This is a genomic window from Mesonia aestuariivivens (genome assembly GCF_019311235.1).
GTDB classification, from domain to species: Bacteria; Bacteroidota; Bacteroidia; order Flavobacteriales; family Flavobacteriaceae; genus Mesonia; species Mesonia aestuariivivens.
Genome location: NZ_JAHWDF010000008.1, coordinates 57,672 through 171,993 on the forward strand (window position 1 = coordinate 57,672; position 114,322 = coordinate 171,993).

Below are 114,322 nucleotides of genomic sequence, written 5' to 3' on the forward strand. Positions count from 1 at the left end.
ATTAAGTTTTCTTCTTTAAAAAATGAATTAACTTTTTCAGTCTCTGAACCAGATATCATGATATTGCTCTCTAAAATACCTCGAGTGAAGGCGTAAAATAAGTGTGTATTTTCAGAAACATAATTCAGTAATTTCCCGTGACAATTCACCAACGTATTTGTATTTTTAAACGTAAACGCCGATATATTTGAACGCACCGTAATATCTCCTAAGTTTTTGAAAGCAAGCTTTATTTTTTGATTTTTGCTCACTCCAGGCGGAGAGTGATAACGTCGCAACGCCATCATAACGGCACCTGTTTTTACTGGTTTTTTCAACATCGAAGTGATCTCTGGTTGCAATTCTTCTGCCAAAGCACTAAAATTAATAATTTCTCGCTGCAAAGCTTCCTCTAAGAATGGTTGTGATTTTAAGATTTGCTCAACACCTTGCGCTACCGTTTTCATTTTGTTAATTATTTAACTTTATGTGTAAAATTAGTAAAATTTAAATATTTATAAGGTAAATAACTTGATCTCAATTACATTCGGGAAAAATATAATGAAATGAAAGTTTTAAAATTTGGTGGCACCTCCGTAGGAACGATTGGTAATATTCAAAAAGTAAAAAAAATTATTCACGATGGTGAGCCAAAAATTGTTGTGCTATCTGCCATGAGTGGCAGCACAAACAAATTAGTAGAATTATCTCAATTCATCAAATCTAATCAAGTAGCAGAAAGCGAAGCCATCATTCATCAACTTGAACAAAAATATTTAGCAGCCATAACTGGGCTTATTAAAGATGAAGACAGCATAGAGCAGCTCAAAAAATACATTTATGCCCTTTCAGAAAGATTACAATCTTCTATTGATAATCAAATTAGTAATTACAACGAAATTGTTGCGCAAGGTGAATTATTTTCTACCTATTTAGTGAATCAATTTTTACAAGAACAAGGTATTGCTTCAGCATTAATTCCCGCTTTAGATTTCATGCGTGTAGATAAAGAAGGAGAACCTGATTACTTTTACATTCAACAAAACATCAATCGGATTTTAAAAGATAATCCCAACCAAGAAATTTACGTAACTCAAGGTTTTATTTGTTTGAATAATGAAGGAAATATTAGCAACTTAAAACGCGGTGGTAGCGATTACACAGCCAGTATTATTGGTGCGGCTATTAAAGCTGAAGAAGTACAAATTTGGACCGATATTGATGGCTTTCATAACAACGATCCTCGCGTTGTAGAAAACACATATTCTATTGCAGCACTTTCTTTTGATGAAGCTGCAGAGCTAGCTTATTTCGGCGCAAAAATTCTTCATCCCCAAACCGTGGTTCCTGTTAGAAATTTGGAAATACCAGTTCGTCTAAAAAACACCAATGCTCCTGAAGCTAAAGGAACCTTAATCTCTAATAAAATTACAGGTGAAGGCATTAAAGCTATCGCCGCTAAAGATGGAATTACCGCCATCAAAATTAAATCTGAACGAATGCTGCTCGCCCACGGTTTCTTAAAAAAGGTTTTTGAAATTTTCGAGAAATACAAAACCGCTATCGACATGATTACCACATCAGAAATTGCAGTTTCTTTAACTATCGACGATAACAATTATTTACCAGAAATTACCTCAGAACTTCTCAAATTTGCACAAGTAGAATTAGAAGAAAACAAAAGCATTGTCTGTATGGTAGGCAATAATATTATTCATCATAAAACTACTCCGCAGCTTTTTAATATTCTACAAGATGTAAATATTCGCATGATTGCTTATGGCGGCAGTAACAATAATATTTCTTTATTGGTTAATACCGAAGACAAAACTAAAACTTTAAAATTACTTAATGCATATATTTTTAAACCTCAGCCTGCTTTCGATTAATTTTAAAATTCACATAAAAGACTGTCATTTGGCAGTCTTTTTCAACTAAATAAAGTTATCAATTTTTCTCCCAACTCTTCTCTATTTTCTAAATAACTCATATGTCCGTCCTCAAAAGCAATAAAATTTGAATGTGCTTGTTCAGCAATTTCTTTAATTTCTTGAAACGGAACGACTGGATCATTTTTACCTGAAATAATTACTTTCTCTCCTTTATATTGCTGAAGAACCTTAGTGCGGTCTTTCCTGTTTTTTAAGCCTTCTATAGCCGCAATAATATTTTCTTCAGGAATTTGGGTCGCCTCTTCTACCAAGGTATTAATTTTGGGTCTTAATGCATTTCGGTTTTCATCAGTAAATAAATTTTTAATCGCCATACTTATAAAAGCTTTCTTGTTTTGCTTTACCAAACGCTTGGCGCGATCACGATTTTGCTTACGCTCTTCAGAATCTGCTACGGGAGAAGAATTCAGCAATATTAATTTTTCTAATTGCTGCGGAAATTTCTCTGCAAACGCTAACGCCACATAACCACCCATTGAATGTCCAATCAACGAAAATTTTTTAATTTTTAAATGAAACAAAACTGCATGTACAACTTCTGCCATCGTTTCCATTGAATGGATATAACCTAATTTCTCGGTATTTCCGTGACCTAATAAATCTATAGTTACTACTCGATGCGTCTTTTTAAGTTCCAGTGTCAAATGTTTCCAAATACTTGAACTTTCTAAAAAGCCATGGAGCAAAACGATTGTTTTGCCTTTACCTTCAGCAGTAAAAGCAATTTGTATATTTTTGTAGGAGATAAATTCTTGCATTGCGCAAAAATAACGTCTTTTCAAGTATTTGAAAGTTTTGAATTATAAATCTAATTTGCTTTTCCTAAAAACATTAGCTTGATGTGATGCTGAAGCAAGTTTAGCATGACGCAATTTAAATATGATAAAAACCATTTTCATGAAAAAAACAAACCTTCTTTTTCTTTTCAGTCTTCTCATATCGATAAGTCTTTCAGCACAAATAAAAGACCGTAAACTCGATAAAGTCATTCAAAACTCATTAGAAACTTTTGAAGTTCCCGGTATTTCTGTGGGAATTATTAAAGACGGAAAAATTGTGTATGCCGAAGGTCACGGAGTTCGTTCTTTAAAGAATAACAAACCGATGACGAAAGAAACCTTAGTTGGTATTGCTTCTAACAGTAAAGGATTCACCTGTTTTTCACTAGCGATGTTGGTAGATGAGGGTAAACTAGATTGGGACGATAAAGTGCGTAAATACATTCCTGAATTTAAAATGCCCGATGCTTTTGTGACTGAAGAATTTACCATTCGCGACCTAGTAACGCACCGAAGCGGTTTGGGTCTTGGAGCCGGCGATTTAATGTTTTTTCCTGAAGGAAGCGATTTTACCATAGAGGATGTGATTGCCAATATGAGCAAACAAGACCAAAAAAGTGCTTATAGAAGTTCTTTCAAGTACAATAATAATATGTTCATTATCGCGGGAGAAGTGCTTCATCGTGTAAGTGGACTCACTTGGGAAGAGTTTATCGAGCAGCGTATCCTACAACCTGTCGGAATGAAAAACAGTAAAGCTTCTTACAGCCGCGTGACCGATAAATCGAATATTATTGATGCACACACCAGAACAGAAGGAGAAGTAATTCACATTCCGCACGACTGGAGCGACCTTGCCAATCCTGCTGGCGGTATTATGAGTAACGTTTCTGATATGCTAACTTGGGCAGAATTTCTAATGAACGATGCGGTGACTAAAAAAGGAGAACGTTTATTAAGTGAAGAGCAAATGCATAACTTATGGCAATTGCAAACACCATTACCTGTAAGTAAAGAAAATGATTATAACACTCATTTTTCTGGCTATTCATTAGGTTGGTTTGTAAGTGATGTAAATGGTGGTTACAAACAAGTTAGCCACACAGGCGGTTTATTAGGAACGGTTACACAATTCACTATGATTCCTGAATTAGATTTAGGGATTGTGGTACTTACCAATCAAATGGTGGGTAGTGCTTTTAGCTCGATCACCAATACCATTAAAGACAGCTATTTAGGTTACAAAGACCGAAATTGGGTCGAAAAGTATGGCGAGAAAAATGAAGAATGGATTACCTATAACGACAGTATAAAAACAGTAGTTTACAAACAAGTTGAAAAAATTAAAAATAAACCAGCGTTAGAAACTTCAAAAATCTTAGGAACTTATCAAGATGATTGGTTTGGTGAAATTACCATCAAAAAAGAAGGCAACGAACTTCAAATTTCTTCAGCACGTTCTTCTCAACTTACAGGAAAATTACTTCCTTACAGCTTAACCACTTATATTGCAAAGTGGGACAATCGCAGTTTTGATGCTGATGTTTTTGTTCTATTTACGCTGAATGAAAAAGGTGAAGCTTCAGAAATTACGATGAAACCAATCGCACCCATTACCGATTTCAGCTTCGATTTTGAAGATTTGCATTTTTATAAAAATGAAACTGAAGATTAAAATTTAATTCAATTAAAATCATAAAAAAAGGCTTCGAATCAACGAAGCCTTTTTTTAATTTATATTTTCTTACCAATTAAGAATTCATTAAATCTTCAATTTCATCTGCTTCAATAGGAATGTTTTTCATTAAGTTGATTGGCTCTCCATTTTCTTGAATCACTAAATCATCTTCAAGACGAATACCAAAACCTTCTTCTGGTAAATAAACTCCAGGTTCTACGGTAAACACCATATTGGCTTTCATAGGTTCGTGCAACAATCCGTAATCATGAGTATCTAAACCTATATTGTGAGAAGTACCGTGCATAAAATATTTCTTATAAGCTGGCCAGTCTGGATTTTCATTTTGCACATCTGCTTTATCTAAAATACCTAATTCTAAAAATGCTGATGTTGCCATTTTACCAACTTCTTTATGGTAAGCTGCCCAATCTGTACCTGGCACTAACATCTTAGAAGCTTCTTTCTTAATGTGATTTATTTTATTATAAACCTCTTTTTGACGCTTAGTAAATTTACCACTTACCGGAATAGTTCTAGACATATCGCTTGAATAATTAGCATATTCTGCCCCTACATCTAATAAAATTAATTCGCCCTCTTTACATTGTGCTTTGTTTTCAATATAGTGTAGAACGTTTGCATTGTTTCCAGAAGCAACAATTGGTGTATAAGCAAAACCACGAGAGCGATTGCGTAAAAATTCGTGCATAAACTCTGCTTCAATTTCATACTCCCAAACGCCAGGTTTCACAAAATTTAAAATTCTTCTGAATCCCTTTTCTGTAATATTGCAAGCCTGCTGCATCACATCAAGCTCTAAGTGATCTTTAACAGAGCGTAAGCGCTGTAAAATAGGGTTACTCTTTGCCACCGAATGTGCTGGATAACTCTCTAACAGCCATTTATTAAAACGTGCCTCACGAGTTTCTGTTTCTACATTAGCGCGATAATGCTCGTTAGTGTTGATGTAAACCGTTTCACTTTGGGCCATTAATTCATGAAGAACTTTATGAAAGTCTTTTAACCAATAGACTGTTTTTACTCCTGAAGTTTTAAAAGCTTTTTCTTTGGTTAACTTCTCACCTTCCCAAACCGCAATATGTTCGTTAGTTTCGGTTAAGAAAAGGATTTCACGATGCTTCTCGTGAGGAGCATCAGGAAATAACACCAACACACTTTCTTCTTGATCTACCCCACTTAGGTAATAAATATTTCTATCTTGTTGAAAAGGAATGGTACTATCGGCACCGATAGGATAGGTGTCGTTAGAATTAAATACCGCTAAACTCTTAGGCTTCATTTGCGCCATAAAATTTTTACGGTTTTTTATAAACAAATCTGAATTTATAGGTTGATATCTCATAAAAATTGAATTTTTCCAAATTTAAGAAAGCCTAAGCACAATCTTCCGCTAAGCCGAAAAAAATTAACTGTCTAATAAAAGCATAAGCTGATTATAAAAGAACTAAAAAAATTATAATCTTATGCTATATAATTTCAATCGATTACACTTAAACTAAAACGATATAGCTTATACTAATTCTAAATAAGGAGAAACGATTGTGAAAGTTTGTTCATAACCTTTTTGAAGCGTATTTTTGTATAAAATTTTAAATAAATACTCGAAACCAATGGGTGGATTAATAAAATCTTCTGTAGCAAAGAAGTTTGCTATGGCTTTATCGGGACTATTTCTTGTTCTTTTCTTAGCACAACACTTTACCATTAATCTTACTTCTGTAATTGCACCAGATGTATTTAACGAATTGTCCCATTTTATGGGAACCAATTTTTTAGTACAAGCAATCTTACAGCCAGTACTAATTTTTGGAGTGGTTTTTCACTTCATTATGGGGTTTGTGTTAGAAATTCATAACAGAAAAGCACGTGCCGTAAATTACGTAAATTATAACGGAAGCGCTAACTCAAGCTGGATGTCTAGAAACATGATTTATTCTGGAGCTGTTATCTTAGCTTTTTTAGCTTTACACTTTTATGATTTTTGGGTGCCAGAATTAATACACAAGTATGTACAATCTCATCCTGAAGATCCTGCTAGATATTACACAGAAACCGTTGCAAAATTCGAAAGCCCTGTAAGAACAGGATTGTATGTAATTTCATTCATCTTTTTGATGTTACATTTATTACACGGTTTTGCATCTTCATTTCAATCTGTAGGGTGGAATAACAAATATTCCAAAGGAATTCAAGGCTTTACTAAAGCTTACGCAATTATCATTCCTTTAGGATTTATTTTTATTGCTTTATACCACTATATCAATAACCTATAATACGCAGAAAGATTATGTCAGTTTTAGATTCAAATATACCAGAAGGACCACTTAAAGATAAGTGGACAAAACATAAAAATGATATTAACCTGGTTAACCCGGCCAACAAGCGTAATATAGATGTTATTGTGATTGGTACAGGTTTAGCCGGTGGAAGTGCTGCGGCAACTTTAGCCGAATTAGGTTATAACGTAAAAACATTTTGTTACCAAGATTCTCCAAGACGTGCTCACTCTATTGCGGCGCAAGGTGGTATTAATGCTGCCAAAAATTATCAAGGAGATGGTGACTCTAATTATAGACTGTTCTATGATACCGTAAAAGGTGGCGATTACCGTTCTCGTGAAGCAAACGTTTATCGTTTAGCGGAAGTTTCTGGTAATATTATCGATCAATGTGTAGCACAGGGAGTTCCTTTTGCTCGTGAATACGGTGGTCTTTTAGATAACCGTTCTTTTGGAGGAGTATTAGTTTCAAGAACCTTCTACGCAAAAGGACAAACAGGACAACAATTATTATTAGGTGCGTATTCTGCCATGAACCGCCAAATTAACCGTGGTAAAATACAGTCTTTTAACCGTCACGAAATGATGGATTTAGTACTGGTAGACGGTAAAGCTCGAGGTATTATTGCTAGAAATATGGTCACCGGAGAAATAGAAAGACATTCAGCACACGCTGTGGTCTTAGCTTCTGGTGGTTATGGTAACGTTTTTTTCTTATCTACAAATGCGATGGGAAGTAACGTAATGGCGGCCTGGAGAGCTCACCGTAGAGGTGCTTACTTCGCCAACCCTTGCTATACTCAAATTCACCCAACTTGTATCCCTGTTTCAGGAGATCATCAGTCTAAGTTAACCTTAATGTCTGAGTCTCTTCGTAATGATGGACGTATTTGGGTGCCTAAGAAAAAAGAAGATGCAATTGCTATTAGAGAAGGCAAAAAGAAACCTACCGAGCTTACCGAAGAAGAAAGAGATTATTACTTAGAAAGAAGATATCCTGCGTTTGGTAACTTAGTACCACGAGATGTGGCATCGAGAGCTGCAAAAGAACGTTGCGATGCTGGTTTTGGTGTGAATAAAACAGGGGAAGCTGTATTTTTAGATTTCGCCAGTGCTATTAAACGCTATGGGAAAGAACAAGCATTCACATCAGGAAATAAAAATGCTTCAGAAGCAGAAATTATAAAATTAGGAAAAGAGGTTGTCGAGTCTAAATACGGGAACCTTTTTCAAATGTATCAAAAAATTGTAGACCAAAATCCTTACGAAACGCCAATGATGATTTATCCAGCGGTTCACTACACAATGGGAGGGCTTTGGGTAGATTATAATTTGCAAACTACAATTCCTGGTTGTTATGCAGCAGGAGAAGCTAATTTCTCAGATCACGGTGCAAACAGACTTGGAGCTTCTGCCTTAATGCAAGGTTTAGCTGATGGTTATTTTGTATTACCATACACTATTGGAGATTACCTTTCTAAAGATATTAGAACTGGTAAAATATCCACAGATACACCAGAATTTGAAGCGGCTGAAAAAGAAGTAACAGATAGAATTAATAAATTATTAAATGCTGCTGGCAAACATTCTGTAGATTATTACCATAAGAAATTAGGTAAAATCATGTGGAATAAATGTGGTATGGCTAGAAATGCTCAAGGTTTACAAGAAGCGATTGAAGAAATTAAAGAGCTAAGAGAAGATTTTTGGGCAAATGTGAAAGTTACTGGAGCTACTGATGGTAAAAATGCCGAATTAGAAAAAGCAGGACGCGTTGCAGATTTCTTAGAATTAGGAGAATTATTTGCTAAAGATGCCTTACATAGAAATGAATCTTGTGGGGGTCACTTTAGAGAAGAATACCAAACTGAAGAAGGTGAAGCCTTGAGAGATGATGAGAACTTTAAATATGTAGCCGCTTGGGAGTACAAAGGCAACCCGAGAGATGCACAATTACATAAAGAAGAGTTAGACTTCAAAAATATTGAATTGAAAACAAGAAGCTATAAATAGATGCCGGTATTGAGCTATGAGGTGTTACAATTTAGCGACTCAGTACTCAATACTCAATACTAAAATCTAAAAAATATGAAACTTACACTTAAAATATGGCGTCAAGAAAACGCTAACGTAAAAGGAAAGATGGTAACCTATCCTATTGATGGAATTGAAGGTGATATGTCTTTTCTTGAGATGTTAGACGTTTTAAATGAAGAATTGATTAATAAAGGAGACCAGCCCGTAGAATTTGATCACGATTGTCGTGAAGGTATTTGTGGGGCTTGTTCTTTACAAATAAATGGCGAACCACACGGTCCAGACAAATTGGTAACGACTTGCCAATTACACATGCGTTCTTTTAAAGATGGAGACACCATCGTTATAGAGCCGTTTAGAGCAAAAGCATTTCCTGTAGTTAAAGATTTAATTGTAGATAGAGGTTCTTTTGATCGTATTCAGCAAGCTGGTGGTTATGTTTCTGTGAATACTTCAGGAAATACAATTGATGCAAACAGCATTCCTGTAAACAAACATGATGCAGACGATTCTTTTGCAGCAGCAACTTGCATTGGTTGCGGGGCCTGTGTAGCTGCATGTAAAAATGCTAGTGCAATGTTATTTACTTCTGCAAAAGTATCACAATATGCATTATTACCGCAAGGACAAGTAGAAGCTACAGAGCGTGTGCAAAATATGGTGAGACAAATGGACATAGAAGGTTTTGGTAACTGTAGTAATACTGGAGCTTGCGAAATTGAATGTCCTAAAGGAATTTCTCTAGAGAATATTGCTAGAATGAATCGTGAATATATGAGCGCTACATCTAAAGGATAAAACTTATTATAGTAAAAATAAAAATCCCAATTTCAATAAAATGAATTTGGGATTTTTTGTTTAAAAACAAAAAAGGTAAGCTACTCACCTACCTTTTAAGACAAAACAAAAAATATAACTTTAGAAATAATTTTAAAAAGTTAACTTATATAAAATTAATTAAGATGAATTACTAACTCGATTGTATTTCCCTTTAAAAAAGTCAATTCGACTGGGTATGTTGCATTTTGCCAAGATCTAGTAATTATATTTCCATGGAAAAGATCTAATAAATCATTCAAACTAAATTTATTTCTAGAAAAATCATCTTTACCATATAAATCACACAGTTTATCCATAAGTGTTTTCAGATTAAACAATACTGATTTACACTTAGTTTGCTTTAAATAAATTTTAGTTTGATGAGTAACCTCTAATTTTTGTATTTCAATTTTATCAAAAACAAATACTTCCTTTTCCTTTTGCTTAAATAAAACTCTTTTCACCTCATCGTCAAAAATCTCTCGATCCAAAAGATTAAGCGCTCTATTTATATTATTTAAATCAATATTTAACACATCAAAAATAGTTTCACTTTCAGACATCATCGAAGGGTTTAATAATAAAGAATTCATAATTATAAGGTTTAATTGAACAACAATGTAAAGTAAATAAGAATTGAAGGCTATACACTCAGTATAACTTCCCGTTTTATAAAATAGGTGATAATACTTATGATAAATAGGTGGTAGAATATGTTAATAGTACCTAAAATAATTTACCTTTATCTTTCAAAAAAATCTTTAGTTATGGATAAATTAGACGTTATTAAAGCAAATATTCAACGTTGGAATACAATTAGAAATAGTGAAAAATCAATTAATTACTTAACTTCAGGCTGCGGTTTTTCAATTAGCCTGAAAGATTTTAATAACTGGAATTATCATAAGCCAGAATTTATTAATTGTTATTTAGCAATTGATGAAAAAGATAAGTTTCAACTTTTTTTAGTAGATAACCTTTCAGATCAAAAACAAAATTATAGTGACGGGAATCTAATCGTTAAAGATTTTGAAAAGTTTTTTCCTCAAAATCCTAAAAGCAATGGTCATTTGATAAATGCTAGTTTAACAACAAATGAAGGAGACCAACGCATCACTACATGGACATTATGTGCCAAAGATTGGGTTGCTCACAAACAAGCCCTAAGAAACAATAAACAGACCATAACTCAAGGAGAAATGGTGCAGGTATTCACCATTCCATTTTCAGATTTAAAAGACTTATTTAGTGATAAAAGTACAGAAAGCTTAAAAGCTACTTTTGCCCTTAAACCTTTTGAAAGTGAAGAAATAAAAAGTTATGAACTTGAAATTATTTTGGCTAAAACAGAAATTGAAAACAAATCACTTACTGAGGTAAGTTTAGTTAGAGAAACTTTTGCTGATATGTCAATAGGGTATCCTCCAAACAAGATATCTAAAAATAAATTTAACCTTCTTAGCAGAAATTAAAATACTAGACACAATTAATCTTCAATAAAAACTATCACTTCAAAAGCAGTCGAGAATTATTCATATTAAAATAAGCTCGACTGCTATTTATCTGGAATTTCAACTCTTACAACAGAAAAAAAAGGTAACAATCAAATACATAAGATTTTAGTTTTGAACAATATAGACATCTACTTGTCAGTTTTTGACCCTGTTTTTAATTCGACTTTATTAATAGCGGGGCTTCTATTTTTATATAACTACAAAAAGTATCCTATTGGATATTATTTTTTAGCGACTTTTAGCTTACAAATGATTTCTAAAATTTTTAAGTACTTAGATTTTCCTACCAATCTTTACCTCTTTTCTATTTCTTATTATTTTAATTTTTTATTTCTCTGTTTTTATTTCTTTAAATACATTTTCAATATAAAAAAAACTCATTACTACCTCTTGCTAGTAATAGGTAGCCTACCTATGATCGTAAAACTTTTTGATTGGAATAATATTAAAAACTTCGAAGCTTATGATTGGATTATTTATGACACTTTTATTCTAATTTTCACCTTAGTTGCTATTTTAAAATTAGTACAGCAAATTAAAATTAATAAATATCATTTATTTATCTGTTTTGGCGTTTTAGCCTTTTTTGGGTTAGATTTCTCAGTTGCTTTCACCATGAATTATATTGTTAATGGCGCTTATAAAATAGTATCTTGGGTTTACCTATTACGTTCTATTGTATTATTGTTTTATTTTCTAACATTAAGTATTTGTACATGGAAAATTTTGAAGAAGGCCTAGCTCCCCTAAAATGGATTATAGGAAACTTAATCCTCTTTTTTGGGTTACTCGTTTTTATAGCCCTATTAGTTCGCAAATACGTACAGCGCATCAAAAGAGAATCAGAATTAGAGGTACATTATCAAGAAGCATTATTAAACACGAGTATTGAAATTCAAGAACGGGAACGTACACGCATAGCTTCAGAAGTTCATGATAACCTTATAGCTCAACTATATCAGGTAAAGCTTTTAAATAATGAAAAAGAATTAGGTAGTTACATCACTAAAAGCATACAAACGGCAAGAAACATTTCTCATGAGCTTTCACCACCACTTATTGATAATCAAACCTTAGAAGAAACGTTTGAAGGGTTTTTATATCCTTTAAAAAAAGAATACAAATACCATTTTTATCACAAAAATCAAGAAGGAATTATTTTTGATAATACCGTTAAATTGCACCTATTTAGAATTTTTCAAGAGATTATTACTAATATTCAGAAGCATGCAAAAACTAATCGCTTTAATGTTTCTTTAAAGATAAATTTGAATTATGTACTATTAGTTGTTGAAGATTTTGGTGTAGGATTTCAACCTGAACAAATTAAAAATGGCTTAGGCTCTAAAAATATAGAGCTACGTGCCAAGCAGATTCACGCTCAATACAAGTTTAAAGCCAACCAACCTAAAGGATCTAAATTTATTTTAGCTTATGACTACACTACCTAAAACTACCCTAGCCATTTTAGAAGACGATAAATTAGTCGCCAATTTGTTACGCGATTTTTTAAATGCTGAAGATGAATTTCAGGTAAATTTTATTGGCTATTCATTAAAAGAATTTATTAAAAAACTAAAGACAGAACCTATTCCTGATGTTATTTTAATGGATTTAAAGTTAAAAGACGGAACAGGTGAAGATTTATTGGTCTATTGCAACGAGAATAATATAGAATCTAAAAAAATTATCATTTCTTCACACTATCAACCTATTTATATTGGTTATATGTTTAAACTAGGAGCAAACGCTTTTTTACCCAAAGAAATTGAAAAGGATGAACTGATTCCAATCATTAAAAATGTTGCTAAAAACGGACATCATTTTAATGAAGACCAGTTAGAAGTGTTACGCTCACAAATGCAACAAGCACCACCAAAAGTTCCACTAGGCAATGCTAACGATTTAAGTAGTAGAGAAATAGATGTCCTTAAACTTTTATGCAATCAACTTACTGCTAAAGAAATTGCTGAAAAGTTATTTTTAAGCAAAAAAACCGTAGAATCTCACAAGAGTAATTTGCTACAAAAAACAGGCGCAAAAAATATTGCTGGGCTCATTATTTTTGCCGCAAAAAACAAACTCATTAAAATTGACGATATTTCTATTTAAGCGACTTTAAACCTCTCAGCATCTTATTGGTCATTTTTTTTAAATCGTATTCATGCTTCCAGTTCCAATCTTTTTGAGCTTGCTCGTCATTGATACTAGAAGGCCATGAATCAGCTATAGGTTGTCTAAAATCTGGCTCATAAGCAATTTCAAACTCTGGTATTTCTGCTTTTATACTTTGGGCTAGTTGTTTTGGAGTAAAACTAATTCCTCCTAAATTATAAGAAGATCTAATCGTTAAACTTTCTGCTGGAGCTTCCATTAATGAAATGGTTGCTCTAATAGCATCATCCATAAACATCATAGGTAAAGCTGTTTCTTCACTTAAAAATGAAGTGTATTTTTTTTTCGCTAAAGCTTCATGAAAAATTTCAACAGCATAGTCAGTCGTACCTCCGCCTGGTAAGGTTTTATAACTAATTAACCCTGGGTAGCGAATACTTCTTACATCTACATCATATTTATTGTAGTAATACTCACACCAACGCTCACCGGTTTGTTTACTAATTCCGTAAACGGTGGTTGGCTCCATCACTGTCGTCTGTGGTGTATCATTTTTAGGAGTTGAAGGTCCAAAAACAGCAATACTCGATGGCCAAAATACTTTATCTATTTTTTTATCTTTAGCTAAATTCAATACATTAAAAAGTGAATCCATATTTAAATTCCAACCCCGCATAGGGAATTTCTCTGCAGTGGCACTTAACATCGCAGCCATTAGATATACTTCTTCTACTTCATAATGCATGACAATATCTTCAATAGCCTTATAATTGGTAGCATCTAGTTTTTCGAAAGGACCAGATTGCATTAACTCTTCATTACCTTCACGTATATCACTGGCAATCACATTATTTTCTCCGTGTTTTTCTCGTAGAGCTAAAGTGAGTTCTGTGCCTATTTGCCCGCAAGCCCCAATAATTAATATTTTAGTAGCCATAATGTTAATGAATTTTTAATTTAAAGCTTATTTATTGCCATTCTTTTGTCAAAAGAACAATTTTTGAACCTTATTACAAAATCTTTTTCGGCACGAAGAGAATTTAAATTTTCTTATCTTTCGGCGTATTTTTATATTATGAAACTAAACAAAATTTCCCTTTTAATTTTTAGCATCTTGATAAGTGCTTGTCTATTGGCATGCAAAAATAATAATGAAGATTTAAACAATAATAAAACAGACACTTTTCAAGAGAAAAATGCAAAGAATTTCTCGAGACAAGTAAACATATTTAAAGATAGAAAAGTTAATTTATTACCCGAAGCAGAAGAAAGCAGTGCAAACTGGATGGCTTTTACCACTGCAAAAAATGAAATAGAACGTATTGATAACTTCACGCTTCAAGAAGTGGTGAATAACAGTAATAACCTTTTTAAATCTATTCAAGGTTTACAAGATTCTATTCCTACTGAATTTCAAAAAAGAACTATTAAAGCACGCTTAAATGTATTATTAACAAAAGCCTACTTATTAGAAGGAGAAGCTAGTAAACAAACACCCTCTGCTAAACAAATAGATACCTTAAGTGCTAATCTTTACAAAGAATTTGAAAATCTTAAAATTCAATTAAATGAAGTTTTCAGAAAGTCTATAGAAGATTTTGAATTTGAGTTAGATGAACGCGTTAGAATACAAGATAGCCTTTCTAGCTCTAAAAAAAACTCGCTGCCAAAACTCAAAGCTAAACGATGATAAAAATACTATACCTTTTATTTTTCATCTCTATAAGTTGTTGGTCACAAGATCAAAAAAAAACTATTGAAGAAACCTTAAATAACTGGCATCAAGCCGCAGCAGAAGCTAATTTTAATAATTATTTTGATTTAATGACATCTAATGCTGTTTTTATAGGCACAGACGCTTCTGAAAACTGGCAACTCGATGAGTTTAAAAAATATGCGAAACCTTATTTTGAGAATGGCAAAGCTTGGACATTTAATTCTTTAGAAAAAAATATTTATTTCAGTAAAAACAAAAAAATAGCTTGGTTTGATGAACTTTTAGAAACAGATTTAGGTATCTGCCGAGGTTCAGGAATCATGAAACTTACCAAAAATGGTTGGAAAATAGCGCATTACGTACTCTCTATAACGATACCCAATGAGAATCTAATCAAAATCAAAACTATCAATAAACCGCATGATTATTCGCTATTAAAAATTTTGAAATAATTGAATTATCTTGTAACAATTCTAACATTAGACAAACCTATAATATAACTTTTAATATTAAACTATGAAGAAAAGTATGAAACCCGTACTTCTTTTAGCCACCGCAGCACTTAGTGTAGTAAGCTGTAAAGATGACAACAAAGAGGTAGCTCAAACCGAGGCAGAAAAAACTCCCGGTATTGAATTAAAATATATGGACACCACGGTAAGTCCAAAAACAAATTTTTACGATTATGTAAACGGTACTTGGATGAAGGAAACCGAAATTCCTGAAGACAGAACAACTTGGGGAGGTTTTCAAGTACTAAGAAAAAATACTGACGATGATGTTTTAGCTATTCTTGCTAAAGCTGAAAAAAGTGGTAAATACGAAGACGGTACAGATCAAGCTAAAGCGCTAGCTATTTTTAACACAAAGCTAGATACGGTAGCTAGAAATAAAGCTGGCTTATCACCTCTACAACCAGCATTAGAGGTGATTTCATCTATAAAAAATGTAAAAGATCTTCAAGAAGCAGTAGCTAAACATGCAGCTACAGTTTCTGATCCGTTTTTTGGTATTTCTGCATTTTCTAACCCTAGTGATAGTAACATAAATTCTGCTTACATCACACCAGGCAATTTAGGTTTACCAAACAAAGAATACTATACAGATCAAGATGAAAAGTCTAAAGAAATTAGACAACAATATGTAGCACACATCACTCGTATGCTTCAATATTTAGGAGATAGTGAAGAAAGTGCTAAAAAACAAGCTAAAGAAATTTTAGCTTTTGAAACACGTTTAGCAGAACCTAGATTAGATAAAGTAGCTAGTCGTGATTTTAGAAACTTCAACAACCCAAGATCTATTGCTCAAGTTCAAAAAATGGTTCCTGCTATAAATTGGACAAAATATATAAACGACTTAGGCGTAGAAAAAGACCTAGATACAGTAATTGTAATGCAACCAAAATACATGGAGACATTACAGAAAGTTTTAGCTGAAGGTAATGTAGAGCGTTGGAAAACCGTGATGCGTTGGGCAACATTAAACAGTGCTGCAGGCATGCTAACTACAGAATTAGAAAAAGCAAATTGGGACTTTTACAGCAAAACCTTAAATGGAGCTAAAAAACAACTTCCTGCTGATGAACGTGCTTTATCTACAGTAAATGGTACTGTTGGAGAAGCTTTAGGTCAACTTTATGTAGATGAAAAATTTCCGCCAGAAGCTAAAGCTAAAGCAGAAGAAATGATTGCTAACGTCATCAAAGCTTACCAAAATAGAATTGAGCGTTTAGAGTGGATGACAGACAGCACTAAGCAAAAAGCTATTGAAAAGTTAGATAAATTTACTGTTAAAATTGGATACCCAGATGAATGGAAAGATTATTCTGAACTTGCAGTAAAAGCTGATCAGGGTTATTACCAAAACATGGTAGCCGTTTCTGACTGGAATCTTAAAGACAACCTTTCTGAAATTAACGAACCCGTAGATAAAAAAGAATGGGGAATGTCTCCGCAAACTGTAAATGCGTATTTCAATCCGTTTAACAATGAGATTGTTTTTCCTGCAGCTATATTACAACCACCATTTTACAACTACAAAGCAGATGCTGCTGTAAATTATGGAGGTATTGGTGCTGTAATTGGTCACGAAATCTCTCATGCTTTTGATGATAGTGGTGCTCGTTTTGATGCAGACGGAAACCTTAAAAATTGGTGGACCGATGAAGACCTTGAAAAATTTACCGAAAGAGGTGATAAATTGGCGGAACAATTTAGTGATATTGAAGTTTTAGACAGTGTTTACATTAATGGTAAATATACACTAGGTGAAAATATTGGAGATTTAGGAGGTGTTTTAGCCGCTTACGACGGACTTCAAATGTATTTTAAAGAACATGGTCGTCCAGATAAAATTGATGGATTTACACCAGAACAACGTTTCTTTATGTCTTGGGCTACCGTTTGGAGAACTAAGATGAGAGAAGAAGCATTACGCTCTAGAATTAAAACAGATACACACTCTCCAGGAATGTATAGAGCTTACGTTCCGCTTCAAAATATCGATGCTTTCTACGAAGCTTTTGATATTAAAGAAGGAGATTCTATGTATGTGGCACCAAAAAACAGAGTTAAAATTTGGTAGTTGACCATAGATAAGGTTATAAATTAAAAAGGCTTGCTGTAATAGCAAGCCTTTTTTTGTATTTCTACTGAATTAAAAACCGCTTAAATTACGGTTGATGCTCAAATTGAAAGTCAAGCATTTGTTGAGTTTCTTCAGAAGAAATCTTTTTTCCTTTAGATTTAGCTCCAGAAGCAAATTTTGGTGCTTCTAAATGAAGTTCGTTAGCTTTTGCTGAATAGTATTCATTTTTAGAAGGATGATTAGGGTAAACGCCGTGAAAAACCTTCCCGAAATTTTCCTGCTCAAGCACTTTAAAAATTAAACCTAAACAATCTTTTTGATGTATTAAATTAACAGGCGCATCAGGGTTTGAGATATTTTCTCTTCCTGCTAAAAACTTTGCAGGATGTCGATCTTCTCCCAAAAGACCTCCCATTCTAATAACATTAGTTTTAAAATTTGAATTGGTTTGAAATAATTTTTCTACTTCTTGAATTTGTTTAGAAGAAGAACTTTTTCCGTTAGTCATTGAGTTTTCAGTGTACGCTGGAATAGATTCTTCATCTTCAAACACCGAAGTAGAACTTACTAAAATCACCTTCTCTACCGATGATAACTCAAGCTTTTTTATAAAGTGTTTCATTTTCTCTACAAAATCTACATCTGGTTTTTGTCGTAAACCTGGCGGAATATCTACCACCAAAACTTTGGCTCCATCTAAAAAAGAGAAGACTTCACCTTTTACTTTTTCTTCGGTTAATTCGATATAAAAAGCATCGATGCCTTTCTTTTTCAACACTTCTAATTTAGAAGTAGTCGTTGTAGAACCATTAACAGCAAATCCTTTTTCCAAAAATTTTTCGGCTAGTGGCAAGCCTAACCAACCACAACCCAATATAGAAATAGTCATTTTTATTTGTTTTTCCATTCTTTAAAATCTCTTTTCCTAGCTTTATATAAAGATAACTTTTTAAAAAAGTTCTTTTTATCATTCGTTTTATTCTGCATTTAAACGTAAACTTTGTTTGGTAATTATTGCGTCATTCAACACAAAAGGTCTCGGCATCATATTTTGGGTACGCTCATTAATATTGAAATTTTTGTTCTCTAGCAAATCGTTACTAGCTTCGTAAATTTTCAAATCAAATATTTCACCTTTCTTAATTTCAAAATCTAAGCTCAAAGTGTCCCGATCTATAGCGTAGTACGTTAATAATTTTTCAGAATCACGATCTTGATAAAATATTTTTTTCTTATCGTAATCTTGATCCAGACCATTCACTTTTAAATTGTAAAAATTCACCTGTTGATCGGCAAAAATTTCCATTCGGTTAATCTTTCGTTGGGGGGCAATTTTCACGCTAAATTTACGTGTAGCTTTTTGCTGAAAAGTGGAATCTTCTTTCACTAAAATTGTAGCTTCAGTAATAGGTTTTACTTCAGCTTTACTTTGTTTTGTAAATCGCGAATTATATTTACTATGAAAAATAACAGAATCTATAACTTCATTTTCTTCAGTAAAATAAGGGGAATTAAATTTATCTAATTGGTGATCGTAAGTTGCCCACCATGCCTTTTCTTGATCTGCATCTAAAAGATATAATAAACTATTTGGTTTTTGATTTACATTAGAAAATTCAGCTTTATGATGCGCCATCAACAAACTTATTGAGGCTACTATAATAAACAATACTCCTAGCCAATGTATTTTACGATAATGAATAAATATTGGCATTAACAATCCAATTAGTAAAACCGAAAATAAACTACTAACCACCAACATTTTTAAACCTAAGCCCACTGGAAAAAACTGAATTAATGGTGAAAAAATAAATATTGCCGGAATACTAAAGAATAATAACAACCATAGATTGGGACGATTGTATTTAATTACTAAAAAATAATTAAGTAACCCGAAAAATAAGGGCCAGATAAAGTATGCAGCTCCTTTGAAAGCTATACTTATAATGGTATTGATAAGTAGCCAAATAAAAATAGGCGCAGGTAGAGTTCGTTTTAAACTTTCACCTTTATAAATGGCTCGATAAAACAAAAAGACTACCGCTAAACTAATGCTTACAAAAGCATAAATATAATAATGCCCGTTAGAAGTAAAACCGTGTTGGTTTTCTATATATTCAGGGTATTGATGGTAAATTAACTGATAACCAAAATAGGTAACCAAACTACTTGCTATTAATATTAATAAAAACCAAGCTATACTTTTTACTAAAGAAAAAGCGGTAAAAATTTTCTTTCTAATAGCATACACACAAATTGCTAAAAAAAACACCCAAGCGATAATTAATAATGGTATTATTATAGCATAACCATAATGGATCATCCCAATACCTGGAAAATTAAAGTAAACCGATTCACTTTCAGATTGAAGTTCAGTTAAATTTGCATTGGCAAAATAAGGCATCAGAGCAGTAAGGTAACTTGCCTGATGTGCTAATGAGTTTTGATCTAAATTTTTAAAAGTGTCATTAGCGGTATGATAATCGTAATGATCGTCGATAAAAGCAAAAAAGAAACTAGGTATATTTTTCTGCTCTCTTAATACGGTAGCATCGGTATCGTTAGGGAGTTTTTTATACACTGAATACATAAGCGAAGTCGCCATAGGATATTCAGGATTTGCTTTTGAAAAAGCTTTGATAAGCTTTGCATTACCTGAGTTGGTTTCTAAAATTGTATTGGATGGTCCGCCGCTTCCTCGAGCTTCAAAGTTTAGCACTAAACCTATATTATTTGCCCAAGGATGTTCTTTTACAAAAAGCTCAGCTCCGTTTAGTCCCACTTCTTCTGCATCGGTAAAACAGATGATGATATTGTTTTTATGCTGAATTTCTTTTTTTAGAAATACCCGAATTGTTTCTAATATCACAGCCACTCCAGAACCTGCATCGCTCGCTCCAAATGAAGAATGCACTGCACTATCATAATGCGTCATGATCATTAAATCATTCTTAGAGCTAGGATCATTTCCTGATAGTTTAGCAATTATATTTTCAGGAACGGTAATAACGCCTTCATTGTTTAAAGCATATCCTTTTTGAGTTTGTACTTGAACTCCTAAGCTTTGAAGTTCTTGAACAATATAATTACGCACCTCACTATGCGCTTTTGTTCCTATGGAATGTGGTTTTTCACTAATATTTTTTACATGTTCATTAGCAGCTTCTATAGAAAAGCCCAATTTATTTTCTGCTGAAAAACCTTCAGGATTAGGCATTAGAGAATAAAAGCTAAGTATTACTAAGAGTCCTAATGCTATTAAAATTAACAATTTATAAATTATTTGCTTCATCTTATTTATGAGTCTAATTTTTTGACCAACGCAAAGTAATCGTTCTCTAACGGTAGATAACCTTGATCATATACAAAATAGTAAATAGTACCTTTTTTAGTGATATAAATGCTGGTAATATAATCAAAACTAAAGCCTTTATTGAGGAGTTGGTTTTTAGTAGATTTTGATTTCTCTGCTGGGTTTAATTCTTCTAGAATACGATAATTTTTGCGCAAACGGTTGTTCGTATTTCTTATTAAATTTTTACTATTTCTATTTAATTGATTATGATAAACATTTCTACAATAATCGCTACAAAATTTTTTATCTGCGCGTCCTTTAATCTCTTCGTTACATTCTAAACATCTCTTAGTCATAAGTGTAAAAGTTAAGTACAAAACCCTTATAAATTTACACTTTTTTCTAAAACTCAATATTTTCTAAAAGAATCTACAACTTTAATAAAAATAAAAACACCGCTATAAAATAGCGGTGTTTAGAAAAAAAATAAAAATAATATTTATATTATTCATAGATTAATGTCACCTGAGTGGCAGTTAATCCTTTTCTTCCTTCTGATTCTTCGTACTCCACTTTGTCGCCTTCGTTAATAGTTTCTCCGTTTAAACCGGTAACGTGAACGAAAATGTCTTTTCCTGTGTCGTCGTTAGTAATGAATCCATATCCTTTAGATTCATTGTAAAATTTTACTGTACCTTCCATTGTAATAAAATAATTAATAATTACTACAAACCTAACGATAAAAAAATGAATTAAACTACTTTTTTTCAGAAGATGTTTTAAAAAAAATATCAACTTATTGTTAATACAACCCCCTGTCTTTCATCTTCTTAATGTTTTTAGGACTTAAAGTATAATCTTCTAATTTTTTTCCGTTCCAACGATGATAAATAAATAAAGGCATCATGATAAAACAACTTGTTAAGACAGAAATTCCTATAATAATATCGCCTGTTTTTAGATCTTCTTCAAAAATTCTAACATAAAACCCTGTTGCAATTCCTAACACAATTAAAATAAATAAAGTTAAAATTACGTATTTCATAAGCCTTTTAATATGATATTAATTTTCTACGATAAGCGGTTAACATTTTAGATTTAGAAACAAAACCTACATATTTACCGTTTTTAATTACTGGTAAATTCCAAGCGCTGGTATTCTGAAACTTATTCATTACTTGTTGCATACTGTCTTTACCGTAATGTATATAATCTGGAGCATCGTGCATCAAAAACTCTACCAACATGGTTTCTTGCAATTCTGTATTAAACATAATTTCCCGAATATCATCAAGAGTTAACACCCCTACCAATTCTCTTTCATCGTTTAACACCGGAAAAAGATTTCGCTTAGATTTCACCACTGCTTGATGCAACATATCTTTAAGAGTCATATTAGGTTTAACACTAATAAAATTAGTTTCTATAATGTTGTCAAGTTTTAATAAAGTTAAAACAGCTTGATCTTTATCGTGAGTGAGTAAAGCATTTTGATCTTTTAGCTCTTTGGTATAAATATTATAGTCTGAATTTGCTTTAGAAATTAAAAATGAAATCGCCACGGTAATCATTAATGGCACAAAAAGCTGATAGCCACCAGTAATTTCTGCTATTAAGAAAATTGCTGTCATAGGTGCTTGCAAAACTCCCGCCATTAAACCAGCCATCCCAACCATAGTAAAGTTTTCAGAACTCAAGTTAAAACCTAATTGGCGTGAAAAATTCACAAAAAAACTACCCGTAGCAGCCCCCAAAAACAACACAGGAGCAAACACACCTCCAACACCACCACCACTTAAAGTAACCGAAGTAGCTATGGGCTTGAGCAAAATTAAACCTAAAATTAAGCCAATAACCACCCAACTATTTCCTAAAGTATCTTTATAAAGAAAAGCATCAAAAGCACTTGTATAATCTTGTGCTATCAAACTATTCATAAAAGTAAAACCTTCTCCATAAAGCGGCGGAACTAAAAATGTAAGTAACCCAATAATAAAACCAGCAATCACTATTTTTAAATAATCATTTTTTATTTTGCTGAAGTAATTCTCGGTGGTAAAATAAATCTTAGAAAAATAAATAGACACTAAAGAGGTTATCACTCCTAAAGCGGCATAAAATAAAATATTTTGAATATCAAATTGCTGAATAGCATGAAAATCTACAATATACTGTTCTCCAATAAAAAACATTCGAGTAACTACCGCAGCGACAGACGCCATTAATAAGGGAAGTAAAGAAGCAAAAGTTAGATCTAAACTAAATACCTCTATCGCGAATAAAATTGCCGCAATGGGTGCTTTAAAAATTGCTGAAAGCGATCCTGCTGCTGCACAAACTAGTAGTAATTTTCGGGATTGCTCATTCATATGAAACATCCTCGCTATATTAGAACCAAAAGACGCCCCAGTAGCTACAGAAGGTCCTTCCAACCCAACAGAACCTCCAAAACCTACAGTTAATGGAGCGGTTAATAATGAGCTGATAAGATTACGTCTATCCATCTTACCATTTTTCTGAGAAATTGCAAAAAGTGCCATAGGTATTCCGTGACCTACATCTTTACGCAGTATATATTTTTTCATCAATAATACTAGCAATAAACCTATAAAAGGAAATATAAAATACCAATATACATGGTAATCATGAACCGCTCCTTTCTCAAAAAACATTGCAATATAATGCGTTATATTTTTTAATGCTACAGAAGACAATCCAGCAATTAAACCTACAAGAATACTTAAAATGTAAATAAAATTTTTCTTGGAGATATGCTTATACCGCCAGATTAAAAATCGTGTAAAAGGTGTTTTCTTCTTCAACATGCCATCTCTATTTCCTTATTACTATTGCTAAAAAAATCCTGTTTTCACAGGATTTTTTTACTTATTTTAATTCAACTTTAAGATGAAGTTCTTTTAATTGTTGTTCGTCTATTTTTGCTGGCGCATCGATCATTACATCTCTACCGGCATTATTTTTTGGGAAAGCTATAAAATCTCTAATGGTTTCTTGTCCTCCTAAAATAGCGACTAATCTATCTAATCCAAAAGCTAAACCGCCGTGTGGTGGCGCTCCATATTGAAAAGCATCCATTAAGAAGCCAAATTGTGCTTTTGCTTCTTCCTCAGAAAAGCCTAAGTAATCAAACATTGTTGCTTGAGTTTCTTTATCGTGAATTCTAATAGAACCTCCTCCAATTTCATTTCCGTTCAATACTAAATCGTAAGCATTAGCTTTCACTTTAGCTGGATCTGTAGAAAGCAACGGAATATCTTCTACTTTAGGTGAAGTAAACGGGTGGTGCATCGCGTGGTAACGTTCAGTTTCTTCATCCCATTCTAACAATGGAAAATCTACTACCCAAAGTGGAGCAAAAATTTTAGCATCTCTTAGGCCTAAACGCTCTGCCATTTCCATACGCAATGCGCTTAACTGAGCTCTTACTTTGTTGGTTTCTCCAGAAAGCACGCATATTAAATCGCCTGGCTTAGCATTTGTCTGTTCTGCCCACTGCGCTAAATCTTCTTCAGCATAAAACTTATCTACTGAAGATTTAAAACTTCCATCTTCATTATACTTTACGTAAACCATTCCTAGAGCTCCCACTTGCGGACGCTTTACCCAATCTATTAATTTATCTATTTCTTTACGGCTATAATTAGCTGCGTTAGGTACAGCAATACCCACTACTAATTCTGCTTCATTAAAAACTTTAAAGTCTTTATGCTGAGCTACCTCATTAAGCTCACCAAACTCCATCCCGAAACGAATATCTGGTTTATCATTACCATACTTACGCATCGCATCATCGTAAGTCATCCTCGGAAATTTCTCTACCTCAACTCCATTAATTTCTTTTAATAAATGTCTTGTTAAGTTTTCGAAAATATCTAAGATGTCTTCTTGCTCAACAAAAGCCATTTCACAATCTATCTGCGTAAACTCTGGTTGGCGGTCTGCGCGTAAATCTTCATCTCTAAAACACTTTACAATTTGAAAGTATTTATCCATACCACCTACCATTAACAATTGTTTAAACGTTTGTGGTGATTGCGGAAGTGCATAAAACTGCCCTTCATTCATTCTACTTGGCACTACAAAATCTCTTGCGCCTTCTGGGGTAGATTTAATTAAGTAAGGCGTTTCTACCTCTACAAAATCTTGATTAGATAAAAAATTTCTTACCTCCATGGTTACTTTATGACGAAAAACCAATTTGTTTTTAACTGGGTTTCTACGAATGTCTAAGTAACGATACTTCATGCGAAGATCTTCACCTCCATCAGTTTTATCTTCTATGGTGAACGGTGGCACTAATGCCGCGTTTAAAACCTCTAATTCTTCAACTAAAATTTCTATCTCTCCCGTTGGAATATTAGCGTTTTTAGATTCACGCTCAATTACTTTTCCTTTAATTTGAATTACAAACTCTCTCCCTAAACTCTTTGCGCGTTCCATTACTTCTACAGGAGTACGTTCTTCATCAAAAATAAGCTGAGTAATACCGTAGCGATCACGTAGATCTACCCAAATCATAAATCCTTTATCTCTTGATTTTTGCACCCAACCGGCTAAAGTTACCGTTTCTTCTTTATGACTTAATCGTAATTCTCCGTTTGTATGAGATCTGTACATAGTTTGTTTATTCAAATTCGAGCGCAAAAATAAGAAGATATCCTGTTTTGCCCTACTAATATTAAGATAAAATATAAGTGAATATAAAGTAATTTTAAACCGATAACTTATTTATATTCAACATTAAACAAATTCAATGTTAATTTAATGTTACGTAAATATTGATTTAATGTAAATAAATACTATATTTGTTAAGTTAACTTTAAATTAATTACGATGAAGAAGATAGTTTTTATGGCGATGGTAATACTTGGAGTGAGTGTTTATGCACAAGAAGTAAAGCCTAATTTTGAAAAAAAAGGAGAAGTAATAAAAGGAACTTATTATTACGATAACGGTGAAGTAAAGCAAGAAGGTACTTATAATAAAGAAGGAAAACTTCACGGAGAATGGATTATGTATAATGCTGAAGGTGATAAAACTGCCATTGGTAATTATGAGAAAGGCGTAAAGACTGGAAAATGGTTTTTCTGGAAAAAAGATGAACTTGTAGAAGTAGATTATGCCAACAATCAAATTGCTGATGTAACTAACTGGCAAAGTTCTAACACTATCGCTGTATCAGAATAATGCAACTATTCTTAAAACATAAAAAGCTTCTCAATTGAGAAGCTTTTTTTTATAGGTTAAAATAAATTACTTCAACTTTATTTTTTCATCCATGTTTTAAAATCTACTTCTTTTTGAATCAAAGATTTTAATTCTGTAATCGGAACTCTTTTCTGTTCCATTGTATCTCTATTTCTTACAGTTACCTGATGATCTTCTTTGGTATCATGATCTACCGTAATACAAAAAGGCGTTCCTGCTGCATCTTGACGGCGGTATCTTCTACCAACCGCATCTTTTTCATCATAAGTAATATTGAAATCCCATTTTAAATCGTCTACAATTTCTTGAGCGATTTCTGGCAAACCATCTTTTTTTACTAATGGCAAAATTGCGGCTTTGTAAGGCGCTAAAATTGCTGGAAGTTTTAATACTGTTCTCGACGTTCCGCCTTCTAATTCTTCTTCTTGCAAGGAGCTTGAGAAGACAGCTAAAAACATACGATCTAAACCAATAGAAGTTTCAATCACGTAAGGCACATAGTTTTTATTCATCTCTGGATCAAAAAACTGTAATTTTTTACCTGAATGTTCTTCGTGTGCTTTTAAATCGAAATCGGTACGTGAGTGAATTCCTTCTAATTCTTTAAAGCCAAATGGGAAGTTGAATTCTATATCTGTAGCGGCATTGGCATAATGCGCCATTTTTTCGTGATCGTGAAAACGGTAATTTTCTTCACCTAAATTAAGAGAAGCGTGCCATTGTTGACGTGTTTCTTTCCACTTTTCAAACCAAGTAAGTTCTTCGCCTGGACGCACGAAAAATTGCATTTCCATTTGTTCGAACTCACGCTGACGGAAAATAAATTGTCTAGCTACAATTTCATTTCTAAAAGCTTTCCCTATTTGCGCAATCCCGAAAGGTATTTTCATTCTTCCGGTTTTTTGCACATTAGCAAAGTTTACAAAAATTCCCTGAGCGGTTTCGGGTCTTAAATATAAATCTGTAGCGCTATCTGCAGAGGCTCCTAATTTTGTACCAAACATTAAATTAAATTGCTTTACATCTGTCCAGTTTTTTGAACCAGTATCTGGGCAAGCAATTTCTAATTCTTCAATTAAGGCTTTCACATCGGCTAAATCTTCATTGGTTAACGATTTTGCCAAACGTTCTAAGATTTCTTTTTCTTCGGTTTTATAACGAATTACACGAGGATTGGTGCTTACAAATTCTGCTTCATCAAATTTATCTCCAAAACGCTTGCGTGCTTTTGCAATTTCTTTTTGTGCTTTTTGATTAATTTTTTCAGCATAATCTTCTACCAACACATCGGCACGATAGCGTTTTTTAGAATCTTTATTATCTATGAGTGGATCGTTAAAAGCATCTACGTGACCAGAAGCCTTCCATGTGGTTGGGTGCATTAAAATTGCAGCGTCTAAGCCTACGATATTATCGTGAAGCTGAACCATGCTTTTCCACCAATATTCTTTTATATTTTTCTTTAACTCTGCTCCGTTTTGACCGTAGTCGTAAACTGCACTAAGCCCGTCATAAATTTCACTTGAAGAAAATATATAACCGTACTCTTTTGCGTGAGCAATTACCTGTTTGAATTTGTCTTGTTGTTTTGCCATACAACAAAAATATAAAACCGACTTTAATTAATAGATATTCATAACTGTTTTATTCGATAATAAATGTAGAAGAAGAGAGTAACTGCTCATTTTTAAAGATATTCACGATATATTCTCCTTTTTCTTTATGATTTTTATTAATGCTCACAAACTCGCAAAGCTGCAAATTGGATTGATGATAATTTACGGTAAGGTCTTGGCTATAATACAATTCTTTATTATGAAACATTTCTCTTTTTTTATCACCAATGAGATTGTGACTTGGGTTAATTACTTGAATAAAAAGTTGTAAAGTTTCTGCGGGAACAATTTTACTTTCATTTATCTGAAAACAAATTCTAATTTGTTCTATTCTGTTTAAATGATCTGTAATTTTCAATTCTCCGTTTTTTTTCACATAGGCGCCCTCTCCATGAACCTCTGAAATTTTTATTATAGAAGCTTCATCTATTCTTTGTTGTAATTCTTCATTTTTTAAATGTAAAGAATCTGTTTTTTGCTTGTTGTTTCTTAAAACCTGATTGGTACTATCTATAGCTGTTTTTAGTTTTTTATTTTCTTCAGTTAATGCACTAAGATGTGTAAGCAATCTGTGCTTAGCAATTTTTAACTGATCTGCCTGTAATCTGTATTTTTTTAGTAAATTATAATTAGATTCTAAAGACTGGAGAGAATCTAAGAGCACCAAAATTCGTCGCTTTTCATGGCTTAAGGATTTATTAATTAAGATGTTTTCTACCTCTAAACTATCGTAAGCGGTTTGTATTTCTAAAAGTTCACTCTTTAGATAAGCTTTTTCTTCTTCTAAATATTTGATATTCTCATTCTTCTCACGGTGAAAATTAACCGTGTAGATAATCATAATGGCCAAACCGCATAATAAAACTCCGATGAGAATTTTTAAAATATTTTCTTTATTCTTTTCGCTCATATAAAAGAGTCCAATTTTTTTATTAACTTAATAACAAATTAAAAATGAATTGTTTAAAGACTTATTACATCTGTTTTTACCTAAAAAATGCGTAGCTTGTAACGAGAATATTATAGAGCACGAAATAATTTGCACTTCATGTTTACACCAATTACCTTTAGCCAATACACACTTACATAACGAAAATACATTAAAAAAAGTATTTGATAATAAATTACCTCTATGCAATATTACTTGCTTGCTCTATTTTTATAAGAAGGGAATAACTCAAAATTTATTTCATAATTTAAAATACCGTAATCATCCAGAAATAAGCACTTATCTAGGAGAATGGATTTGTTACTACCTAGCTAAAAATGATTTTATGAAAGATATCGAGGTGGTAATTCCTGTCCCAATCCATAAAAGTCGAAAAAAAGAAAGAGGCTACAACCAAGTAGAAGGTTTTGCCAAAGTAATTGCGCAAAAATTTAATATCTATTATATTGATGACGTACTTATTAAAAAAGAAGCCACCAAAACACAAGTATTTAAAAGTAAACTAGCCAGACAAGAAATAAAATCTAATTATTTTAGTTTAGAAAATGAAACAAAAATTGCTGGTAAGCATATTTTATTAGTAGATGATATTATTACTACAGGCTCTACCTTAGTTTCTTGTGGCAAAATTTTAAATCGAGTAAATAATATAAAATTAAGTATTGCCAGTATGGCTTATACGCCTTAATTTGTCTAGAATATGCAAAATAATTGTTTCTTTGCAGTAAAATTAAGCAGATGAATTTTAAGCGCTTTACATACTTTTTTTTGGCTTTTATAAGTTTAAGTTTTCTCTTTAACTGTGCTAAAAGAGGCATGCCTACTGGTGGCGATTTAGACACGATACCCCCAGCATTTATAAATGCTTTACCAGAAAATTATTCTACTAAATTTAAAGCAGAAGAGATAAGAATCAAGTTTGATGAATATATTAAGTTAAAAGATCCGCAGCGTCAAATTATTGTTTCTCCCCCCATGGATCCCAAACCAGAATTATACCCCATGGGAAGTGCTAGTGAGAATGTAAGAATTAAAATTACAGACACTTTACAAGAAAACACTACTTATACTATTAACTTTGGAAATAGCATAGTAGATAACAATGAGGGTAACCCTTTACCTTTTTTTAAATATGTATTTTCTACCGGAGCTTATGTAGATTCGCTTATGGTAAAAGGATCTATAAAAGATGCCTACCAACCTAAAACAGATGAGTTTATCTCTGTCATGCTCTACGAAATTGATTCTACATTTAACGATTCTGTCGTGTTCAACAAAATGCCTACTTATATTTCATATACCCAAGACACCTTAAATACATTTAGCGTTGAGAATATGAAAGAAGGAAAATATAAAATGGTAGCTATTTTAGATAAAAATCAGAATTACAAGTTTGACCCAAGAAGTGATAAAATTGGATTTGTAGATAGCTTAATCACCTTACCTACTAATAAAAATATTCAAATTTCTATATTTAAAGAAGTATTAGATTTTCAAATTCAAAGACCCAAACAAATTTCTAAACAACATTTAATCTTTGGTTACCGCGGAAACCCTGAAGAAACTCAAATTGAATTAATTTCTGAAAAACCTGCTGATTTTGATTACAAAATTATAAAAGACAGAGAAAAAGACACCTTACACTATTGGTTTAAACCTTATAAAGAAGTAGATAGTTTACTTTTTAAAGTTACACACCAAAAATATACCGATACGGTTTATACTAAAATTAGAGATATGAAAAAAGACTCTCTAGAAATTACCCCACTCACTAAAGGAAGTTTTGATGTAGATAAAGACTTTAAAATCACAGCTAATTTACCATTAGTTAAATTAGATTCTAGCTACATAACTATTATAAATCAAGATTCTATCGCTATTCCTTTTCAATATCAATTTGAAGAATTTGAAAACACATATGCGCTTAATTTTGAAAAAGAACAAAAACAAATATTCAATATTAAATTATTACCCGGTGCTATCACAGATTTTTATGAGCACACCAACGACACGCTAAATTTTAAAATTAAAACCCCAGACTTTGCAGATTTAGGAGTGTTAAATATGACCATCACCAATCTTAAATCTTACCCAGTAATTGCTCAATTAACCAATAACAAAGGAGAAGTTTATAAAGAAGTAATTCATCAAGAAAATGAAGGAAATGTACTTAACTTTAAATACATAAACCCTGGTAAATATTTGTTGAGAATTATTTATGATGAAAACAATAACGGAGCGTGGGATACTGGTAACTATCTTCAAAAAACACAACCCGAAGAAATAATTTATTACCCAAAAGAAATAGAAATAAGAGCAAATTGGGATGTTATGGAAACCTTTAAACTAAATTAAATTCATCACGATCATTTAAAAAAGAGAATCGTTTTCTGGTTTCATTTAGTTTGGCCTTCTCTAATAAAATAGTTTCTGAAAATACTTTCCCTTCGTTTAAAGTTGAAATTTGTTCACCCAACATATCATAAATTGCTGAGTGACCAGAATATTCGTGATGATTACCGTCAAAACCAACCCGATTAACACCAGCAACGTAACACATATTTTCAATTGCTCTGGCTTTTAAAAGCGTATCCCAAGCTGCTATTCTTTTTTTAGGCCAATTAGCAACATACAGCAACAAATCAAAGTCAACTGTATTTCTAGACCATACCGGAAAACGAAGGTCATAACAAATTAGCGGACAAATTTTCCATCCTTTGTATTCTACCATTAATCGCTCTTCACCTGCTGCGTAAGTTTGTTCTTCATGAGCCAAAGTAAACAAATGCTTTTTATTATAAGTTTGATAACTTCCGTTAGGCAATACAAAAAATAACCTATTGTAATAATTAGAATTTTCTTTAATCATTACACTTCCTGTAATAGCAATATTATTTTTTTTAGCTGTTTCTTTTAACCAATCTAAAGTTTTCCCATTTTCTAATTCTGCAAATTGCATAGGATTCATAGAAAAGCCTGTTGTAAACATTTCTGGCAATACAATTAAATCTGATGACGCTTTAAGAAAATTAATATGCTTTGAAAACAACTCAAGATTAGCCGTAATATTTTCCCATTTTAAATCTTCTTGAATAATGGTGATGTTTAGATTTTCCATAAAACTAAAGGTAAAAAATTTATTTGAATTTTCTTAAATACTAATATTTACAAACGTTTAAAAACGAAATTAAACGGAAGTAAATACTTAACAAACAACTAAAACCTAATCGACTCTTCATCTTTGCTCTACTGAATCGAACTAATGAAATTCAGACTTTAAAATTCTATCTTATGAACGCATTAAAAAACAGAGTACAGTTAGTTGGAAACTTAGGTAACAACCCAGAAATTATTAACCTTGAAAGTGGTAAAAAATTAGCAAAATTTTCTATCGCTACTAATGAAACTTATAAAAATAGTGAGGGAAAAAAAGTTACAGACACCCAATGGCACAATATTATAGCTTGGGGAAAATTAGCAGAACTTGCTGAAAATTATTTATTACAAGGAAAAGAAGTAATTCTCGAAGGTAAATTAACTACTAGGAGTTACGAAAATAAAAGTGGCGAAAAGAAATATATCACAGAAATTGTAGCTCAAGATTTTTTAATAACTAATAAATAGTTACTACTTTAAGTCGCAAACATAAACGTAAAAAAATGAACATAATTAAAACAAATCACTATAAATTTATCAATAACCGTATTTTTTAACAAATAAAAACAAATTTTTAACTATTTATATAAAACCACCTTGCAAATCTGTACGTAGCTTACATAGATCAACAAAACTTATTTTAATTATGAAGAACAAAAACGTAAAAGTAGAACGTCTTGTAACCCAAAAAGGTAACAAAAGAAGACAATTTTTAAAAATGAGTGGACTTGCAATTGCCGGTAGTGGTTTAATATTAAGCTGTAGCGATGATGACGATTTCACTGAAAATGTACCTGATTTATTTGATTTGGGTAGCGGAGATCTTGGTGTTTTAAATTATGCTTATGCGCTTGAACAGCTAGAAGCAGATTTCTATACCAAAGTCGTTAACGGCTCCTATTGGTCTGGTGCTGCTGCAGAAGAAAAGCAAATCTTAGAAGATTTATATAATCATGAGGTAAATCACCGAGAGTTTTTTAAAGCTGCTTTAAATGCTAATTTCGATGCGGAATTAGTTTTACCAGAAAGTTTAGAGTTTGATTTTTCAACCGTAAATTTCTCGAATCGAGATTCTGTGTTAGAAACTGCTCAATTATTAGAAGACACTGGTGTTAAAGCATACAATGGTGCTGGTAAATTAATAGAAACTGCCGCTTATTTAGTTATTGCAGGAAAAATTGTTTCTGTAGAAGCAAGACATGCTGCTGCAATTAGAAGTATTAGAGGTAATGATATGGATGATTTTAAACTTTTTGCAGGTGATGATATTGTGGATAGCCAAAGTGGTCTAGACGGGGCAGAAAATCCATCAGTAATTATCAATGCCGCTAAAGACTTTTTCGTTACTCCATTTACAGCAAATCAATTGCCGTAATCAAGTATCATTTAATTTTTTAATAATTTAAAAACAACATCATGAATCTTATAAAATTTTTAGACGAATTCACCTCAGAAAATCTAGCCAAAAAAGGAGCTTCAAGAAGAGATGCATTTAGCACCTTTTCTTCACTTGGTAAAAAAGCAGCAATCGCTGCAGTACCTTTTGGCATGGCAACTTTATCAAATAAAGCAAAGGCTGCAACTATGTTTCAAACAGACGATGCAGTAGGTGCTTTGCAATTAGCGCTAACACTAGAATATTTAGAAGCAGATTTCTATTTAAAAGCTCTAGAATCTAACGTATTAGATGAAGACGTTAGTGGTAAAGCAAATGCAATTTACGAACAAATTTCAAAGCACGAATCTGCTCACGTAACTTTGCTGCAAGATACTTTAATAAGCTTAGGTGAAACTCCTGGAACATCACCACAATTTGATTTCACAGCTAACGGTGCTTTTGATCCATTTAACACGGACAATCCAGACGCTTATGTTCAATTATTAGCATTAGCTCAAGCATTTGAAGATACAGGAGTAAGAGCCTATAAAGGTCAGGCAGGAGCATTGATGGGTAATGATGCACTATTAACTGCGGCATTACAAATACATTCTGTAGAAGCTCGTCATGCTTCTGAAATAAGAAGATTAAGAGAACTTCAAGGTTGGATTACCTTAAATGAAAGAGGAGAAGGAATGCCAGCTGCCACCCAAGCCGTTTATAATGGAGAAGAAAATATATCTCAAGCTGGTGTAGATGTTACCACGCTTGGAAGTGGGTCTCCATTTACAGCAATAGCTTCTTCTCAAGCTTACGATGAGATCTTGACAGGAGACGAGGCCACTAGTATTGCGAGTTTATTTATAGCATCTTAAACATTATAATTCTTATTAAAAAAGAGCGCTTTGAACTTAAAGCGCTCTTTTTTATTTATTGTTGAATATTTACTAAATTTAACTGCTTAATTTTATTATTTTTATAATATAAATTTTTTATTTATATTTAAGTAACTGAAAAATAAAAAGTTATGGCTATTAAAAATTTTCAAACTAAAAAATTAGAAGAAGAGGTAATTTCAGAAAACATCACCGTTAGTGATTTTATGACGATAAACTTATATAAATTTTATAAGAATCAAAGTGTTTTAGAGGTGATGGAAACTTTACTTAAACATAATATTTCAGGAGGACCTGTAGTTAATGATCAAAATGAATTAGTAGGTATTATTTCTGAAGGTGACTGTATTAAACAAATATCTGAATCTCGTTATTACAATCAGCCTATGGAAAATATGAGTGTTGAAAATTATATGATTAGAGATGTAGAAACAGTAACGCCAGACATGCATTTATTTGATGTAGCTAATAAATTTTTAAGCTTAAAAAAAAGAAGATTTCCAGTTTGTGAACAAGGGAAATTAGTTGGCCTCATTAGTCAAAAAAATGTATTGAAAGCAGCTTTAGAGCTACAAGGACATAGTTGGAAAAGTTAACCTATATTAAAATAACAGGCCAGCTGTAGTGATACTAAATCTACTCCTAAAAAAAGATTTTTTGAGCTAAACGATAAGTATTTGCGTGTGCCTCAACAATATGTTTGATCTCTTTAGAATAACCGCCACCCATACTACATTCTACAGGGAGATTTTTATCTTTTAAAGATTGTAAAACAAAACGATCTCGCTCTTTACAATCGTCTATACTTAAACTTAGCTTCCCTAATTTATCAGTCGCCAACACATCTACACCAGAAAGATAAAATACAAAATCTGGCGCTACCATTTCAATTAACTTCGGTAATGTTTCTTTTAAAATTTTCAAATATTCTTCTCCCTCTGTTTGGTTTGGTAAACCAATATCTAAATTTGATTTTTCTTTTTTGAAGGGATAATTACTTTCGCAATGCATTGAAAACGTAAAAACCGAATCATCATTTTCAAAAATTTCAGCCGTTCCATTTCCTTGATGTACGTCTAAATCTACAATTAGTATTTTTTCTGCTAAATTATGCTGCTGAAGATACCTTGCTGCAATAGCCTGATCATTCAGCATACAAAAGCCTTCTCCTCTATTGGTGTAAGCGTGGTGAGTTCCTCCGGCAATGTTCATTGCTATTCCATATTGCAAAGCAAACTCAGCTGCCATAATCGTGCCGCCTGCTATTAATCTTTCTCGCCAAACTAACTCACGAGAAAGCGGAAAACCTGTTCTTCTAATTTCTTTCTGCGTTAGTTTTAGGTTGAGAAAATCATAGTAATAATCAACATCATGAACGTCACAAATGTATTTATCATTGGGCAATTTTGGTTCAAAAAAATTCTCTTCGCTACAAGTTCCTTCTAACAATAATTGCTGCGGAAGTAGTTCATACTTTTCCATAGGAAATCTATGCCTCGCCGGCAACGGATAAACGTAACTAGGATGAAAAGCGATTTTGAGCATATAAATAAATTCTCCTTATTGATTTTAAAAAATCAACGAGGAGAATTTTAAATTTAAGAAATTACGGTTCCGCTAGTTACTCCGCTTTCATCTGGATTTACAAAAACCAATTTTCCTTCGGCATTTTCTGTCATTAAAATCATTCCTTCACTCATCGTTCCGCGAAGTTTTATAGGTTTTAAGTTGGCGACAACGCTTACTTTTTTTCCTATGATATCTTCAGGTTTAAAATGTTCTGCAATACCAGAAACGATGGTTCTTTGATCGATACCGGTATCTACTTTTAGAATTAATAATTTTTTTGCTTTCGGCATTTTTTCAGCCTCAATAATTGTCCCTACTCTAAGGTCGAGTTTGGTAAAATCATCAAATTCAATAAATTCTTTCTGCGAAATGACTTCGGCTTCTTCTGTCGCGTTTACTTTTTTGGTCGCTTCTAATTTATCGATTTGTTTCTGAATTTCTTCATCTTCTACTTTTGCAAATAACAATTCAGCTTTTTCTATTTGATGATCTTTTTCTAACAATACTTTTTCTGTTGAAATATCTTCCCAAGAGTAATCTACTTCTTGTAAATTCAACATTGCTTTTAATTTATTAGAAGTAAATGGTAAAAACGGTTCACTTAAAGTAGCTAGTGCAGAAGCTATCTGTAGAGCTACATACATCACAGTTTCTGTGCGTTCTTTATCTGTCTTAAAAGTTTTCCAAGGCTCTTCATCGGCTAGGTATTTATTTCCTAATCGAGCTACATTCATCAATTCAGCTTGCGCTTCTCTAAAACGATATTTTTCAATTGAGCTAGCAATTACTGAAGGGTAGGCTTTTAATTCGGCTAAAGTTTGTTCATCTATTGCTAAAAACGCTGCAGGACTTGGTACCTTACCCTCGTAATATTTATTGGTTAGCACTACAACTCGGTTAATAAAGTTACCGAAAATGGCTACTAATTCACTGTTATTTCGCTGCTGAAAGTCTTTCCAAGTAAAATCGTTATCTTTAGTTTCAGGAGCATTGGCAGTTAATACATAACGCAACACATCTTCTTTCCCTGGAAAATCTTCTAAATATTCGTGCAACCAAACCGCCCAATTTTTAGAGGTAGAAAGTTTATTGCCTTCTAAGTTTAAAAACTCATTAGCAGGCACATTATCTGGCATTACATAATCTCCGTGCGCTTTTAACATTACCGGAAAAATAATACAGTGAAAAACAATATTGTCTTTACCTATAAAATGAACCAGCTTAGTATCTTCATCTTTCCAATATGGCTCCCAGTCTTTGCCTTCACGTTCTGCCCATTGTTTGGTGGCCGAGATGTAGCCAATAGGCGCATCGAACCAAACATAAAGCACTTTACCATCGCCACCTTTTACAGGCACAGGAATTCCCCAATCTAAATCACGGGTAACGGCACGAGCACGTAAGCCATCATCAATCCACGATTTACATTGGCCGTAAACGTTAGATTTCCAATCTTTTTTATGTTCTTTTAGTATCCATTCTTTTAAAAATGGTTCATATTGATCTAAAGGTAAAAACCAGTGTCTAGTTTCTTTTAAAATGGGAACGGCTCCAGTGATTGCCGATTTAGGGTTGATTAAATCTGTTGCGTTATGGGAAGTTCCGCACTTTTCACATTGGTCGCCGTAACTTTCTTCATAACCACACTTAGGACAAGTACCTACCACAAAACGATCGGCTAAAAATTGTTGTGCTTCTTCATCATAAAGTTGTTGCGTAACTTCTTCTATAAACTTATCTTCATCATATAATTTCTGAAAAAAATCGGAGGCCGTTTGGTGATGAATTTTGGAAGACGTGCGCGAATAATTATCAAAAGCTATCCCGAAATCTTGGAATGATTTTCTAATAATTCCGTCGTACTTATCCACCACATCTTGTGGCGTTACGCCTTCTTTTTTTGCTTTAATGGTAATGGGCACACCGTGTTCATCGCTTCCGCAGACAAAAACTACATCTCTCCCTAGTTTTCTTAAATATCTTACATAAATGTCTGCTGGCACATAAACCCCTGCTAAATGTCCAATATGAATAGGACCGTTAGTATATGGTAAAGCGGCAGTAATGGTATATCTTTTTGGTGTACTCATTTCTCGAATTTTAAGGGGGTAAAGGTAAGAAAAGCCACGAGGATTTTGAAACTGTTTATAGAAAAGAGATTTTTACTATTTTTAAACAAAATTATTTCAGATGAAATCACCGCAACCCCTTCAGAAACATGATAAAATCGCTATCGTAGCCACCGCAAGAAAAACTAAGAAAGAAGATTTGCAACCAGCCATTCAGCTTTTGCAACAATGGGGGCTTCAATATGTAATTGGTTCTAGCATCGGATTAGAAGAACATCAATTTGCAGGAAGTGATGAAGAACGTGCAAAAGATCTTCAACAGCAATTAGATGACCCTAAGATTAAAGCGATTTGGTGCGCAAAAGGAGGTTACGGAACGGTTCGTATTTTAGATTTAATCAATTTTTCAATGTTTAAAAAAAATCCGAAATGGATTATTGGTTACAGTGATGTGACCGCTTTGCACGCACATATTCACAATTTAGGTATTGCCACGCTTCACGCACAAATGTGCATTGGGGTAGAAACTAAGTCTGAAGCAAGTCGAGTATCTTTACAAAAATTACTTTTTGGTAAAAAGGTTAATTATCAATTTCAAAGTCATCAACTTAATAGAAATGGAATTGCGCAAGGAGAACTAATTGGCGGAAATTTATCGGTGCTCTATTCACTATGCGGAAGCAATTCTAACCTCAACACCACAAGAAAAATTCTTTTTTTAGAAGACTTAGATGAATATCTCTACCATATTGACCGCATGATGCAAAACCTAAAGCGAAATGGAATGCTAGAAAATTTAGCTGGACTCATCGTTGGCGGAATGAGCGCTATGAATGATAACAGCATTCCGTTTGGAAAAACTGCTGAAGAAATTATTTCAGAAACAGTTGCAGCTTATGATTTTCCAGTCGGTTTTAATTTTCCGGCAGGTCATATTGAAGATAACCAAGCCTTAATTTTAGGGTCAAAAGTGAAACTTGAAGTTACTGAAAACGGCTCTCTGTTGAGTTACCTTGAAGAATAATAAATTTAATTTGAATATCTTTATACATAATCACGTCCTGCTTAACTTGTTTTAGCATCACATATAATTACAAAAAATATAATCTCAACCCTGCATGGTGAGAACAATTCGATATTAACACCAAAAGATTCCTGCCTACGCAGGAAATAGCTATGGCACAGCACAACGAACTTGGTAAAAAAGGTGAACAACTAGCGGTAGATTTTCTACATCAAAAAGGCTATGCTATTTTAGAACGTAATTACCGTTTTCAAAGAGCAGAAGTAGATATTATTGCTCAAAAAGAAAATTTAATTTGTGCCATAGAAGTAAAAACCAGAAGTACACCAGAATTTGGTAATCCGCAAGATTTTGTAAAACCCAAACAAATTCAGCAGTTGGTAAAAGCAATGGATTTTTATGTTACAGATAACGATCTTGATGTTGAATTACGTTTTGATATTATGGCTATTATCAAAAATAAACTCGGCACTCGCATCGAACATCTAGAAGATGCGTTTCTATATTTTTAAGATAGTTTTATCGCTGCTCGTTATGACCATTAGGAGTTTCTTTTTAAATTTAAGAATAAAAAATATATTATTAGTACTTATATCAATAGGAACGACGACGATGACAGCCCAAGAAATATCTACTTACAAATGGAAAAATAGGTTAGTTCTTGTCCTTTCTTCTTCTACTGAAACAGCCGACTATCAAAAACAAGTACAAAAGCTCAAGGAAAATACTGAAGGTTTAGCTGAAAGAAAAATCAAAGTATTTCAAATTACTCCTGAAAAATTTACAACAGATTTTAGTAAGAATTGGAAAAGAGAGCCTTCACTATACGATAAATTTTCAACCCCAAATGCTGATTTTGAAATTATATTAATTGGTCTTGATGGCGGGAAAAAACTACGTCAGCAACAGCCCATTTCAACTGAAAAACTATTTTCTACTATAGATGTTATGCCTATGCGAAAAGCAGAAATGCGTAGAGATTAAATTCATTCTTATTCAATTAAAAAAAACCTCAACATTAAGATATTTATCCGGACTATGAGGTTTAAATCCTATTCGACTTAAAATATATTGTATGTCCGCTGTGCCATAATATTTAATTTCCGGCACGCTGAAATTGATTCAGGGTCTTCCTAACCATCATGAGATGCCGAATCAAGTTCAGCATAACATTTTTAAATTGAAAAATTTAGTTGACAAAAGGCGAATAATTACTCATTTATTTAAGCTTCGACTTCTTCCTCTTTCTTTCTTAAATCTAAAGGCTGCAAAGCTTTCAAGGCTTTCTCTATCGAATTAATCTTATCGAAAGTTAATAGCAAACGTAAACCACTTCTGGTTTTCTTTTCTTTCATCTTACAAGTCGTAGGATGTGATTGTACGTATTGTAAAACTTTAGTAAAATTAGCCGTTTGATAGAAACGCGATTGCTGATCTGATATAAAATACCCAATCAGTTTGTTTTGCTTCATAATTATACGTTCTAGACCTATCTTAGAAGCAATCCATTTGATGCGGACACTGTTCAATAAATCAACCGCCGGAACCGGTAATTCACCAAAACGATCGACAAGCTCGGCTTCAAATTTTTCTAATTCTTCTTCGGTTTTCAGTTCGTTCAGCTTCGTATATAAATTCAGACGTTCTGCAATGTTATTGATGTAATCATCCGGGAACAGAATTTCAAAATCGGTATCGATCTGGGTGTCTTTTACAAAGTCTTTATCTTCAACATTCTCTTCATCATACAAATCTTTGAATTCATTTTCTTTCAATTCTTCAATGGCTTCGGCAAGAATTTTCTGATACGTATCAAAACCTATTTCGTTAATAAATCCGCTTTGTTCTCCGCCCAATAAATCACCGGCACCACGAATCTCTAAATCTTTCATCGCGATATTAAAGCCACTTCCTAATTCTGAAAATTGCTCTAAAGCGGTCATTCGTTTACGTGCTTCTTCGGTCATTGCCGAATATGGTGGTGTGATAAAATAACAGAAGGCTTTTTTGTTGCTTCGCCCTACCCGACCACGCATTTGATGCAGATCTGATAGCCCAAAATTATTGGCATTATTGATGAAAATGGTATTTGCGTTGGTTACATCCAATCCGCTTTCAATAATTGTAGTCGAAACCAACACATCAAATTCGCCATTAATAAAACTCAGCATTAATTTTTCGAGTTTCTTCCCTTCCATCTGTCCGTGGCCAATCCCCACTTTAGCATCAGGAACTAAACGCTGAATCATGCCGGCAACTTCCTTAATATTCTCTATTCGGTTATGAATAAAGAAAACCTGTCCGCCTCGCTGAATTTCATATAAAACAGCATCCCGAATACTTTCTTCGGAAAAACGAATCACATTCGACTCAATTGGATAACGGTTTGGTGGCGGTGTGGTAATCGTAGATAAATCTCGTGCTGCCATCAAACTAAACTGAAGCGTTCGCGGAATTGGCGTTGCTGTAAGTGTTAAGGTATCTACATTTTCTTTAATAGTCTTCAGTTTATCTTTTACAGCAACTCCAAACTTTTGCTCTTCATCTACAATCAGCAATCCAAGATCTTTAAATTTTACTGTTTTACTTGCCAATTGGTGCGTACCAATAATAATATCTACGCGACCACTTTCTAGATCGGCTAAAGTTTCCCGACGTTCTTTTGCTGTTCTAAATCTATTTAGGTAATCTACGGTAACCGGCAAATCTTTTAAACGCTCAGAAAATGTTTGATGATGCTGAAAAGCCAAAATTGTTGTGGGCACCAAAACCGCAACTTGCTTTCCGTTATCCACTGCTTTAAAAGCAGCACGAATCGCTACTTCTGTTTTCCCGAAACCAACATCCCCACAAACCAATCTATCCATTGGGCGTTCGTTTTCCATATCTTTTTTTACCGCTTCGGTAGCGGTACTTTGATCTGGCGTATCTTCATAGATAAATGAAGCTTCTAGCTCGTGCTGTAAATATGAATCTGGACCGTAGGCAAAACCTTTCTGCAATCGGCGTTTTGCGTATAATTCAATTAAATTATAAGCAATATGTTTAACTCGGGCTTTGGTTTTGCTTTTCAGTTTTTTCCAGGCATTACTACCTAATTTGAAAATTTTTGGCTCTTTCCCGTCTTTCCCGTTATATTTTGAAATTTTATGTAACGAGTGAATACTTAAATATAAAATATCACGCTCGCCATAAATTAATTTAATCGCTTCCTGTTTTTTGCCTTCTACGTCAATTTTCTGGAGTCCGCCAAATTTCCCAATTCCGTGATCAATGTGCGTTACATAATCGCCAACCGTAAGATTGGTGAGTTCTTTAAGCGTTATCGCTTGCTTTTTAGCATAACCATTTTTTAAGCTGAATTTATGGTAACGCTCAAAAATTTGATGATCGGTATAGCAAACATTCTTTGCCTGCTCATCGATAAAACCTTGAAATAACGAAAGCACCACCGTTTTATATTTGACTTCTCTATCTTGATCTTTAAAAATATCGTGAAAACGTTTGGCTTGTTGTTCGCTTCCGCAGAAAATATAATTGGAATAGCCTTTTTCTTGATTTTCGATTAAATTGGTAATTAATAAATCGAATTGTTTGTTGAAAGAAGGTTGTGGTGTAATAAAAAAGACAATTTCTTTCTTCGGTTTTAACAACGGATAATTGCTTAATTCTGCCACCGAAAAATCTAATAATTGTTTATTTATTAATGAAGAAGTACAAAAAAGTTCTGCTGGTTCGCTTTGCTTAATTTCTCCTGAAAGTTTCTGAAAAGCCTCTTCTGCTTTTTCAAAAAGTTTATCGATTTGTGCTGAAAAAAGATCTAGATTTTTAACGAAAATCAAGGTGTTCTCTGCTACATATTTTAAAAAGCTTTCTCTTATTTCGTCGAGTTTTTTATTCTCGACATTCGGCATAATAGAGATTTTCTTGACCTTATCTGTTGAAAGCTGTGTTTCCACATCGAAACTACGAATACTATCTACTTCATCCCCAAAAAATTCGATTCGGTACGGTTCGTCATTACTGAAAGAAAATACATCTATAATTCCACCGCGTACAGAAAATTCACCTGGTTCGGTTACAAAATCTACGCGTTTAAACTTGTATTCAAATAAAACTTCATTTACAAAATCAATGGAAAGCTCGTCTCCATTATTTATTTTAAGAGTGCTTTTATCAAGCTCCTTCCGAGTAACTACTTTTTCGAAAAGCGCATCGGGATAAGTCACAATAACCGAAGGTTTCTTACGCGAATTGATACGGTTTAACACCTCGGCTCGTAAAAGCACATTGGCATTATCTGTCTCTTCAATTTGATAAGGCCTGCGGTAACTCCCCGGATAGAACAAGACATCTTCTTCCCCAATTAATTGTTCCAAATCGTTTAGGTGATAGGCCGCTTCTTCTTTATCATTTAAAATCAATAAGAAAGGACGATTGGTTTCCTTAAAAGCGTTAGCCACCACAAAAGAAAGTGCAGAGCCTACAAGACCTTTTAGATGAATTTTATCGGTATTTTTTCGGGAAACGGCAATAGCGTCTCGCAATTCCTGCTGCTGCGGGGATTGTGCAAAACTGTGGGAGATATTAGCTGTACTCATTGCCACAAAGATAATTGCAAAACCAAAGCTTCACAACTGACTACGAAATTTTTAACATAGCGTTTAAATATGCTAGTAGTAAAGTTTTCTCTTCTTTAATTTATAAAATTAAACTGATTTGAATTCGGCTTTAATTTTATCTACAATTACCTGAGCTAGTTTTCGTTTACTCTCCACCGTCCAGCCCGCTACGTGTGGAGAAAGTAATACATTTTCAGCTTCTATTAAATATTGAAAAGCCGCTGACATTTGTGTTGCAGAAGTAAATAAATTTTCAAAAGAAGTTTTTTCATACTCCAACACATCGAGTCCTGCACCTAAAACTTTTCCTGTTTTTAAAGCATTTACCAAATCTAAAGTGACTACACTTTGCCCACGACCGGTATTGATGAACCAAAAGTTATGCTGAAAAGCTGTGATAAAATTAGCATCAATCATGTTTTTGGTAAGCGCGGTTAAAGGTGTGTGCAAGCTTACTACCTCAACCTTCTGCTGAAATTTTTCTAAGCTCACTTGTTTAGCAAATTGATCTCCTACATTTTCTTTAATATCGTAACAAAGCACCTCAACCTCAAAGCCTTGAAGTTTTTTAGCGAACGATTTCCCCATATTCCCGTAGCCAATAATCCCCACGGTTTTCCCTTCTAATTCAACTCCGCGATTCTCTTCACGTAACCATTGACCATTTCTAACTTCTTGATCGGCTTTATTGAGTTTATTGAACAAAGATAGTAACATACCCAATGCGTGTTCTCCCACAGCATTGCGGTTACCTTCTGGGGCAGAAAAGAGTTTAATACCTTGTGCTAAGGCAAAGTCTACATCTATATTTTCTAAACCAGCTCCCAGTCGACCTATAAATTTTAAATTTTTTGCTGCGGAAAGAAATGCTACATCAAGCTTAAAACGACTGCGGATAATAAGACCTTCGTAATTATTAATTTTTGCTAAAATTTCTTCTTTAGAAGATGTATAATCTTCATCATTAGCAAACCCCAGCTCCTGAAGTTGTTCTAAAATTAAGGGATGATTTTTATCGAGATGAAGGACTTTCATTTTTGTTTTTGTTTTATTTTTTTACCTATTGAAGAAAATCATTATAAATATATCATGCTGAATCTGGTTTTTCTCCTCAAAATGATTTAAAAATCACCGCATGATAAAAACTTTAGACTTCGCTCAAAATGAAATTAATAATACACTAATCTTTAAAAAAAGGTTCTGTAATTTCTGGCGTGATGCGTGAAGGTCGGTGACTTTGCTTTTCTATAAGACACCATAATGTTTTAGCCTGTGCTAAAATTTTATTATCTTTTTTACGAATAATCTCTACGCGTCGCTCGCTTTTTACACCTTCGTGGCTTTCTATCCAAGTTTTGAGTATAAGTTTATCGTTTAAATAAGCTGGACTTTTATATTCTATAAAATGATTTAAAACAACCCACCCCATTCGTTCTCTTAACTCTTTGGAAGTTTTTAGATTCCAGTGTTTTTCTCCCACATCTTGCACCCATTGCAAATAAGCAACATTATTAACGTGCTTTAATTCGTCGATGTGTTCTTGTTGAACTTCAATTTCATATTGAAAAGGAATAGGTGTCATAGTAATCTTTTGCTTTCACCAAATGTAGCAATATTACTATTTCTTTAAAATTTTTTCTGTTGAAGAAAACACTTAAAGGAAAATATGTTTTTATAAACTGAATATTTTGCGTGAAGGATGGAGGCTTTGTTGGAGCTCTTTTTGTTTTATTTTTCGTACACTCGAGTTTTATAAAACAAAAAAGCGACTGCCGAGAGCCTGACCCGTAGGGACACGCCCCAATAAATTGCCTAAAAGCCAAGAATTAATTTAGCGATACTGAAATAAATTAAAATTCCGCAAATATCATTACTAGTGGTGATAAAAGGTCCTGTAGCCATCGCAGGGTCAATACCTTGTTTGTGTAAAATAATGGGAACAAAAGTACCAATAAGAGAGGCCGTTATAATTACTGAAATAAGTGAAATAGCAACAGTTAATCCAAAATCAAAACCAAGATTTAAAAGAAAAACTCCTCCTAAAATTAGTAAAGCAGCTAGTACAGCTCCGTTAATTAAGCTTAATAAAACTTCTTTTAATAATCTATTTAATAGCGAACCTCGCAAGGAGTTATTGGCTAGACCTTGTAATACTATGGCTGAAGATTGTACGCCTACATTCCCTGCCATTGCTGCAATTAGAGGAACAAAAAAGAATAACTCTCCGTGCTTTTCCATAGCACCGTCAAAGGTTTCTAGAACATTTACACTTATAAAACCACCTAAAAGAGCTAAGATTAACCATGGTAAACGTGCACGCATAAGATGCCATATACCACTATCTGCTTCTACTCCTTCAGAAATACCAGCCGCCATCTGGTAATCTTTCTCTGCTTCTTCTTTGATAAAATCTAAAATATCATCGACGGTAATACGCCCGACAAGTTTACCCATTTCGTTCACCACAGGAATAGCTTCTAAATCGTATTTTTGCATAATACGAGCTACTTCTTCGCCTTTAGTATCTACGGAAACATAATCTACTTTATTAATATATACATCGCTAATTTGAGCGGTACTTGGCGCAGTGATTAAATCTTTTAATGACAGTCTACCCTTAAGTTTATTTTTATTATCGACCACATAAATAGAATGTACACGAGTAACGTTTTCTGCTTGGTCACGCATCTCGCTCATGCAACCGGTGACGCTCCAGTTTTCGTTAACTTTAACTAGCTCTTTTGCCATTAAACCACCCGCAGAATTCTCGTCATACCGCAAAAGATCTACAATATCAACGGCGTGTTGCTCATCTTCAATATGAGCGATAACTAATTCTTTTATTTCTGGAGAAAGTTCACCAACGATATCTGCGGCATCATCGGTATCCATTTCTTCAATCTCTTCTGCTATTTCTTTTGCCGAAAGATTATTAAGTACTTTTTCACGATCTTCATCGGCAAGTTCCATTAAAACTTCTGCCGTTTTATCGCTTTCTAAAAGTTTAATGACGTAGGTAGCATCGTCTAGGTCTAGATCTTCTAGTGTTTCAGCAATATCAGCGTGGTGCATATTTTCAAATTGCACCAAGAGTTCCTTGTTATTTTTTTGTTCTACAAGGTTTTCTATTTTTTCAATAAACTCCCTACTTATCTGAAATTGCATCCTGTTGTATCTTTTGGGTGAGTTCTAAAAATTGCTTCACCGATAATTGCTCGGGTCGCTGCCCAAAGATAGTATCTTCTTTTAATTGCGGACTAAGATCGAAGGTTTTTAGGCTATTTCTTAACGTTTTTCTGCGTTGTTGAAATGCTGTTTTTACGACTCTAAAGAACAACTTTTCTTCTACAGGAAGGCTATAGTCTTTTTTTCTAATTAAACGCAAGACTCCACTATCTACTTTTGGCGGCGGATTGAATACAGTTGGGGGTACGGTAAATAAATATGCTGCCTCAAAATAAGCCTGTGCTAATACTGAAAGTATTCCGTAGGTTTTACTTCCTTCTTTTGCACAAATACGTTGAGCTACTTCTTTTTGAAACATCCCAGTAAATTCTGGCACTAATTCTTTGTTTTCTATGGCTTTAAAAACAATTTGTGTAGAAATATTATAAGGAAAATTTCCTGTGATTGCGAAAGGTTCACCGTTAAATAGCTCTTCTAAATTCATCTTTAGAAAATCTGCTTCAATCACTTGAAAGTTTTGAGTAGAAACGTGCGGGTAATCTAAAGCGAACGATTGGTTTAAATACTCAATCGATTCGGTATCTAAATCGGCTGCAATTACATTTTTCCCTTTTTGTAATATATATTTGGTAAGTACTCCTGTACCAGGACCAATTTCTAACACATTCTCATAACCGCTTAAAGTAAGTGTATCGCCAATACGCTCGGCCACTTCTTCATCTTTTAAAAAGTGCTGACCTAAATGTTTTTTGGCTCTTACAGGGTCTGAAGAATGTTGTTTTACAGAAGATTTCTGTGTTTTATGAGTATATTTTTTTTTCATGTTCAGAAATCATTTTGTTTTAAATACAGGATTGAGAATTGTAGATTATTGCTCAGAAATCACTTCTAATTCGGTTCTAAAAAATACAGTCTTATCTTTAAAACGCTGAGCTTCTTTTCTTAACTTTTCTGCATCTTCTTCGTAATAACGTTGCAACGTGGCTTTATTTTCTGCTTTGTATTGTATAGAATAGGTAACGCCTCCCATTGGTTCTTCTACCAACACTTTGGTCATTATTGCATTTTTAAATTTACCTGTTGCTAACATTTGCGGAATGTGCTCTTGCTGCATCCAAGTAAGCCATTCGCTGTGCACTTCTTCACTTACATTTATGGTTACATTGTAAATAATCATAGTTTTATTTTTAAGCTGCAAAATTGCATTATTCTAGTTGATCGCCACGCAATATGCGGTATTTTTTTCGGGCTTCGACAAAGAAAATACTATCAGAAAAGTTAAAAATAATCTGCTCGTAGTTTTCTTTGGCTTTTTCGGGTAGATTGAGTTGCTTTCTATAAAGTTCAGCTAAAAAGTAATGTGCATCATCGGCTAAAATATCATCGCTGAAAAATTGTATCATTTGACGATAATTTTCTTCTGCTTTTTTATATTGGCCTAACTTTTCTAAAAGTTGGGCTTTTCTAAAGAGCGCTTCATCTTCTATTTTCTCTCCTTTATGCTGAAGTAAAATTGTATCTAAGACATGTAATGCTTTTTCACCTTTTTGCTGAAACGTATATAAATCTGCTTTGGCAAATAGTTTTAAAGCCGTTTGAGTTGAATCTTCTAATGAATTATCTGTAATCATTAAATTTAACTGCAACGCATCGTTGGCAATTAATTGACTGGTAGCTGCTTTTAAAACCTTTAACTGCGTTTGCGCCCATTTAAAATCTCCTTTATAATAGCTGGTTTTTGCCACCTTAAAGGTTGCTTCTTGCGCCAGCTCATGATTAGGAACCAAGTTTTGCACTTGACTGTAATAAATTAAAGCTTGATTAAATTTTTCTTCTAACACTAAAATATCTGCTAACACCATTTTAGTTCTAGCTTCTTCAAATCGGTTTATTCGCTCGTCTAAAAGACTTATTAATACTGCTCTAGCAGCTTCTTGATCGTTTTTGTTAAAAGCTAAAAACTTTGCATATTGCAATTGCAAACCAAGTGTGGTTCTATCTCTACCATATTGCTGAAAAACCTCTTGAAACCTTTTATTTACTTCTTCGTATTCTTTTTTTGAATTAGTTTGCGCTACTTGTATCGCTAAAATTAACTCATAAGCTCGAAGTTTCTGACTTTCAATCGCGGCGTTTTCGATGGTATAATTCAAAATTTCCTTGGCGATTTCTTTTTCTTCATTTTGACTAGCAATTTCTGCCAATTCAGTGATTTTATTCAAGCTTTTTTCTGAAGAGCGTTGATAAACCGCTTTCTCTTGGATAAATGCTTTTTTATAATCTTTTTGCTGAATAAATAACCAACTTAACATTTCGTTATAAAACAAATCTGGCGCTTGCTGAATTCGTTTTAATAATATATTTTTTAATAATTGATTAGCTTCATTTTCTGCATCTTCAGTAATATATTCAGAGAAATTTCTATTAACGGCATAAAAATAATTTGGCTTCTCTTTAATGAGATCGAGATAGGTACCAAACATTTCTTCTAGCTTTCCCTGTTCTCCATAAATTTTTGCTAATTGAATAATGTAATTAGCATTAGATTGTTTTTCTATTCCTTTTTGGTAAGACAAAGCGGCTTGGTCTAGCAAATTATATTTTTGAAAAGCATTCCCTATAGAATAAGCAAAACCAGGAATTTCGATAACTTTTTCTATTGCTAATTGATAATATTCTTCAGCTTTATCTTGATTTTTTTGCAACTGAAAATTGTAACCAATTTCTACCAATAAATTAGGATAAACTTGAGTTTCATTAGAAAATTCTGACAAATATTTTCCTGCTTCTTCGTATTCTTGAAGCTCTTGCAAACTTGCCACGACTCCCATTAAATATGCATAACTACCGCTGCTTTTTTTAAAAAGTTTTTGGTAAACGGCCTTCGACTTTTCATATTCACCTTGTTCAAAATAGTTATCAGCTATTTTCATTGTTTGAGAAAACAGCGAGCAGCTTGAAGCAAAAACGAAAAAGAGTATAATTAAAAAACGCATTTAGCTAAAATAGTAAATGCGTTTATAAATATGTATTTTTAATATGATTTATATTAATTAATCATATCGAAACCGGTGTAAGGCACCAATACTTCAGGTACTTTTATCCCTTCTGCGGTTTGGTAATTTTCCATAATACCTGCCATTACACGAGGTAAGGCCAAAGAGCTCCCATTTAATGTATGTACAAGTTCTTTCTTACCTTCTTTATTTTTGTAACGCACTTTTAAACGGTTAGATTGAAAGGCTTCAAAGTTTGAAACTGAAGAAATTTCTAACCAGCGATCTTGTGCGGTAGAAAAAACTTCGAAATCAAAAGTTAAGGCAGAGGTAAATCCTAAATCACCGCCGCAAAGTCTTAATACTCGATATGGTAATTTTAATTCTTTTAAAATCTCTTTTACGTGATCTACCATTTTATCTAGAGTTTCGTAAGAGTCTTCTGGTTTTACCAAATTCACTAATTCTACTTTATCAAACTGATGTAAACGGTTTAAACCACGAACGTGCGCACCATAAGAACCTGCTTCTCTTCTAAAACAAGGCGTAAATGCCGTACAACTAATTGGTAATTGCTTTTCTTCTAGTAAATCGCCTCTAAACATATTGGTTAGCGGAACTTCTGAAGTCGGGATCAAGTACAAATCGTCATTTTGAATATGATACATTTGTCCTTCTTTATCGGGCAACTGTCCTGTACCATAACCAGATTCTTCATTTACCACTAATGGCACTTGATATTCGGTATAACCGGCAGCAATATTTTTATCTAAAAAATAAGTAATTAAAGCACGCTGCAATCTAGCTCCTTTACCTTTATAGACTGGAAAACCAGCTCCTGTGATTTTATTTCCTAATTCAAAATCAATCAGGTCGTATTTCTTAGCGAGTTCCCAATGCGGTAAACTTCCTTCTGCTAATACTGGAATATCGCCTTCTTTATAGATTTCTTCGTTATCTTCTTCATCTTTTCCTGCAGGAACTGATGGGTGTGGAATATTAGGAATGGTATATAAAAGCTGATTTAATTGTTCTGAAACTGAATTTAGCTTTTCACTTAATTCTTTTGATTTTTCTTTTAAATCGCCGGTTTGCTCTTTTACTTTATTGGCTTTTTCATGTTCGCCAGATTTAAATAACAACCCAATCTCTTTGGAAAGTCTATTAGATTCTGCTAACGTATTATCTAGCTCTGCTTGCGTAGATTTTCTTTCTTCGTCTAAGGTAATTGCTTGCTCTAAAACAGTTTCGGCTTCAAAATTTCTCTTTTTTAAAGCTTGCACGTAAACCTCTTTGTTTTCTCTAATGTGAGCTACTTGTAACATTGGGTTAAAATTTTCTATTTAATTAAAGAATCAAAGTTAATTATTTCGTTTTAACTAATCTTCATCTTCGTGAAGTAAAATCCAATCATTATGAAAGAAATAATTCCATTGGGCTTCAGCCATATTAACCTTAGGGTCGATGAGTTGTTGTTTTTCTTTATGATTAACTCTTACATAAGCATTTACATAAATTTCAACATCTTCTCCTTTCTTAGCGTATTCTTCTTTTAAACGTTGAGAAAACTGCCAAATTACATCGGGTTTTGTAGAGGCTTGTCTAGTTTGTTTTCTACTCAGGTAATCGCTTTTTCTTACGTAATTAATTTCTCCTGTTGTTTTATTCACAATTTTATAAGTTGCTGTACCGCTCTTGCTACGTAACATCATACGCCAACTCATACGGTGGCCTTCTTCTGTCCATAAAACATCTCCTTTTATCGCCCAATGTCTTAATGGCATTAAAATTTGAAATGGAAACCAAACGCAAAAAATACCAATAAGCAAGTTTCTATGCTCTGGCACTACAACTTCTCCATCACTATAATATTCTTTTTTGTATAAAAAACGACGATGTACTAATTCTGGTGAAAAGAAGAACAAACAAAAAGCTAGAGATAAATAGGGGAAAATACCTATTCTAAATACAAAACTATTAAAGAGGTGAAAGAAAATTGCGATACAAAACATAGGAAACCTTGTTTTTCTATACAGCAACAACGGGACAATTAATAAATCGAATAATATCCCGAAATATAAAATAACATAATGCGTCCATTTTTGCTGAAGAATTTCTCCTACTAGCCAATAGTCTTTCTTACTTTTCATGAGCATTGCCGGCACTTCACCACTTAGCCAATCGGGATAAAATTTTGCTACAGAGGCGTAGGTATAAACAATCCATAACTGAAAAATAATAAATAAAACCACCCAACGCGGCATAGAAATTTTACGAAGTTTTGGGTTTAATTTTGCATCTACAGAAGCATAGGTACTTGCAGGCACTAACATCATAAACACCAAAATGATAATAAGCAAGTAGTAATGGTTATTATAACTAGATTTTTGCATAAGATAAACGCAAGTCCACATTAAGGTATATCCAGAAATACTCCATTTATATTTATATCCAATGGTCACCAACAAACCAAAAAAGCCCATGATTCCGTAATAAATATACATGCCATTACCTGGAAGTGGCTGTAGAAAATCGAAACCAATAAAATTAAAGGTAAACTGAGGCTCTATAAGTGTTCTTCTAATCCAACCTGTAAAAATAGCACCCCATGCTTCAGCAGTAATTAACAATCCAAAAATAATTCTAAATACGATTAAAGAACTATTATCTACTCGTTGAAACAACCACTTATTTAGCACCTTATTTAGTTTTTAATTGATGTATATATTTTTCTGAAAACTCTTGATCTTCTTTCATTGCTTCAATTAAGTTTTTCACTCCTCCAAACTTTTTTTCTTCACGAATGCGCTTAAGCATTTCTATTTGAATTTCTTTTCCGTAGAGATTTTTATCTAAATTGAAAAAATAAGTTTCTATTGTTTTTTCTGAACCACCTACAGTGGGATTATAACCAATATTCATCATTCCAAAAACTTCTTCACTATCAATATGAGCTTTCACAACATAGACTCCGTTTTTAGGGATAAGCTTATATTTTTCTATAATCTTTAAATTTGCCGTTGGAAAACCTAAATCTTTACCTAAACCTTTACCTTTTACTATTTTTCCTGTTAGCAAAAAGTGACTGCTTAAGTATTTATTGGCTTTTTCTATTTCTCCCTCTTTAAGCGCCTTTCTAATTTTAGTAGAACTTACTGCTACTTCATCTACATCTTGCTTAGAAATTTCTTCAACTTCAAAACCATATTCTTCTCCGTATTTTTTAAGATCTTCAATATCGGCGTTTCTATTTCTTCCAAAACGATGATCATAGCCTATGATTACTTTTTTTGCATTTAGCTTTTTCACCAATATCTGTTCAATATATTCTTGAGCAGATAATCTTGAAAAATCGTAAGTAAATGGGTATACATATAAATGATCTATCCCTGTATGTTGTAAAATTTGTTTACGCTCTTCTATGGTATTAATTAACTCGATACCAACTTCTTTCTGCAATACCATTCTAGGATGCGGAAAAAATGTGAGCACTGCTGACTCTAAAGATGAATTCTCTGCAGACTCTACTAATCTTTTTATGATTTTTTTATGCCCCATATGTACACCATCAAAGGTGCCAATCGTAATGATTTTTGGGGTGTTATTTTCTGAAATTTTCACAAGGATCTCTTAATCTTTATCACAAAGTTACAAGTACTATTGAATAATACTTCTATTTTCCGTTAAATTCGTTCATGGTATTATTGATACCTGCAGTACCAAAAGATTTAATTGCTTTGGCAGATATTTTAAGACGTTCAGGCATCTGTTTGCGCTCTTCTTCATCCCACTCTCCTAAAACATAATCAATTTGATTTCCTTTAGAAAATTGATCGCTTATACCAAATCTAAATCTATTATATTTTGAAGTATTTAGTTGCGCTTGAATATCTTTTAACCCATTATGCCCGCCATCGCTTCCTTTGGTCTTTATACGAATTGTACCAAAAGATAAATTTAGATCATCGGTTACAATCATTAAATTATCTGGTGAGATTTTTTCTTTCTGCACCCAGTAATTTACCGCTTTACCACTTAAATTCATAAACGTAGAGGGTTTGATGAGCACAAATATTCTGCCTTTAAATTTAAATTCGGCTCGGTCTGCCAATTTTACGGTTTCAAAAGAAACATTTTCTTCTTCAGCTAATTGATCTAGCACCTTAAAACCTATATTATGCCTTGTCTCTTCATATTTAGGACCAATATTACCTAAGCCTACAATTAAAAACTTTTTCATAGAATCTGTTTTCTCTATTTTTTTATTATTTAAAATTTTACCGAAAAAGGCTAACATCTTTTATGTTTTCAGTAAAAATAAAAAAGCATCTTGATAAATATCAAGATGCTTTAATAAAATATTTGCTTACTTACTATCCGTCGTTAGAAGCTGCAGCTGCACCTTCGTCATGAGTTTCTGTAGAAGGAACATCTCCAGGAGCAACATCATCTTCATCGTCGTCGATTGCAACCACGTTACGAGATGTTTTAACCTGACAAATTACTGTATTGTCTGGGTGAAGAATTGTGTAATCATCACTTTTAACAGCAGTAACGTATAACTTGTTACCAATTTTAAGTGGTGTTACATCTGCAATAATATAGTCTGGCAATTTATCTGCTAGCCCTTTTACCTTCATTCTACGTAAGTTAAAACGTAAAACCCCTCCGTTTTTAACACCTTTAGGAATACCTTCAGCGTGAACAGGAATTTCCATAGAAATTTCTTGATCTTCACCAAACTCATAAAAATCCATGTGTAAGATTTCATCAGTTACTGGGTGAAATTGTATGTCTTGAAGAACAGCATTATGTTTAACGCCATCAAACTCTAACACTACTGTGTGTACATCTGCTGTGTAAATTAAGCTGTTAAAAGACACTTCTGGTGCTGAAAAGTGAATGGCTTGCTCTCCTCCGTATAATACGCAAGGAACCTCTCCAGCATTACGTAAGGCTTTTGTTGCTTTCTTGCCTACGCTTTCTCTTTTAGATCCATTGATCGTAATTGACTTCATTTATAAATATATATAGATTAATAAAAAAATTTACATTAAAAACTTTGAACTTATTGAGGTATTCTCGTGTACGCTTTTCATCACATCTGCAAACAAATCTGCACAAGAAACTACTTTTATTTTTTCACAATTCTGTCTTAGCGGAATTGAATCTGTAACGATTAACTCTTCTAATTTTGAATTTTGAATGCGTTCGTAAGCATCTCCAGATAAAACGGGATGCGTACAAATTGCTCTTACGCTTATTGCGCCACGCTCCATCATCACATCTGCAGCTTTGGTTAGCGTTCCGGCAGTATCTACCATATCATCAACCAAGACTACATTTTTACCGGTTACATCACCAATTAATTCCATGTGAGAAATTACATTAGCTTTTTCTCTTTGTTTGTAACAAATTACCACATCACTTTCTAAGGCTTTAGAATACGCATAAGCTCTTTTAGAACCTCCCATATCTGGTGAAGCAATCGTTAAATTGTCTAAATTTAATGCTCTTAAATGGGGTAAAAATACTGTTGAAGCAAACAAATGATCTACAGGACGCTCAAAAAATCCTTGAATTTGATCAGCATGCAGATCCATTGTAATAATACGTGTTGCTCCCGCAGTCTCCAACATTTTAGCAATTAATTTTGCTGCAATAGGCACTCTAGGCTTATCTTTTCTATCTTGTCGTGCCCACCCAAAATAAGGCATTACAGCCGTAATATGTCTTGCCGATGCTCTTTTTGCTGCATCTAGCATTAATAACATTTCCATTAAGTGGTCGCTACCAGGATGGGTAGAACCTACGATAAAAACTCTTGATCCACGAATAGACTCTTCAAAAGAGGGTTGAAACTCTCCGTCGCTGTAGGTTGAAGTAATTACATTACCTAAAGGTATTCCGTAATTAGATGCAATTTTACGAGCTAATTCTGTACTTTGAGAACAAGCGAAAAGTTTTACATCTGTCATTGCTGAGGCCATATCAAAATAAAGTTGTGTAAACGAAAGGTTTACGATTTTTTAAAATGAGCTGCAAATTTATAAATTTATTTTCAGCAGCGTAGTAATATTCTTACTTATTTTTGCGAATGTTTAAATTAATTTTTTAATTTTGCATCTCCAAATTGCTCAAGTGGCGGAACTGGTAGACGCGCTGGATTCAAAATCCAGTTTCTTCGGAAGTGCGGGTTCGATTCCCGCCTTGAGTACAAAAAAAGCCTGTAAATCGTTGATTTTACAGGCTTTTTAAATTTAAGGGGATACAAAAAGGACAACAATATTATTAGTTTTTCTTATCTATTCTTTCATTTTGAAAATTATAATGATAATTGATAATTTCACCAGTATTAAATAAACCTATTGCTCTTTAAATGATTGGATAAGGAACTACAAACCATTCTCTTGGAGTTATTCTATTTTTATTTTTATCTTAAATATCTATTTGCAGTTGTGCTTGGCTAAAAAAACAGTGGATTAAATTTTCAAACTTTTGTGTGTTTACATTAACACATTTAAAAGTTGCTACTACTACTTCTGCATTTAGACAGGTAGCTTCATTTCTAGCATTCATAACTCTTTTTTGAACGGGTACTGTAGAGAAACCTATTTTATATAAATTGTTAAGTTTACTTATTTTTGGGTGGGTCGATTTAGATTTCAATACATAAATCCAGCCTGTTTCCTTATCATCTTCTTCTAACTGTTCTACATTTGTAAATAGCTCTTTCTCGCTGTCTTTATCTAAATCTGTTACTAATTTAACATTAGTATATAATTATTTTGCTAAAGATCTATAAAGCATATTGCTATACGTGCCATTATCAAAAATAGTTCTTGTTCTTACATCTTTTCTAACCCTGTCTCCTAATTCCCTAACGGCCTCTGAAATAACACCTACTTCTAAATACAATAAAACACCATCAAGAATATAGTATTTTCCTTCTTTTAAATTTTTCTGCATTTTTAAAGGATTTTAAACTACGCAAACCTAATTTAATTTCTTGGTGTACTCTTTTAAACTGCTTATCATATTTTTCAAATTCAGATTCTGACATTGCTTTACGTTGCGCCACAAAATCGGTTTCTTTTTTATCTTTTGGGGTATGTTTAAAATCGAAAATATTTGTACCTTCTTCATCATCTGCTAACAAACCAAAATCATCATCTTCTAAAATATCGGCTACGGATTCGATTTTTTTAGTTTCAAACAATAAATTATGCCTATCAACACACTTTAATGCAAATTTCTTTTATCATTCTCTCTAAATCCTTTTAAACGCAAGTACAAACGCATTTCTGATATACCATTACTTTGTTCTGGTTCTCTTTCTTTTTCATCTACAAAAGCATTGATTTCTTCAAAAGATTCAATTAAAAGTTGATCTGTAGATTTTACGTTCGATTGCTTAGAAGTATCTTTTAAAATACCTAAATCGTCATCTTCAAAAATATCTTCTATGCTTAACTTATCTTTAGATATTTTGTTTTTGTTTACGCTTTAATTCTTTTAAGAAAATAACTGCTTCTGCCATTCCCTTTTATTTTGGCTCTAAAGGTTTAATATCTGGGTTTTTTCCTGTTTTTTGCACCCAAGCTTTTATTTTAGGCCACAAGATAATAGCTTCTTCTTCCGTCATTCGAATTCTGGACACATCTATGGTTTCTTGGATAGTTCTTAAAAACAGGCGCTGTTACTGATTTGGATAATATTTCAAATGCTTTTTGGAACGGGTTTACACTATCTATTAAATCTATGTGTATTTCATCTATATTCACAAAAGTATCTGCCATTTTGATAAAACGTCTATCGCCTTGTTCTTCTATACTTCCATTTTTAATAACAGAATCTACTACAATATGTTGTCTTTCTTCTTCTACTTCAGTTAACAAAATAGGAATACTATCCCCTCTAAAATAAGAACCCGTCATTGCTACAATATGAGCGGTTGACTTTGCCATTATAGAATTTAGAAACCCTCCGATCTATTTGACCCTTCAGCAGATACGTAATGAAATTCATCTATAGCAATTATTGTATCATTAAAATACTTTTCTTCTATGACATCAAAAGCAAAACGAAGTGTAACGTGTCTACAAATAAGAATTTCTTCTTCACTATACATAAAATTAATGAAGGCATCTACTTTTGATTTTTCACCGCCAAGCGTACAAAGATTATATTTAGGGCTTAGCTGCCAATCTTCAAAAAATCGTGTTTTTTAATTATGTTGGCGCAAAAGAACTACCAATAGAACGTTCAGGCCCGCTACAATTACTTTTTAATATCTTGGTTGCAGTTTATCTAAGCCAAGAAACATTAATTCTCTAGATTTATCTAATGCAAGAGGAGCTTTTATTAATAAATATTGTGGCTGTTCTTGCTTCAAATGCTCTTTCTTGCATTTCTCGCATTCCTAGCGCATTTTTTTTCTCTTTTCTGTCTGTTTATAATTGACTTTTACTAAATCTGGCATTTTTTTATTAGAAAATAATTATAAAAACAAACAACTTCAATAAAATCAATGGTTTAGCCTATTTTATTGAAGTTGTTTATTTTTTTGAACCCATAATATCTATAATTTCATTCTTAACAAGTTTGTAAACAGTTTTCTGCAATTCTTTTAGATATATTTCTGGTATTCTTATTTCAGACATTTTACTTTCTCCATTATATCTTAAATCTTCAACTCCTATAAATGATTTGTCTACCCTATGAATTTGCCAAACATACACAAGTCTCTGCTAATGATTTTAAATCTGCACTCTTTTTTAAAAATTGACCAAAACATATCATTACTAAACCCCTTTCGGTTAAACCTATTCTCAAATTTGATTTTTTTTAAAAGGTCTCAGGATGTATTAAAATTGAGAATCTCGCCTAAAATAACGAGGATATCTTTTAGCTCCTCTACTTATTTAATTGAAAATCAATATTTTTAATTCCTTCCTCAATAATTAATACCCCTTGTAGCTTTTCATTTACTGTAATAAAATCTTTTAGATTGTTTATATCCTTATAATCCAATCCTGCTGTCCCTATTCAGGAACTTTTTAAAAATTTTAATTAATCACTTATATATGAATGAATTAAATTAAGCTATTGGTATAGTTTTGTTTCAATTATTTGACATTCGTTTTTACTAATTTTAATTTTTGCACTGTTACCCCGCACGTTATCATTTTTCGGAGAATAAATAATAATAAATTCATTAGTTGATTCCTTTATTTCCCTTTTTAAAAGATTTAAATCAAGGCCTTCTTTTTTTAGAATAGAATTAGCATACTTTCCTGCGGTAATCGAATTACATACATTAAAATGAAACCTTTCCCGTGTTTTACAAGAAATTAATAATAAAAGCAATAATAATTTTTTCATAAATCAGTTAATTAAGGCAAAGGGATTATGAAAATAGGGATATACATGAAATAAATTAGATTTATACAAATTGGTGGGGCTCCCTCCAAATGATGGATGCAGAAACCACACATTTTTTCTACCTATTACATATGAAGGGTCTATTGCTGCGTTAATATCGGTAGGGCTATGGGATTCTATCCAATTACCTCCTAGGTTTGGATGGGTATGAAACTCACCAATTGTATTTGAAGGTCTTTTAGTCGGTTGTATGAAATTTTTTCCTGATCTCTCTGTCCACATTTCAATGGAACCATCGTCTAATATCCATCCACCATATTCCTCTCCTCTAGCAAATGACTTCTGAGAAGCATAGCTTATTTTGCTGAATTGTTTAAATGTTAATTTTCCACCAGTATTTTTATAACTCGAGTAAGCAATTCTCTGTTGAACATGATTTAAAGCTAAAGAAATGGCACCACCAATAATTCCAGATTTTATAATATCTCCTAAATTATCTCCTTCTATCATAGCATTAAAGGCACTAGATGAAAAGCCTCCTGAGAATGCTCCACCTATTCCTCCTATATATGATCCTACGGCTCCACCTATTAAACCTGAAACTCCTCCTTTCCAAAAACCTTCAAATACATTTTCACCCTGAAGTATGGCAAATCCAGCACCTGAAATAGCCCCACCTACAGTCCCTCCTACTGCTGTTGCCATTAAGCCTCCAAAACCAACAGTTGAACTGGCCCCTATACTCGTAGCGACCATTGCTCCGGCTCCAGTGGAAAGTCCTCCAATTAATGCCCCACCTAATATACCTACATATGTACCAGAGCTAGACCAGTCCCATTTAGTAGGGTTGTAAGAGCGGTTTACAATAGACCCTCCAAAATAAGCTCCTACAGCAGCTCCAATTATTATAGCAGCAATTATAAATTCACCATTTGGATCACTATATTTTAAAGGATTATTCCACACATACCCGAACCTGTTAAAACTTTGCGTATTATATGGATCTTGAATATAGTTGTCAGGTGATAGAAAGCGATGTGTGTGAGGATCGTATACCCGCCCATTCATATGAATTAAACCTACTCCAAAAAAATGCTCGTGCCCGGTATACCCCCGACTCAATAAAGTATTTTGATGAGTAAACTCTGTATTTCCTGAACTGTCTTGGTATTTACTTATTTCTCCCCAAGCATTATAATGCCTTTTCTCTACTATTTCTCCTTCAGAATTAGAGATTGCTATTATACTTCCTAAATAATCTCTATGTAAATAATGATAATTTTTATAACTGGGAGTGGATGATCGTCTTTTTTTTACATGTATTACCGGTGCACTATATTCATCACCGCCAATATAAGTAATAGCTTTCATTCCATTTATTTCTACGGGAATGATAGAGGAATAGTATTTAAAATTTTCTCTATCATTTAAATTTTCACTTAGCCCACCATAATAGGCTTGCGTTCTATTACCTAAGGGCCCATAAATAAAATTAACACGCCCCTTGCCTTCTTCAAAAATCTCTACTGGTTTCTTAAAGGCATTATAGGTGATTTCCTGAAGGGGGTGCTGCTGGTAATACAAATCCCCTTGATTATTTAACAAAATTTTCGAAGCCTGATAGGTACTTGTATTATATTTATAATTACCTATTTGAGAATTAGTGATAATTCTACCCTTATCATCATAACTATTATAAAAGCTTTCATCTCCAGATATTGTGGTTAAACGGTCTAAATCATCATAAGAAAAATGTTCTTCCCAGTTAAAAATATGATTTTTTCTTTGTAATAGGTTTCCAGTTTGGTGATCAAATTCATATTCCAATTTCAAACCCTCATTTGATAGGGCATTTTCATCTATTAATTGGGTCAGAAAATTATTGTTATCATAGAATCTTTTTTTTATGAATCCATTTCCGAGTTTTATTTCTTTAGATGGGCCTTTCGCCGTTACAGTAGATAATTTCCATAATGATTGGTTAGAATTAAAATCTTTAATTTCTACCAAATCTCCAGATATATCGTAAACATTTTTTATTTTTACTACTACATGACCAACGGGTATACTGCTGGTAGTATATATTTCATTAACTATCTGCCCCTTATTGTTATACGAAATATCTTTACTAAATTCTGCAAAGGGGGTTTGTTCTGAAACTTCAATAAGTCGGTTGTATTGGTCATATATATAAGAGTATGCATAATACTCGCCCCCAAAACTCATCGCATCAAGGCCATCGATCGAACTTAGTAATTTTGTATCTGGATCATAAGAATAATCTAACATTAAGTCGGTCTCTTCTCCAACAATTTGTTTAAAAATTACTTTCCCAGTACTATCATATTCATAAGTGGTAGTGCCTCGAGGAGTAGTTTCTGTTAAAATATCTCCAAAAAGGTTATAGGAATAAGAATATGTCCCAGCAGATGGATCTACCATCTGAGTTTTTCTACCCCATCCATCTCGGGAAATGGTGATGGTATGTCCTGCGTAATTGGAAGATTTTAGCTCTCCATTTCCATAGTAACTATAATTAATAGTACCTCCAGAGTCTTGTACCTGTTTAATGTTTCCTTCTGTGTCGGTAGTGGTAATTTTTATTTTTGTGCCATCATCAACCGTTGTTCTCAGACCGTTATAACTGGTTTGGATTGTTTTTCCTGTGAATAAGCTATTTTGAATAGGTCTTCCATATATATCGTATTCGGAGGTATTCCATTGAGAGGGAGAACTCCCAAAATAAGGTTCACTTTCATTAATAAGCCTTCCCAAGTCATTATATTTATAGGAGATTGCCCTCCAGTTGGAGTTGATTGACAATTCCTTTTGCAAAATTAAATTTCCAAATGCATCAAAATATTCTTTTTTATCTGCCCCTGTTTGAAAATCTGTTTCTTTTAATAAAGTTTGAGTAGCATTAACATTCGAAACAGAATAATTGTAATTTACCGTATTTCCTAAAAAATCTATTTCTTTTATTGATCTTCCCCAGCTATCATATTCTAGGGTAGAAGTACGGTTGGACTCATCGGTTATCGAAATTAGGTTGCCAAAATTATTATAAGTATAATTTTTTTCTAGCCCTTCAATATTTACAGAATTAATTAAAAATATTCCTGTTGAATCATATTCAAAGGATTCTGTTCTAGTTGCTAGTCCTGGTGCACTTAAACTTTTTTCAATAATATTTCCATACCAGTCATATTCATAAGATTTGGTAATTGCTTCAGTGTTATTTCCTTTTTCTTCTATGGTAGATAGGGAGCCATTGCTATTATAGAATAAGTTTTTTTCTGTTGTAAAGGTGTTTCCGTCTAAGGTACTACTTTGGGTTTGTTGTAAAACCCTTCCAACATGATAATTACTACTGATGCTTGGATTGTTAGAATAGTTGTATTGAGTCGATTCCTGTATATCCGGTGTGATCCGAGTTACTTCAATAGGATTAAGGTAATTATCATAACTAAATGTTTTAGTAGAAGTAAAATTCTGAAGGTTGTTTGTGGTTACTACTTGTGAAGGTGAAATTTTAAATACTTTAGTAGCAGATAGATTGCTTTGATAGGTATACGACTCTTTAGTAATGTAAGTAGTATAATAAGGAGAATTTGCTTTGTATTTGTGGATAATAGCTCCTCTTAGTTGAGGGTTGCTAACATTTATATTCCAAATTAAACCACTATTATCACTATACCAATTTGTTTCAGAAAATTCTTTAAAACCAAGGAAACCTAACCCTTTTGCATGAAAAACACCGCCTTTGTAACGATATAGTTTTTTACGGACATAGCCACTTGCTTCTTTTCTTCTATTCTTGACTACTTTTAAATTAGGAGAAATATTTGTATTTATATATGGATAAACCTCTTCGTAATCAACAGCATATGTTTCATCTCCATTTTTTTTAGACAGATTTGAATATTCAATATAATCTATTACACCATTATTTTCAATTCTTTTTAAACTTACATCTCTACGATGATCTCGATTAAACTGAAATCCTAAAACATTATTTGTATTACGAGAATTATGTGGAATTAGATAACCATAACCTAAATTATTTTTCAAATCAGAACTTTGATAAGATATTGATAAACCACCTCTTATGTTTCCTTCTAAATATTTAGTGGTCATATAATGAGAATAGAAGGTAATCTGAGAATTATTAGGTTCTGTTTGGCTCACAAATAACTTCAACTGTTGCTTAGTTTGACCGTTTCTTGTTCCATATAAATGAGACTCTAATTGATTTAGAAGGATATCAGTTCTTCCGTCCCCTGTAAAATCTTGTGCAATATAATTATATTCATAAATTAAAGGATCTGTAATAGAATCATCAATCCAGTTTTTTTTAAAACTCAGCCCGAAGTCCTTTAGATAAGAATTAAAACCACTTCCATTAGAAAATATTAATCTCCAAGAAGATGATCCTTCGGCTATAGGAGTAATAAAATCAGTATTGCCATCGGCATTGAAATCACCTACTAATATTGGATTTTCGATATCAATTGAAGAGCTTGAATACACATAAAGGAGTTCAAGATCACCCTCTGAGTTTATTGTATATGCTCTCACAGAACCATTTTTGAAATGGACAAAATCCGTTTTACCATCTCCATCAATATCAACAGTAAAAAATTTATCCCCTTTTGCTACACCTGTGGATAAAACACCTGATATAGTGAAATTATTAGAAGTAAGATTTTGATTTAAATCAATAAAATATACAGTAGGTGTTTCAGAACCTATAAACTCTTCTACACATCTACAATCCGGTCGTTGTTCATAAGGCTCTCTAATTTCATCACATATAGTTTTATTGTAACCTTTTGAAACTACTAATACATCACTTAATCCATCTCCATTAAAATCACCTGACAAAAATTCTTTTTCTATTTTTCTATTTACTGATGGAGATCTGTATGAACACCCTGAATTATAGCCTGGTTCAATTGGAAAATTAAAGGTTCGTTGATATTGAAAAATTAAGCCATATGCCGCTAAACTATACATATTAAATTCAATCTCAGAATTTGCACTTTTTATTTCTTCAGTAACAGTTGTTATAGCTTGCGGATTTAATAGCTTAGATTGAGAATTTAAAATCTTTGAGGGAAAAACTGTTTCAAAATCACGATCGCCAGTTAAAGAGTAACCAAAAGAAACACCTGAATTAGAGTCAAATAATTCTGTAAATAAATTTAATTTGTTCTTGTCATAGAATATTAAATCCATTTTACCATCACCATTAAATTCTCCGGCAGAGGCCTTACTTGAAGAAGTAATTTGAGGAATAAAGTCTACCGAATTAGTATATTGAGTTAAGTTATTAGGAGTAACATCATAAACTAATCTAACTTCTCTTCTTTCATTATTATGATTGTATTCCCAAATATAAGTTAATCTCTGGTATTGAGAAACTGTTTGACTATAAAAGAGGTCATATTTTCTATAAAGTTCATTATTAACATTAACTTCTACGTTATCTAATATTTCACCTTTCTGAAAGAATGTTCCGCCTATGTATGAATTTGTTTGATTCCTTCTCGTGTTATAATTAAATTTGATTTCTACAGGTGCTGTATTGCTTCCTTTAGCTCCATACATAATCTTACTAATGTATTTCTCTGTTAAACTACCGGTATAACTATAATCAATAGTATTTCCATTTTTATCTATGGTCTTTTTCAAAAGCCATTCCAGTTTGCCCCGGCTATCCATTGAGTTTCCGTAATAAGATTTATTTCCATTGGGGTAATGTACTATAAAATAAAGAGGACCATGTTGTGATCCACTTGTATGGGTGCCTTTGGCCTGAATTTTTAAATTGGAGTAATTTTCCGTTTGATAAATTGAATTATGGTTGCCGTAGGTGCCACTAACAACCATTAACCTTTGTCCGTTTAGGGTAAATTGATCGTTATCAAATTTAATGTTATTAATAACTCCATTATGGAATTTTGTCTTGCCCGTACGTGAAATAGACGATAATCCTGATATTTGCCAGCCCCAACCGGCAATACCATTACCGGCTTGACTGTTGTAGGTTAAGCCTAAATCTGGTTTAAAATCCCCAATCCCTTTCGGTAAGTCGAATGGGATATGATATATCGCGGCACCTGATGAAGTTACAGAAAGTTCTGCATTGAGCATTCCAGCAGGATTCATAGTGGAGGAAGTAAGTTTAGAAGAGCTTGATGAGGAAGCAAAAGTGGAATGATTGGATAATTGATTCGGTAAAATTATACTATCACCAGTTCCAGTAATATTAGATTCTTCTGAAGGATTATTATTTTGGCTAAATAAAGGATAGTTTAGACATATAATAAAAAGGCCAAAGGATGTAAGTATTTTTTTCATGGGTTAACCCTTTAATATTTTTTTCGTTATTTTTTCGCCACTTTTTAAAGTAAAAACCATTAGGTATTCACCTGCAGAAAGTTGAGCTATATCTATTGTTTGTTGATTACTATTTTTATAAGGTATATAATAAAGCATTTGACCATTCAAATTTTGTATAGAAATACCGGCGATCAAATTTTTTAGATTATTATTTATTTCAAAGTAAACCACTTTTGATGCAGGGTTAGGATAGACAGTGATTGATTGAGTTGATTGTCCTGGATTGTTTTTGTTCTGTATATTTTTGGTTGGAATCCTGTTTAAATAATATTCAGATTCATTTAATGTTGTTTGTGAAGAGAGTATCCTATTTCTATCGCTTCCTTCATTTTCAGAATAGTAGTCATATATTCTTTTGGCTTGGTTTTTTGAATTATCATATTCAAAAGTCAAATAACTATTTTGATTGATTTCTAAAAGATCGGTTATAGTAGGCTGATTCCCATTTAAAGGTTCAATTCTTGGGTTTAAGTAAAAAGCATTCGCCGTGGTTAGAAAATTGGTAGTATTTCTAGGGGCAATATTTCTAGGGGAAACTACTATGACAGAGTTTCCAAATTCTAAATAAGATTAAAAGCTAATGCTATAGTTAGAACTGTTTCTAGTATAATCATTTATACTAGAGACTCGTTTTCCTGTCACACCATCATAAATTCCGCCAAGATTTCTCCTTATACTACTATTTATAGGTGGAAGAACCGGAGCAGATCTATATATATAACCTACTATTAGGTACCATCTATCCTTGATAGGTAAATCACCTAAAAAAAAAGTTGCTACATCGTAGTTGGTAGAACCTTTTCTAAAGTTTTTTATTAGATCTTTTGCACGAATCACCAAATTACCAAAATTATTTGTTTTAACCCATACAGAAAATCTGTAGTCATATAAATCTGAAAGATTTTTATAATTAGTGCCCCAGCCATGTTTACTGGGATTCATAGTGAATGGATTAAATGTATGATCTGTTTTCCAAGAGTTCTTTACAACACCTAAATGATTGCTTTCTAAAGAAACCCTATTGATTGTTCTAGTTCCAAATACTGGATAAATTGCATTAAAATCAGTGTAGTCATAATTTCCCTCTTGCCAATCCGAAGTATCTAAAATATTTTGGGCGTGAAGAAAATTTATCGTAATTATAAATATTAATAATAATAAAAATCTGTTCATTTGATAAATTTTCTGTAAAAATAAAACTTTTATTTTATGTATATAACTTAAGTTAAAATAATTAACAATTATTTTTTAATCCTTTATATATTATCGGTTACATTAAAAATAAGTATTGATTCTATGAACAGGTTTTTAGTGTATATATTTTATAAAAAAACTCTAGCATCAGTTAAAATATAAAAATAATTTTATCGCAGAAAATTTAAACTTATTGCGATTAAACTTAGTCATGCTCGTAACAAAAAGAATAAGTAACAGAAGGTCTTGATATCGATCCGCAAATATTATAAAGTTGGAATTATCAACAGAAAAACCAAAAAAGAAACAGTTTTACTAGTAATGGTAAGAAAAAAGAGTTGTCCAATTTGCGGAAAGAACTTGTTTAGACAAAAGTCAAAAATACTATAAGCATTTTCTCATCGAATATTAAAAAGATAAGTATTCATAAAATCGAAACAAAAGGAGTTTACTTTTTATTTTATATGTTAAATACTAAAAATCAGACACATAATTTATAACAATTGAAAATCTGGACGCTCCACACAACATATAAAACGAGAACAGCTATTGAAAATGATTAACATGCTCAATTGTTAAAGCTCACTAAATCTGGGTGAAAGTTCTTTATTAACTCGTAAAATAAATAAACACAGACTAAAGTCTTTTCAAACAAAAAATTCATTCCTCCCACTCACTCAGAGAACAGTTATCCCGTTTTAGAAAATATACTGAGTAGAATGTTTTAAGCTAAATGAGCTTGTGAAAAATAGATTTCAGATATTACTCATTTCTATACAAAAGAAGACTGGCTTTTTTTAACAATTATACTTGAACTATATAACCACAAGATTATTAGATATTAATTCAGCAAAGGGATGAAACCTATTAAAGTTATCATTAATCATAAAAAGCATATTCATAAAAGTTAATTACTTGGGCAATTCGGTATCTGAGAGTTATCTTAAAATCTTAAAAGTTGAAAGAATTTATCAGACAACATATCTAACAAGAGAAGAAACTAAAATGGATTTATTTTCAACATATTGAATCATGGTATAATCAGTATAAATTAAATTAATCAATTTAAACAATTCCAAATAATAAATTTTTATTCACTTTGTAACTTAACAAAATATATAAAAAATCTAAACAACTGCAAGCATGGCAGTATCTCATAAACTGTTTAAGTTTTAAGATCTCAGATTAATGTTTTGCCTGAGATTTTTTATTTATTAATTTTAAATTTTACACATTTATGTAACCAGAAGATTTATTGAACGAAGATTTTTTTTATCAATTTAAAAACGGAACAGAACTCACTAGCTTTTTAGAACAGCTGCACAAGCGAGGAATCGAGAAGATCCTAGAAGGAGAGCTTGACGCTCATTTAGACTATGACAAGCATAAAAAGAGTAAGTCCACCAACCAAAGAAATGGTTACTCAAAGAAGAAACTAAAGACCACTTTGGGAGAGACAGAGATTGCGGTCCCACGAGATCGGGAGAGCTCATTTAACCCAATGGTCGTAAAGAAAAGAGAAAGCACCACAGCGGGCATTGAAAATATTATTATCTCCCTTTATGCCAAGGGCATGAGCAATAGCGATATTGAAGAACAAATAAGGGAACTCTACGATTTTAATATCTCTACAAGTACAATATCACGGATCACCGATAGGGTGACAGAAGATATAATTGCTTGGAAAAACAGGCCTCTGGAAGCCACTTATTTAATTGTTTGGATGGATGGCATTGTATTTAAAGTTAGAGAGAACTCTAAAGTTGTGAACAAGACCATTTACATTGCAGTTGGTTTAAGAGTCGACGGTAAAAAAGAAGTACTTGGACTGTGGCTGGGAAAGAACGAATCTTCCGCTTTTTGGATGAGTGTCCTTACGGATATCAAAGCAAGAGGCACACAAGACATATTAATAACTGCCACAGATAATTTAAATGGCTTTACAGATACCATTAAAACTATTTTCCCTAATTCTGTTACCCAAATATGTGTTGTGCACCAAATCAGGAACTCTTGTCGTTATGTGGTCTGGAAAGACAAAAAAGAGTTTACAAGGGAGATGAAGCAGATCTATACGGCTCCAACAAAAGAAGCCGCAAAAGCAGCCTTAAAAGATTTTAAGACAAAATGGAACTCTAAATATTCTTACGCTATCAAGAGTTGGGAAAACAACTGGGATGAGCTGACCGTATTTTTTGACTTTCCTATTGAAGTAAGAACTATAATTTACACTACAAACCTTATTGAGAACCTGAATGGAAAAATCAGAAAATACACTAAAAACAAACTTTCATTTCCAACGGATGACGCTGTTATGAAATCTGTGTTTTTAGCTCTTAGGCAAAGCACTAAAAAATGGACAATACCTGTTAGGAATTGGGGAATTATACTCAATCAATTTTTAGCTATATTTGAAAACAGGATTAAACTATAAATAATTTAACCCTGAAATTTTGAACTTACACTCTTTTTAGGATAGTGTGAAGCATATTAAACTTTATACTTAAGAAATTATCAACTCGTCTTCATCAATAAAATTATAAGTTACTTTAGACAAATATTCTTTCTCAAACTTCATATAAAGCTCGTCCCTTGCTTTTTCACTATCTTCTATATTAAGATGCTCTATATCCTGCAATTCTTCTTCATATTCCTGCTCAAATTCATTATTGAGTCTTGTGTAATCTGAAAAGTCAAAAGTTTTCTTGAAGCTATGGTAACGCTTTACTAATTCTAAATAAATAGTTTCCAAACTTTCTTTAGAATTAATTGCATCTTCATCTAAATATTCTAAGTTTTCAATATTTGATAGAACAAATTCAGCAGCCATTGAACCTATTCCTCTATTAGAGGTCCAATTTGGAAATGCTAAATACATAAAATGTATAATTTCTTTATATATTGAAGTTCCAGTATATTCTTCCATTAGCGTATAATAATCTTCGTGAAGATCTCTGTTTTCCATAAAGTCTTCAACATCAGTATAATTAAACATAAGCTTGATTTTTGATTAATAAATTTAATAAAAGTTGATTTTTTACGATCAAAAAAACTGAAGGGAAAAAATTACTTTTAGTTTTTATTTCCCTTTAGTCTTTTTTAAAAATAAATATAATTATTATTTAATTCTATTCTTAGGCACTGAAACTTTTGCCTTTGTTTCTTTTGCTTGTAAATTTCTAGTTGATAAATCTTGTTGGTTGATTTGTTTTAATAGAACTTCTTTTTCTTTTGGTGAGCCATTTTTTAAAATGTTTTGGATTTCAAACCTTTCTAATGCTTTACGTGGATATTTAAAATATTTATCGAAACTATCCTCATTTAAATTGATCCATCTTACTCGATCAAAACCAACTCGATACTTATTCCCTCCTATTGACCTATCAGTTTTTCTCTCTTTAGAAGTAGGTGTAAGTTTTAAACGTTGCGATTTAGATTTTCTACTGACAATTACATGAACGTGAGTATTTAGTCCTGGTTTAATATCTCCACTCTTAAATTTGCCGCTTATAACTTCTTTATCATTTCCTTTAAACTTCCTAAAATGTTCTATTTTGGCGTAATAAACCAAATCTGCTCCAGATTTTAAACCTTTATCTTCTCTGTTGAAATTTTTAGCATAATTAGTCATGACCAATCGGGTATAGTCCATGATCATATCATTATATAATCTATACTGATCTTGATTTAATTGCCAAACATCTTTCACTTCCTCACCATTAGTAACTGTATCAAATATAAAATCTAGCTCTTTTTGACTAAAACTAATCGTTGGGGCGAAATATTTAGAGTCATTTCTTCCTAATTTTTTAATATTATTATCAATAGAACTTATAACTTCATTTGTACTAATTGCTTTTTCTGAATGAGAAAAAAATGATTGCTTTCTATTTTCTATATTTCTTTGATCCTTTAAAGAAGTTTTAGTCTGTAAAAGCTTATCTAAATCTTTATTCTCTTTTTCTAAGTATACAGCAAGCTTTGAGCAACTTCCCATATTTCCTGCTCCTAATGTACTATGGGGTTTGCTAATCGGCATCTTTGAAAATAGAGTTAAATTTAGCTTTAAATCCCGATTTATTTTTTTGATCTAAATACTCGCATATCAGATGTAGTGCTTCTTGTTGTTTCTTGACTTCTACCTCTACTCTATTTATATCTTTAAGTATTGCCTTAAAACCATCACTTAGTTTTTTACTTCTAGCTTCATCGAATTTATTGACCTTTACGATTGCATCCTTAACCCAACCCTGTAAATTATTAAAATTAGTATTCTGATCTTTAGAATATGTAAAGGCTTCATTTCTCATAGGCTTCAAAATATCTCTTTCTTGAACCCTCATAAAAGAGACTATTCTCTTATCTAAAACTTTAATCAATTCTGCAGGATTATCATTAGCGGTTTCTAAAGGATTTATTCCTGTTTTTTTAAAATATAATATCATGGCTTGTACAAAATCGCCATATTTAGCTCCATATACCTTGGAGATTTTCATCAATTCTTTATGATGAAAATCATCTATTATAATACTCTTTTTTTTCATTTTATATTTTTTGTCATTGACAATGAATACCTTAAGACTTCATTTATAATATTTATATAATTTTTTATAATTAAAAAACAACTTTAACTTACTAGTTAACAGAAGCTAAGCCTCGCAGAGCAAGTTGAAAATAGGGGCTCTGCCCCTGTTCAACTTGCTATCTACGATACCTTCAAAACCTTCTAGAATCTCCATCCAAAGGAATAAAATTGAACATCTCGTAAAGCCTGTCTGCAAATCGATTTCTACTATCATCGAAACCATTACCATAAAATTTATTCAAATCTTTTATAGTAAGATTTGTTGTAATAAAAGTTTTAGTTCCTTTTTGTTTAAACTCATTATATCGAAGCTCAATCATTCTCCCCATAAGTTTTTCCTTTACGCCCCAGGAATTGGCTATTCTCTCGGTTCCCAAATCATCAAAGTGGACTTTTCCTTTTCTATATCTTTCTACAAGATACTCACCCTCCAAACTATACTTCGTAACCAAATCATGAACAGATATATTGGAAAACCGTAAATTTTTTAATTTATATTTTTTACTAATAATTTGGACTATATCAAAAATTGAACTTTTTCCCGTGCCACAAGGACCAAATATCAAAAGTCCCTTTCTAAGCTCTCCATTACATTTTTTTTCGAAAAGGGGATCATTAGTAAAGTATTTACAAATAAGATCTAAAAAGCTCCTATTTTGATCGTCAACAACAAAATGTCGATGTCTTTTCCGGAAGTATTCCTTTCCTTCCTTCCAGAAAAGCTCTTTAAACTGATCTGTAGAAATCGTATATAATTTTTCATTAATATTTCTTTGTCTTGATAAATCATTCATAGTTTCTCGGTCTAGCATTAATTTTTTTTTCTTTTTTCTTTTTTTCTTTTTTAAAACTATTAGAGTTTAGTATTGAATGTTTATTATTATCATTAAAGAAATCTTGTATAGGCCTATTCAAGTTTTTTTGTATAGGCTTTTCAAAAATAGTTATATACCTATTCAAGATTTCTTTAGTACCCTTATCGCGATATAAATGCCGCTGAATATATCCATACTCTTGAAGTTGTTTAAGCCAAGTGTTTACCGATTGAGTGGATACCTGATAAAGCTCTTCAAAGTATCTATTACTGGCATAACAAAAACCAAGTTGATTCGTAAGTGAAGTGATTTCTGCGTAAAGTATTTTTGCGCTGGGGCTTAATCTTTTGTCATATCTAATAGGAGCGGATAAAATAGCATAATAGGAGGGTTCTAGCTTTTTCATTTCATTTAGCTTTTCTATTTTGTTTAGCAACTTCTAAAAGCTCTTTTTTTGAATAAAATATAGACCTGCCTACAGAATAATAGGGTATCTTATTTTGTTTCTTCCAAGTGATAATCGTGGTTACCGATACTCCTAAAAATTTTGCCGCTTGTTTTTGCGAAAGTCTATCATCAGGTGTAATTGAAGAACTTGATAAAATAGATTCGGTTTTTATAACTTCATCTAAAACCATCTTTACAACTCTCTGTAAATCTTCTTTTGTGTGCGAATAGAATAGTACGTTACTCATTTTAAATTGTTTTAAGTTTAAATTTAATTTCCAACAATTCAAATATGTAACAACTTTCAGCTTAAAATTTTCATTTTCTCAAAAACAGACATAAAACCCTAAAAATCAGTAAAATAAAATTTATTTTTCCATTTAAAATTTTCTAATAATCCTCATGAAAGATGTAATTTTCGTGTTTTCGTCATAAATTTCTTGAAAATTCTTTTTTGATGGAAGCTGATTTAGGCTTTTACCCAACTCAGGATAAAAGCTTTCCAATTTTTCACAAGTATCTTTAAAAGCTCCTGAAATATCACCTTGCTTGTGTAAAAACCAAAAAAAACCTACAATAGAAATTTTATTTTTCTTTTCTATTTGAGGTAAAGTATTTACTGTAATTTTTTTTAGCTTTTTAGATGGTCCATTTTTGGTAATAAAAAATTGAGAAATAAAAAATTTTATACTTTCTGTCTGTACTTTAGATGTGGAAAATATTTTAAATTCTATGATTTTTTTTTGCAAATCAGTTAGATAACCATAAAATTCAATTTTTGGTTTTTTATCTAATTGACCTAAATCACTAGCATTAGTTTTTCCTGAAAAGCAGTAAGAATCTAAGTCTGAAATACAATACTTACCTGCTTTCTTTTTTATAATTTTCTTATTGTAAAAGAAATCTAAAGAGATAATAGCCACTATTAAATAAACAATAGTGAAAAAAAAAATTAACCCTAAATAAAAAATATTGAATATAGAACTTTTTAAATTTATACTTAAGAAGGCATTAACATTTATGAAAATTAATCCAATAAGAACTGGAAAAATATAAATAGGCAAGGCATATTTTTCAAATAAAATTTTTAAATTAAATTTCCTTCTAGTACAAGAATCATATAATTTTAAGAGCTTAATACCGGCTTTGTAAGTTATTCTCATAATTTATTCCAGGTGTTATCCATTTCCTGTTGTTTAAAATTTTCAGCAATTTTCACATACTTTCTAAAGCTTTCCTCCTTTTTGTGACCTGTTAAATTTCTAACTACCATCTCCTTCATACCTAACACTAAAGAATTAGTAACAAAAGATTTACGCGCCGTATGACTTGTTATTAATTTATATTTAGGAAGAGTTTTATCTACCCTCTTTTGACCAATATATCTTGTTATTGTGATAGGTGTATCTATTCCAACTATTTTACAACACTCCTTAAGATACTTATTAAATTTTTGTCCAGAAATTATGGGTAGTGGTTCATAAATAGTCCCTTTATACTTTTCTAAAATCTGCATAGAAAATTTATTAAGAGGAATTTTATGATCTATACTTCGGGTTTTTTGAATCGTTAAGTTAATATGTGTATCAAAAATATTTGAAGGTTTCAATAAGGCTAAATCTGAAAAGCGCAAACCGCTAAAACATCCCATACAATATGTATCACGAACATGGGTTAATCGTTTTGATTCAAAATTATAATTAAAAAGAGTCATCAATTCGTCCATAGTAAGATAGATAACTTCTGTTTCATCTTCTCTAGCTTTAAATTTTTTGTATTTTAAATTGGTATGATATTCTTTATCATGCGCCCAATTCATAAAAGTTTTCAGAACCTTCACTATAAAAGCCAAATAACTATTTTTGTTCTTTCTTATCGAAAAAGTATATTCTTTAAGATCTTCAAAAAAAGAATGATCTATAGATTCAAAAGTTAAAACAATCCCTTTTTCTGTTTCGAAGTGTTTAAGAAAATTTAAAGTAGTCCTATATGACTTAATCGTTCTAGGTGACTTAGTAGAACGATTAATATTTATAAACTCTTCGAAGGAAGGAAAAAACTTATGAGATAAATTTATTTTTTCTAAACCATTTTTCAACTTATCAATAATAAAATCTTTTGTAGGGTTTATCTCATTTAAAAGGATGTACCTAAATAATTTTTTAATTTCAGCTTCTTTATTATCTAAGATTTTATTAAACTCTATGTAGTTATTATATGGTTCTCCTTTTCTAGGATTAGTTATTCTCTCGTTTTTTTTATTCCACTGTTTCTCTAAAACTTTTACACCGGAAACTGATCTAAAAATTTTTTCGCTATTAAAAGAAATAAGTAATCGGATGGGTATTAAACCGTCTTTATTGATTTTGTCTTTTCTTAAATGAAATGAAAGTTGCATATGTATTTAATATAATGCAAATATAAAAAATAGGGCAACTTAAAGGGCTACTAAAATTAAAATAATTTCATATATAAATATTTAAATAAATTGAATTAAACCACCATATATATATTAAAGCAGACTTAAGAGCATTCAAATATGTTTAAAAATAAAGGTACTCCCGCCTTGAGTACAAAAAAGCCTGTTGATTTTTTCAACAGGCTTTTTATTTCACTTCGTTTGCAATTTTCTAAGAGCATACCTTGGTTAAAGCTTCGGTGATTTCATCTTCACCTTTACTCATTTCTATAATTTTTCCGTAAGTTTTTTCTTCCTTTAAAACAGCTAAAACAGTTTCAGCAACCGCTTCTCTAGGTATTTTATCGCCTACCTCTTCTGGCTTTTTCGTCATCAGTACTTTTCCGACTTGCTCATCATCTGTTAATGCGACTGGACGTAAAATAGTATAGTCTAACTGACTTCTCTTCAGCTCTAAGTCTGCATAATATTTTGCAGTATAATAAGCTTTCATTCCCTCAACTTTACCCCAGAAAGAACGATCGTCGGTATGGGAAGCTCCAACCATAACAAATCTTTTCACTCCTTCTTTTTCTGCTGCTTGTATGGTTTTAATGGCTCCATCTAAATCTATCTCCATAGTTTTATCATCCCCTGTATTTCCGCCAGATCCTGCCGTAAAAACTACTGCATCATAATTTTTAATTACCTTACTAATCGCTTCTGGTGTATTTTCTAAGCTTTCAACAACGCTGTTAACTCCAATATCTTTAAAGTAAGAACGTTGTTCTTCTTTTCTAATAAAGGCAGTAGGCTCAAACTCTTTAGAAACACTCATTTTTTGAGCTATTTTTTTTCCTACTTTTCCGTGTGCACCAATAATTAAAACTTTCATATCAAATCATTTTTTCGGTTAGATTCAATATAATTTTTTCAGAATAGACATTCACTTAAAATTATATTAAACTTCTCTAAGTTGCTAGAAATTATTTTAAATGGAGCTGAAGAAAAGAAATAAATAAACCCAAATGCTAGTCTCTAGTTTTTAAACAAAAACTTTAAACCATCGTACTCTGAAGGAATAATTACCGAACCGTGATTTTCTTCTGGATAATTTTTAAATTTCCACTTTAAGCCTTTAAAAGATTGTTTATTAAAAACATTTTCTAATGGCGATCTTGACATCATATTTGGTTTTCTCTTTGAAGAAGAAAAAAATAAACGTTTATTATTAAACTGAAAGAAATCTTTAGCTGAATTAGCAAGCTTAAAAAGATAGTTATCATCCCACCAAATACTAGGGTCTATCGCTAAATAATTATCGAAATATTCTGGATGTTTCAATAAAGTATACATAATAGTTAAACCTCCAAATGAATGACCCACAAAAGTAGCAGATGAATTTGTACGGTACTTTTGTTGTAGTTCTGGACGAAGTTCATTAATAATAAAATTTAAAAAATTCTCTCCGCCACCGCCATCTTCTAACATTGCTTTATTTTTTCTAAATTTTTCAGGAAGCTTTTTAGTTTTTACAGGAGTTAAGTCTCTATTTCTATTGGTATTTACGATTCCTACCACAATCATTTTTGGAATAAAACCACCACGTCTTCCTCGTGAAAGCATTTGCTGCAAACCAGTATAGCTATGAAAATTAATATTGGCGTCTAATAAATAAACTACCGGATACTGTTTGTCTTCATTTTCTTGATAATCATCTGGTAAATAGACATAATATTCTCTTTCTTCATTTAAAATTTTAGAGTAAATATGATAAGATTTACCAATATTAATTTCTTTACTGGTTTGTGCGTTTCCTAAAAAATTGAGCAATACTATAAAAGCTACAAGTGTATTTTTCATTTTAATAACAATCCATTAATAATTGACCTCTATTTTGATAATCACTTAAATTTTTTAATTTATTTTCTTCGCAAATTTTGGTTAATAAAGCCAAGACTGCTTGTTGCATAAATATAGAACCACAAATCATAATCACGCCGCCAGCTTGCAAGACCTCAGCAATTTCAGAATCATTTTCTTGCAATCGATTTTGTACATACTGCTGCTGATCTGTGCGAGAATATACCGGAATAAATTGAGCTAAACGTTGGTTTTCTAAAGCCGAAGTAATCATGTTTTTATACTGAATTAAAGCTTCTTCATCTCTCGCTCCCCAATACATTTTTGTAAGCGTTTTTTTGCTATTATTCATCAACATTCCTAAAAAAGGAGCGATTCCCGTTCCGGTAGCAACCATTAAAACTTGAGAGGCTTTCTTCGGAAAATAAAAAGACTTATTTTTTAAACGTGAAGCCTGCACCACATCGCCTTGTTTTAAACTATTTAGATACGTAGAACAAATGCCATTTCTATGCAACTTTATACTTAGTAAAATTGTATTTTCTAAAGTAATCCCTAATGAATATAAACGGTCATGATGTTTTTCTCCAGGACTTACCGCCAACAAATCTCCAGACCTCAACTTTTGTCTTTTTATTGGCTTTAATTCAACTAAAAAAGTTTGGTGATTGGGAATTATTTCTGTTTTTCTAACCACCTCATAAGCTAATTTTTTTTGTTTTGTAGAATCAACTTCTCCTTCAAATTTAGGGAAATTCATTTCGCTTAGCCGCGCCCATTGGGCTAACCAACGGTTAAATGATTCAGCAGATTTATTATTAATGGTGTGTAAAGCTAAAAAGCATTCAGCATTTTCTTTTTCATCTAGTAAACTTTCTGTGGTATAAGCAAATTTGCAAAAATCTGGATATGCAAAAGATCCAAACCCTACTACGCTATATTGAATGGGTTTACCAAACGAAATTTCTTTCAGCTTTGCTTCAAATTTATTAGCATTGGTTGGCGGTTCTCCCACGCCATAGGTTGCCGTAAAAATAATAAGCTGTTCAAGTTGATTATGATAGCTAAACTCATTCATCTGTTGCACATAAGCTTTCTTACCTTTTTTAAGAAGTTCTTGCTGAAACCATACTGCAAATTGCAACGTGCTTCCGGTTTCTGATCCTACCAAAATAAGATGCGTACAGTCGTTAAGTTTAAATTTATTTTTAATTTTAGTAGCCTTTCTTTTGAAGGTAATTTTAAAACCTGAATAGATAAAAAACAAAATGCTTACACAAGAAAGTAAAAGTATAAATGCCCAAATAAAATTGCCTTCGCCCGTATGCAAGATGTAACTATATTGAAAAAACTGTTCTTGTGCTGAAAGCTGATCTTCATCTAAAATTTCTCCTGTAAATTGATTTATAGCAAAACTACCGTCTTTAAGCTGAAGCATAAAATAATCACTAGGCGCTGATGAGAAAGGAAATTCGATGCTTTTTACATTAGCTACTGACGTGTTATTAAAAATTTCAAAATCGCTTATAGCGCGTTTTGGAGCTGCATTAATATTTTCATTTTCAACTTCCGCAGTAAAAACTGGATGTTCTAATATATTAAATTGAAAGAGAGACAAATAAACTCCAGAAAGGCTAATAATAATAATTGGAATTAAAAAAAGTCGCCCCAAATATACGTGCCCATATTGGTAGAAATTTTCTTTGATAATCGTAGAAAAAATCTTTTTCACACCTTGCTGGCGTTTAAGAAATAAAATGAGTCCGCTAAGGCTAATTAAAAAGAGTAAAAAAGAGGTAAGCGCTACAAAAAATCTTCCGGTAGTTTTTAAAAATAAAGAACGATGCAAACTACGAGCAAACTGAAAAGTTTTTGCTTCTGGGTTTATTTCTGCTACTTTTTCACCTGTATTTGGATTCACATAAAATTCTGCTAAATCGCCATTTTCTGTCAAAGCCGAAATTGAAACCCGATCGTAACCATCTACTTTTACTTCAAAAACTTCTAAGTAATTTTCTTGTAAATTATCGATTAACGTAGCAGCAGTAATTTGATCAAGATCAAAAGAGTTTATCTCTATTTCTTGCTGAATAGGTTCAAATGCAAGTATAATTCCTGTTAAGGAAGCCATTAGCACAAACAAAAAAGAAGATACGGCCAATGCTAAATGACTGTATCTCCAAGCAGAAATAATCATTGAAAAATGATTTTAGTTGGCAATCAATCTCACGTAACGAATGTAACCAGAACCCTCAAACTTACCTTTAAGGTTTTCTTTGGTTAAAGCTACTTCTAAATCTTTTTTATGGTAATCTTGATCTTCTACCGCGCTTTCAAAACGAAGTGTGTAGTTTTTATTTATTTTATCTGAAGGAATTTCAAAAGCAACAATAGCTCTTGCTCCTGGATTAATGGTAGCACCGCTAATGGCATCTATATTTTCTGAACCTTCTTTACCAAGTTGGCTCCACCACTCTTTTAAAGTGTTATACCATTCATCATCTTGCCCTTGCATGTATAAGGTCTTTTGATATTTTTCATTTTCATCGACAATTGAAACTACTACGTAAGGTTTTTTACCCGAATAGTTTTTTAGTTGCAATAAACACTTCACGGTAGTGGTCTCTTTTTCGAGATTTACTTCTTTTCCAGCTGTAAAAGCCAGTAATGTAAAAGCGGTTAAGCAAACCATTACACTTTTAAAGATATACTTTTTCATTTTTTATTTTTTTCTAAATAAGCGGAGTAAAATTAAATAGTTTTACTCCGTCAATTTTTAAATTTCTATTATTTTAAAAAATCAATAGACGCATTTTTTTTAGAAAGCACTTCGTTTTCTCTAGCTAAATCGTAAGCGCTTTCATCAAACTCTGTGGTCATTGATTTATCGGCTCCGTTTGCTAATAAATACTTTAATATTTTGGTGTCTTTTGCATTTAAAGCAGCCAATAATAGTGCCGTATTTTCTTCTTTATTTTTAGCATTAACGGCAACATCCCAATCTATTGCTTGCTGTGCTAATTCTAAATTGTTGTTTTGAACAGCTACATGTAATAATGTATTTCCGTTAGGTTGTGGCTTTGTAAGCTCTAAACCATTTTCTAATAACAAGGTAAGTTTCTCTTTCTTAGGAGGAGTCACTTTACCATCTCTGCTTCGTTTTGCTGAATTTGCCCAATAATAAATTAAGTTATTACCATCTTTATCTTGAACATCTATTTTTGCTCCTTTTTTAATTAGATAAGAAACTACTTCTATAGAATTGCCGCTTACAGCCTTCATTAAAGCAGTTTGACCTTCGTTATTTTGATGATTTTTATTTGTAGTTCTTTCTTCTAGAATTTTTACAATTTCTAAATTATTACCTGCAGCAGCATTGATTAATGCATTATTACCATCTGTATTAGTTTGGTTAGCATCTACTCCTTTTTCTAAGAAATACTTAATAAGCGAAACGTCTTTATTTCTTCGGCTTAATAAAATAAGTGGGGTTTCTCCGTTTTTATTCACAATATTAGGATTGATCCCCGTTTTTTCTAAATATTTAAAAGTTTCCAATTTTGGGCTGGCTCCACGCATACCTTGACTAGCAACAAGAATTGCATTACCGCCTAATTTATTTTTGGTTTTATAATCGATTCCGCTTTCAATTAAGGCATGCATTACTTTTATGTTTCCGCCTTTGGCTGCGTAATGAAAAGCACCATTACCATCATCGTCTTTGCTGTTTAGATCGAGACCTTTTTTCTTAAAATAATTAATCATCTCTAGGTTTTTCAACTTCTGCATGATTAACAATATAGCAGTAGCACCACCTTTTGTTTTTTGCTGAATAGAAAGTCCGTTATCGGTTAAATAATCGTAAATTCTTTGATCTTCTACACCAGCATAAGCAGCAAAAGTAATCGCTCCAAAACCATGTGTTCCTTTTGCGTTAACATCGGCGCCATGATCTACTAAATATTTTATGACTGAGAAGTTGCCTTTATAAGCAGCCCATACTAAATAACTTCTTCCATCGTGTGTGCGCTTATTAACATCTACCTCTTTCAAATTAAGAAGATATGTAATAGCTTCTACTGGAGCATCGGCAAGAATAGCAATAGTTACTCCATCAAAATGAGAACGGTTAAACTCTTTAGGGTCGTTGCCTTCTTTTATTTTTTCTTTTATAGATGCTACAGAGGGGTTTTCACCCCAAAACTCTCGTTGTAAAAAAACATTTTCTTGTGCAAAAAGACCAGAAAACATGAATGCAAAAACGGCAACTATTAATATCTTTTTCATATTGATTTTTTCTAATTCAAATTTAAACCTTTTATATAGGTAATCATAAGAAATACCTTAAGCCTAAAATTTAGGCTTAAGGTTGGCTAACATTTCAAATAAATTTTATTGTTTCGCTAATTTTCCCACAGCGGTAACTCCGTCTGCTTCTATTTTTGTACCAGCAGTCATCACATGATTTGCTGCATTAATAATATATAAACGAGGGTTTTCACTGGTCTTTATAGGAAAAACAACTTCTTTGTTGGCTTTGTCTACATAGGGAGCGCCTATTTCTTGTATTCCATTTGGAACATCATCAACCCAGTTAAAGCTTTTTGTCGCTACATTAACTACAGCAAATTTATGACGAGTTTCAGTTGGTCTAGCAGAAGCAATATTTTGCTCTGTAAACATTTGTAATACAAAAGTATTATCTCCTACATAGTGAGTTCTGTATAATTTATAACCTCCTGAGGCTTCACTAATGTTAAAGAAATAATTCGGATCGAATTCTGTAGTGCCATTATTTATTTTTAAAACTCCAGAATTTACCTCAGGCGCATCTAAAGCTGAAGAAAAAACATATACATCTCCATTTTCTACTGGCTCGATTCCTGTTTCTCCTTGAGACCTAGATTGACCAGCAATAACTCCTGTTCTACCTGTGTCTTCTATACGCTGTATAAATTCTAAATCTTCATTAAAAATTGCGATATAGGTATGATCGTTAAAATCACTATTAAAAGCATTATCTTCATTATCTTCTCCTGCTTTAATAGTTCTGTATGCTATCCAAACTCGGCTGTTATGCTCTGTAATATCTGTTATGTAAGCATACTCACCATTATTGGCTAACTCTTTTGTATTTATGGTAACAGGGCCTGTTACTACACTTGTTTTGCCGTTTACTTTATAAAAAGTAGCTTCTGGATTTTCGTAATTTCTAGAAGAATATTGAACAAATAATTCTTCACCTACAATACCTTTACTTTGAATAGAAACCTGTAAATCTATTGGGTTTCTTGGTTCTAAGCCACAATCTTCAAGTATAAATGATTGAGTGGTACCTGGGTCTCCTTGTCTATATACAAACGAATAAGCCGCTAAGTTTTTATAGAAAAACCAAGAAGGAGTTCCTGTAACTTGAAGACCGTCACCTACAATAGAAAGCTCTCCTTCTGAGATATTCTCTTTGGTTAGCACATAAGAATTCTCTTCTGAAGTTGCAGCAACCACATATTCTTCTGTAGCTACGCCCTCACAACCTACTGTATTATCTTCACCATCGTCATCACTACAAGAAGTGAAACCTAACATTGCTGCGAATGCAACTGAAACATAAAGTTTTTTTCTTAATAAAATATTCATCATCATTATTATTATGGAGTTATGTTAAAATTTGTCTAAAAAATACCTAACTTTTATAGCGAAACTTCTACCTGGTTTTTGCAAGCTATAATTATCATATAGGTCTTCATTTAAAATGTTTTTACATTCTAATGAGAGGTTATATTTTCCGTTTTTGAAACTATAATTCAAGTAAACATCATGGGCGATTTGATTAGGTATATTTCTATTGGTAGCGCTATTTCCAAAAGAATCATAATCGTAACTAAATTCGTGTATATATAATAAATTATAATTGAGGCTTAATACATCTTTTTTATCCCACAAGCGATTAAAATAGAAAGCAAAACCTGCATTTCCATACAAATATGGCATGTTAGGTATTCTTTGATCGTAACTCAAGTTTTTACTTGTACTTCCGTTTTTGTATTCTAATTTATTCCGTAGGCTTTGATAAGTGAAACTTGCGTTTGCTGAAAATAACTTCGCGTAATTATAGGTAGCTTCTAAATCTATACCTCTATTTTTAACAGAAGCTTCGTTTATAGATTGAGCGCTTCCTTCTTCGGTCACCTTTCTTCGTATAAAATCTTTAATGTCACGGTAAATAAAACTTGCATCTAGATTTAAGTTTTGTTTTTTAGTTAACCTCCAGTTGTAATTTGCACCTATATTTAAGTTTTTACTGCTTTCTGGTTTTAAATCGGGATTTCCTAATTCAAAATTACTTCCGTTACCAAACAATTCTCTTCCTACAGGTAAACGGTATGCTTTTTCAAAAGAGGCTTTCATTTGTAAACTTTCGGTTAAAAAATAAGACGTAGCCAAACCGTAGCCATACGTATCTGTTGTTTTTGAAAATTTCTGATACTCACCAACCGCTAGCGGATCTGCATATTGATTTACTTTATTGCTGTAATATTTCCCAAAAAGAGAGGTACTCCATTTTTTATTAGGCTGAAATTTATAACCAGCACCTAAAATATTTTTAAAATTTTCACTCGGATAATCATCAGAAGGGCTTGGCTCTGCTTCATTTCTTCGTTTTCTAGAGAAAGTATTAAATACGTTATTTAAGGTAAAAGCATGTTTATCTTTAAACTTATAAGTTACATTTGCGTTTACTGAACCATTTCTATTTCTATAAAAATTTCTAGTATAAGGAGGGTATTCTCCTTTTTCACTTTTTTCTATAAAATCTCCTGCCCAGTTATAATTTCGCATAGCATCATCTATATAACTTGCCTCTCCGAAATTATAATTCCCCCTTACCGCAACATTTAATCCATTAATAAATAAATTATCTTTTTTATATGTAAGCGAAGGCATTAGCGTTTCTGAGGTTTCATAGACCTGTCCAAAAGCAATATCCATATAAGCTGGATGTTGAATCTCATTATACTCATCTCCATACGTAAAACCTAGCAATAACTGGTCTGCAAAAGCAGTGTTCACAAAGCCAACTTTCCCCATTAATGTATAGTTACGATACATATCATGAAAGCGTCGCTCGTTAGTTTTCTCTAAAGGAAAAACCTGAGTTTGCAAATTTTTCACCCTAACATCGACATTGTAATCGTTATCAGAATAATTTTGAAAAGCCGTTAATCTTGCGGTAAAACCAGAATCTGCTGTGTAAGCCGCATTTAAAAATGATTTATGGGTATTAAATGATCCATAAGAATAAGAAGCATCCACAAAGTTTTGCTTTCCATCTTCTGTAACAATATTTATAGCCCCACCTAAAGCATCAGAACCAAAATTAATGGGCACTACTCCTTTGTAAACTTCAATTCGTTTTGCTAAATTGATAGGAATATTATTAATACTGAAAGCTGAATTAAAACCTTCCATAGGCATTCCGTCTATAAACAATTTAACGTGTCTACCTGAAAAACCATTAAGCATTAAGTTTGTATTAGAGCCTACACCACCAGACCTTCGCACCCGAACTCCAGACACCCGTTCTAAAGCTTGAGAAACGTCTAAAGTTGTATTGTGCAATGCTTCTGCGTTTAATGCAGAAACATTATAAGAAGATTCTTGAACTTCTTGAAGAGCAGATTTTCCAACAATCTCTACATCATCGAGTGTCATCGCTGGATCTTCTTCTAATTGAAAGTTAACGCGCAAATTAGAATTAGGTAGCACTTCTACCTCTTCAACTTGATTTAGATATCCTAAATTTGTAGCAGATAATTTATATTTTCCAGCAGGTAAACGCAATTCAAAGGTTCCGTTTTCGTTTGTTTCAGAGAAATATGTTTTATTTATTACATAGACAAAAACACCTGGCAAAAGCTCTCCTTCTTGTGAAGTAACTTTTCCTTTAACAGTAGAAAAATTATCATTTTGCCCAGTTGCTACTTGGGTTAACAAAAAAACTAAAGCAATAAGAGAATAAAATATTTTCACTTGTTTTTATTTAAACTGATTTTAAATAACTTCTTGCAAAAGTATTTTATCTTTACATTTAAGTATTGCGGTTTTAGAAATAAAAATAACGGAAACAGGATTATGTATATTAAGTCTAAATTAAAACATCATAATTTTTCTCTCTTTAATTTAGATTTATCTAGCGTAAATGAACTAAAAACTGAAAACTTACATTTACACCCCAATGATGAGATTGAAATTAAATGCCACTTACAATACAACAAAGATTTTTGTATTATAGACACACAATTCTCCAACATAGAAAAATTAGTTGATGTTTTTCATATTAAAGGTGATTTTATACAAATTTCTTTGGTAAGTAAAGGCGACTTAAAAATTGAAAACTCTATTAAAAATGAACATATACAAACAGGAAATGTTCAGTTTACTTTTCAATCTTGCTCATCTTGGGAAGTTCTTATACCCAGCAACGCACCTACACACTATACATTAATTATTTTATCTAAAGCATTTTACCTACAGCTTTTAAAAGATGAAAATTGGATTCAATTAGATGAATTATTTTTAAAAGTGCAAGCAAATAACTTTATTAGAATGGGAGAAAATAAATTCCCGATTAGTTTCTCTATTCATCAAATTTTAAAGCAATTGGCTAAATGTGAATTTCCTGATGAGCATAAAGAAAATTATTTTAAACTTAAATTAAAAGAATTGTTTTATGTGTATTATGTACAACAACAATTACAAACCCCCAGCTCTGATATACCCTCAGAAACCTTAGAAAAGGTAAGAAAGGCTAAAGCCTATTTAGCGGCAAATTTTAATCACACTCCTACCATAAAGCAGCTTTCTAGGCAAGTCTTACTAAATGAACAGAAATTAAAAAGCACATTTAAAAAAGTTTTTGGCAGCACAATAAGAGGTTATGTTATTGAGTTGAAAATGAAAAAAGCACTCACGCTATTAGAAAACCATACAGTTTATGAAATTTCTAATATTTTAGGCTACAAAAGTACCTCTCATTTTATAAATATGTTTAAAAAACATTACGGATACACCCCTAAACAGACGCTAAAAGAATAAGGTAAATAATAATTTTCAGTATATATTAATTCTAATTATTTTTTGAATCTAATTTTTAAAATGTAAGTTTGGATAACTTCGAAACTTACACGATATATGGATGAATTTTGGATTTACTTTAAGCTAGGACTTACACACGTCTTAGACTGGAGCGCTTATGATCACGTACTATTTTTAATTGTATTAGTTGCTTCTTATACTTTTTTAGAATGGAAACGAGTTTTTTGGTTAGTCACCACTTTTACAATAGGTCATACCCTAGCTTTAATATTGGCCACATTTAACATTGTACAAGTAAATTCAACCTATGTAGAGTTTTTAATTCCAATAACAATTTTTGTAACCGCTCTCTACAACCTCATAAGAGCAGGAAAAACACCAAAAGATGGGAAAATGAATATGTTAATGGCCACTACACTTTTTTTCGGAGTAATTCATGGGTTAGGTTTTTCTTCATTTTTTATGGGCTCAGTAGGTTCTGGAACCGATAAGTTTGTCTGGTTATTAGAATTCGCTTTAGGGATAGAAGCAGCGCAAACCATTGTTGTTATAATTGTTTTAATCTTAGCGCTAATCTTTCAATCATTATTTAACTATTCTAAAAGAGATTGGGTTTTGGTTATTTCATCAATCGTCATAGGCTTAGTTATCCCAATGTTACTAGAAAATAATTTTTGGTAAATTATAGCGATTTTCTCTCTAAGCTGCTATAAAAAAAATTATTCTTTTAAATTTACGACTCTAAATGCTGATAAATGTCTGTAGAAAAACAGCTTAAATTTGATAAAGCCTACCTTAGAATGGCTGTAGAATGGGGAAAATTATCTCATTGTAAAAGAAAACAAGTAGGAGCCATTATTGTGAAAGACAGAATGATTATTTCTGATGGGTACAATGGTACGCCTAGTGGTTTTGAAAATTGCTGTGAAGATCTAGAAGGTCTCACTAAATGGTATGTATTACATGCAGAAGCAAACGCTATATTAAAAGTTGCCGGTTCTACACAATCTTGTAAAGATGCAACACTATACATCACCATGTCTCCTTGCAAAGAATGTAGTAAACTCATTCACCAAGCTGGCATAAAACGTGTAGTCTATCAAAACGGATACAAAGATAATTCAGGCTTAACATTTTTAGAAAAAGCTGGAGTTAACATAGAACAAATCACCGAACTAAACGATTAATACTATTGAAAGCTTACTCTAAAATATATTTTCCATTAATTATTGGAGCAGCTTGTGCATTAGGGATTTTTATAGGATCTGTTTTAGATTTTCCAGATACCTCAGAAGGTATTTTTACTGCAAATGCAAAAAAAGAAAAACTAAATAGGCTTATAGATTACATAGACTATGAATATGTAGATGATGTAAATACAGATAGCATAGTAGATGTAACTGTTAATAGTATTTTAGAAAACTTAGATCCACACTCGGTTTATATACCAAAACAAAAATACGACGCTGTTTCAGAAAACATGAAAGGTGATTTTGTGGGTATCGGAATAAGTTTTTACACATTAGAAGATACCATTGCAGTAATTAAACCTATACCAAATGGACCAAGTGAAAAAGTAGGTATCAAAGCTGGAGATCGTATTTTGTATGCCGATGGAATTGAACTGGCGCAAAAAACTATTGATACAGATTCACTTTCATCATTATTAAAAGGGAAAAAAAACACTACAGTTAAGCTAAAAATTAAACGAAATGGTTCAGAAAAGCTATTAGATTTTACCGTAAAAAGAGGGACGATTCCTATAAAAAGTGTCGACGCCGCTTATATGCTCAATGAAAAACTTGGTTATATTAAGATTAATCGTTTTGCAGAAAGTACTTATAAAGAATTTGAAAAAGCAATTGAGAGTTTAATTACACAAGGAGCAACAGAGCTAGCGCTAGATTTAAGAGATAATGGCGGAGGCTATTTAGACCAAGCGGTAAAAATTGCCGATGAATTCTTGACTCAAGATAAACTCATTGTTTTTACTAAAAATAAAGCTGGAAAAATTAACAAAACCTTTTCGACTAAAAAAGGAAAGTTTAAAAACACCAAAGTTTTTGTATTCATTAACGAAAATTCGGCCTCTGCCAGTGAAATTGTAGCCGGTGCTTTACAAGACAATGATATTGGTACAATTGTAGGAAGAAGATCTTACGGAAAAGGCTTGGTGCAAAGAGAAATGAATTTAGGAGACGGTAGCGCTGTTAGGCTAACCGTAGCAAGATATTACACCCCTACAGGTCGTTCTATACAAAAGCCTTATGACCACGGCGATAATAAAAAATATTTTGAAGAATATTTAAGTAGATATCGTAATGGCGAATTACAAAGCAAAGACAGTATAAGTGTAAACGATTCGCTTAAATATACAACTCCCAAAGGAAAAATTGTTTATGGCGGTGGTGGTATTATTCCAGATGTGTTTGTTGCCAAAGATACTGACTATGAAAAAGAAAGCTTAAACTATATGTTGAAAGGAGGCATAATGGATAGATTTATATTCAACATTCTTGAAAAGGATCGTAATTACTACAATAGCTTAACACAAAAGGAATTTAACACCCAACAAATAGTTTCAGATCAAATAGTAGAAGATTACATAAACTATTTAAACGAATTTAATTTTGATTTTAAAACTAAAAATTACCGCTATCTATTAAGAAAGTACTTAAAAGCAAGTATGGCAGAACAACTTTTTGGTACCAATGCGGCACAAAAAATAATTAGTCAAGATGACAAAATGATTCAAAAAGTGTTAAGCCTAGACTAAATTTCTGACTTCTTTTTTATTGCTCTTGAAATTAATAAGATAAGCATAAGCACTATCACACTAAGAGAAGATAAGATACAAGCTATAGCAACCTTACTACTTTCTGCCGCAAGATTATTAAAATCTACGATAGTCAAATTGTAAATCAATAAACCTAATGCACAAAGCATTAAAAAATAAATTAAATACTTCATTTTACTTGAATAAATTTTGAATATTGGCAGCAAATAATTTTACCGCTATAGCTAACAAAACTACACCAAAAATTTTACGAATCACATTAATTCCTTGTTTTCCTAGCACTCGTTCAATCTTACCAGAAGATTTTAGTACCAAATAAACAATCATAATATTAATCAAAATCGCTATAATTATATTTATAGTTTGGTATTCTGCTCTTAAAGATAAAATAGAGGTCATGGTTCCAGCACCCGCAACCAAAGGAAAGGCTAACGGAACAATTGCTGCCGTTTCAGGGGCATCATCTTTATAAAGTTGAACGCCTAGAATCATTTCGATAGCTAAGAAAAATAAAATAAAAGACCCTGCTACTGCAAAAGAATTAACATCAATCCCTATTAAGTTTAAAATTTCATCCCCTACAAATAAGAAAACAATCATTAAAATTGCCGCCACCACAGAAGCTTTTTCACTCTGAATATGACCTACTTTTTTTCTTAGATCTACAATAATTGGTATACTCCCAATAATATCGATTACAGCGAACAAAATCATCCCGGCAGTAAAAATTTCTTTAATATCAAAACCCATCACAAATACTTTAAAAATGCGTGCAAAAGTATTTTAATTTTAACCCTTTGCAATCATTAATTTATAAAAATTTCAGCTAACATTGTCGGTATAAATTTCATTGCTTACAAAAAAAACATATTACCTTTGCAAAATGTTTCAGATAGGAAAAACCATAGTTTCAGAAGATATTATAGAGAAAGATTTTGTTTGTAATCTTTCTGCCTGTAAAGGTGCATGCTGCGTAGAAGGCGAAGCTGGTGCACCCGTAGAAAAAGAGGAAATTCAAAAACTCAAAGATGTATATGCTGAAGTAAAACCCTTTTTAAGAAAAGAAGGAATCGAAGCCATCGAAAAACAAGGAACTCATATCGAAAATGATTTTGGAGAATATGAAACTCCTCTTGTAAATGGTGCCGAATGTGCTTATGTAACTTTTGATGACAAAGGAACTGCCCTTTGTGGTATTGAAGGTGCTTACCGAGCTGGAAAAATTGATTGGAAAAAACCTATTTCTTGTGAGCTTTACCCAGTTCGCGTACAATCTTATTCTCAATTTTCTGCGGTAAATTATCACCGCTGGCCAATCTGCGACGATGCCTGTTCATTAGGAAAAGAACTACAAACACCTATTTACAAATTTGTAAAAGAAGCGCTAATCAAAAAGTTTGGCGAAGATTGGTATATGGAAATTGAAAAGGTTGCAGAAAATCATTTAAAGTAGTTTTTTTGATTATTCAACGCCAAGTACCCCAAGTGCCATTATCCTCTTAACAAGTAATTTATAGACTTTACACAAAGTTCTAAGAATTAGAACCAAAAACTACAATTGAAAGCCTAGCTGATTGTTATAGGTTTGCTATTTTTAGCCTTCAAAATAAATAAGATGAACTGGGAACAATTACTTTCTTTAAAACGCTATGGCGATACCATCAAAAGATTACGTACAGAACAAGACGACACTCGTTTGGGGTTTGAGGTAGATTACGACCGTGTTATTTTTTCTTCAGCATTTAGGAGCCTGCAAGATAAAACACAGGTAATACCATTATCTAAAACAGATTTTGTACATACACGTTTAACGCACAGTTTAGAAGTCTCTGTGGTAGGCAGATCTTTAGGTAGAATTGTAGGTAAACAAATAATTGAAAAACACCCACAGCTTTCAGCTACTCATGGCTATCATTTTAATGATTTCGGAGCTATTGTCGCTGCCGCAGCATTGGCACACGATATTGGCAATCCACCATTTGGGCATTCTGGAGAAAAAGCAATCGGAGAATACTTTAAAAACGGAAACGGTAAACGTTTTAAATCACAACTTAGCGAAAAAGAATACCACGATCTCACTCATTTTGAAGGAAACGCTAACGGTTTCAAATTACTTACTGAAACTAAACACGGTAATCAAGACGGCTTAAGGCTTTCTTATGCCACTCTAGGTGCATTTACTAAATACCCCAAAGAATCACTACCCCACAAACCTACACCAGAAATTGCCGATAAGAAATTTGGATATTTTCAGAGTGAAAAATCTATTTTTAAAGACATTGCAGAAGAGTTAGGTTTAGAAAATTCTGGCAAAAACGGAGATATTCATTATAAACGCCACCCGCTTACATTTTTAGTTGAAGCTGCCGATGATATTTGTTACACCATCATCGATTTTGAAGATGGTATTAACCTTGGTCTTATTGATGAAAGCTATGCGTTAGAATACCTAATTAAACTAGTAAAAAACAATATTAATACTGAAAAATTTCACTCGCTTACCAATACGCAAAGTAGACTGAGTTACCTAAGATCTTTAGCCATAAATACACTTATTCAAGATGCAGCCCGTGTTTTTATAGAAAATGAAGAAGCTATTTTACAAGGAAACTTTCATGAATCTTTACTAGACAAATCTAAATACACTGCTCAAATTAAAGATATTATTAGTTTGAGTGTAGAAAAAATTTATCAAAGTCCAGAAGTAATTGAAAAGGAAATTGCTGGTTATAAAATTATCGCAACACTTTTAGAAACCTATACTCAAGCAATTGAAAACAGCGTCAATCACGAAGAAACTAACTTTGATAAACTTATTTTAAATAGTTTCTTAAAAGGTTTTGAAGCAGAAGAAAAATCTACTTACCAATGGCTAATTCAGTTAAGCTCACAAGTAGCCGCACTAACTGATGGCAATGCATTAAGGACTTTTCAAAAATTATCGGGAAGTAAGTTAGGTTAAAACTTCTTCTATCTTCTGCTGAATTCTTTTTGCTGAAATCCCAACGAGTACTCGCAATTCTTGGGTGGCTCCTTGCTCGATAAACTCATCTGGAATTCCTAAGGTTATGATTTTTGAAGTGAATTCATTTTGATGCGCAAATGCTAAAATCGCTTCGCCCGCTCCGCCAGAAATCACTCCGTCTTCAACGGTAATTACAGTTTCGTATTTTTTGAAGATTTTAGTTAACAATTTTTCATCTAGAGGCTTCACAAAACCTAAGTCATAATGAGCTACTTCTTCTGAATGACTAAGTTCATCTAGTGCTTTTTCAACTTCAATTTTAATTGTTCCTATAGAAATAATCGCGATTTTATTCCCTTTTTTGAGTTGCTTCCCTCTTCCTATTGTTAATTTTTTAAATTCTCTTTGCCAATCAAGTTTTGTTCCTCGGCCTCGCGGGTAACGAATGCCTATTGGTTTTTCTAAGCCTAGTGAAGCTGTATATAAAATGTTACGTAGTTCAATTTCATCAGAAGGTGTTGCGATAATTAAATTAGGGATACAACGTAAATAAGCAATATCAAAAACCCCATGGTGCGTTGCTCCATCTTCACCCACTAATCCAGCACGGTCAATACAAAAAATTACGGGTAAATTTTGTAAAGCTACATCGTGTATTAATTGATCGTAAGCACGTTGTAAAAAAGTAGAATAAATGGTGCAAAACACAATTTTATTTTGTGTGGCCAAACCCGCTGCGAGGGTGACGGCATGTTGTTCTGCAATACCTACATCAAAAGCGCGATCAGGAAATTCTTTCATCATGTATTTTAATGAGCTTCCGGTAGGCATAGCTGGAGTAATCCCAATAATCTGTTTATTATTTTTTGCCAATTCAACTAAAGTCAAACCGAAAACATCTTGAAATTTGGGAGGTAATTTTTCGTTTCCTTTTGAAAGTAATTCTCCTGTAATTTTATCGAATTTTCCAGGAGCATGATAAGTAACTTGATTTTCTTCTGCTTGCTGAAGTCCTTTTCCTTTTTTCGTAATAATATGTAAAAATTTAGGACCTTCTACTTTTTCCAATTTTTCGAATGCTTCAAAAATAGCTTCAAAATCATGACCATCAATAGGCCCTGAATAATGAAAATTTAAAGCTTCGATCATATTATCTTGCTTGGGTTTAACGCCAATTTTAGATTTCGACAAATATTCTTTTAGCGCCCCAACACTGGGATCGATACCTATGGCGTTATCATTTAAAATCACCCAAAGATTAGCATTGGTAACCCCCGCGTGGTTTAAACCTTCAAAAGCCATTCCGCTAGCGATGGAAGCATCGCCAATTACTGCAATGTGATTTTTTTTAAGATTCCCATCTAATTTAGAAGCAATGGCCATTCCTAACGCTGCTGAGATGGAAGTTGAACTATGACCTACGCCAAAAGTGTCGTATTCACTTTCATCGCGTTTTGGGAAACCACTAAGTCCGTTTAACTTTCTATTAGTCTCAAAAATATCACGTCTACCAGTTAAAATTTTATGTCCGTAAGCTTGGTGCCCTACATCCCAAACCAAAAGGTCTTGTGGAGTTTGAAAATAATAATGTAAAGCAATAGTTAACTCTACCACGCCTAAACTTGCCCCCAAATGTCCTTCTTTAGTGGCTACAATATCTATAATAAACTCTCGCAGCTCTTGAGCAACCTGCAACAAATCTTTCTTGTGAAGTTGTTTTAAGTCTTTAGGAGAATTAATATTTTGCAATAATCTTAATGCCATAAAGCAAAGGTAAAGTTTGAAATTGTATTTTTGGCGTATGTTAACTCCTTTTGATGATACTTATTTTATGAAGAAAGCGCTAGACCAAGCGCAAGAAGCATACGAGCGTGATGAAATACCAGTAGGAGCTATTATTGTAAGTAATAATAAGGTGATTGCTCGCGGACATAACCTTACCGAGATGCTTAATGATGTAACCGCTCATGCCGAAATGCAAGCCATTACTGCCGCTGCTAATTTTTTAGGCGGAAAGTATTTAACTAATTGTACGCTTTATGTCACTTTAGAACCTTGTCAAATGTGTGCTGGAGCTTTGTATTGGAGTCAAATTTATCGAGTGGTTTTTGCTGCGAGAGATGAACAACGCGGATATCGGGTAATGGGTGGAAAATTACACCCGAAAACTAAAATTACCGAGGGCTTGCTTGAAATAGAAGCTTCAACTTTGCTAAAAAAATTCTTTATAAAAAAAAGAAATTTAAATTAATCTGGCCATGATCATTTAAAAAGATATTATTCTTTTTTTTAGCTTCGATTTAATTCGAAATATCTATTATTAGATGTAAATAATCGAATGAATTTCCGAAATATTTAAAGTAACAAGTAAATGATTATATTTGAATTTCATATCCCCACTTTATGATGAGATTCTGTCTGCTAAGCATATGGTTCATTTTTTCACAAACTTTGCTCGCACAGCAAACTATTCCCTTTTTTAAAAATTACACAAAGAATGATTACCAAGGGGAAAATGCCAATTGGGACATTACACAAGACGACAAAGGAGTTATTTACACCGCAAATAATTATAAGCTTTTAGCTTATGATGGAGACGACTGGAGTAAATATTCACTGCCTAAAGATATTGTAATAAGGTCTGTTAACGTAATTAATGATACATTGTATTCTGGGGCTTACCAAGAATTTGGCTATTGGTTACGTAATGATAAAAATGAATTAACGTATCATTCCTTAAGCAGCGAAAAAAAAGACTCTTTATTTAACAATGATGAAATTTGGAAAATTTATCCTTTTCAAAAAGGCATAGTTTTTCAATCATTTAGTGCTATTTACTTTTTCGACAAAAAAGAAAATAAAATAGAAAAAATACCTTTTCCTGAAACCTCATCAATTTTTACTTATAAACTAAATAATAAGATTTATTTAGCTAGTAAATATGGTGGCGTTTATAAATTAAATGAACATAAGTTTGATGCCGAACCCTGGAGTGAGCCTTTAAAAGAGTTTTCAATCCAATCTATGATTTTATATAAAGGTGGTTTTTTATTGGGTACCCAACTTAATGGTATTTATTATTATAAAGATAATAAACTTACAAAGTGGCTAAATAAAGATTCTGCCATTATAGATGGAATAGAAATTAACAATTTAAGCCTTGTTAATCAAAAGTTATGCATAGGTACCATTAACAAAGGTTTACTTATTTTAAATGAACAAAAGCAACTTTTATACACTATAAATACGAGTAATGGGCTTAATAATAATACGGTTTTAAGTCAATATAAAGATACCGATGGTAACTTATGGTTAGGGCTTGATAATGGTTTTGCTTGTATTTACTTAAGTTCTCCGCTACACGTGTTTAATGACAAAAGCGGAAAACTAGGTACTTTATACGCCATAGAAAAAAGTCCAAAAAATCCTAATATTGAATACCTAGGAAGTAATCATGGAGTATTTAAAAAAGAAGATCATCAGCTTAGTTTAATAAATAACTCTAACGGACAAGTTTGGAATCTGACTCAAATCGATGATGAAATTATATGCGGTCATAATAACGAAACTTTCGCTATTAAAAATAACAAGATTAAACTACTAAGTACAATTAGTGGAGGTACAAGGCTTGTAAAAACTACAAAAGCAAACACGTATATTCAGGGAAATTACTCCGGGCTTACAAAGTTCACTAAAATTGATGATCAATGGGAAGTGAAACATTTTCAAAATATGTATCACCGGGTGAGTGAACTCGCTTTAGACAAGCAACATCATATTTGGATTACTTCTCCACATAACGGAGTTTATCAATTTAAACAAAATGGAGATAAATTAATTCAGAAGAAATTTTATCCTGAAAATAAGTTTAAACACTTATTTCAGCTTAATAATGAAATTTTCTTGGCCGGTAAAAATGATATTTTTAAATACGATTTGGTTAATGATACAATTATTAAAGATGAAATTCTAACAAAGAAACTCATGCCGTTAGATCACGTCATGGCTTTTGAAAATAAATTTATAGTTACCAAGCAAAAGAACAAAATAAAGATATTAGATGTTTTAGCTAATAAAACACTACAACTATCTTCTAAAATTATAGAAAATAAGTTAGTACAAGACTTTGATTTCGCCAAAGCAGTAAATGATTCTATTTACCTTTTTCTAGACTCTGGTTATTTGCTTGTAGATATGAATAGCAGCATAGATGTTCAAAAGAAATTGCCTCCTGTAATTTCTAGATTACGTATTAATGGTGAAACTAAAACCATTGGTAAAAACTACAAAATACCTTTTTATAAAAATTCAATTAATTTTTCACTAACTAATTACAGACCAGTAAATTACCTGCAACACAGTTTTATTTACCAATTAAAAGGATATAATAAAGTATGGAAAACAGCTCAAAATAATACGATCAATTTTGAAAATTTACCAAAAGGGAATTACGAGTTGTTAGTTAAAAATCGTTCAGGGAATAAGGAAAGTGAAATTCTATCATATAAATTTACAATTTTGCCCCCGTGGTATTTTAGTGTAGAAGCCATAATAGCCTATCTTCTTTTAGCAATTTTATTGTTATACCTCATCTACTTTTTCAATAAGAGAAAATTTAAACAAAAGCAAATACGTTTTGAAAGAGAGCTTGCTCATAAAAATGAGCTAGAAATAAAAGAAGAGAAAATTGAGAATAATAAACGCTTAGCAGAGTTAGAGAAAAAGCAACTGAGAGAACAACTAGATTCTAAACGAAGAGAACTAGCTACTTATGCTGCCAGTATGGCGAAAAAAGAAGAGATTTTAAGTCAGTTAGAAAAAGAAATTAATAAAGAAGAAATTAAAAAAGAACACAGCAAATTATACGATAGACTTAATAAATTTAAAGAAAACCAATCTCATTCTGAAGATGATTGGAAATTATTTGAAAGAAACTTTAATGAAGTTCATGATGAATTTTTCAAAAACCTTCAAAAGAAATTCCCTGAGCTTACTCCCAAAGATTTAAATTTATGTGCTTATCTAAAAATGAACTTAAGTTCAAAAGAAATTGCACCATTAATTGGTATTACATACCGCAGTGTAGAGTTACATCGATATAGATTGAGAAAGAAACTTAATTTAGATAAAAAGGAAAATCTAGTTAAGTTTTTGTTATCGTTTGATTAATCCTCACTCACGAAAACGTTTTAAACTATTAAGTTTCACCACATCAATTCCACATCATTAACGATTATTTCAAATTCACAAACACAACATATTAGATTACAAATAACTGAAATTCAATAATTTATTTTTTTAAAAAATGATGATGAGTTTAGTTATGCGTAAAAGAAAGCTAACCAACGCCTACTCTTTATAAATTTGACAATTAAACAAGCTTATTTTTAATGTTTCGTTAAATATAAGCTTTAAAATTAGGACATACTTAATCTTAATTCATTTAAATCTATTTATAGAAATGAAAACAAACTTACTAGCACTACTGCTTCTGTTCTCAGGAATACAGTTATTTGCGCAAGAGAAAACGATTTCAGGTACTGTTATTTCTGCAGATGATGGTTTACCATTACCAGGAGCTAATGTGGTTATCAAAAATCAAAGTACTGGAACAACTACAGATTTTGACGGAAATTACGAAATCGAAGTAGCACCAGAAGATGTATTAACTTTTAGTTTTATTGGTTTTCAAACCCAAGAAGTTAAAGTTGGAGGGCAAGAAACCATAGACGTTAATCTAATTGCAGATACAGAGTCGTTGAGCGAAATTGTTTTAATTGGTTATGGAGCTGCAGAAAAACAAGATCTTACAGGAGCGATTAGCAGCGTTAAATCTGATGAAATTTTAAAACAACCTGCATTAACTGCTACTCAAGCAGTACAAGGTAAAGTCGCTGGGGTAAATATTATTAATAGCGATTCTCCAGGATCCACTCCAACTGTAACCATACGTGGTTTAGGGACAGCCTTAGGTGGTAGAAACCCGCTTTATGTGGTAGACGGTGTTCCTGTTACTGATATTAAAAATATTAGTCCTTCCAATATTGAATCTATGGATTTCTTAAAAGATGCATCTTCTGCTTCTATTTACGGGCTAAGAGCTGCCAACGGTGTCGTAATTGTAACGACAAAAAAAGGAAAAAAGGGAAAAGCAAAATTATCTTTCAACAGTTATTATGGAGTAAAAAGTTTGCTTAATAAAGTAGATATGGCAAACGCTAGCCAGTATACTCAGTATTATAATGAAGAAGAAACCGCTATAGGTTCTACTAGTTTATTAGCTCCTAACCAACGCTATAATACAGATTGGCTAGACGAACTTACTCAACTTGGTGCAGTAAGCAATAATGTTTTTACCATAAGTGGTGGTTCTGAAAATGTAGATTACTTTTTTAGCTACGACCATTATGAAGAAGAAGGTTTACTACCTAATCAAAAATATAGAAGATCTGTAATTACTTCTAACAATGCCTTTAAATTATTTGACGATAAATTAAAGGTTACTCAAAACTTATCTATTACGCCTACAAATGAAAATCCTAAACCATTATCTTCATTTAATACCGCTTATAGACAAGCACCTGTAATTCCTGTTTATTATGAAAATGGTCTTTACGGGCAATCTTTCTATAATCAGGCAACAGGAGAAGCTACTTATATGGCTCAAGAAGGTGAAGCTGTAGGAAGGCTAACAGACGCAGGTAATCCAGTAGCTGCTGTTAATTTTGCGAATGAAAAAATTTCTACACTTACGCTTCAAGGTAGTGTAACTGCTGAGTTAGAACTTACAGATCACTTAACCTTTACTTCTAGAATAGGGATGCGTAAATATTATTACAATAAGCGTGCTTTTACTCCTACTAAAAAGAGTTGGATTGCAAATGACCCTACAAGAACAGCTGAAGCATTTGAAAACAACAGAACTCAATTTCCAGACTCACCAGAATGGGCTAGAAATTCCTTAGCATTTGAAAAAGAAGAAACTTTTAAATACAACTGGGACAATTTCATTAACTATAAAAGAAGTTTTGGTCAACATAATTTTGATTTAACACTTGGTGGTTCTAAAGAAGAAACAGGAATTGGAGAAAAAAATACTTCTTCAGCTTACGAAGTACCAGAAGCTGAACAATACTGGAGTATTAAACATGCTGGTGATAGTTACGATAAACAAACTAATCAATACTATTTTACTCAGGTAAATTACATGTCTCAATTTGGTAGATTACAGTATAATTTTGATAGAACATATTATTTAACAGCTACATTAAGAAGAGACGGCACCAGTGTATTTAAGAGTAATAAGGAGTATTTTGATTATTTTCCATCAGTAGGTTTAGGTTGGACGTTAAGCAACGAGTCTTTCTTAGAAAATAGTAACTTTTTAAATTATTTAAAGTTAAGAGGGTCGTATGGTGAACTAGGTAATGCTAAAGTTCCTTTTAACACAACTACTATTCAAACAAACGCTGCAAGCGGAAATCAAAATTATGTATTTGGACCTAATCAAGGTTTAGTTTTTGGAGCATCTATAGGTTCCCCTGCTCAACCTTTAAGCTGGGAGGTTGTACAAGAATGGAGTGCTGGTTTTGATTATGAATTACTAGATAATAGGTTAACTGGTAGCTTTGACTGGTATGACAAAACCACAACGAATACTATTTTAGAAATCCAACCTTTATTAAATTCACCATTTGCAGAAAAATTTTATGATCACGGTGCAAAAGTTGTAAATAAAGGGGTAGAAGTAGGTATTAATTGGTCAGATAATATTAGTGACGATTTCTCCTATAATGTTGGAGTTACTTATAACTACAATAAAAACGAAATTACTCAAGTTAAAAATAACTACGCAGGTCAAACTGGAGGAAGTTTAGATAACGGTCAAATTTCTAAACGCCTAGAAGAAGGACAGCCACTTGGTTCTTGGTGGATGTATGAGGCTGATGGCGTTTGGCAAACACAAGAAGAGATTGACAACAATGCATCTTTAGGAGGTGCTCTTCCTGGTCACCTTAAATATAAAGACCAAAATGAAGACGGTGTAATAGATGAAAGAGATAAGAAATATTTCGGTTCATATATCCCTAAATATAACTTCGGAATTAATATAGCGGTAAATTATAAAAACTTTGATTTTAGTGTTGCTGGTTACGGAGCCGGAGGAAACAAAGTTTATAATGGATTAACAGGAACAAGACTTGGAGGTGAAAACATCCCGGTAGAAGTTTTTGAAAACCGTTGGACAGGAGCAGGTTCTACAAACGCTAACCCTGGAGCCAATAAAGATGCTTATGCGTCAAGCCATTATTTAGAAGATGGTGATTATTTCAGAATAAACAACATCACATTTGGTTATACTTTACCAGAAATTAAAATGGTGTCTAAAGCTCGAGTGTATGTTTCTGCACAAAATGCTTTCATCTTTACCAAATACTCAGGATTTACTCCAGAATTAAATTCAGACGGAAATCCTTATGGTACCACAGGAATTGAACTTTCTGCTTATCCAAATACAAGTACATTCTTAATGGGATTAAACTTAGAATTTTAAAAAATTAGAAAATGAAATTATTTACTAAAATAACAATCAGTTTAGTAGCTACGCTTGCTTTAGTTAGTTGCAGTGAAGACTTTTTAGACGTAGATTCTAGAGAAAATATAGAAGCTATAGATAGTAATGAAAATATTACTCCAGAGCAATTTTTAAACGGTATTTACGGGATGTATACAGACTATGCTTATGCATTTTCTTGGCTTGGTATTACAGAAATTATCTCCGACAATGCAGATAAAGGTAGTTCTCCTACAGATAACGGAGCCGATAAAAATTTACTCGATAACTTAACTTTTACCAGTACTGCAACTTCAGTTAGAGAAATGTGGACGCAATGGTACAAAACTATAGGAAGAGCTAGTTATTCCATAGCTTTTACAGAGACTTACGGATTACAAGATGAAGAATACAAAGACAGACTTGTAGGGGAAGCTAAATTTTTAAGAGCCCTTACTTATTTTTATTTAGTAAGATCTTTTGGTGATGTAACCATACAAGGAGATATTACAATAGAAAATAAAGAAGCCATACTAGATCCTGAATCAAATTTATCTAGCCGTAATTCTAAAGAAGAAGTGTATGCTTATATCGAACAAGATTTATTAGCCGCTATTGAAGTTTTACCTACAAAAAGTGAATATGCTTCTAAAGATTTAGGTAGAGCTACAAAAGGGGCTGCTCAAGCCCTCTTAGCTAAAGTTTATTTATACCAACAAGATTATAATCAAGCATTAGAATATGCTAATCTAGTTATTAATTCAGGTCAATATGGACTAGAAGCTAACTACGAAGATATTTGGAGAGAATATACAGAGAATGGTACAGAATCTATTTTTGAAATTCAAGCAAGAGGTGAAGTTATTGCGCATGGAGTGCAACAATATTCACAAGTTCAAGGAGCAAGAGGCCCTAGTGGTTGGGGATGGGGGTTTAACACACCTACAGAAAACCTAGTGGCTGCTTTTGATGCTGAAGGAGACGAAATTAGAAAAGATGCTACCATTATTTTTGCAGGCGAAACTCTTTGGGACGGTCGTGAAGTAAGTCCTTCTGTAGAAAACCCAAGATATAATGAAAAAGCCTACTCTAGCGCAAACTCAGGAGCCGCAGACGGAGACAAAAATATTCGAGTAATTAGATATGCCGAAGTTTTGCTTATTAAAGCTGAAGCTGCTAACGAATTAGGGCAAACCTCAGAAGCTCTTTCCGCACTAAACCAAGTTAGACAAAGAGTAGAACTTGATGATGTTGTCGGTTTGGGGCAAATAGAATTAAGACAAAAAATCTGGAATGAAAGAAGATTAGAACTTGCTTTTGAACACGATCGTTGGTTCGATTTAATTAGAACAGGTCAAGCTGAACAAGCCATGCAAGCCAACGGAAAAACTTATGTTAACGGTAAACATGAATTATTCCCAATTCCAGAAAATCAACTTATTCAAACTCCACAAATGACTCAAAACCCAGGTTGGTAAGGTTTTATAATTTGAGATGAATTAGCAAACTATACAGCGTAATTAAACGCTGTATAGTTCATCTTATAAACATTCACAGACTAAAAAACTTTCTCATGTTCAATAAAAATCAACACTACTTTTCTTTAGCTATGCTACTCATACTGAGTTTTTGCTTATACTGCTGTAGTGATGATAACAGTGTTAATACAGAAAGTGAACCTATTACTCAAGACCCCACAGAGAATGAAGAGGAACCAGAAATAGAGCCATTAAGTGATGAAGAACTATTAAACACGGTTCAACGCCAAACCTTAAAGTATTTTTGGGATTTTGCAGAACCTAGCTCACAAATGGCTAGAGAGAGATACCACCCTAATCAAACAAACAATTCAATAGTTACTACAGGAGGCTCAGGCTTTGGTTTAATGGCAATTATTGTAGGTATAGAAAGAGGTTTTATCACTAAAACTGAAGCTTTGCAACGATTAAATAATATAGCAAATTTTCTTGAAAATGCAGATCGATTTCACGGGGCTTGGCCACATTGGTTAAATGGCCAATCAGGAAACGTAGAGCCATTTAGCAATACAGACAATGGCGGTGATTTAGTAGAAACTTCATTTTTAGCTCAAGGAATAATTGTGGTAAGAGAATACCTTAAAAATGGTACTTCAGAAGAGCAAATTATCGCAGAAAAATTTAATCAACTTTGGCAAGGTATAGATTGGCAATGGTACACCAATAATCAAAATGTATTGTATTGGCATTGGTCTCCCAACTATGAATGGCAAATGAATATGCCATTAGAAGGCTATAATGAATGTTTAATTACTTACGTCTTAGCAGCTTCTTCACCAGACCATGCTATCGATTCTCAAGTATATCACCAAGGCTGGGCAAGAAATGGAAATATCACTACTATAAATTTAGCCTATGGTTTTCCATTAATAGTAAAACACAACGGCAACGAACAATATGGTGGTCCACTATTTTGGGCTCACTATTCTTATTTAGGTTTAGATCCAAGAAACTTATCAGATCAATATGCTAACTATTGGCAACTAAATCAAAATCACACTTTAATTAATTATAATTATTGCGTTGAAAATCCAAATAATTACTCTGGTTATGGAGAAAATTTTTGGGGACTAACCGCTAGTTATACCAGAAATCAAGACGGTTCTGTTGGTTATACAGCACATTCCCCTGCTAACGACACGGGCGTAATTTCTCCCACAGCAGCAGTAAGTTCTATTGTTTACACCCCAGAAGAATCTTTAGCGATGATGCATAATTTATATGAAAAACATCACGAATTAAGTTGGGGTTCAGCAGGATTTTATGATGCGATCAGCTTAACAGGCAATGATTGGGCAGCCAAACAATATTTAGCTATCGATCAAGGCCCAATGATTGTGATGATTGAAAATTACAGAACCGGACTTATTTGGGATTTGTTTATGCAAGCTCCAGAAATACAAAACGGATTAGATAATTTAAATTTCAACTATTAAAAAAATATAGCTATGAAGAAATTAACATTTATAGTACTTCTATTTTGCTTTACAATTAATGCTTCTTTTGGACAAATTGAAAAGAAAAATTTTAAACAAAAAGTAGAATTAGAAACAGAACTAGGTTATTTACTTTACACTCCAAAAGGTTATCATACGACAAAAAAAGACTATCCACTAATTGTTTTTCTTCACGGGGCAGGTGAAAGAGGTACAGACTTAGATAAGGTAAAAGTAAATGGTCCATTTAATTACCTAGAAAAAGGTAATAAAATAGATGCTGTGATTTTAGCTCCGCAATGTCCTGCCGAAACCTATTGGCAACCTCATCAAGTTGCAGGTTTAGTAAAATCTATTATCAAAAAATATAATATAGATGAGTCTAGAGTCTACTTAACCGGTTTAAGTATGGGCGGTTATGGCACGTGGGCTGTAGGAGGTGAATATCCAGAACTTTTTGCAGCGATGGCACCTGTTTGTGGAGCAATTTATAGACCTATTTATAGAAATGCGCAACACCTAAAAAATATGCCCATTTGGATTTTTCACGGAGCTTTAGATGATGTAGTATTACCTGAAAATAGTAACAATATGGTCATGGCGTTACATAAAGCCGGAAACAAAAATGTAAAATACACCGTTTATCCTTTTGCCAACCATAACAGTTGGTCAGAAACATACAACAACCCAAAACTTTATGAGTGGCTACTCAACCAAAAACAGTAAAACCGCTATGAAAAAATTACCGCTACATCTATTAGTTGCATTTACACTTTTGTCTTTTTTTGCTTGCAAAGAAAATTCAAATAAAAAAACTAATCATGCTGTAAAAGAAACATCACAATCAGCAATAGACAGTACACAATTAAGTGATGATGCACTTTTAGAACTCGTACAAAAACAAACGCTAAAATATTTTTGGGATTATGCAGAGCCTAATTCCGGTTTAGCGAGAGAACGGTTTCATCCCGATGGAAAATACCCTAAGAACGATCCCAAAATTGTCACTACTGGAGGTTCTGGTTTTGGTCTAATGGGAATTGTTGTAGGTATAGAGAGAAACTTTATTAATAGAAAAGAAGCGGTGTTGCGTTTAGAAAAAATCGCTGATTTTTTAGCAAATACTCCTCGTTATCATGGGGCTTGGCCACATTGGATTAATGGAGAAACAGGAAACACCAAAAACTTTGGTTCTGACAGCACAGATAATGGCGGTGATATTGTAGAAACATCTTTCTTAGCTCAAGGTTTTATCGTAGTGAGAGAATACCTTAAAAACGGTAATGAAAAAGAAAAAGCTGTGGCTGAAAAATTTAATAAGCTATGGAACGGCATTGAATGGAATTGGTATACTAATCACAAAAACGGAATCTTTTGGCATTGGTCTCCTAATTATAAGTTTGAAAAGAACTTTATGATCGAAGGTTATAATGAATGTTTAATAACCTATGTTTTAGCTGCATCTTCTCCAGAACACAGTATTCAATCAGAAGTATATCATCAAGGTTGGGCTCGTAACGGAAATATCATTACCAATAAAAAAGCGTATGGCATTCCATTAATTTTAAAGCACAATACTGTAGGAGGTAAGGGCGGACCATTGTTCTGGGCACACTATTCTTTTTTAGGGTTAAATCCAAAAGGCTTAAAAGATAAATATGCTAATTATTGGAATTTAAATGTAAATCACTCTAGAATAAATTACGAATACTGTCAAGAAAATCCGAATAACTATAAAACTTACGCTAAAAATTCTTGGGGATTAACCGCGAGTTATACTAAAAATAAAGATGGTTCTACAGGATACACAGCACACTCTCCAGACGATGATCACGGAGTCGTTTCGCCCACAGCTGCTGTGAGTTCACTCCCTTACACTCCTAAAGAATCTATGCGCGCCATTCGTCATTTTTATACAGATTTAAATGAACTTACCTGGGGGCCGGCTGGTTTTTACGATGCATTTAGTCTAGAAAACGGCAAATGGGCAGCTAAAAAATATTTAGCCATCGATCAAGGTCCTATGATTGTTATGATTGAAAATTACAGAACAGGATTAATTTGGAACTTATTCATGCAAGCACCAGAAGTTCAACAAGGCTTAGATAAACTAGGGTTTACCTATTCAAAATAAAACAGAAAATTTAAAATTTAACTTCAACATATATACACCCACATAAAAAACCAACAACCATGATTAAAAAAACAATTGCAGCGGTTTCGTTGAGTATTTTAAGTTTTACACTTAATGCACAACAAAAGGAAAAAACTTATACTGGTCCTAAGTTAAACAAAACTGAAATGAACAAAACAGTGAGTTCTCTCTTAGATAAAATGACTATAGAAGAAAAAATTGGTCAGCTTAACTTACTTAATCCAGGAGGTGGGGTTGCTACAGGTGCTGTAGTTAGCGATAATGTTCAGCAAAAAATTAAAGACGGGAATGTAGGAGGACTTTTTGGAGTCTCTGGTCCCGAAAAGATTAGAATTGCTCAAGAATATGCAGTGAATGATACTAGATTAGGTATACCTTTACTCATAGGTTCAGACGTAATTCATGGGTACAAAACCACTTTTCCTATTCCTTTAGGTACTGCAGCAAGTTGGAATATGGAACTCATCAAACAAAGTGCACAAGTTGCCGCTACAGAAGCCACTGCAGATGGTATTAACTGGAATTTTTCTCCTATGGTAGATGTTTCTCGTGACCCTCGTTGGGGCCGTGTAGCAGAAGGAGCTGGTGAAGATGCTTATTTAGGTTCTCAAATTGCTCGGGCGATGATAGAAGGTTACCAAGGTGATGACCTTACCAAAACAAATACAATGATCGCTACGGTAAAGCACTTCGCTTTATATGGTGCTCCAGAAGCAGGAAGAGATTACAATAGTGTAGATATGAGTCGAGTAAAAATGTTTAACCAATATTTACCTCCCTATAAGGCAGCAATAGATGCAGGAGTAGCGAGTGTGATGACCTCTTTTAACGATGTAGATGGTGTACCAGCAACAGGAAACAAATGGCTATTAACAGATTTACTAAGAGAACGTTGGAAGTTTGATGGCTTTGTTGTTTCAGATTATACTTCTGTAAATGAAATGATTGCTCATGGTATGGGAGATTTACAAGATGTTTCTGCCCTAGCCTTAAAAGCAGGACTAGATATGGATATGGTGGGTGAAGGTTTTGTAACTACTTTAAAAAAATCTTTAGAAGAAGGAAGAGTAACCGAAGAAGAAATTACTACTGCTGCCAAAAGAATTTTAGAAGCAAAATACAAATTAGGTTTATTTGAAGATCCTTATAAATACTTGGACAAAAAAAGAGTTAAGAAAGATATACTCACCAAGAAGCATAGAGCATTAGCTAGAGAAGTTGCTGCAAATTCATTTGTATTGTTAAAAAAAGATCAGCAAGTACTTCCTATAGATAAAAAAGCAAAAGTTGCTTTAATAGGACCTTTAGCGAATGATAAAAACAACATGCCAGGGACTTGGTCGCCTACAGGAGATTTTGATAATGCCATTCCCGTATTAGAAGGGTTAAAAAATGTAGCTCCAAAAGCAAAAATCACATATGCTAAAGGAGCCAACATTACTAACGATAAGCAAATGGCTGAAAACGTAAATGTTTTTGGACCTAAAATTGTAATTAGCGAAAAATCTCCAGAAGAACTTTTAGCTGAAGCTTTAAAAGTAGCACAAGAGGCAGATGTAATTGTAGCTGTAGTTGGAGAAGCCTCAGAAATGAGCGGAGAAGCCGCAAGTAGAACTAATCTATTAATTCCTGAAAGTCAAAAAAAACTAATTCGTGAATTGGCTAAAACTGGTAAACCAATGGTGTTGGTGTTAATGAGCGGTCGTCCTCTAAATATTTCAGAAGAGGCACAATTACCAGTAGATATACTTCAAGTTTGGCATCCTGGTGTCGAAGCTGGAAATGCAATTGGAGATGTAATTTTCGGAGATTACAATCCTTCAGGGAAACTTACCGCTTCTTGGCCTAGAAATGTAGGGCAAGTTCCTGTTTATTATTCAATGAAAACAACCGGTAGACCAGGTACTCAAGATGGATTTGAAAAATTTAAATCTAAATACATAGATGTAGATAATTCACCTCTTTTCCCTTTTGGTTACGGATTAAGTTATACAGATTTTGAATATACAAACATGCAACTTTCTTCAAAAGAAATGAACATGAACGGTTCTATCACGGTAACTACTACCATTAAAAACACAGGTGATTATGACGGCGAAGAAGTAGTTCAGCTTTACATTCACGATAAAGTGAGAAGTATTACGCCTCCACAAAAACAATTAATTGGTTTTCAGAAAATTGAAATAAAGAAAGGGAAATCAAAAACCGTTACTTTTACTATTTCAGCAGAAGATTTAAAATTCTACAACAGCAGCTTAGATTTTATAGCTGAACCTGGAGAATTTGAAGTTTTTATTGGTACAAGCTCTAGCGATAATAACCAAATGAAGACCTTTATATTAAAAGAATAATCACTTATTGTTTTTGTTGAAAAAGGTTTTTAAAAGTTAGCGTTATTAAATTGTATTTTATTATTTAAACATATATAATGAGTAAGAAATTAATTTTACCTATCATCATTTCTACATTGGGTGGCTTCCTTTTTGGGTATGACACAGGAGTGATTAACGGAGCACAACTCTATTTTAAAACCTATTTTGATTTCTCTACAGCACAACAAGGCTGGGCAGTTGGTTCGGCCTTAATTGGCTGTATATTCGGAGGGCTTGGAGCAGGTGTTTTAGCAGAAGCCATTGGAAGGAAAAAATCTTTGCTCATCGCTGCTTTTCTCTTTTCTATCTCTGCAATTGGAAGCGCTTTATCGCAAGATTTATTAAGTCTTTCTATTTTTAGAATTTTAGGAGGTGTGGGTATTGGTTTAGCATCTTTACTGTCTCCTATGTATATATCTGAAGTTTCTCCTAAAGAGAAAAGAGGAGCTATGGTTTCCTTAAATCAAATGGCCATTGTTACTGGTTTTTTAATTGTATTCTTTACCAACTATTGGGTAGGTAACCATTTATCGGCATTAATGATTACTGGAGAAATATCTACAGAATCGCTTAGCCAATGGAATATTAATGAAGGCTGGCGGTATATGTTTGGCTTAGAAATTATTCCTGCAGTGTTGTTTTTTCTATTACTCTTTTTTGTACCAGAATCGCCACGTTGGTTTGTAATTAAGCAAAAATACGAAAAAGCTGCTATAGCCTTACAAAAATTAGGTTATAGCGAGCAAGTAGCACAAGATAAGGTGAAAGAGATTGAAGGCTCTTTAGAAGCAAAAGTAAGTAGCAATTGGGGGGCATTTAAAGGTTTAGGTTTTGCGGTTTTTGTAGGAGTTATGCTGTCTATATTTCAGCAACTAACAGGTATAAATGCTATTTTATATTACGGTTCATCTATATTTAAAGCTTTAGGCAATTCAGCAGAAAGTGCCATTTTTCAAAATATTCTAATCGCTGTAGTTAATTTCACCTTTACCATTATCGCCATTTTTACGGTAGATAAATGGGGAAGAAAACCTTTACTTATTTTAGGTGGTTTTATTATGGCTACGGCATTAGCTATGCTTACTTACGATATTTATACACAGCAATTTAGTTTGTTGGCAGTAGTTGGTATTTTACTTTTTACAGCAGGTTTTGCAATGACATGGGGACCTGTTACTTGGGTGTTGCTTTCAGAAATTTTTCCTGATAGAATAAGAGGTATCGCGATGGGAATTGCTGTAGCTTCACAATGGCTATTTAATTACTTGGTGTCGCAAACTTTTCCTATGATGATGGATAAAGATAGTCTTGTTTTTGAAATGAGTAATGGTACATTCCCGTATTGGATTTATGGGGTAAGTTGTATTATCATGTCTTTATTTGTCTGGAAATTTGTGCCTGAAACTAAAGGTAGAGACTTAAAAGATGTTCGTCAACTTTGGATTAAAAAAAATAACTCATGAAAAAAATATTCAGCTTAATTAGTATCGCTTTACTCTTGGTAAATTGTACTAAAAAAGAGAACACAATAGATAAAAATCAGGCTTCAATAACATCTCCTAACGGTGAGATTAAAGTATTTTTTCAATTAGATCAAAAAGGAAGTCCGTTTTATAGAGTTCAAAAAAATAATAAGGTAGTTATTGATACTTCTTATTTGGGATTGAAGTTTAAAAACCAATCTGATTTAAATAAAAACTTTAAAATTTCTACTATTGAAAAAACTGAAGTAGATCAAACTTGGGAACAGCCTTGGGGTGAAGAGCGTAAAATACAAGATCACCACAAACAACTTCAACTTCAATTACAAGAAACTTCTAAGACTGCACGAAAACTAAACATTACTTTTAAAGTTTTTAATGATGGAGTTGGTTTTAGGTATCACATTCCAGAACAAGAAAACCTAAAAGGTGAACTCGTCATTACAGATGAAATTACGCAATTTAGGTTAACTAACGACCACAAATCTTGGTGGATTCCTGCAGATTACGATAGTTATGAGTATAATTATTCTGAAACTAAACTTTCTGAAATTGATGCACAAAAGGCTGGATATGCGCAACGCCACGATAGAAACATTACCAATTTTCATGCAGTAAATACGCCTATTACCATGCAAACTGAAGAAGGCTTGATGATAAGCATTCACGAAGCAAACCTTACTGATTATGCAGGCATGACCTTAGGATTAACAGAAAATAACACCCTAAATGCAGAGTTGGTTCCTTGGGAAAATGGCGATAAAGTAAGAACTAAGGCTCCATTCTCTTCTCCTTGGCGAAGTGTTATGATAAATGAGGAGGCCAAAGACTTAATCACCAATTACCTTATTCTAAACCTTAATGAGCCTAATAAATTAGAAGGTTCTTTGGCTTATGCTCAACCTATGAAATATACCGGAATTTGGTGGGAAATGCACTTAGGCAAAAGTACTTGGGGCAGAAAAGATGATCAAGGAAACTACACCACTCATGGTGCTACTACGGAGAATGCAATGAAATACATCAATTTCAATAAAAAGCACAAGATAAAAGGTTTATTAATTGAAGGTTGGAATACCGGTTGGGAATACTGGGGTGCTCAAGACACTATTGGTTTTTTTGATTTTGTAACTCCTTACGACGATTTTGATATTAATAAAGTAGTCGCTGCTGCAAAAGAAAATAATATAGAAATTATTGGTCATCATGAAACCTCCGGAGACGCCAATAATTATGAAAACCGAATGGAAAAAGCTTTTCAGTTTTATGAAGACTTAGGCATTCATGCTATAAAAACTGGTTATGCAGGCGGTATTGTACCTAAAGGTGAATTTCATCACGGGCAATATATGGTGCGTCACCATCAAAAAGTAATTGAAACCGCTGCAAAACACCAGTTAGCAATTAACGCACATGAACCTATAAAAGCAACAGGTTTACGAAGAACATATCCTAATTTTATGACGCGTGAAGGTGTACGTGGTATGGAATTTAACGGTTGGTCTCATGAAAACCCTCCTTCTCATACCGCAATTTTACCATTTACTAGAATTTTAGGCGGACCGGTAGATTATACACCTGGAATATTTCAGATTAATTTAGCCGAATATCGTAAAGGTCAAGCTATACAATCTACGTTAGCTAACCAATTAGCATTATACGTGGTTTTATATAGCCCAATGCAAATGGCAGCAGATTTACCAGAAAATTATGCAAAATATAAAGATGCATTTCAGTTTATTGAAGCCGTAGGTGTAGACTGGGAAACTACAAAAGTAATCGATGCAAAAATTGGTGATTATGTTAGCATTGCAAGAAAACAAAGAGATAGTGATAATTGGTTTGTTGGAAGTGTGACCGATGAGAATGCGAGAGAATTAAAAATTCCATTTAGTTTCTTAGATAAAAATTCTACTTACAAAGCCACGATTTATAAAGACGCTAAAAATGCCGATTTTGAAAAAAATCCTTCAGCTTATAAAATAGAAGAGGTTGAAATAAACTCAACTACGGTTTATCAAGCAAAATTAGCTGCCGGTGGTGGTGTAGCGATTGCTATTCAAAAAATATAGATTTACCCCCAAACCTGTTTGCCAACTAGAAGTTAATTTTTCAATTAAAATTATTCTTTTAGTTGGCTTTTTTTATTTATAAATAAGTATTCATTCTTAGGCTACGTGAACTTATTCAGATGAATAAATTGCATCAAAAAATGCAATCTTTTTAATTTCAGAATATTATAATTCCTTTTAATTAAAAAGAGCTAGAGGCAATATTTATTAAAATGAAATTATTCAATTTTAAACAAGCTATTTTTCTAAATTAATAAAAGTTTAATCTTTATCGTTAAAAGTAACCGAAAACGTTTTCGGTTATTATTATTCTTTCTAATTTTAAATTATCAATTTTAAACCAGAAGACAATGACGGCGTATTTAACAGAACATGAGATTAAAACAAAGTTAAAAACATTAGTAAAACAATACTTAGATAATTGTAGAAGTTGCGATCAGCTTTCAGAAGAATTTATTGAATTAATTAGATATACTTTAAAGGCTAAATATGCAAACTATAATAAAGAAACCAGAACTATTCAAATTGGTATAAAACAAGAGAATGAAAATTCTTTTTATAACGATATTAAGACCTTCTCTTATTCATTAGAAGAAGCAGAAAAAGAATTGGGTAAAAATTTTAATGCTTATCAAGGTAAACAGTTAACATATTTTGGTAAGTTTTTAAATGGGCAACAACATGATATCAATTCAGAAGTAAGAGTAATTAGGTAATTAATTTTATATAACTAAAAACCTCTATTTAAATATTTTGTAATAGAGGTTTTTTTAATTTAACTTTAGCATAGGTACTACCAAAAAGCTATTCAACATTATTTATTTTTGCAGTAAATAATTCCTATGTTTAATTTCACACTTACCTATACAGACCTTTATCAATTGAGCATGGCTCAAGTTTATTTTTTAAAGGGTAAAGCCGACGAAGAAGCCGTTTTTGATTATTACTTTCGTAAAATTCCTTATCAGGGAGGTTTCGCTATTTTTGCAGGTTTAAATAATTTTCTTGAAATTCTAGAAAATTTATCATTCAGTCAAAAAGATATTGATTATTTAAAATCTCAAGATTTCAATGAGTCTTTCTTAGCTTATTTAAAAGATTTTAAATTTAAAGGAACTATTAGAGCATGTCAAGAAGGCGAAGTCATTTTTGCCACAGCTCCTATTCTACAGGTTGAAGCTACTATTGTTGAAGCACAGCTTATAGAAACCATTTTGCTAAATTTATTAAACTTTCAAACTCTAATTGCGACAAAAGCTAGCCGAATTAAACTCATTGCTAAAGAAAAAACCTTATTAGATTTTGGTCTTAGACGTGCGCAAGGAACAGGCGGGTATTATGCAAGTAAAGCAGCTATTATTGGTGGTTTTAATGGTACCAGTAATGTAATTGTGGGTAGAGATTTCAATGTTCCTATATCAGGAACAATGGCGCATTCTTTTATTCAAAGCTATGATAATGAATTAGAAGCTTTTCGAGATTTTGCTGAAAAACGTCCTAAAAATTGTGTGCTACTCGTAGATACTTATAACACCTTAAAAAGTGGAGTGCCTAATGCCATTAAAGTTGCCAAAGAAATGGAAGCAAAAGGGCAGCGGTTATTGGCGATAAGGTTAGATAGTGGAGATTTAGCTTATTTTGCACGAGAAAGCAGAAAACTACTAGACGACGCTGGTTTAGATTATATTAAAATTGCAGCATCTAATCAATTAGATGAATTTGTAATTAAAAGCTTACAAGAGCAAAATGCACCCATAGATATTTATGGTGTGGGTACTAATCTAGTGATAGGTAAACCAGATGCAGCATTAGATGGCGTCTATAAATTAGTTTTTTCTAACGGAAAACCAAGAATTAAAATTTCTGAAAGTTTAGCAAAAACTACCATTCCGCATCGTAAACAAGTGTGGAGAACTTTTGATGAGCATGGAAATTTTAATGGAGCTGATGTAATTTCTCTATCTGATGAAAAAGAGATAAAGAAAATGAATCACCCTTTTGAACCTTATAAATCACTAATTATAGGCAAATTTCATCAAGAAGCCTTATTAAAACCTGTAATGGAAAATGGAATGAAACTAAAACCAACACCATCGCTTTCAGAAATTGCTCAATTCAGTAAAGAACGACTTGCTTTATTACCCTTAGAATATAAGCGCTTTTACAATCCGCATATTTACAAAATAGGAATGAGTGACGCTTTAAAAGAAGCACGTGAGCAACTTATTAATTCACATAAAAATTAAACAATGAAGGTTTTAGTGATCGTAGACGCACAAAATGATTTTATGCCTGGAGGCGCTTTAGCGGTTCCTGAGGGTGATAAAATTATTCCGGTAATCAATAAAATAATTCCTGAATTTGATTTGGTAATTGCCACCCAAGATTGGCATCCCGAGCATCATATTAGTTTTGCGAATAATCATTTAGGTAAAAAAGCCTTTGATACCATAAAATTTGGTGAAATTAAACAAACGCTTTGGCCTGCACATTGTATTCAAAATACACTAGGAGCAGATTTTCACAAAGAACTTAATACCCAAAATATCGAAGCTATATTTAGAAAAGGGACCAGTCCTAAAATAGACAGTTATAGTGGCTTTTATGACAATGCACATTTAAAATCTACCGGACTCGCTGGTTATCTTAAAGAGAAAGAAGCTAAAGAGCTTTACTTTTGCGGTCTCGCAGCAGATATTTGCGTGAGCTTTACGGTAAAAGACGCACTTAAATTAGGCTTTACTTCTTATTTAATTGAAGATGCTTCTCGCGCACTTCAAGCTGAAGAATTTACTGCTGTTAAAAAAGAAATTGAATATATGGGAGGGAAAATAGTTCAATCTGAAGATGTATAATATTCAAAAAGTATTAAAATAAAAAGCCCCTCTAATTGAGGGGCTTTTCTGTTTATTTCTTAGACTCAGCGATAGAAACCTTACGGAATTCTTTTAAAAGCTTCTCTAAGGCTAAAGATGACTTTCTAGCTCTTGTTCCTGCTGCTTTGTTACCGCTTTCTAATTGTGCTTGTGCATCACTCTCAAAAGAAGTGTACTCCTTCTGAATGTTTTCAATAAGTTCTTTCATAAAAATTAATTTAAATATTTAAAAAAAGCGAAAATAGAAGTATTTTTTAAAAAAACTGTATTCCTTGTGAAGAATTCTACGTTTTAAAGGATCAATCTCAAAAGTTGGGTCTAAATTGAAAAATAACTTTCTTTGCGTTTTAAATTCCATTGATGAATAAAAGCACTGAGTTTTCCTTGTTAAGTTTAATATTACCAGAAGGAATATTAGAGTAT

At 32.6% G+C, this 114,322-nt stretch carries 98 protein-coding genes and 1 tRNA gene (1 of these 99 running past the window's edge); 43 read left to right on the forward strand and 56 right to left on the reverse strand.

Annotated elements, in window-relative coordinates; all coding sequences use genetic code 11:
- Window positions 1-446, reverse strand: the 5' portion of a protein-coding gene (locus KW502_RS08810) for a hypothetical protein (RefSeq protein ID WP_219040185.1). Its footprint begins 211 nt before the window's first position; only the first 446 of its 657 coding nucleotides appear in the window; its start codon is at window positions 444-446; the stop codon falls past the left edge of the window.
- 99 nt (window positions 447-545) lie between these two features.
- On the opposite strand from KW502_RS08810, the gene KW502_RS08815 reads away from it, so the two are divergent.
- The gene (locus KW502_RS08815; RefSeq protein WP_219040186.1) at window positions 546-1,868 is read left to right on the forward strand and encodes an aspartate kinase; all 1,323 of its coding nucleotides are present in this window, start codon (window positions 546-548) and stop codon (window positions 1,866-1,868) included.
- A gap of 41 nt (window positions 1,869-1,909) precedes the next feature.
- Here the strand turns inward: KW502_RS08815 and KW502_RS08820 are convergent, their stop codons facing one another.
- Window positions 1,910-2,713, reverse strand: a complete 804-nt coding sequence (locus KW502_RS08820) for an alpha/beta fold hydrolase (protein WP_255554186.1) — start codon at window positions 2,711-2,713, stop codon at window positions 1,910-1,912.
- A gap of 115 nt (window positions 2,714-2,828) precedes the next feature.
- Here KW502_RS08820 and KW502_RS08825 point away from each other — a divergent pair, with 115 nt between their 5' ends.
- Window positions 2,829-4,385 (forward strand): serine hydrolase, encoded by a 1,557-nt coding sequence (locus KW502_RS08825; protein ID WP_219040187.1) that lies wholly within the window; start codon window positions 2,829-2,831, stop codon window positions 4,383-4,385.
- Window positions 4,386-4,461: 76 nt separating this feature from the next.
- Here KW502_RS08825 and KW502_RS08830 read toward each other — a convergent pair whose 3' ends face one another.
- The gene (locus KW502_RS08830; protein ID WP_219040188.1) at window positions 4,462-5,754 is read right to left on the reverse strand and encodes an aminopeptidase P family protein; all 1,293 of its coding nucleotides are present in this window, start codon (window positions 5,752-5,754) and stop codon (window positions 4,462-4,464) included.
- 268 nt (window positions 5,755-6,022) lie between these two features.
- Between KW502_RS08830 and KW502_RS08835 the strand changes: the two genes are divergently transcribed.
- From KW502_RS08835 to KW502_RS08845, 3 genes are all read left to right on the forward strand, one after another.
- A complete protein-coding gene (locus KW502_RS08835; protein WP_219040189.1) occupies window positions 6,023-6,685 on the forward strand; it encodes a succinate dehydrogenase cytochrome b subunit in 663 nt (220 codons plus the stop codon).
- A gap of 14 nt (window positions 6,686-6,699) precedes the next feature.
- The gene (locus KW502_RS08840) at window positions 6,700-8,703 is read left to right on the forward strand and encodes a fumarate reductase/succinate dehydrogenase flavoprotein subunit (protein WP_219040190.1); all 2,004 of its coding nucleotides are present in this window, start codon (window positions 6,700-6,702) and stop codon (window positions 8,701-8,703) included.
- A gap of 75 nt (window positions 8,704-8,778) precedes the next feature.
- Window positions 8,779-9,525: a succinate dehydrogenase/fumarate reductase iron-sulfur subunit gene (locus tag KW502_RS08845; RefSeq protein WP_219040191.1), complete on the forward strand. Its 747-nt coding sequence runs from the start codon at window positions 8,779-8,781 to the stop codon at window positions 9,523-9,525.
- 155 nt (window positions 9,526-9,680) lie between these two features.
- Here the strand turns inward: KW502_RS08845 and KW502_RS08850 are convergent, their stop codons facing one another.
- Window positions 9,681-10,139: a hypothetical protein gene (locus KW502_RS08850; protein WP_219040192.1), complete on the reverse strand. Its 459-nt coding sequence runs from the start codon at window positions 10,137-10,139 to the stop codon at window positions 9,681-9,683.
- 174 nt (window positions 10,140-10,313) lie between these two features.
- Between KW502_RS08850 and KW502_RS08855 the strand changes: the two genes are divergently transcribed.
- From KW502_RS08855 to KW502_RS08870, 4 genes are all read left to right on the forward strand, one after another.
- A complete protein-coding gene (locus KW502_RS08855; RefSeq protein WP_219040193.1) occupies window positions 10,314-11,018 on the forward strand; it encodes a hypothetical protein in 705 nt (234 codons plus the stop codon).
- A 456-nt stretch (window positions 11,019-11,474) separates the two neighbouring features.
- Window positions 11,475-11,801, forward strand: a complete 327-nt coding sequence (locus tag KW502_RS08860; RefSeq protein WP_219040194.1) for a hypothetical protein — start codon at window positions 11,475-11,477, stop codon at window positions 11,799-11,801.
- On the forward strand, window positions 11,777-12,511 hold the full coding sequence (locus KW502_RS08865) for a sensor histidine kinase (RefSeq protein ID WP_219040195.1): 735 nt from the start codon (window positions 11,777-11,779) through the stop codon (window positions 12,509-12,511). The genes KW502_RS08860 and KW502_RS08865 overlap by 25 nt, the downstream gene beginning before the upstream one ends.
- A complete protein-coding gene (locus KW502_RS08870) occupies window positions 12,495-13,172 on the forward strand; it encodes a response regulator transcription factor (protein WP_219040196.1) in 678 nt (225 codons plus the stop codon). The genes KW502_RS08865 and KW502_RS08870 overlap by 17 nt, the downstream gene beginning before the upstream one ends.
- On the opposite strand, the gene KW502_RS08875 is transcribed toward KW502_RS08870, so the two are convergent.
- Entirely contained in the window at window positions 13,165-14,112 is a 948-nt protein-coding gene (locus tag KW502_RS08875) for an NAD-dependent epimerase/dehydratase family protein (RefSeq protein WP_219040197.1), read from the reverse strand. The two genes, KW502_RS08870 and KW502_RS08875, sit on opposite strands and share 8 nt — an antisense overlap.
- A 195-nt stretch (window positions 14,113-14,307) precedes the next feature.
- Here KW502_RS08875 and KW502_RS08880 point away from each other — a divergent pair, with 195 nt between their 5' ends.
- The 3 genes from KW502_RS08880 to KW502_RS08890 all read left to right on the forward strand — a co-directional run bounded on the left by KW502_RS08880 (window position 14,308) and on the right by KW502_RS08890 (window position 17,478).
- The gene (locus KW502_RS08880; protein WP_219040198.1) at window positions 14,308-14,865 is read left to right on the forward strand and encodes a hypothetical protein; all 558 of its coding nucleotides are present in this window, start codon (window positions 14,308-14,310) and stop codon (window positions 14,863-14,865) included.
- Complete coding sequence (locus tag KW502_RS08885) at window positions 14,862-15,344, forward strand: nuclear transport factor 2 family protein (protein WP_219040199.1); 483 nt, start codon at window positions 14,862-14,864, stop codon at window positions 15,342-15,344. Before KW502_RS08880 ends, KW502_RS08885 begins: the two co-directional genes overlap by 4 nt.
- 64 nt (window positions 15,345-15,408) lie before the next feature.
- Window positions 15,409-17,478: a M13 family metallopeptidase gene (locus KW502_RS08890; RefSeq protein WP_219040200.1), complete on the forward strand. Its 2,070-nt coding sequence runs from the start codon at window positions 15,409-15,411 to the stop codon at window positions 17,476-17,478.
- An 88-nt stretch (window positions 17,479-17,566) separates the two neighbouring features.
- Here KW502_RS08890 and KW502_RS08895 read toward each other — a convergent pair whose 3' ends face one another.
- The 7 genes from KW502_RS08895 to aspS form a co-directional block, all read right to left on the reverse strand.
- Window positions 17,567-18,388: an NAD(P)H-binding protein gene (locus KW502_RS08895; RefSeq protein WP_219040201.1), complete on the reverse strand. Its 822-nt coding sequence runs from the start codon at window positions 18,386-18,388 to the stop codon at window positions 17,567-17,569.
- 69 nt (window positions 18,389-18,457) lie between these two features.
- Window positions 18,458-20,773, reverse strand: a complete 2,316-nt coding sequence (locus KW502_RS08900) for a M20/M25/M40 family metallo-hydrolase (RefSeq protein WP_219040202.1) — start codon at window positions 20,771-20,773, stop codon at window positions 18,458-18,460.
- A gap of 5 nt (window positions 20,774-20,778) precedes the next feature.
- On the reverse strand, window positions 20,779-21,132 hold the full coding sequence (locus KW502_RS08905) for a hypothetical protein (RefSeq protein ID WP_219040203.1): 354 nt from the start codon (window positions 21,130-21,132) through the stop codon (window positions 20,779-20,781).
- 148 nt (window positions 21,133-21,280) lie between these two features.
- Window positions 21,281-21,478, reverse strand: coding sequence for a cold-shock protein (locus tag KW502_RS08910; protein ID WP_219040204.1), 198 nt, complete (start codon window positions 21,476-21,478; stop codon window positions 21,281-21,283).
- A 100-nt stretch (window positions 21,479-21,578) separates the two neighbouring features.
- Window positions 21,579-21,821, reverse strand: coding sequence for a hypothetical protein (locus tag KW502_RS08915; RefSeq protein ID WP_219040205.1), 243 nt, complete (start codon window positions 21,819-21,821; stop codon window positions 21,579-21,581).
- Window positions 21,822-21,828: 7 nt separating this feature from the next.
- On the reverse strand, window positions 21,829-23,601 hold the full coding sequence (locus tag KW502_RS08920; protein ID WP_219040206.1) for a chloride channel protein: 1,773 nt from the start codon (window positions 23,599-23,601) through the stop codon (window positions 21,829-21,831).
- 61 nt (window positions 23,602-23,662) lie between these two features.
- Window positions 23,663-25,414 carry an aspartate--tRNA ligase gene (gene aspS, locus KW502_RS08925; RefSeq protein ID WP_219040207.1) on the reverse strand — a complete coding sequence of 584 codons (1,752 nt, stop codon included), beginning with the start codon at window positions 25,412-25,414 and terminating at the stop codon, window positions 23,663-23,665.
- 216 nt (window positions 25,415-25,630) lie between these two features.
- Here aspS and KW502_RS08930 point away from each other — a divergent pair, with 216 nt between their 5' ends.
- Window positions 25,631-25,984 carry a toxin-antitoxin system YwqK family antitoxin gene (locus KW502_RS08930; RefSeq protein ID WP_219040208.1) on the forward strand — a complete coding sequence of 118 codons (354 nt, stop codon included), beginning with the start codon at window positions 25,631-25,633 and terminating at the stop codon, window positions 25,982-25,984.
- A gap of 77 nt (window positions 25,985-26,061) precedes the next feature.
- Here KW502_RS08930 and KW502_RS08935 read toward each other — a convergent pair whose 3' ends face one another.
- Complete coding sequence (locus tag KW502_RS08935) at window positions 26,062-27,600, reverse strand: glycine--tRNA ligase (protein ID WP_219040209.1); 1,539 nt, start codon at window positions 27,598-27,600, stop codon at window positions 26,062-26,064.
- A 49-nt stretch (window positions 27,601-27,649) separates the two neighbouring features.
- On the reverse strand, window positions 27,650-28,531 hold the full coding sequence (locus KW502_RS08940) for a DUF8428 domain-containing protein (RefSeq protein ID WP_219040210.1): 882 nt from the start codon (window positions 28,529-28,531) through the stop codon (window positions 27,650-27,652).
- A gap of 49 nt (window positions 28,532-28,580) precedes the next feature.
- On the opposite strand from KW502_RS08940, the gene KW502_RS08945 reads away from it, so the two are divergent.
- Window positions 28,581-29,258, forward strand: a complete 678-nt coding sequence (locus KW502_RS08945; RefSeq protein ID WP_219040211.1) for a ComF family protein — start codon at window positions 28,581-28,583, stop codon at window positions 29,256-29,258.
- A gap of 50 nt (window positions 29,259-29,308) precedes the next feature.
- Window positions 29,309-30,925, forward strand: a complete 1,617-nt coding sequence (locus KW502_RS08950) for an Ig-like domain-containing domain (RefSeq protein WP_219040212.1) — start codon at window positions 29,309-29,311, stop codon at window positions 30,923-30,925.
- Here KW502_RS08950 and KW502_RS08955 read toward each other — a convergent pair.
- The gene (locus KW502_RS08955) at window positions 30,912-31,688 is read right to left on the reverse strand and encodes an amidohydrolase (protein WP_219040213.1); all 777 of its coding nucleotides are present in this window, start codon (window positions 31,686-31,688) and stop codon (window positions 30,912-30,914) included. The genes KW502_RS08950 and KW502_RS08955 overlap by 14 nt on opposite strands.
- A 173-nt stretch (window positions 31,689-31,861) precedes the next feature.
- Between KW502_RS08955 and KW502_RS08960 the strand changes: the two genes are divergently transcribed.
- The 4 genes from KW502_RS08960 (at window position 31,862) to KW502_RS08975 (ending at window position 34,596) form a co-directional block, all read left to right on the forward strand.
- Window positions 31,862-32,194 carry a single-stranded DNA-binding protein gene (locus KW502_RS08960; protein WP_219040214.1) on the forward strand — a complete coding sequence of 111 codons (333 nt, stop codon included), beginning with the start codon at window positions 31,862-31,864 and terminating at the stop codon, window positions 32,192-32,194.
- Between the two features lie 178 nt (window positions 32,195-32,372).
- A complete protein-coding gene (locus KW502_RS08965; RefSeq protein WP_219040215.1) occupies window positions 32,373-33,101 on the forward strand; it encodes a ferritin-like domain-containing protein in 729 nt (242 codons plus the stop codon).
- 41 nt (window positions 33,102-33,142) lie between these two features.
- Window positions 33,143-33,979: a ferritin-like domain-containing protein gene (locus tag KW502_RS08970; protein ID WP_219040216.1), complete on the forward strand. Its 837-nt coding sequence runs from the start codon at window positions 33,143-33,145 to the stop codon at window positions 33,977-33,979.
- A 152-nt stretch (window positions 33,980-34,131) separates the two neighbouring features.
- The gene (locus KW502_RS08975; protein ID WP_219040217.1) at window positions 34,132-34,596 is read left to right on the forward strand and encodes a CBS domain-containing protein; all 465 of its coding nucleotides are present in this window, start codon (window positions 34,132-34,134) and stop codon (window positions 34,594-34,596) included.
- 46 nt (window positions 34,597-34,642) lie between these two features.
- Here KW502_RS08975 and KW502_RS08980 read toward each other — a convergent pair whose 3' ends face one another.
- Complete coding sequence (locus tag KW502_RS08980; RefSeq protein ID WP_219040218.1) at window positions 34,643-35,545, reverse strand: histone deacetylase family protein; 903 nt, start codon at window positions 35,543-35,545, stop codon at window positions 34,643-34,645.
- A 53-nt stretch (window positions 35,546-35,598) separates the two neighbouring features.
- Window positions 35,599-37,659: a methionine--tRNA ligase gene (metG, locus tag KW502_RS08985; protein ID WP_219040219.1), complete on the reverse strand. Its 2,061-nt coding sequence runs from the start codon at window positions 37,657-37,659 to the stop codon at window positions 35,599-35,601.
- A 100-nt stretch (window positions 37,660-37,759) separates the two neighbouring features.
- Between metG and KW502_RS08990 the strand changes: the two genes are divergently transcribed.
- From KW502_RS08990 to KW502_RS09000, 3 genes are all read left to right on the forward strand, one after another.
- Window positions 37,760-38,662 carry a S66 peptidase family protein gene (locus KW502_RS08990; protein ID WP_219040220.1) on the forward strand — a complete coding sequence of 301 codons (903 nt, stop codon included), beginning with the start codon at window positions 37,760-37,762 and terminating at the stop codon, window positions 38,660-38,662.
- A 152-nt stretch (window positions 38,663-38,814) separates the two neighbouring features.
- Complete coding sequence (locus KW502_RS08995) at window positions 38,815-39,174, forward strand: YraN family protein (RefSeq protein ID WP_219040221.1); 360 nt, start codon at window positions 38,815-38,817, stop codon at window positions 39,172-39,174.
- 100 nt (window positions 39,175-39,274) lie between these two features.
- Window positions 39,275-39,646, forward strand: coding sequence for a DUF4174 domain-containing protein (locus KW502_RS09000; protein ID WP_219040222.1), 372 nt, complete (start codon window positions 39,275-39,277; stop codon window positions 39,644-39,646).
- A 239-nt stretch (window positions 39,647-39,885) separates the two neighbouring features.
- On the opposite strand, the gene mfd is transcribed toward KW502_RS09000, so the two are convergent.
- The 13 genes from mfd to KW502_RS09065 form a co-directional block, all read right to left on the reverse strand.
- A complete protein-coding gene (gene mfd, locus KW502_RS09005) occupies window positions 39,886-43,263 on the reverse strand; it encodes a transcription-repair coupling factor (RefSeq protein WP_219040223.1) in 3,378 nt (1,125 codons plus the stop codon).
- Window positions 43,264-43,371: 108 nt separating this feature from the next.
- Window positions 43,372-44,319 (reverse strand): 2-hydroxyacid dehydrogenase, encoded by a 948-nt coding sequence (locus KW502_RS09010; RefSeq protein WP_219040224.1) that lies wholly within the window; start codon window positions 44,317-44,319, stop codon window positions 43,372-43,374.
- A gap of 145 nt (window positions 44,320-44,464) precedes the next feature.
- The gene (locus KW502_RS09015; RefSeq protein ID WP_219040225.1) at window positions 44,465-44,866 is read right to left on the reverse strand and encodes an acyl-CoA thioesterase; all 402 of its coding nucleotides are present in this window, start codon (window positions 44,864-44,866) and stop codon (window positions 44,465-44,467) included.
- A gap of 230 nt (window positions 44,867-45,096) precedes the next feature.
- Window positions 45,097-46,449: a magnesium transporter gene (gene mgtE / locus KW502_RS09020; RefSeq protein WP_219040226.1), complete on the reverse strand. Its 1,353-nt coding sequence runs from the start codon at window positions 46,447-46,449 to the stop codon at window positions 45,097-45,099.
- On the reverse strand, window positions 46,430-47,293 hold the full coding sequence (gene rsmA / locus KW502_RS09025; protein WP_219040227.1) for a 16S rRNA (adenine(1518)-N(6)/adenine(1519)-N(6))-dimethyltransferase RsmA: 864 nt from the start codon (window positions 47,291-47,293) through the stop codon (window positions 46,430-46,432). Before rsmA ends, mgtE begins: the two co-directional genes overlap by 20 nt.
- 45 nt (window positions 47,294-47,338) lie before the next feature.
- Window positions 47,339-47,647, reverse strand: coding sequence for a DUF4286 family protein (locus KW502_RS09030; RefSeq protein ID WP_219040228.1), 309 nt, complete (start codon window positions 47,645-47,647; stop codon window positions 47,339-47,341).
- 28 nt (window positions 47,648-47,675) lie between these two features.
- Window positions 47,676-49,403, reverse strand: coding sequence for a tetratricopeptide repeat protein (locus KW502_RS09035; RefSeq protein WP_255554189.1), 1,728 nt, complete (start codon window positions 49,401-49,403; stop codon window positions 47,676-47,678).
- Between the two features lie 116 nt (window positions 49,404-49,519).
- The gene (serS, locus tag KW502_RS09040; protein WP_219040230.1) at window positions 49,520-50,791 is read right to left on the reverse strand and encodes a serine--tRNA ligase; all 1,272 of its coding nucleotides are present in this window, start codon (window positions 50,789-50,791) and stop codon (window positions 49,520-49,522) included.
- 54 nt (window positions 50,792-50,845) lie between these two features.
- Window positions 50,846-52,165, reverse strand: coding sequence for an HTTM domain-containing protein (locus KW502_RS09045; protein WP_219040231.1), 1,320 nt, complete (start codon window positions 52,163-52,165; stop codon window positions 50,846-50,848).
- 1 nt (window position 52,166) lies between these two features.
- Window positions 52,167-53,087, reverse strand: coding sequence for a bifunctional riboflavin kinase/FAD synthetase (locus KW502_RS09050; protein WP_369412521.1), 921 nt, complete (start codon window positions 53,085-53,087; stop codon window positions 52,167-52,169).
- Window positions 53,088-53,139: 52 nt separating this feature from the next.
- A complete protein-coding gene (gene pth, locus KW502_RS09055; protein WP_219040232.1) occupies window positions 53,140-53,763 on the reverse strand; it encodes an aminoacyl-tRNA hydrolase in 624 nt (207 codons plus the stop codon).
- A 76-nt stretch (window positions 53,764-53,839) separates the two neighbouring features.
- Window positions 53,840-54,484 carry a 50S ribosomal protein L25/general stress protein Ctc gene (locus KW502_RS09060; RefSeq protein WP_219040233.1) on the reverse strand — a complete coding sequence of 215 codons (645 nt, stop codon included), beginning with the start codon at window positions 54,482-54,484 and terminating at the stop codon, window positions 53,840-53,842.
- A gap of 30 nt (window positions 54,485-54,514) precedes the next feature.
- Window positions 54,515-55,456, reverse strand: coding sequence for a ribose-phosphate pyrophosphokinase (locus KW502_RS09065; protein WP_219040234.1), 942 nt, complete (start codon window positions 55,454-55,456; stop codon window positions 54,515-54,517).
- 145 nt (window positions 55,457-55,601) lie between these two features.
- Between KW502_RS09065 and KW502_RS09070 the strand changes: the two genes are divergently transcribed.
- Window positions 55,602-55,683: transfer RNA gene (locus KW502_RS09070), tRNA-Leu, on the forward strand.
- A 221-nt stretch (window positions 55,684-55,904) separates the two neighbouring features.
- On the opposite strand, the gene KW502_RS15380 is transcribed toward KW502_RS09070, so the two are convergent.
- The 8 genes from KW502_RS15380 to KW502_RS09100 all read right to left on the reverse strand — a co-directional run bounded on the left by KW502_RS15380 (window position 55,905) and on the right by KW502_RS09100 (window position 66,428).
- On the reverse strand, window positions 55,905-56,144 hold the full coding sequence (locus tag KW502_RS15380; RefSeq protein ID WP_369412522.1) for a GIY-YIG nuclease family protein: 240 nt from the start codon (window positions 56,142-56,144) through the stop codon (window positions 55,905-55,907).
- 105 nt (window positions 56,145-56,249) lie between these two features.
- On the reverse strand, window positions 56,250-56,435 hold the full coding sequence (locus KW502_RS15385; RefSeq protein WP_255554190.1) for a hypothetical protein: 186 nt from the start codon (window positions 56,433-56,435) through the stop codon (window positions 56,250-56,252).
- Entirely contained in the window at window positions 56,395-56,685 is a 291-nt protein-coding gene (locus KW502_RS15390; protein WP_255554191.1) for a hypothetical protein, read from the reverse strand. The genes KW502_RS15385 and KW502_RS15390 overlap by 41 nt, the downstream gene beginning before the upstream one ends.
- A gap of 391 nt (window positions 56,686-57,076) precedes the next feature.
- Window positions 57,077-57,433 (reverse strand): hypothetical protein, encoded by a 357-nt coding sequence (locus KW502_RS09080; RefSeq protein WP_219040235.1) that lies wholly within the window; start codon window positions 57,431-57,433, stop codon window positions 57,077-57,079.
- A gap of 1,138 nt (window positions 57,434-58,571) precedes the next feature.
- A complete protein-coding gene (locus tag KW502_RS09085; RefSeq protein WP_219040236.1) occupies window positions 58,572-58,850 on the reverse strand; it encodes a hypothetical protein in 279 nt (92 codons plus the stop codon).
- Window positions 58,851-58,853: 3 nt separating this feature from the next.
- Window positions 58,854-65,213, reverse strand: coding sequence for an RHS repeat-associated core domain-containing protein (locus KW502_RS09090; protein WP_219040237.1), 6,360 nt, complete (start codon window positions 65,211-65,213; stop codon window positions 58,854-58,856).
- Window positions 65,214-65,216: 3 nt separating this feature from the next.
- Complete coding sequence (locus KW502_RS09095) at window positions 65,217-65,648, reverse strand: T9SS type A sorting domain-containing protein (protein ID WP_219040238.1); 432 nt, start codon at window positions 65,646-65,648, stop codon at window positions 65,217-65,219.
- A 177-nt stretch (window positions 65,649-65,825) separates the two neighbouring features.
- The gene (locus KW502_RS09100) at window positions 65,826-66,428 is read right to left on the reverse strand and encodes a hypothetical protein (RefSeq protein ID WP_219040239.1); all 603 of its coding nucleotides are present in this window, start codon (window positions 66,426-66,428) and stop codon (window positions 65,826-65,828) included.
- 1,276 nt (window positions 66,429-67,704) lie between these two features.
- On the opposite strand from KW502_RS09100, the gene KW502_RS09105 reads away from it, so the two are divergent.
- Window positions 67,705-68,883 carry an IS256 family transposase gene (locus KW502_RS09105; protein ID WP_255554192.1) on the forward strand — a complete coding sequence of 393 codons (1,179 nt, stop codon included), beginning with the start codon at window positions 67,705-67,707 and terminating at the stop codon, window positions 68,881-68,883.
- 69 nt (window positions 68,884-68,952) lie between these two features.
- On the opposite strand, the gene KW502_RS09110 is transcribed toward KW502_RS09105, so the two are convergent.
- The 15 genes from KW502_RS09110 to KW502_RS09180 form a co-directional block, all read right to left on the reverse strand.
- Window positions 68,953-69,444: a hypothetical protein gene (locus KW502_RS09110; protein ID WP_219040240.1), complete on the reverse strand. Its 492-nt coding sequence runs from the start codon at window positions 69,442-69,444 to the stop codon at window positions 68,953-68,955.
- A 123-nt stretch (window positions 69,445-69,567) separates the two neighbouring features.
- A complete protein-coding gene (locus KW502_RS09115; protein ID WP_219040241.1) occupies window positions 69,568-70,488 on the reverse strand; it encodes a DUF5712 family protein in 921 nt (306 codons plus the stop codon).
- Entirely contained in the window at window positions 70,478-70,993 is a 516-nt protein-coding gene (locus tag KW502_RS09120; protein ID WP_219040242.1) for a BfmA/BtgA family mobilization protein, read from the reverse strand. The genes KW502_RS09115 and KW502_RS09120 overlap by 11 nt, the downstream gene beginning before the upstream one ends.
- A 172-nt stretch (window positions 70,994-71,165) precedes the next feature.
- Entirely contained in the window at window positions 71,166-71,828 is a 663-nt protein-coding gene (locus KW502_RS09125) for a P-loop NTPase family protein (protein ID WP_219040243.1), read from the reverse strand.
- Entirely contained in the window at window positions 71,821-72,255 is a 435-nt protein-coding gene (locus KW502_RS09130) for a helix-turn-helix domain-containing protein (RefSeq protein ID WP_219040244.1), read from the reverse strand. Before KW502_RS09130 ends, KW502_RS09125 begins: the two co-directional genes overlap by 8 nt.
- 1 nt (window position 72,256) lies before the next feature.
- Window positions 72,257-72,544: a helix-turn-helix domain-containing protein gene (locus KW502_RS09135; RefSeq protein WP_219040245.1), complete on the reverse strand. Its 288-nt coding sequence runs from the start codon at window positions 72,542-72,544 to the stop codon at window positions 72,257-72,259.
- Window positions 72,545-72,676: 132 nt separating this feature from the next.
- Entirely contained in the window at window positions 72,677-73,219 is a 543-nt protein-coding gene (locus KW502_RS09140; RefSeq protein ID WP_219040246.1) for a hypothetical protein, read from the reverse strand.
- A 236-nt stretch (window positions 73,220-73,455) separates the two neighbouring features.
- Entirely contained in the window at window positions 73,456-74,694 is a 1,239-nt protein-coding gene (locus tag KW502_RS09145) for a site-specific integrase (protein WP_219040247.1), read from the reverse strand.
- A gap of 232 nt (window positions 74,695-74,926) precedes the next feature.
- Entirely contained in the window at window positions 74,927-75,589 is a 663-nt protein-coding gene (locus KW502_RS09150) for an SDR family oxidoreductase (RefSeq protein WP_219040248.1), read from the reverse strand.
- 143 nt (window positions 75,590-75,732) lie between these two features.
- Window positions 75,733-76,557: an alpha/beta hydrolase gene (locus tag KW502_RS09155; RefSeq protein ID WP_219040249.1), complete on the reverse strand. Its 825-nt coding sequence runs from the start codon at window positions 76,555-76,557 to the stop codon at window positions 75,733-75,735.
- A 1-nt stretch (window position 76,558) separates the two neighbouring features.
- The gene (locus KW502_RS09160; RefSeq protein WP_219040250.1) at window positions 76,559-78,754 is read right to left on the reverse strand and encodes a PepSY domain-containing protein; all 2,196 of its coding nucleotides are present in this window, start codon (window positions 78,752-78,754) and stop codon (window positions 76,559-76,561) included.
- A gap of 12 nt (window positions 78,755-78,766) precedes the next feature.
- A complete protein-coding gene (locus KW502_RS09165) occupies window positions 78,767-79,276 on the reverse strand; it encodes a DUF2271 domain-containing protein (RefSeq protein ID WP_219040251.1) in 510 nt (169 codons plus the stop codon).
- Window positions 79,277-79,344: 68 nt separating this feature from the next.
- On the reverse strand, window positions 79,345-80,844 hold the full coding sequence (locus KW502_RS09170) for an ankyrin repeat domain-containing protein (RefSeq protein ID WP_219040252.1): 1,500 nt from the start codon (window positions 80,842-80,844) through the stop codon (window positions 79,345-79,347).
- A gap of 105 nt (window positions 80,845-80,949) precedes the next feature.
- Window positions 80,950-82,194: a DUF4374 domain-containing protein gene (locus KW502_RS09175; protein ID WP_219040253.1), complete on the reverse strand. Its 1,245-nt coding sequence runs from the start codon at window positions 82,192-82,194 to the stop codon at window positions 80,950-80,952.
- Between the two features lie 24 nt (window positions 82,195-82,218).
- Complete coding sequence (locus KW502_RS09180; RefSeq protein ID WP_219040254.1) at window positions 82,219-84,588, reverse strand: TonB-dependent receptor; 2,370 nt, start codon at window positions 84,586-84,588, stop codon at window positions 82,219-82,221.
- A 102-nt stretch (window positions 84,589-84,690) separates the two neighbouring features.
- Here KW502_RS09180 and KW502_RS09185 point away from each other — a divergent pair, with 102 nt between their 5' ends.
- The 4 genes from KW502_RS09185 to KW502_RS09200 all read left to right on the forward strand — a co-directional run bounded on the left by KW502_RS09185 (window position 84,691) and on the right by KW502_RS09200 (window position 88,429).
- The gene (locus tag KW502_RS09185) at window positions 84,691-85,653 is read left to right on the forward strand and encodes a helix-turn-helix transcriptional regulator (protein ID WP_219040255.1); all 963 of its coding nucleotides are present in this window, start codon (window positions 84,691-84,693) and stop codon (window positions 85,651-85,653) included.
- 96 nt (window positions 85,654-85,749) lie between these two features.
- Complete coding sequence (locus KW502_RS09190) at window positions 85,750-86,334, forward strand: HupE/UreJ family protein (RefSeq protein ID WP_219040256.1); 585 nt, start codon at window positions 85,750-85,752, stop codon at window positions 86,332-86,334.
- A 74-nt stretch (window positions 86,335-86,408) separates the two neighbouring features.
- Window positions 86,409-86,840 (forward strand): deoxycytidylate deaminase, encoded by a 432-nt coding sequence (locus tag KW502_RS09195; protein WP_219040257.1) that lies wholly within the window; start codon window positions 86,409-86,411, stop codon window positions 86,838-86,840.
- Window positions 86,841-86,845: 5 nt separating this feature from the next.
- A complete protein-coding gene (locus KW502_RS09200; RefSeq protein WP_219040258.1) occupies window positions 86,846-88,429 on the forward strand; it encodes a S41 family peptidase in 1,584 nt (527 codons plus the stop codon).
- Window positions 88,430-88,624: 195 nt separating this feature from the next.
- Here KW502_RS09200 and KW502_RS09205 read toward each other — a convergent pair whose 3' ends face one another.
- Window positions 88,625-89,200 carry a MarC family protein gene (locus KW502_RS09205; protein WP_219040259.1) on the reverse strand — a complete coding sequence of 192 codons (576 nt, stop codon included), beginning with the start codon at window positions 89,198-89,200 and terminating at the stop codon, window positions 88,625-88,627.
- Between the two features lie 133 nt (window positions 89,201-89,333).
- Between KW502_RS09205 and KW502_RS09210 the strand changes: the two genes are divergently transcribed.
- Both KW502_RS09210 and KW502_RS09215 read left to right on the forward strand, forming a co-directional pair.
- On the forward strand, window positions 89,334-89,903 hold the full coding sequence (locus KW502_RS09210) for a DUF3109 family protein (RefSeq protein ID WP_219040260.1): 570 nt from the start codon (window positions 89,334-89,336) through the stop codon (window positions 89,901-89,903).
- Between the two features lie 162 nt (window positions 89,904-90,065).
- Window positions 90,066-91,412, forward strand: coding sequence for a deoxyguanosinetriphosphate triphosphohydrolase (locus tag KW502_RS09215; protein ID WP_219040261.1), 1,347 nt, complete (start codon window positions 90,066-90,068; stop codon window positions 91,410-91,412).
- On the opposite strand, the gene KW502_RS09220 is transcribed toward KW502_RS09215, so the two are convergent.
- A complete protein-coding gene (locus KW502_RS09220; RefSeq protein ID WP_219040262.1) occupies window positions 91,404-93,179 on the reverse strand; it encodes a 1-deoxy-D-xylulose-5-phosphate synthase in 1,776 nt (591 codons plus the stop codon). The genes KW502_RS09215 and KW502_RS09220 overlap by 9 nt on opposite strands.
- Window positions 93,180-93,216: 37 nt before the next feature.
- Between KW502_RS09220 and KW502_RS09225 the strand changes: the two genes are divergently transcribed.
- The 13 genes from KW502_RS09225 to pncA all read left to right on the forward strand — a co-directional run bounded on the left by KW502_RS09225 (window position 93,217) and on the right by pncA (window position 113,878).
- Window positions 93,217-93,666: a nucleoside deaminase gene (locus KW502_RS09225; protein WP_219040280.1), complete on the forward strand. Its 450-nt coding sequence runs from the start codon at window positions 93,217-93,219 to the stop codon at window positions 93,664-93,666.
- A gap of 200 nt (window positions 93,667-93,866) precedes the next feature.
- Window positions 93,867-96,584, forward strand: a complete 2,718-nt coding sequence (locus tag KW502_RS09230) for a helix-turn-helix and ligand-binding sensor domain-containing protein (RefSeq protein ID WP_219040263.1) — start codon at window positions 93,867-93,869, stop codon at window positions 96,582-96,584.
- A gap of 292 nt (window positions 96,585-96,876) precedes the next feature.
- Complete coding sequence (locus tag KW502_RS09235; protein ID WP_219040264.1) at window positions 96,877-99,969, forward strand: SusC/RagA family TonB-linked outer membrane protein; 3,093 nt, start codon at window positions 96,877-96,879, stop codon at window positions 99,967-99,969.
- 11 nt (window positions 99,970-99,980) lie between these two features.
- On the forward strand, window positions 99,981-101,447 hold the full coding sequence (locus KW502_RS09240) for a RagB/SusD family nutrient uptake outer membrane protein (RefSeq protein ID WP_219040265.1): 1,467 nt from the start codon (window positions 99,981-99,983) through the stop codon (window positions 101,445-101,447).
- Window positions 101,448-101,542: 95 nt separating this feature from the next.
- The gene (locus KW502_RS09245) at window positions 101,543-102,943 is read left to right on the forward strand and encodes a glucoamylase family protein (RefSeq protein ID WP_219040266.1); all 1,401 of its coding nucleotides are present in this window, start codon (window positions 101,543-101,545) and stop codon (window positions 102,941-102,943) included.
- Between the two features lie 12 nt (window positions 102,944-102,955).
- A complete protein-coding gene (locus KW502_RS09250) occupies window positions 102,956-103,669 on the forward strand; it encodes a carboxylesterase family protein (protein WP_219040267.1) in 714 nt (237 codons plus the stop codon).
- Window positions 103,641-105,077, forward strand: a complete 1,437-nt coding sequence (locus tag KW502_RS09255) for a glucoamylase family protein (RefSeq protein WP_255554193.1) — start codon at window positions 103,641-103,643, stop codon at window positions 105,075-105,077. Before KW502_RS09250 ends, KW502_RS09255 begins: the two co-directional genes overlap by 29 nt.
- A 59-nt stretch (window positions 105,078-105,136) precedes the next feature.
- Window positions 105,137-107,449 (forward strand): beta-glucosidase BglX, encoded by a 2,313-nt coding sequence (bglX, locus tag KW502_RS09260; RefSeq protein WP_219040268.1) that lies wholly within the window; start codon window positions 105,137-105,139, stop codon window positions 107,447-107,449.
- Window positions 107,450-107,526: 77 nt separating this feature from the next.
- Complete coding sequence (locus KW502_RS09265; RefSeq protein ID WP_219040269.1) at window positions 107,527-108,933, forward strand: sugar porter family MFS transporter; 1,407 nt, start codon at window positions 107,527-107,529, stop codon at window positions 108,931-108,933.
- Complete coding sequence (locus tag KW502_RS09270; RefSeq protein ID WP_219040270.1) at window positions 108,930-111,023, forward strand: glycoside hydrolase family 97 protein; 2,094 nt, start codon at window positions 108,930-108,932, stop codon at window positions 111,021-111,023. Before KW502_RS09265 ends, KW502_RS09270 begins: the two co-directional genes overlap by 4 nt.
- 350 nt (window positions 111,024-111,373) lie before the next feature.
- Window positions 111,374-111,739 carry a hypothetical protein gene (locus KW502_RS09275; RefSeq protein ID WP_219040271.1) on the forward strand — a complete coding sequence of 122 codons (366 nt, stop codon included), beginning with the start codon at window positions 111,374-111,376 and terminating at the stop codon, window positions 111,737-111,739.
- A gap of 126 nt (window positions 111,740-111,865) precedes the next feature.
- The gene (locus KW502_RS09280) at window positions 111,866-113,269 is read left to right on the forward strand and encodes a nicotinate phosphoribosyltransferase (RefSeq protein ID WP_219040272.1); all 1,404 of its coding nucleotides are present in this window, start codon (window positions 111,866-111,868) and stop codon (window positions 113,267-113,269) included.
- Window positions 113,270-113,272: 3 nt separating this feature from the next.
- Window positions 113,273-113,878 (forward strand): bifunctional nicotinamidase/pyrazinamidase, encoded by a 606-nt coding sequence (gene pncA / locus KW502_RS09285; protein ID WP_219040273.1) that lies wholly within the window; start codon window positions 113,273-113,275, stop codon window positions 113,876-113,878.
- A 52-nt stretch (window positions 113,879-113,930) separates the two neighbouring features.
- On the opposite strand, the gene KW502_RS09290 is transcribed toward pncA, so the two are convergent.
- Entirely contained in the window at window positions 113,931-114,107 is a 177-nt protein-coding gene (locus KW502_RS09290; protein ID WP_219040274.1) for a BF3379 family histone-like protein, read from the reverse strand.
- Between the last annotated feature and the right edge of the window lie 215 nt (window positions 114,108-114,322).

Coding starts and splice junctions, on each gene's coding strand:
- KW502_RS08825 (WP_219040187.1), top strand. CDS start 2,829: ATGAAAAAAACAAACCTTCTTTTTCTTTTCAGTCTTCTCATATCGATA.
- KW502_RS08990 (WP_219040220.1), top strand. CDS start 37,760: ATGAAATCACCGCAACCCCTTCAGAAACATGATAAAATCGCTATCGTA.
- KW502_RS09135 (WP_219040245.1), bottom strand. CDS start 72,544: ATGAGTAACGTACTATTCTATTCGCACACAAAAGAAGATTTACAGAGA.
- KW502_RS09275 (WP_219040271.1), top strand. CDS start 111,374: ATGACGGCGTATTTAACAGAACATGAGATTAAAACAAAGTTAAAAACA.
- KW502_RS09280 (WP_219040272.1), top strand. CDS start 111,866: ATGTTTAATTTCACACTTACCTATACAGACCTTTATCAATTGAGCATG.
- KW502_RS09235 (WP_219040264.1), top strand. CDS start 96,877: ATGAAAACAAACTTACTAGCACTACTGCTTCTGTTCTCAGGAATACAG.
- KW502_RS09165 (WP_219040251.1), bottom strand. CDS start 79,276: ATGAAAAAGTATATCTTTAAAAGTGTAATGGTTTGCTTAACCGCTTTT.
- KW502_RS09065 (WP_219040234.1), bottom strand. CDS start 55,456: ATGGCCTCAGCAATGACAGATGTAAAACTTTTCGCTTGTTCTCAAAGT.
- KW502_RS09185 (WP_219040255.1), top strand. CDS start 84,691: ATGTATATTAAGTCTAAATTAAAACATCATAATTTTTCTCTCTTTAAT.
- rsmA (WP_219040227.1), bottom strand. CDS start 47,293: ATGAAAAAAAAATATACTCATAAAACACAGAAATCTTCTGTAAAACAA.
- KW502_RS08870 (WP_219040196.1), top strand. CDS start 12,495: ATGACTACACTACCTAAAACTACCCTAGCCATTTTAGAAGACGATAAA.
- KW502_RS09205 (WP_219040259.1), bottom strand. CDS start 89,200: ATGGGTTTTGATATTAAAGAAATTTTTACTGCCGGGATGATTTTGTTC.
- KW502_RS15385 (WP_255554190.1), bottom strand. CDS start 56,435: ATGCAGAAAAATTTAAAAGAAGGAAAATACTATATTCTTGATGGTGTT.
- KW502_RS08920 (WP_219040206.1), bottom strand. CDS start 23,601: ATGTTGAAGAAGAAAACACCTTTTACACGATTTTTAATCTGGCGGTAT.
- KW502_RS08960 (WP_219040214.1), top strand. CDS start 31,862: ATGAACGCATTAAAAAACAGAGTACAGTTAGTTGGAAACTTAGGTAAC.
- KW502_RS09215 (WP_219040261.1), top strand. CDS start 90,066: ATGAACTGGGAACAATTACTTTCTTTAAAACGCTATGGCGATACCATC.
- KW502_RS08855 (WP_219040193.1), top strand. CDS start 10,314: ATGGATAAATTAGACGTTATTAAAGCAAATATTCAACGTTGGAATACA.
- KW502_RS08950 (WP_219040212.1), top strand. CDS start 29,309: ATGAATTTTAAGCGCTTTACATACTTTTTTTTGGCTTTTATAAGTTTA.
- KW502_RS08970 (WP_219040216.1), top strand. CDS start 33,143: ATGAATCTTATAAAATTTTTAGACGAATTCACCTCAGAAAATCTAGCC.
- KW502_RS08850 (WP_219040192.1), bottom strand. CDS start 10,139: ATGAATTCTTTATTATTAAACCCTTCGATGATGTCTGAAAGTGAAACT.
- KW502_RS09160 (WP_219040250.1), bottom strand. CDS start 78,754: ATGATTATTTCTGCTTGGAGATACAGTCATTTAGCATTGGCCGTATCT.
- KW502_RS09085 (WP_219040236.1), bottom strand. CDS start 58,850: ATGAAAAAATTATTATTGCTTTTATTATTAATTTCTTGTAAAACACGG.
- KW502_RS08885 (WP_219040199.1), top strand. CDS start 14,862: ATGATAAAAATACTATACCTTTTATTTTTCATCTCTATAAGTTGTTGG.
- KW502_RS08965 (WP_219040215.1), top strand. CDS start 32,373: ATGAAGAACAAAAACGTAAAAGTAGAACGTCTTGTAACCCAAAAAGGT.
- KW502_RS09100 (WP_219040239.1), bottom strand. CDS start 66,428: ATGAACAGATTTTTATTATTATTAATATTTATAATTACGATAAATTTT.
- KW502_RS08930 (WP_219040208.1), top strand. CDS start 25,631: ATGAAGAAGATAGTTTTTATGGCGATGGTAATACTTGGAGTGAGTGTT.
- KW502_RS09000 (WP_219040222.1), top strand. CDS start 39,275: ATGACAGCCCAAGAAATATCTACTTACAAATGGAAAAATAGGTTAGTT.
- KW502_RS08935 (WP_219040209.1), bottom strand. CDS start 27,600: ATGGCAAAACAACAAGACAAATTCAAACAGGTAATTGCTCACGCAAAA.
- mfd (WP_219040223.1), bottom strand. CDS start 43,263: ATGAGTACAGCTAATATCTCCCACAGTTTTGCACAATCCCCGCAGCAG.
- KW502_RS09090 (WP_219040237.1), bottom strand. CDS start 65,213: ATGAAAAAAATACTTACATCCTTTGGCCTTTTTATTATATGTCTAAAC.
- KW502_RS09155 (WP_219040249.1), bottom strand. CDS start 76,557: ATGAAAAATACACTTGTAGCTTTTATAGTATTGCTCAATTTTTTAGGA.
- KW502_RS08995 (WP_219040221.1), top strand. CDS start 38,815: ATGGCACAGCACAACGAACTTGGTAAAAAAGGTGAACAACTAGCGGTA.
- KW502_RS08865 (WP_219040195.1), top strand. CDS start 11,777: ATGGAAAATTTTGAAGAAGGCCTAGCTCCCCTAAAATGGATTATAGGA.
- KW502_RS09060 (WP_219040233.1), bottom strand. CDS start 54,484: ATGAAGTCAATTACGATCAATGGATCTAAAAGAGAAAGCGTAGGCAAG.
- KW502_RS09030 (WP_219040228.1), bottom strand. CDS start 47,647: ATGATTATTTACAATGTAACCATAAATGTAAGTGAAGAAGTGCACAGC.
- metG (WP_219040219.1), bottom strand. CDS start 37,659: ATGAGTACACCAAAAAGATATACCATTACTGCCGCTTTACCATATACT.
- KW502_RS09210 (WP_219040260.1), top strand. CDS start 89,334: ATGTTTCAGATAGGAAAAACCATAGTTTCAGAAGATATTATAGAGAAA.
- KW502_RS09240 (WP_219040265.1), top strand. CDS start 99,981: ATGAAATTATTTACTAAAATAACAATCAGTTTAGTAGCTACGCTTGCT.
- KW502_RS08835 (WP_219040189.1), top strand. CDS start 6,023: ATGGGTGGATTAATAAAATCTTCTGTAGCAAAGAAGTTTGCTATGGCT.
- mgtE (WP_219040226.1), bottom strand. CDS start 46,449: ATGCAATTTCAGATAAGTAGGGAGTTTATTGAAAAAATAGAAAACCTT.
- KW502_RS08895 (WP_219040201.1), bottom strand. CDS start 18,388: ATGGAAAAACAAATAAAAATGACTATTTCTATATTGGGTTGTGGTTGG.
- KW502_RS08905 (WP_219040203.1), bottom strand. CDS start 21,132: ATGACTAAGAGATGTTTAGAATGTAACGAAGAGATTAAAGGACGCGCA.
- KW502_RS08875 (WP_219040197.1), bottom strand. CDS start 14,112: ATGGCTACTAAAATATTAATTATTGGGGCTTGCGGGCAAATAGGCACA.
- KW502_RS08980 (WP_219040218.1), bottom strand. CDS start 35,545: ATGCTCAAAATCGCTTTTCATCCTAGTTACGTTTATCCGTTGCCGGCG.
- KW502_RS09125 (WP_219040243.1), bottom strand. CDS start 71,828: ATGAATGATTTATCAAGACAAAGAAATATTAATGAAAAATTATATACG.
- KW502_RS08845 (WP_219040191.1), top strand. CDS start 8,779: ATGAAACTTACACTTAAAATATGGCGTCAAGAAAACGCTAACGTAAAA.
- KW502_RS08940 (WP_219040210.1), bottom strand. CDS start 28,531: ATGAGCGAAAAGAATAAAGAAAATATTTTAAAAATTCTCATCGGAGTT.
- KW502_RS09270 (WP_219040270.1), top strand. CDS start 108,930: ATGAAAAAAATATTCAGCTTAATTAGTATCGCTTTACTCTTGGTAAAT.
- KW502_RS09265 (WP_219040269.1), top strand. CDS start 107,527: ATGAGTAAGAAATTAATTTTACCTATCATCATTTCTACATTGGGTGGC.
- KW502_RS09255 (WP_255554193.1), top strand. CDS start 103,641: ATGAGTGGCTACTCAACCAAAAACAGTAAAACCGCTATGAAAAAATTA.
- KW502_RS09195 (WP_219040257.1), top strand. CDS start 86,409: ATGTCTGTAGAAAAACAGCTTAAATTTGATAAAGCCTACCTTAGAATG.
- bglX (WP_219040268.1), top strand. CDS start 105,137: ATGATTAAAAAAACAATTGCAGCGGTTTCGTTGAGTATTTTAAGTTTT.
- KW502_RS09290 (WP_219040274.1), bottom strand. CDS start 114,107: ATGAAAGAACTTATTGAAAACATTCAGAAGGAGTACACTTCTTTTGAG.
- KW502_RS09175 (WP_219040253.1), bottom strand. CDS start 82,194: ATGAATATTTTATTAAGAAAAAAACTTTATGTTTCAGTTGCATTCGCA.
- KW502_RS08815 (WP_219040186.1), top strand. CDS start 546: ATGAAAGTTTTAAAATTTGGTGGCACCTCCGTAGGAACGATTGGTAAT.
- KW502_RS09010 (WP_219040224.1), bottom strand. CDS start 44,319: ATGAAAGTCCTTCATCTCGATAAAAATCATCCCTTAATTTTAGAACAA.
- KW502_RS09250 (WP_219040267.1), top strand. CDS start 102,956: ATGAAGAAATTAACATTTATAGTACTTCTATTTTGCTTTACAATTAAT.
- KW502_RS09080 (WP_219040235.1), bottom strand. CDS start 57,433: ATGGCAAAGTCAACCGCTCATATTGTAGCAATGACGGGTTCTTATTTT.
- KW502_RS08840 (WP_219040190.1), top strand. CDS start 6,700: ATGTCAGTTTTAGATTCAAATATACCAGAAGGACCACTTAAAGATAAG.
- KW502_RS09245 (WP_219040266.1), top strand. CDS start 101,543: ATGTTCAATAAAAATCAACACTACTTTTCTTTAGCTATGCTACTCATA.
- KW502_RS09220 (WP_219040262.1), bottom strand. CDS start 93,179: ATGGCATTAAGATTATTGCAAAATATTAATTCTCCTAAAGACTTAAAA.
- KW502_RS08860 (WP_219040194.1), top strand. CDS start 11,475: ATGATCGTAAAACTTTTTGATTGGAATAATATTAAAAACTTCGAAGCT.
- KW502_RS09120 (WP_219040242.1), bottom strand. CDS start 70,993: ATGAAAAAAAAGAGTATTATAATAGATGATTTTCATCATAAAGAATTG.
- KW502_RS09150 (WP_219040248.1), bottom strand. CDS start 75,589: ATGAAAGTTTTAATTATTGGTGCACACGGAAAAGTAGGAAAAAAAATA.
- KW502_RS09015 (WP_219040225.1), bottom strand. CDS start 44,866: ATGACACCTATTCCTTTTCAATATGAAATTGAAGTTCAACAAGAACAC.
- KW502_RS09130 (WP_219040244.1), bottom strand. CDS start 72,255: ATGAAAAAGCTAGAACCCTCCTATTATGCTATTTTATCCGCTCCTATT.
- KW502_RS09110 (WP_219040240.1), bottom strand. CDS start 69,444: ATGTTTAATTATACTGATGTTGAAGACTTTATGGAAAACAGAGATCTT.
- aspS (WP_219040207.1), bottom strand. CDS start 25,414: ATGTACAGATCTCATACAAACGGAGAATTACGATTAAGTCATAAAGAA.
- KW502_RS09170 (WP_219040252.1), bottom strand. CDS start 80,844: ATGAAAAAGATATTAATAGTTGCCGTTTTTGCATTCATGTTTTCTGGT.
- KW502_RS08890 (WP_219040200.1), top strand. CDS start 15,409: ATGAAGAAAAGTATGAAACCCGTACTTCTTTTAGCCACCGCAGCACTT.
- pth (WP_219040232.1), bottom strand. CDS start 53,763: ATGTTAGCCTTTTTCGGTAAAATTTTAAATAATAAAAAAATAGAGAAA.
- KW502_RS08915 (WP_219040205.1), bottom strand. CDS start 21,821: ATGAAATACGTAATTTTAACTTTATTTATTTTAATTGTGTTAGGAATT.
- KW502_RS09190 (WP_219040256.1), top strand. CDS start 85,750: ATGGATGAATTTTGGATTTACTTTAAGCTAGGACTTACACACGTCTTA.
- KW502_RS09115 (WP_219040241.1), bottom strand. CDS start 70,488: ATGCCGATTAGCAAACCCCATAGTACATTAGGAGCAGGAAATATGGGA.
- pncA (WP_219040273.1), top strand. CDS start 113,273: ATGAAGGTTTTAGTGATCGTAGACGCACAAAATGATTTTATGCCTGGA.
- KW502_RS08975 (WP_219040217.1), top strand. CDS start 34,132: ATGGCTATTAAAAATTTTCAAACTAAAAAATTAGAAGAAGAGGTAATT.
- KW502_RS08955 (WP_219040213.1), bottom strand. CDS start 31,688: ATGGAAAATCTAAACATCACCATTATTCAAGAAGATTTAAAATGGGAA.
- KW502_RS08900 (WP_219040202.1), bottom strand. CDS start 20,773: ATGAAGCAAATAATTTATAAATTGTTAATTTTAATAGCATTAGGACTC.
- KW502_RS09035 (WP_255554189.1), bottom strand. CDS start 49,403: ATGAAAATAGCTGATAACTATTTTGAACAAGGTGAATATGAAAAGTCG.
- KW502_RS09225 (WP_219040280.1), top strand. CDS start 93,217: ATGTTAACTCCTTTTGATGATACTTATTTTATGAAGAAAGCGCTAGAC.
- KW502_RS08910 (WP_219040204.1), bottom strand. CDS start 21,478: ATGGAAGGTACAGTAAAATTTTACAATGAATCTAAAGGATATGGATTC.
- KW502_RS09145 (WP_219040247.1), bottom strand. CDS start 74,694: ATGCAACTTTCATTTCATTTAAGAAAAGACAAAATCAATAAAGACGGT.
- serS (WP_219040230.1), bottom strand. CDS start 50,791: ATGTTACAAGTAGCTCACATTAGAGAAAACAAAGAGGTTTACGTGCAA.
- KW502_RS08830 (WP_219040188.1), bottom strand. CDS start 5,754: ATGAGATATCAACCTATAAATTCAGATTTGTTTATAAAAAACCGTAAA.